This window comes from uncultured Ruminococcus sp. (genome assembly GCF_947301925.1).
Taxonomy (GTDB): domain Bacteria; phylum Bacillota; class Clostridia; order Oscillospirales; family Ruminococcaceae; genus Ruminococcus.
In genome coordinates, this window is the sequence record NZ_CAMYUE010000006.1 from 57,672 (window position 1) to 155,972 (window position 98,301).

Consider the following 98,301-nt stretch of genomic DNA (forward strand, 5'->3'; position numbering starts at 1 on the left):
TGATAAGATTATTGTACGGGGCATTGTCCCGAATGATATATCAACAGGAGGGGATCTGAATGTTCAATAAGGATCAGAATGACTTTGAAAATCAGCAGATGAACGGAGATCTCAGCGTTTCCGGCGTTGAGACAATAACCAAAAAGAGCAAGGGCAAGAAGGCCGCTTTGATCGGGGGTATCACTGCAGCTGTTGTTGTAGGCGGCGGTGCTGCTGCTTATGGTCTTTCCGACACGGTAAAGAATCAGGTTAAGCTCAGGCTCAGTTCACCTGAAAAGTACTACGCATGGGTAACAGAGAACAACTCACAGACCATCGGCGAGTCCGTGAGCGAATACTACAAGAAGACTCTGGACAGACTTGAGGGCGGACAGACATCTGATCTGGACGTTTCCTTCGCTCCTTCATCGGAGGCTAAGGAAAAGCTCATCGACAGTATCTTCGGAAGCAGCTATAATGCCGACGATCAGAAGCTCGTTGATATCATCAACGATAACGAGAGCTTCGGTTTATCCGCTGAGTACTCAAGCAAGAAGGGCAAGATGTCCGCAGATGTGGCTATGAGCCTCAACGGCGACCGCCTCGTAGGAGCGGACGTTATTATGGACAATGCGGATATGGATTACTTCTTCCGCGTTCCCGAGCTGAAGGATCAGTGGATAGGCGTTGAAGCAAAGAGCGTTGAGGAAGAGCTGGTAAGCGGTTCCTCTGCCAAGATCATCGAGGCATATAAGGATATACTCGAGGATCCTACCGAGTTCCTCTCACCCGAGGAGCTGGAGACCGAGGTCAACAGGTATGCAAAGGTATGGGGCGACTTCGCCAAGGACGTTGAGATCGAAAAGAAGGAAGATGTTGATATCTGCGATATCACTGTAAACTATACAGTCGCTTCCATGGATCTCACCGAGGAGGATCTGGCTAAGCTGGGCATGGAAATGCTCAAGGAGCTCCGCGACGACAAGATCATCAAGGATATCCTCTCGGACAAGCTTGATGTTGTTGGTGAGGACGAGTTCGAGGACGAGCTCAAGGAGGAGATCGACAGGATCAAGGACGATATCAAGGACGATTACTACGACGATGACGAAACAGTTATCTCGGTTGATACTTATATCGACTTCACAGGTACTATCAGAGGCTTCAAGCTCTATAATGATGATGATTATATCTTTGCGGCAATAGGCAAGGACGGCGACGATATCCGCGGCGAGGTTACTTTCGCCGAGGACGGCGAGGATAAATTCTCCGCTAAGCTCTCCGCTGTTGAGGATCACAAGAAGTTCTCCGGCGATCTGGAGCTCACATTCGAGAACAGCTATTCATATGATGATGAGGACGACGATGAGATCGTTGTTTCCGTTGTGTTTGAGGACTTTGAGATAGTTGACGAGGAGAAGGGCTACTTCAACGGCGACTTAACCGTTACTATCCCCAAAGTATCACCCTTTACCATCAATTGCAGCGCCGACAAGGACGGACAGAACATAAGCTGCGATATCAATGTGGGCGGTACAAATTACGGCAGACTCAGCGTTGATTATTCCGTTGAATACAAGGCTGATATAGATATCCCCGACAAGGACGATGCTTTCATGATCGACATTCAGAACGCCGAGGATCTGGATATCGAGGATTACGCTTCAAAGGACGATGTTGAGGACTTTGTAAAGGATATCCTTGTAAAGGTCGGCTTCGATGACAAGGATGCAGCAAAGTACGCTGAGGAGATCGCAGAGGGCGCATTCGATGACTTCGACCTTGATCTTGACGAGTTTGATCTCGATGATGATGACGATTATGACTTCGACTTTGATGACGACGACGATTACGATTTCGGCTTTGACGACGATGATGATTACGATTTCGGCTTTGACGACGATGATGACGACTACGACTTCGATTTCGACGATGACAAGGAGTATACTACCAGCGCTTATGAGTTCAGCTTCGATCCCGACAGCTTCAAGTATGAGGACTATAAGAACTACATGACCGAGGAAGAGTTCAATGATATGGTAGACGAGCTCAAGAAGTACTATGACGAGTATAACAACTCCCAGAAGAAGGCTTCATAAAGAACAAAACACAAAGACCTCCGTATGATACGGAGGTCTTTTTTTACATGAAAAAGGGAGCTGAACGCTCCCTCTGATGTCAATACAGTCTGCTTTCCTGTATCTTTCTGAGTATGAAAAAGAAGAAAAGGAATATCATTCCGCCTATGAGGCAGATGATGCCCAGTACGGAAAAGACGAGCCCCGAAAAACCTGTGCTGTCTATGGTCTGATCGAAATAGTATATCTCAGGCTTGTGGGGATCGTAGTGTATCGTCACTCTGTCGCCCTTTTTAAGTGAATCCTCGGTGGATAAAAGACTGTCGTATCTGAATACATCGTCGGTCTCCACTTCAATATGACATTCGGTGCGGGTCTCTGTGCGGTATCTTGGGCGGTCGGAGTCGTATACCCTTTTGCGGTAACGGGTGGTCTCCACCTCCGTGACCGTGCCGCAGACCGCGGCGGTGCATCTTTTTTCAAGGTTACCTGTGATGAAGTCGCCCAGAAGCGTCAGCAGGAAGAATACGGCTGCGAGAGTAAAAAGCCCTGCCACAAGAATGATCTTGCCCTTTCTGCTCATATCATCTTTAAAGATGAAGTGCCTGCCGTTCATTTATTACAGAGCTCCGACAGTCTGGTGAGGATCACATTTGCGGCGTCGAACTTGGACATGAGCTCCATTTCCTCGTCGCCGTCCTTTGTTATCATGGTTATGATGTTGGTATCGGTGCCGAAGCCCGAGCCTGCCTTCCTGAGAGAATTTGCGCATATCATATCGCAGTTCTTCTTGGTGAGCTTCTTGCGTGAGTTCTCGATAACGTTGTCGGTCTCCATGGAGAAGCCGCAGACTACCTGTCCTTCGCGGCGGTGCTCGCCGATATAAGCCAGTATATCCGTGGTGCGCTTCAGAGGTATGCTCATATCCCCGTCGGACTTCTTTATCTTGCTGTCGGCAGTGGTAACGGGAGTGTAATCCGCTACGGCGGCAGCCTTTATGATGATATCGGTCTCGTCAAGGCGCTCCTTTACGGCATTGAACATATCCTCTGCGGACTGTACTTTTACCACGTTCACGAACATGGGGGGCTCAACGTCTGTGTGGGCAGCTACCACCGTTACGTCTGCTCCGCGGAGCATTGCGGCTCTTGCCAGTGCAAAGCCCATCTTTCCGCTGGAGTGGTTGGAGATGAAGCGGACGGGGTCAATGCTCTCGCGTGTGGCTCCTGCGGTGACGAGTATCTTCTTTCCTGCAAGATCCTTTTCAAAGGCGGCCTCGCGGACGATGTACTCCAGCAGAGTCTCCTCGTCGGGGAGCTTTCCGTCGCCGATGTCGCGGTTTGCCAGCATACCGCGGACCGGCTCCACTATCTCATAGCCGAATCTCTTCAGCTTTTCCAGATTGTCCTGAACTATGGGGTTATGGAACATATTGTGGTTCATGGCAGGTGCGATTATCTTCTTGCAGGTGCAGGCCATGACCGTTGTGGTCAGCATATCGTCGGCGATGCCATTTGCTATCTTGCCGATAACGTTTGCCGAGGCAGGAGCGATCATTACAACGTCCGCCTTCTTGGCTATGGAAACGTGCTCCACGCTGTACTCGAAGTTCCTGTCAAATGTGTCTATGAGGCATTTGTGCTGAGTCAGTGTCTCAAAGGTGAGCGGCTGGACGAAATTCAGCGAATTGGGCGTCATTGCAACGTGTACGTCGGCTCCCAGCTTTGTCAGCATACGGGCAAGGTTGCAGGTCTTGTATATGGCTATGGAGCTTGTTACTCCCAGTAAAACAGTCTTTCCTGTAAGCATATCATTCACCTCATATACGGAGCTCGTTGGGACAATCCTCGCCGTTGTGGCAGGCAAGGATATTGTTCACAGTGGTCTCCGCGATATTTGCCAGAGCCTCCTCGGTGAGGAAGGCCTGATGTGATGTCACGATGACATTGGGCATGGAGATGAGCCTTGCCAGCGTATCGTCTGCGATGATGTGGCCGGAGAAGTCCTGGAAGAAGACGTCGGCCTCCTCCTCGTATACGTCCAGGCAGGCTGCGCCTATCTTACGCGCCTTTATGCCCTCAAGGAGAGCCTCGGCGTCGATGAGTGCGCCTCTTGAGGTGTTGATTATCACAACGCCCTTCTTCAGCTTCTCAATGGACGCGGCGTCTATCATATGATAGGTCTCGTCGGTGAGAGGGCAGTGGAAGGAGATGATATCGCTGCGGCTGAACAGCTCGTCCAGCTCAACGTATTCGATATCGCTGTCCTTTGCGGGGAACTTGTCGTAGGCGATGACGTTCATGCCGAAGCCGCGGCATATGTTGATGAATATGCGGCCTATCTTACCTGTTCCCACTACGCCCACGGTCTTGCCGTGAAGGTCGAAGCCTGTGAGGCCGTTAAGGGAGAAGTTGTGATCCCTTGTGCGGATAAAGGCCTTGTGGACGCGGCGTATTGAGGTCAGCAGCAGTGCAGCTGCGTGCTCGGCAACTGCATAGGGCGAGTAGGCAGGCACACTGACTACCTTCAGCTTGTCCTTGGCGTAATTGATATCAACGTTGTTGTAGCCTGCGCAGCGGAGGGCAAGTGTCTTTACGCCCAGAGCGCAGAGCCTGTCGATGACGGCGGCGTTTACCGTGTCGTTTACGAATACGCAGACGGCCTCGCAGCCCTTGGCCAGAGCGGCAGTATCCTCGTTGAGCTTGGTCTCGTAGAATTTGAAGGTGATCTTCTTCTCCTTGCCAAGCTTTTCAAATGAGGGCATATCATATGGCTTTGTGTCAAAAAAAGCGACTTTCATTGCAGTTACCTTCTTTCGCAGTAAGTTTGGGTCCCCTTCAGACTATCTTTGCAAATACGCCTGCAAGGGAAGCGATGTATGTTTTCTGTACTGTCTCGGCAGGTATGATCTCGCCGTTTATCTCCAGATCCATAGTTGCGCAGGCGTCGGCTACCAGCGTCACCTCATAGCCGTGATCCATTGCGGCGCGTACCGTGGTGTCAACGCACATATGGGTCATCATGCCGCATACAATAAGCTTCTCGACGCCCATGCTGCGGAGGCAGTCGTTGAGCTCGGTGCCGAGGAAGCTGTTGGGGCAGTACTTGTTTATCACTATGTCGTCGGGCAGCGGAGCTATCCTCTCGGATATCTCGCAGCCGTAGGTGCCTTCGTTGAAAAACGTCTCGTCGTCGGGGTTGATGTGTCTGATGTAGATTATGGGGCGTCCTGTCTGACGGCTCTCGCTGATGAGTTCAACGATGCGGTCCTCGGCCTGCCTGGGGTTGTGGAGCTCGCAGGCTCCGCCCTCAAAGTAGTCGTTCTGTACGTCGATGACGATCAAAGCTTCTTTCATATTCATATCTCCCTGAGTGCATTGTTCCTGTTACGGTGAAATGGAAAGTTCAACTAAGAACTCTGCCGTCTTTTTTCGTCTAATATATAGAGGGAGTTTTCCGTCGGCGAAAGGCTCCGCTCTCATATCATGACCCGCAGGAACGTTTTTTATTTAGTATACCACATCGCAGCCACCCTGTCAATGAATGGAGCGGTGGTCATAATCACGAAAAATCCACGCCGGGAGCGTTGAAAAATGTGACTGCGGAGAAACGGGCGGCAGTATGCCGCCTGAAAAACGCATAAAAAGACTTGACGGTATATCCGCCTGTCATTATAATTAAGAAGATTAAGGCTCGCGGTATATCCGCCTGCCGTTGTGATAAATATAATAAGGAGGGAAAACCTATGAGATTCATGAAGCAAATGATATCTGTTGTCCTGGCGTCTGCAATGGCGGCCTCTGTCTGCTGTGCGGGCATGAGCACTGCGGCGGCGGACGGGAACGATCTTTCCGTTGGAGCCGCATTAATCGAGGAGGGCGGTTTTAACGTTCCCGACTGGGTACCTCAGGACTTTGAGTCCGCTTTCAACTTCACCAACGATCACGGTTCCACTCAGGTGAACGGGAACTATTTCTGTATCGTCACAAAGGTGGCAGGCTCAGAAGAAAAGAGCTTTGTTGAAGCAAAGCTTTCGGAGGGCAGCGAAAGTGTGACCCTGTTGAGCAACAGGAACTACAGTTATGACCCCGGTCAGACCACAACTACTACAAATATATTCGGAGACGGTCAGAGGCTGCCTGACTATTACTACAATGTAATGGTGTTTGAGTTCAGCGTCGATATCGATGCGGAGATAAATGTGGGAGTGTACGAAAAAGGTGAGGAGCCCGTTGAGGTGATCTCGAAAAAGTACAGCCTTACCATGAGCATGGGTACGCTGACGGAAAACGGCTTCTTCGGCTGGCTCCCCGACAGTATCGGCGAATTTGAAAGGTTCCGCGAGGAACACGGCGACGTGTCACTGGTGAACGGCTATCTGGTGTACTGCGGTGATATTCTCTACGCTGGCGGATTTGATCTTGTAGTGCGTCAGAGCGAGCCAAAAAGGCTGGAGCTGGTACTGGCCGCAGGAGTCGCGACCCACTATATGTACGATATGAGACCCGCAGGCGGCAGAGATCATATCATTCAGGTATACAAGCCAGTATCCGAGGGCGATGTGGATATCAGCTTCTCTGAGGAGAGATACTCCGACAGCTATGATGATGAAATGAAGGGCGAGATAAAGCACCTTACCATTGATCGTGATATGACTATCATTGACAGGGATACCCGGTACCCGGACTGGGTGCCTGTGGACTTTGAGAGCACTGTGGAGTTCCTGCGCAAGCACGGTAAGACCTACGGAGCGGACGGCCTTATCTGCACTGTGAGGACTGCGGAAAGCAGCGACGAGCTTGCCGAGGAACGGGCTGTGTGCAGGAGCCTGAAAGACAGTGAAAACCTCAGCCGCGAAGACTTCCTCATTTCGGAGAGGACGTTTGAGTTCGCGCTTCCCGAGAAGCCCGATAAGTCGGATACAATGGCCTATATAAGCTATCTTGAATATCTGGAGCGCCTCGGCCTTACCGAGGATATGGCAGACAGAGGAGAGGTGCTTCCCACGGTATACAGAGTGAGCGTATACAAGGCTCTGCCCGACAGCTTTATTGAGATCTCCCATTATAGCTTCGACAGAGATACGGAGAGCAGAGAACTGATCGCTGACCTGTTTTTCAGGACCGAAAAGGACGAGAACGATAATGTCATCATAAATGAGACCGATATTTACGGCTGGCTGCCCGACTCCGAGGAGGAGTACAACGCATATATCGAGGAAAACGGAAATATTTCCGTACATGACAAGTACATCGTTTACTGCGGCAGGGTGCCGGTCTGTGCGGGCTATGATCTGTTTGCCGAGACAAAGGGCAGCGCTGACATAAAGAAGTCGGCAAGCTACGAAGTATATATTCCCGATCTCTCCATTCTCGACGGAGGCTCATCGCCTATGGTGGTGCTGTTTGAAGGCACTAAGGCAGGAAAGGCTCAGGTGGATTTCTACATAGCTCATAGGGAGCACGTCTCCAAAAGTGCAAAAGATATCATCAGGTACATAAAGATAGGCAATCTGATGAAGCCCGAGTTGATAGATGAGAAGGATATGCCGGAAAAGGTTGCAGGCGACTGCAACTGGGACGGGCTTGTGAGCATATCGGACGTTATAATGCTCCAGAGGTGGCTCACGGGAAACGGTGAGATAACAGCTCCCGAAAATGCCGACGTGAACGGCGACGGTGCCGTGGACGTTTTCGACCTTGTAAGCCTGAGAAAAATGGCTGTGGCTCAGACAAATGAGCTCACAAGGATAGTAAGCGACCCAGGACCCATGATAGCTGTCGTGCAGACGGATTTTGCGTGGGGCAGAGCAAATAAGGTCACGGTAGTTGATGAGAACGGCTGCGTGTATTATGATTCACCGTCAAAAAGAGTCGATCAGTCCTCCGAAAGTAAGCTGTACAATACACTGTGCGGTATAATGGAGAAAAACCAGCCTGAGAACGTGCGCATCTCCGACAGCCTTGTGGCCGAGACAAGAATGCTTGCAAAGGATATCACCTCTCACAGGAATGACAAGATGGGAGATGTCCGCGGAGGCTTTACTGACGCTCCCGGCGTGACGTATTATATATTCGGAAAGAAGGAAGACGGCAGTATAACGTCCCTTTCCATACTGACAACAACGGCGTCCGTAAGCTGGCTCGAATGTGACGAAATTCAGGACTATATCGGGGATATGGCTATGGACGGCATCATACTTGACGACAGTGAGATATATTCTCTCCTTATGTTCTGAGCACAATAGTGATATAAAAAAGCAGCCGTTGCGGCTGCTTTTTTTCTGTATGGATACGGAAGAAAGCCTTGATTTCGGTAAAAATGAACAGAAATCAAATATTGCTTTTTTTTAAACAGATATTGCTATTTGTGCTGTTTGAGATTGACTTTTATTCATTCTTAGTGTATATTATAGGTGAAAGGAATAAAATAGAAGGGGAGTCGGTGAGATTATTTGTCCTTTTAGCTAAAAGGATGGATGGAATAATCGACTCTGAACGGGTATTATTATCAAAGGAGTGATCAATCATGAAAATCAAAGGTATAAGAAAGGCGGCTATCGGTCTGGTGGCAGGAATGGTCTGCGCAGCATCAGTTCCGTTTGCGGCTTTTAACACAGTAAGCGCTGCAGGTCAGACTTACAGTCTGAACGGTGCGGGTCAGCACAAGGGCACAGGCCCCGATGGCTACAGCTTCGAGATCTGGGCAGCTGATACCAACCAGCCATCGTCAATGACACTTGGCGATAACGGCACATTCTCCACAACTTGGAACTGTGCAGGTCCCAGCGGTAACTTCCTTGCCCGTCGCGGTATCGACATGGGCAGTACAAAGAAGTTCCAGGAGTACAACGGAATTACCTGTGACTTCGACGTAAGCTGGTCATCAAGCAACTCCGGTAACTCGCGTCTTTGTATTTACGGCTGGACAAGAAGTCCTCTCGTAGAGTACTACATCGTTGAGGACTGGGCAAACTGGTGTCCTCCTAACGGACAGCCCGGACAGGGTAATGTTATCAAGCAGTTCACTCTGGACGGAAGCACCTACTATATCTATAAGGAAAACAGAAACTCATATACTATCGACGGTAACCAGCCCTTCGTACAGTATTACAGTGTTCGTCAGCAGCGCAGACAGTCCGGTACGATCCACGTTTCCGACCACTTTGAGCAGTGGGAGAGCGCAGGTCTCCAGATGGGCGTTATGTACGAGGTTGCATTCAACGTAGAAGGCTGGGAGAGTAACGGTCAGGCCGATGTTAAGAAGAACACCATCACCCTCGGCGATGGCGGTGGCGGCGGCGGACAGCCCGTTGTTACAACTCCCGTTGAGCCCGACGCAAACGGCAACTACTTCCAGAGCACATTTGAAAGCAGCACCGACGGCTGGACAGGACGCGGCGGCGCTTCGGTTTCCACTACATCGTCTGAAAGCTACGACGGCAGCAAGTGTCTGGCGGTAACAGGAAGAACAGCAGAGTGGAACGGCGCAGCTATAGAGCTGGATTCCTCAGCATTCGTTCCCGGCGAGACCTACAGCTTCAGCGTAGGCGTGCTTCAGAAATCAGGCAGCACAGTTCCCATGCAGCTCTCACTTCAGCAGGGCGACGGCAACGGCGCTTCCTATACATCTATCGCCAAGGCAGACGCCAAGAGCGGCGAGTGGACAAAGCTTGAGAACACAGAGTTCAAGATACCCTCAAATTCGGGTTCTATGATACTTTATGTTGAGACTCCCGAGAGCTCGGGCGAACTCACAGACTTCTACATTGACGTTGCACAGGGCTCAAAGGCCGGTGTGAAGTCATCTGTAGTCACAGGTCAGGGCAATGTTGGTACTACACCCGATCCTATAGTAACAACTCCCAATCCCGTAAGCTCGGGCAATCTCTCAAAGGACAGCCAGATCAAGATCATGCCTGTGGGCGACTCTATCACCAACGGCGACGGCGATCCCGGCGGATACAGAAAGTTCCTCTATGACGCTCTCAAGAACAAGGGCTATACAAAGATCGACATGGTAGGTCCCAACGGCAAGGACAGCGCTACTCAGGGCGGTATCACATATGACGACAATCACGCAGGCTTCAGCGGCTACCAGATCAAGGAAGTTCCCAGCTGGGGACAGGCGCAGGGCGGCAGAGGAAGCCTTTACAACGAGCTCAAGAACAATGACGCTGTAAAGAAGGCTCAGCCCGATATCATACTCCTTATGATAGGAACGAATGACCTTACCGCTAACCGCTCAATGGACGCCTGTGCATCTGATCTCCGTGCAATGCTGGATTATATGCTGGCAGATATGCCTTCAGACGGCATGATCTTCCTCTGCTCAGTTCCCGAGCATACAGCATACGGCGGAAATACACAGAAAATAGCAAACTACAACAACACCGTAAAGAGTGTTGCCGAGGAATACGCAGGCAAGGGCAAGAACGTTCAGTTCGCAGACGTTCACGGCTGTCTCGACGGCATGAACGATATCAGCGGCGACCAGCTCCACCCCAACAGCGGCGGCTACAAGAAGATAGGTAACTTCTTCGCAGGCGTTATCGACGAGTACGTTTCGGCAAGCGCTGCAGCAGTTACCACTACCACCACAACTACTACAACTACGACGACAACAACTACTACCACTACATCTACAACTACCTCCACAACTACGACAACAACAACTCCTCCCATCACAGTAAGCAAGCTTGGCGACGTTAACTGTGACGGTACAGTTGAGCTGGCTGACGCTATACTCATCATGCAGTCACTGGCTAACCCCAACAAGTACGGTAAGAACGGTTCAGACTCCAAGCACCTTACAGAGCAGGGTGCTGCAAACGGAGACGTTGACAAGGAAGTTGTTGGACTTACCTCAAGCGACGCACTGAAGATCCAGGAATTCCTCATCGGAAAGATCCAGAGCTTATAATTTACCTTTTTACCTCTGCAAGGGCCGGGATATAATATCCCGGCCTTTGCTTATTGTGACATAAAGATCCCCCTCAGTGCTTCCGCAGCTGAGGGGGATCAGTCATATCATTCTGTTAAAGGGGAGGGAGCTCTGTGCTGGTGGTGATAACATCTTCAGCTTCAAACTCGATCATTTCCATCTCGGGAGTGGTGTATATTTCCTTCATAGTTGTATTTCCTTTCGTTTACTGCTGTACATAATCTAATGCTGCAACTCCATAGAGGTAAGCTGCCGAAGCTGCGTCAACAAGCTTCTGGTTTGTTGAGGCCTTGTTTATGACCCTCCATACATAGGACATGGGTGTGAATGTGTACTTATGGCCGTCGATAGTAACGGTATGAGCTGTGAGGAGCTGCTGTGCGGGAATATCCGGGAGCTCGTAGTACTGCTTGCCGTCCTTCTTCTTAGGAGTTGCCTTTACGGTGCTGTCATCGAAGACAACACTCTTGCTGTCGGTGTATATCCTGAATGATGTGGCGGAATTGAGCACCAGAGATATCTTTATATCATCGGGAAGATCAGTGGAGTGCTTCTCCTTGATATCAGCGATTTCTTCCATAGTGAGTTCTGTTACCGAATACTGTCCCTGACAGAAGTAGTTCTCTGCGGCGTTGCAGAAATTGAGGAGCTTCTCTGCGAGTGTCTTTTCCTTAGCGGTTATATCATAACCGCCGTATAATGAGATATATTTTTCGATCAGCTCGTTTACTGTACAGCTGTAGCTGCTGCGGCTTACGATCTGTCTGTTGGAATTCAGCAGATTGATCTTTTTGCCGTCCTTGTTGTAGAAGCTGTATGTGATAGTTTCGCGGGACTGTGTTGCGTCGATATAATAAGGAGCCACATACTTTCCGTCTGCATTTTTCTCCAGATCGGAGACATCTAACCTCTTTTCACCGGCAGGTCCCTCAATAACTACGGTCTTTAGGTCTGTATTGGTCGTGAATGCTACCTGCATACCGATGAGGCCCTTTTTGAGAAGGAGCTGAGCGCCTTCCATAGTAACATTGTATGCGGGGCAGTTGGTCAGTATATTATTCTGAGTGTAGGTATTATCCGGTACCTCAAAGCTTGTAACGTCAAGCTCCTTGAGTGATGTGCAGTCGTTGAACATATAATTCATGTAATCAACGCGGCTTGTATTGAAATTGGTGAGATCAAGCTTTGTAAGACTTGAACAGCCGTTAAACATATCGGTCATAAAGTATACTTTTGAGGTATCAAAATTGCCGATGTCAAGTTCTTCAAGACTTGAACAGTTATAAAACATACCGGTCATTTCGGATACTCTTGAGGTGTCAAAGCTGCTGAGATCGACGGTTTCGAGGCTTGAACACGAGTAAAACATTCGCTTCATATTGACTACTTTTGAGGTATCGAAGCTGCTCAGATCAAGTTCTTTAAGGCTTTCACATCCATCAAACATACTGATCGTATCGGTCAGCTTTGAGGTGTTAAAGCCGCTCAGATCAAGTCTTTCAAGACTTGAACAGGTTTGAAACATACAGCTCATACTGGTTACATTTGAGGTATCAAGGCCGCTGAGATCAAGCTCTGTAAATGCTGTACCGCGGAACATGGCGGACATATTGGTTACATTTGAGGTATCAAAGCTGCCGAGATTAAGCGATGTAAGAGCTGCATTATCAAACATACTGTTCATGTACTTGACATTTCGGGTGTCAAAGCTGCTGAGATCAAGCTTGGCAAGGCTCATACAGGCAGCAAACATACCGCTCATGGACTGAGCGTCTGATGTGTCGAAGCTCGAAACATCAAGCTTTTCAAGAGAAGTACAGCCGCTGAACATACTTGTGAAGCTTTCAACTTTAGATGTATCAAAGCTTTTTACATCAAGTTCGGTGAGGCTTGTACAGTTAGAGAACATACCGCTCATATCGATCACCTTTGAAGTGTTGAAGCGGCTGAGGTCGATCTCCCTGAGGCTGCTGCAGTTTCCGAACATTGAGTGCATATCCGTTGCATTTGCCGTATAGAACTGAGGCATATAGATGTATTCAAGAGATGCGCAGTCAAAGAACATTGCGGATAAGGACTGGGCGGAGAATGTGTAGAAACTGCTCAGGTCAAGCTTTTTGAGCGATTCGCACTCCTGGAACATACCGGCCAGTATCGTTACCTTTGTGGTTTTAAAGCTGCTCAGGTCGATTTCTTTAAGGGATTTGCAGCCGTAGAACATATTAACCATGTTTGTGACATTGGATGTGTCAAAGCTGCTGAGATCAAGCTTGGTAAGGCTCGTACAGCCAGCGAACATACCGCTCATGTTTGTGACCTTTTTGGTATTTAAGCTGCTCAGATTTACGGCCCTGAGCTTACTACAGCCTGCGAACATGGTGATCATACTTGTAACAGCTGACGAATCCGCATTTGAAAGATCGATTTCCTCTGCCATGAAACCGCTGAACAAACCTGTGCAATCTGCGGGTAATACAGTGTTTTCCTCGCATACTACCTTCTTTACATCAGAGTTGTTGGCCCACTGCTGAACTTCTGACTTTACTACTTCACCGCTTAGTGTAAGTGTGAGCGTTGCATCGTTGAATGATACTGTGGAAGTGTCCTCTGCGTTTGCGGATATGATGCTGCTGAATAAGGGCTTATCGCCGACAGGCGCTGTGACAGCTCCGCCGAGGAGGGCGACTGCCATTATGGCGGCGATGGTTTTCTGCATTAGTTTTCTTTCCATTACTATATCTCCTTATTATATAGAATTGCTGCTTCGGCAGTGACTATGGCAGACACAGACCTGCCTTGCGAGCGCGGTCGAAGCAATACAGCGGGATACTCATACAAAAGTTATAAACGGTATGATATCTACAGCCTGTATTACATGATACTTAAATATTACCACAGCGGGAGCAGTATGTCAAGGTGAATATTGCTTTCAGATACCGTATACCCTATGACTGTAAATATTCGGATATAAAGAAGAGACGGCTTTGCCGTCTCTTTTTGTATCATGATCCGAAGGATATACTGTCTGCCTTCCATGTGCCGTTTTCATTTACGACTCTTATATCCGCTGTGTCGATACCGCCGAAATTGTCGAAATCGGCAAGTATTGACCAGCCATTCTCAGATGTCTTTTCTATTTTCGGTGCTGTTTCTTGGAATATGTAGAAGCCTCTTGCGTAGTTCTGCATATATAAAGCTCCTTCTACGTCGATATAAAAAGGCGATTCACCACCTATTAGATAACTGTAACGTTCATTTATCATATTCTGGCTTATATAGCTGTCCTGAATTGCCTTTATATCGGCTGTGCCTGTAAATCCGCTTTCGGTTACTTTATAATAGTTTATACCGCTTTCGGAAGTATATACTGTTTCTGCGTCATATGACAGACCGCAGCCGCCCAGCCTTTCAAGGCTTTTTATTGCATTCACGATCCCGGCTGCCTGAGCTTCGGTGGGACCGCCCTCTGCGGTATTGTCTGCCTCTGTGGGAGCTGCTTCCTGGGCAGCCTCCGTGGTGGCAGCTTCTGCGGCAGCGGCCTCCGCTGTGGTGGCGGCTTCTGCGGCAGTTGTTTCTGCTGTGGTCTCCTGTGCGGTTGTTACCGTGGTGCTCTCCTTTGCGGCAGATGTGGCAGCCTGAGAGTTTCCTTCCTCCTGCTTTCCGCAGCCTGCGAGCATAAGTCCTGCTGCTATGCAGGATAAGATCATCGTTGCTTTTTTGTTCATTGTGATATTCCTCCGTAATGCTGTTTTTGATGATGAGTGCGCTGCACTTTTTCATTAATTATTTTATACTAAATGAGGTGAGATGTCAATAGATAAGGTGAAAATAAACATTCTGAGTTATAGGTTGAGCCTATAACTGACAATGGGTTTTTTGCATTGGACAAACCTACTAAGTCGGTGTATAATATAGACATACCGAACGAAAGGAGAGGTACGATGAAAAAACTGAATAAGCTCTGCCGTCTCCGTTCTATCGTCAGAGGAACAGACCGAATGTGCGGACGGCGATGTTAAAAAAGTTCATTAGTTACAAAGTAAATTAATATATGTGAATCATAATTATCAGGAGGAAATTACAATGGCTAACAATAAATTACATTTTGAGACACTTCAGCTCCACGTTGGACAGGAGCAGGCTGACCCCGCAACAGACGCAAGGGCAGTACCTATATACGCGACTACATCTTATGTGTTCCATGACTCTCAGCACGCTGCCGACCGCTTCGGCCTGAAGGACGCAGGCAATATCTACGGCAGACTTACCAACTCCACACAGGACGTTTTCGAGAAGCGCATCGCAGCTCTCGAGGGAGGCGTGGCTGCTCTGGCAACAGCTTCGGGCGCTGCCGCAATCACATACACCATACAGGCTCTTGCAAAGGCAGGGGAGAACATAGTGGCTTCCAAGACGATCTACGGCGGCACATATAACCTGCTGGCACATACGCTTCCCCTCTACGGCATAAACACAAAGTTTGCCGATCCCGACGAGGAGGGAAGCTTCGAGGCAGCTATCGACGAGAACACAAAGGCTCTCTATATCGAGACTCTCGGCAACCCCAACTCAAACGCTATAGACATAGAGAAGATCGCAAAGATCGCTCATGCACACAATATACCCCTTGTTGTTGACAATACCTTCGCAACTCCCTTCCTTGTACGCCCCATAGAGTACGGAGCTGATATCGTTGTTCATTCGGCTACAAAGTTCATCGGCGGCCACGGTACGGCTATCGGCGGCGTCATCGTGGACAGCGGAAACTTCGACTGGGCAGCTTCGGGACGTTATCCCTGGGTATCCGAGCCCAATCCAAGCTATCACGGCGTAAGCTTCACGGCTGCTGTGGGAGCTGCTGCATTCGTTACATATATCCGCGCTATACTGCTCCGCGATACAGGCGCTACACTTTCTCCCTTCCACGCATTCATCTTCCTTCAGGGACTTGAGACCCTTTCGCTCCGCGTGGAGCGCCACACCTCCAACGCAAAGAAGATAGTGGAGTATCTTGCGGCACATCCCCAGGTAGAGGCCGTTCATCACCCCTCACTCAGCTCGGAGCCCAGCCATGAGGTGTACAGGAAGTACTTCCCCAACGGCGGCGGAAGCATATTCACCTTTGATATCAAGGGCACTGAGGACGACGCGAAGAAGTTCATCGACAATCTTGCCATATTCTCGCTGCTGGCAAATGTTGCCGATGTGAAGTCGCTGGTTATCCACCCTGCTTCCACTACACATTCCCAGCTCACAGAGGCAGAGCTGGCAGAGCAGGGCATCAAGCCCAATACTATCCGCCTGTCCATAGGCACAGAGTATATCGACGACCTTATAGCTGCTCTTGATGACGCATTTGCAGCGATAAAGTAAGATAATACCCCGGAGCTTTTAACCGCTATACTCATATAGCGGTTTTACGGGTGATATTGAGGAAAGATCTTTTGAGAACGGCTTTTTCTCATGCTTCTTTCAGGACTACGGTCTTAATTCTTCTATAGCAGAGCCCCTATAAAAAACCTGCCCCCTTGTATAATTTACAAGGGGGCTCTGTTTTAGTAATAATCAGCTATAAAGTCCTCAATGGACCTGGCAGTTTCGTCCTCTTTCAATGTGGAGGTATAGGCGTAGTAGGAAAGGATATTTGAAGCGTCAACAGCATTTATACTGCCGTCATAGTTTACATCTGCGGCAAATTCCTGGGTTTTATCATAGCCGCCTGCCTGATCGGTGGAGGTACGGGCGTAATATGCCAGCACGGAGGAGGCGTCCACGGCGTTTACTGTGCCGTCGTTGTTGACATCGCCCAGAAGCGAGCCCAGAGGCGGTCTGCCCAGTGATACAAAGCTGCGGCCGTACTTATCCGCGTATTCTGCGGCTGTAGAACCCTCATAGCCCGTGATTACGCCTGCATACTCCTCGCTCTTGTTGGTGAAGGTGGTAGGTCTGCCGAATATCTTGCAGTCGGGGGAGAGTATTACCACTTCCCCGAGGGCGGTGCAGTTTGAAAATGCCTGCATACCTATATCCTCAACGGAGGCAGGTATTGTGACCGAGGTCAGGGATGAGCAGCTTGCAAAGGCGTTATTCTCTATAGTTTTCACGGTGTTTGGTATGTAAAGCTTTTCCAGAAGGCTGTGTCCCCAGAAGGCGTTGCTGACTATGGTAGTCACAGAGTCGGGGATAACGGCCTCCTTTGTGTCTGCGGCGAACAGCAGCATACCGTTTACGATGACGAACCGCGAATTCTCAGCTTCTGCCTTGAGCCACGGAGTATTGGAAAATGCAAGGCTTCCGATATATGTCACCGAGGAGGGTATGTTTACTTCGGCAAGGCTTTTGCATAAGGCAAATGCCATTGATGATATACTTGTCAGCGACTTTGGAAAGGTCACCGATCTCAGCGATCTGCAGCCGCTGAAGGCTGATGAGCCTATAGAGGTCACGGTATCGGAAAAGGTCACGGATACGAGGTTTGTGCAGTCGCTGAAGGACTGGGCGCCCACGCTCGTTATTCCGTCGCCTATGATGACCTGCTTTATGCTGTCCTTTTTGTCTGCCCAGGGTATGGAGTAATTTGAATTGAGACTGTACATATCTCCCGTGCCGCTGACTGTGAGAGTGCCGTTGCTGTCAAGCTGCCAGACGGCGTTCTTTCCGCAGACTCCGCTGTCTGCGGCCGCTGCCGAGGCGGACAGGTCCGTGACGGTGAACTGTGACAGCGGAGGTATCGCTGGCGTTCCTGTCAGTACAGCTATACCCATCAGTGCTGATGCTATGGCTTTAAATTTCATACTATCCCCTCCATAGTATAATGATCCTGAAATTATAATACCATAAAAGGAGCTGAAAGTCAATGAGCATTGATTAAAGCGGCAGAGTTCTTTTAATTAAATAATAAAAACCGCGGCTAAATCATCGGGAAGTAGTTAATTTACCAAAAATGTCATTATCGTTGTATTACAGCAGGGCTGTGTAATGCTATAATTAACACGCATAGATATAAAATGGTGATTTTTCACAAACGGAACTATATGATCAGGGGGTATTAAAAAGATATTGGTTCTCAGAATTAAAGAAAAAGAAATGAGAATTAATATAGAAGGAGGAATTTTATATGAACGGACGATCAAGAGGAACAGCGATCCTTGCGGGCGTTGTTTCGGCATTTTCTGCGCTGAACTCTGTGGGCATCGCAGGAGCTGTCAATGCAGTGGGCGGAGTTCAGGAGGTATTCTATGTATCTCCCGACGGCAGCGACAGCGGCGACGGCTCGGCGGAGTCGCCCTTTGCCACGCTGGAAAAGGCCCGTGACCAGGTTAGGAAGATAAACGGTAGTATGACAGGCGACATCATCGTTTATCTCCGCGGCGGAGATTACCGTATCACCGAGCCTGTGGAGTTCGACACAAGGGACTCGGGCACAGGGGGCTTCAATGTCAGGTATGAGGCCTTTGAGGGCGAGACTCCCGTGATAAACGGCGCTCAGAAGGTTACGGGCTGGACAAAGTACAACGACAAGCTGTGGTCGGCTCCGCTGGACAGAGATGTTAAGCTCAGAAACCTGTATGTCAACGACCGCCGCGCCAGTATGGGCAGCGTGCAGGTTCAGGCCAAGGGCGGCTATGGGGATTACTATATCCAGGCGGGGCAGGCGGACTGGGCCTGGGATTCGGGAAAGAAAAGCGACGGCATAGTCTACGACGCAGGCTCCATGCCTCGTATCACCTCAAATTTCGACGACCTTGAGGTGGTCAACGGAACCACATGGAACGAGAATATAGTCTGCTCGCGCGATGTGAAGTACGACGGGAACAGCGTCATACTGCTCATGCAGCAGCCCTACGGCGCTATAGCCCAGACTCCCGGCTGGGGCGCAGGCTTCACCACGGGCGGCACCCATACGGTATATAATGCCTTCTCCTTTGTGGACAGCGAGGGCGAGTTCTTCTTCGACAAGACGGACAAGGTGCTGTACTACTACCCCAGAAGCGGTGAGGATATGACCACCGCCGATGTTGAGGCTCCCGTGGCGGACGGCCTTATAAAGATAGCGGGAAAGTCCACCTCCGACCGTGTGAAGAATATCAGCTTCAGCGGTATTACCTTTGCAAATACCGACTATCAGCTCACAGAGGTTGCAGGCTCTCACGGAAAGACCACCTGTCAGGCTGCACAGAGCTATACCGCATTTGCGGACTCCAACTGGCACCTGAAGAATTACGAGATGGTTGATACTCTCCCTGCGGCTGTGCATATCACAAGCAGCGACGGTATAAAGCTCACGGGAAATGTGGTGAAGCATACGGGCGCGGACGGTATCTCAATGACCAATGACGTTATAAATTCCGAGGTGAGCGGCAACTTCATAACCGATATCACCTCCAGCGGTATCACCGTGGGACACCCTCAGCATATCTACATCGGCGACGGTGACGGCTCCAACCGCGAGAAGTTCCCGCGGGGCGTCGAGGGCGTATGCAAGAACGACCTCATAACCGAGAACCTGCTCTATGATATCAGCGTCGTTCACGGCTTCGGCGGCTGTGCGGCGATCACCGCATACTTCGTTGACTCGGTGAGCATACTCAGCAATACCATTGAAAAGACTGCCTACAACGGCATACATATGGGCTGGGGCTGGTGCAACTTCAAGGACAGCACCACCTGCCGCGATAATAAGATATGCTACAACAGGGTCATCAACTCGCTGAACCGTCTCCACGACAGCGGCGGTATCTATACTATAGGTCAGATGCCCGGAACTGTCATCAACGAGAACTACGTTCAGGGCATACCCGCAGGCGGTCCGGGCTGGCCTACATACGGACTCCACAACGATGAGGGAACTACCTATATCGAGGAGAACGACAACGTCCTGGAGATCAGTCCCGACGTTACTTACACTATCAACTGTGAGGAGTACGGTGACAAGCACCACCTCACTATCAAGCGCACCTACGCCACAGTAAACAAAATGGGCAAGAATCCGCCATACAGCGATATCGACGCTCCTATCGTAGTTTCCGATAACGTATGGCCATTTGCTCAGTACAAAATATGTCTGAATTCGGGTATATCCGACGATTACCGCAGTCTTATGCCTTCGTGGCTGAAATCCGCGGCAGATCAGGCATTCCCCGCAAGCTGCGCCACTACCTGCGGCAGCAAGCTCCCCATAAGGAAGGTTGACGGAACTGTGTGGATAGCTCCCGACGGTACCGATACATTCAAGGCAGGCGCCGATATGACAAAGGCGAAGGGAAGCGCAGGCACTATAAAGACTCCCTCAAAGGAGGGCGAGTACAGGATATACGTTCTTGACGAAAGCGGCAAGGTGCTCAGCAAGTCGGGACATATCCTCAGACTCAGCGGTACGGGAAGCGCCGACGCAGGCGATGTCATCGAGGCGGAGAGCTGCCAGTACAAGTCGGGCGTGGACACCGAGAACTGTTCGGAGGGCGGCAGCGATGTGGCCTATATCGAGAACGGCGACTATATCGGCTTCAAGGATATCGACCTTACCGATGTAAGCGGCATAGACTTCCGTATGGGCTCCAACGGTGCTGAGGCTGCTCTTGAAGTAAGACTTGACAGCCCCGACGGAAAGCTCATAGGCAGAATGGACGTCAGCGGCACAGGCGGCTGGCAGACATGGAACACACAGAGCTGCACCATTGACCCCACCACAGGCAAGCATGATCTCTACTTCGTATTCACAGGCGGAGAGGGCTACCTCTACAACGTCAACTGGTGGAGACCTGTGAAGCCTGCCGAGGAGTATATCCCCGGCGACCTCAACGGCGACGGTGCGGTGGACGTATACGATATGATACAGATGCGCAGAGCTGCCGTTGACGGCGACGCCGAGCGCTTCGGAGCAGCAGATGTCAACGCCGATGACGTTATCGACGAGGACGACCTGAAGCTCCTGGGACAGTATCTCAAAGGCGAGATAAAGACATTTGAATAAAAAGAAGCAGCCGCCCATAAGTGATATGGGCGGCTGCACTTTTACCTGCATTATACGGGAGGAAGTTCTGTACTTGTGGTTATAACGTCCTCAGCCTCGAAGGTGATGATCTCTACCTCGGGTGATGTGTAAATATCTTTCATTTTTATGCCTCCTGTTCAGCTTTGTAGTTTTCTGCGGCTCTTCCGTAAGCGCAGAGCATTCTGCATATAGTATCCAGCTTGGGATCTGCATCGGACATATTGAATACTCTCTGTACATAGGACAGTGCGCTGAATGTGACCTTCTTACCGCCGATAGTGATGGTATAGGTGTCGTTGAGCTGGTCTGCTCTTACGTTGGGGATCTCAAAATACTTGCCGTACTTGCTTGTCTGTGCTTTTAGCTCTTTTGTGCCGTACTTAGCTGTATTTTCATTGCCGTTGTGGTAGATTCTGATGGAAGTTCCGGAATTGAGAACCAGTGAGATCTTGCATTTGCCTGTCTCGTCCTTCATTTTGCTTTCCTCTATCCTGTTGAGGTCGGCGTCTGATAAGGTGGGAACATCGTATGCAGCAGCGGTATTGTGGAAATATTCCTTAGCGCATATGCAGTAGCTGCGGAGAGCCTGTGCAAGCTCGGTAACTGAAGCTGCTGCGCTGCTGTCAGCCAGAAGCTCCTCAAGGTATGAATCAAGAGTGCGGCTTGCCTGACAGTGATCGGCAATAGCGTCGTCCTTGGTGCATACCAGAAGCTTTCTGCCGTCGCTGTTGTATGCGGCCAGTGTGACTTCCTTATAACTCTGATCGGAATTCAGAGGATATGTAAACTGATACAATCCGCTGTCCTGGAGATGATCTGATATATCCGTGAAGGTGATATCGCCGTTGGGACCGCTGAGAACTACCTTTGCAAGATTGTCGCATGACTGAATGTGGAAGTTAAGGTTTATTGTACCGTCGAGAGTGGTATTATTGTACATTGCGTATACCATATCGGGCTTCAGCTTGTCGCAGCCGCCGAGCATACTGCCCTTCTTTTCGACGTTCTTCATGTCGAAGCCTGAGAGATCCACATCCCTGAGCTTCAGGCAGGCTATGAACATACCGCCGATATCTGTGACGTTCTCGGTGTTGAAGCTGCTTACATCAACAGATTCAAGTGCTGTGCAGCGTCTGAACATATTGGACATATTTGTTACAGACGAGGTATCAAAGCTGCTGAGATCAAGCGAGGTCATCTGGCAATCGTCAAACATAAATGCCATATCGGTGACCTTTGAAGTGTTGAAGTTGCTGAGATCAAGTGAAGTAAGCTTTGCGCAGCTGTCAAACATATTCCTCATGGTCGTTACATTTGAGGTATCAAAGCTGCTGAGATCAAGAGAAGCAAGCTTTTTGCAGTTAGAAAACATTTCTCTCATATCCTCAACCTTTGAAGTATCAAAGCTGCTCAGATCAAGTGAGGTAAGGCCGGAGCAGCCACTGAACATCTGGTACATATTTTTAACGTTCTGTGTATCAAAGCCACTGAGCTCAAGTGAGGTAAGACCGGAACAGCCGGAGAACATATACTGCACTTCAGTTAAACTTGAGGTGTCAAGACAGCTGAGATCAAGTGAGCTGAGGGACGTGCATTTTGTGAACATATGGATCATGCTTGTTACATTAGATGTGTCAAGGGGGCTCAGATCAAGGGATGTCAGACCTGTACATCCAATGAACATACCGTACATAGTTGTAACATTTTCAGTATTGAATGAGCCCAGATCCAGCGAGGTGAGACCTGTACAGCTGTCAAACATATTCGTCATTTTTTTGACAGATGAGGTATTGAAGCTGCCAAGATCAAGTGAAGTGATGCCGGTACAGTTGGAGAACATATAGCTCATGTCAGTTACATTGCTTGTATCAAATTCGCTTACATCAATTACAGGTACTTTTCTGCAGTTGTGGAACATCCAGCTCATATCAGTTACATTTGAGGTTTTGAAGTGTCTTACGTCAAGTGATTCAAGCTTTGAGCAATTGCTGAACATCTGAAACATACTCTTGACATTTGATGTGTCGAAGCTGCTGATATCCAGCTTTACAAGGTTTCCACACTCGTAGAACATACTCTTCATGCTGGTGACGCCTGATGTGTCAGCATTTGAAAGGTCGATCTCTGTTGCTTTGTAGAATGCGAAAAGTGACGAGCAGTCCGCAGGAAGTACGGTATTCTCGGCGCATACGATCTTTTCTACTTCTTTTTTCTTTTCAAAATCACGAACTTCAGCTCTTACGACATTGCCGCTGAGGGTAAGGACGCCATCCACTAATGAATCATTTAATGCTGTTTTGGTTGACTGATCTGCTGCGCTTGCAGTAAGGGGAGCTGAAAGGGGCGAGCTGCTGCCGCTGAAGGGCAGGGCTGTTCCCATAAGTGCAACAGCAAGTATAGCTGCCGCAGTTTTCTTGAAATTGCTCATTGAAACATCTCCTTTTATAAAATATAAAACGCTTCGCGTTTGAGATACTGTGGTGATCGTCTCTGCTTTTGTATAAAACCAAACAGAATCAACTTTCAGTAATCACGGACAAACTGATTTTACCATATATTCCCGCAGTTGTCAAGGCGATTATTGCGGTGTGTACGCTGTGACGGCGGTGCTTTTTCGGCGTTACGTTGACATTTTTCCGTTCAGGCCGTATAATAGTAAGGGCGGCAGCCCAGCAGCTGAACACAGAGGTGATATTCATGAAGGTATTCGATTTCGACAACACGCTTTACCGCGGCGAGAGCGCCGTTGACCTGGCAATTTACATGATAAGGAACAACAGGAGGGTCATTCTGTACCTTCCCAAGATATTCTATAATCTGATAAAGTACAAGCTCTGTCTGGTGGACAAGAGGAAAATGGTGCGGGCTGTGGACGATTTCCTGAAAAACGTCATACGCAGCAGAGAGGAGCTCTTCGGCGCAGTTGAGGGCTTCTGGGCGGAATACGGCCGCAAGCTTGACCGAGCCATGCTGAAAAGGATAGACAGTGACGACGTTATAATCTCGGCGGGGCCCGATTTTCTTCTGTATGGAATAAATGAACTGCTGGGAACGGAGAATATAATTTGCAGCAGGATAGACTCCCGCCGTATGAGGGTGAAGTATCTCAACTTCGGAGACAACAAGGTCAGACGATACAGGTCTCTCTACGGCGATAAGCCCATTGACTGCTTCTATACGGACTCCTACAACGATAAAGCCCTTATGGATATATCCGACAGGGTATACATCGTAAAAAAGGGCAGGCTCAAACGAGTAAAATGAAAAAAGGCGGCTGTATAAGCCGCCTTTTTCATGACTGTTATCTTACCTCGAAGCTGTAGTCTCCGTGAACGGGTATGTCCTCGGACTCTATGCGTTCAACGCTGCCCCAGCTGTGATCTTCAAGAGCCTCCGTTAGAGCCTCGATATCCCTGCGGGTGCCCTCGGCCTCCATTTCCACCGAACCGTCGTCCATATTGCGCACCCAGCCCGATATGCCGAAGCGTTCCGCGGTATGCCTTGCCTTCCATCTGAAGCCTACTCCCTGAACGTAGCCGTAGAATACTATATGTCTGCGTATCTTATCCATATCTTCCTCCGTGATAATATGCAATGATCTCCTGTTATTTTAGCACTATCGCTTATGAATTGCAACTGATACAATGCCCCCGGGCGTGTCGGAACGCTCGGGGGCAAAACTTTGCCGTCTTATGGACTGCCTGTTTATGGTTTATATATCAGTTTTTATGATATTCGGGCGCATTACAGAATGACAGCTCCTTGATGTCCGCGTTGCCCGAGCAGTTGAAGGCGTCTAATTCAAATCCTGCCCAGGTCAGGATATCCTCGTCAGTATTGTCATCGAACCAGTATGCCAGGAAATCGTCGAGCGAGAGCACATCTTCGGTATGGGCGCTCTTGCCAACGGGTGAAACGGCGTCCTTGCGGTAGAAGAATATTGCGGAGGGTTCCGACACAGGGCCGTTGTGCTCGGTATAATACTCCTTGCCGTTTATGGTCGCGGTACCAAGTTTGCCCTCGTCCAGAGCTTTCTGAAGCGATTCGTCAAGTTGGCCGCCTTCTGTACGGAATTCATATATAACAAAGTGTGTTTCCTGTGTATTGCCCTTGTGGATGAAATTGCCGTAGAAGTGCATATCCATATCTCCGTCACTCATGATATCTGCGGAATAGCGGATATTGCAATCCGTGCACTTCTTGTCGGCGGCTTCTCCGTCGTAGAATTCGTAGCTGGTGAGTCTGTACAGCTTGGTGTCGTTCCATTCTGCCGAGACAGAGCCGTCCTTTCTGACGATGGCCTTGAGACTGTCATCGTTCACCTTGCCGCCGCTGATCTCGAAAGAGCGCTCTCCGGTCTCTCCTGTCTTTTTGGCGTCTCCTATGATGAGCTCCGCTTCGTCCTGTGAAACAGGTATCTCGTCAATGGTGTTGAGTACGAATCTGGTCAGGAGAACGAGGTCGCTGACATTGCTTCTGAGGTCGCCGTTGACATCGCCCTCAACGGATATCATATTATCGTCCATGGCGTTCAGTATAGCTTTGCGGCATACGGGGATATCAAGGCTGTTGACCACTCCGTCGCCGTTGAGGTCGCCGCGCAGTCTCTTTGCTGCCGAGGTATATTCGGGCTCTCCCGAGGAAATGCAGAAATCATCTATATAGAATCCCACGGGTGATGATGGGGTGTAGACCAGTTTGTACTTGTGGTACGGGTCAAAATTTATCGTGAACGGGATATCGGTGATGCTTGTCCACTGTCCCGAGACGCACTTTCTTGTGCCCAGTGATATCCTTCTGAGATAATTCTGCGGAGCGTCACTGTATTCCACCAGCTCCACTTTCATGGACAGATCTTTTCCTGATTTCTGGAATATTTTTGCACCTGTGAGGTAATCCTTCTTTGCATAATACATTGATACGGGCAGATCATAGGGGTCTATCTCATAACAGAAAGCTCCGCTGTCGCCTGCGGTTATCTGCATGGACTGATCGTCGCTGTAGGCCTGTTCGTCGGTGAGTGCTGCCGTACAGTTGCCTTCGGTTCCTGCCTTGAAATCTTCACATTCCATATCCAGAGTTATTATGCTGCCGTCGTCGCCTACAGGGAGGGGATCATGCTTGGGATAGGCCTTCTCCTGACCCTTGGGTCCGAAAACGTAGTCATTGGATATTGTTCTGTATGTATTCATGCGCTTCAGTTCCATGGAGCCGGTGCTATTGAATGCGTCAAGCTGGAAATCGATCTCGTAAAGGTCTCCGAGAGGGAGGCCTGCTTCGCTCCACGCCTTGAAATGCTCTGCAACGTTTACTGTGCCTGCTACATGATTGCTGTGGTTTAGCTCCATTTGCTTGTTGATGCAGACGCTCCAGTATGAGTTGTAAGCATTCTCGCGGACACCATGCTGGCATTTATAGATCTGATAGTACTTGCCGTCAATGAAAGCAGTGGAAAGCTTTTGTATGTTGTCTCCTTCTGCTCCGGGAGGCATCCAGTCGCCATAGGCTTCAACTATATTGAAGGATATCAGCGGATCAGTGAACCAGCCGCCGATTCCGATATATGCGTTTCCGGCAGTGGTGATATCAGCCTCGTAGTCTATTTCGTATTCCGATACACGATAGGCCTTTATGCCCTGATTTTCATAGCTTATGCCCTTGGTGACAGTCACATCGTATTTGGCGTCCCACTCGGCAGTGAAGCCGTTGGTACCGCTGTTTTCATAATTGCACAGACTTTCTTCCTGGCTCTTAAAGACTCTGTAGCTGTAGCCGTCGATCTCGCCGCTTATTTCCCCACTGTCCGCCATTGCCGTTAGAGGAGCAAGGCTGCTGAAGCCGAGAGCTGAGGGAGCTCCTGTTATGCAGGCAGCTGCTGTCAGTGCTGAGACTATTCTTTTGATCTTTTTGTTCATTATTCATTCCACCTCTCTGTAATGCTTGATGTACCTGTCAAGTGAAAAGCATATACTTTCCATTATAATGATTTTACACTGATTTTCACAACAAGGCAAGTCGAAAATTGTTGATTTTTATGAAGATGTGCTTTTTTTGCTGTCTGTATAGTCGGAGCTGCGGTATATGGGTGAAACGGGAATAATCCTTCCCTGCGGTGAATATCATTCAGTGACGAAGCGTCGCATTTGCGGAAGGAGAGATACTAATGAAAAAAGCACACAGAAAGATATTCAGCGGAGCCGTTTTGTGCGGCGCTGCGCTGTTCACGCTTTACGGAGCCTCCCGTGTGGCGGAAAGGGCCGAAAACGCTGCGCTGCCCGCGGCACTGACCGATACGGATACCGAGATTCCCGTTATCGTGCTGGACGCAGGACACGGCGAATCAACTTAAACATAGTTCATTTAAATGACATCGCTCCCCGAGCAGAGGAGCGATGTTGTACTATTTATGCGGTTATAGGTTTATTCTGAAATACATAATGCTCTCAACCGGGAGCATTTTCCTGTTTGTTCAGTCTCTGGCGATTTCTTCTTATCATGGAGGAGCAGTACTGTAAACACGACTGCCATCAGGAATATTGTCCTCCCACCAGATGCCCTTGCATATCTGACGGTACATGCCACAGGCCCAGACGGCACCCCCGATCATTACTGTGCCGATGATACCCACAAGCGGTTCCGGTTTCGGATTCTTATACTCTCGCCAGTCAGCTCCTAACCAAGCAGACCGAGCGAAACTCGCTTCTACAATTATAAATTAAAATAGCCGCTTCAGACATTAACGTCAGAAGCGGCTATTATTATATTTATCAGTCTGCCAGTATCTTCTTGCGGAACTCTGTCACATCAAAGATATCAGCGTTTCCATCACCGTTAAGGTCAGCGGACTTGAACTGCTTTTCATTGAATGTATAAGTACCGAGGATATACCTGTTCATGAGAACAAGATCGCCTACATTGAACTGTCCGTCACCGTTGATATCGCCGTTCTTATACAGCTTGGTATCGTCTATAGCCTCAAATTTCAAGCCGTACATATTAGCGTAAGCCTCAGCGGTAGAGCCCTCATAGCCATGGATAACAGTTTCGGCAAGCGTCCTGCCCTTGACTTCTTGAAGCTCCTCAGCATATGTTCTTGCATCTGAATACAGCTTGTGATATCTTACCTCCTGAAGTCCTACGAGACCACTGCTCCATTCATAATGGATCTTGCGCATTGTCTGATCGCCTGCACATATCTCACATTCGGGATCATAGATATAGATATCTTTAAGAAATACAGCATTCTTGAAAGCATCATAATCTAGTACATGAGAGAAAACATCGGCTCTTACAAGGCCTGCGCTGTTCTCAGCGATCATTTCCCAGCTCATTTTTGTTACACTGCTCGGGATAGTTACATTGCCTGATGCACCGAAGCTTGCAACGCCCACAGTACCTTCCTTTATATTGATACTTCCGGGATAATTAGCCGGGCTGTGTTCCGGACCAACGAACCAACCGTCCAGATATCCCAGACCTTTTTCATATTTAACTACAGGAGTTTCGGTAAAGGCTTCACAGCCCACGTAATTCACGCTTTCGGGTATAGTTATATTTTTAAGTGAGGTACAGCCTGAAAATGCATTATCGCTCAGGATATCGAGATTTTCCGAAAGCTTTACTGTTTCAAGCTTTCTTGATGCACTGAAAGCACATCTGCCGATGATCTCAACACTGTCCGGGAGCTCGATGCTCTCAACATTATCAAGGCTGAAGAAAGCAAAATTCTCAATTGTCTTTACGCCGTCGGGAACAACTATCTTCTTGCCCGCATATCTTGACGGAACTTTTATGAGCTTTGTCATGTCCTTGCTGTAGATTATACCGTCAACAGATATAAGATAAGGATTATCCTCGGCTACATCGTAATAAGCGATACCGTCCTCAGCCGCATCTACAAGGCATACATATTTCTCAACAGTTGCAGGGATATGTACTATATCGGATTTACCCTGAAATACCTTTAAATTTTTCACAGGTACATCGTTTACGGTGGCAGGGATAGTTATCTCCTTTGGCACCTCTTTGCCATATGTGACTCTGCCCGAGCTTATCTGAGCAGTAGCGTATCCGCTGCTGTATACCCAGTAATCAACGCCGTTATCCATATCCTTGACAATTTCAGGGCCGACAAGTACATTCAAAGGCTCAAAGGCATCAAATACTCTTCTGTATTTAAGTGCATATTCCTCAGCTGTAGAGCCTTCAAATCCGCGGATTATAGTATCATACTTTGCAGGATTGCCTATCTTGATAGGTGCGGAATATACCTTCTCTACAGGCTGAACTTCTGCACTTGCAGAGGTATCATCTGTATTCAGGTTTGTTTTATTGGCTTTCTCCATGTAATGCCCTATCTTGGTTATTGTCGCGCTCGACGGGGCAATATCCTCATCAAGCTCTACCAGAGAAGTGTTTATAGCCTTCAGAGTATTTGCCGCTACATTTGCAGAAGTAACGCGAGTGTGCTTTACAGTATAATCGTTTTCTTCATCTATGTCAGTTTTGCTCTCCGGAGCTTCCTTAGGTTCTCTCCAGTATGAAGGTATAGTAATTGCGTCATCCTCTATCTTACAGTCGCGGTCATTTATCCATACTTCCTTTACAGTCGGGCAGGAAATGCTTCTTGCAGGAATAGCAGAACAGTTAAATACGACCAGTTCCAGAGGCATATAAATTCCCAAGGCAAGAAATCTGCCAATATGTCTGACTGATGCAGGAACTGTTATTACCTTAAGATTGTTTTTTTCACTGAAAAGGCCTTCGATAGTACCAACTGTATCTGCACGTATATCAGCACGTTCTATATCGTTATCTGCGCCTACAGCCCACTTGTCAACGTAGTGAATACCGTCCTCAACAACGATAGCACCGGAGTCCCTGAAAGCTTCAAAATAAATATTCTCAACAGAATCCGGTATTTTGAGATCCTTCAGAGCTTTTGTTCCAATAAATGTATCCTGATTTATCTCTTTTACACCGTCAGGGATATTTACAGAGATCAGATTGATACAGCCTGCAAAAGCACCGACGCCTATCTCTCTTACGTTATTGCTTACCTCTATCTTTGTAAGATTATGACACGCAATAAAAGCATAAGGATCTATTGTCTCTGCTTCATCGGCTATCTTTATCTCAGTTGCACTGTTTGAAGGTGGGAAAGCAATAACTGTTTTCATATCTTTGCTGTAAAGTATACCGTCAACAACTGTAAATGCTTCGTTGTCCTCGATAACAGCTATTTCCTCGATAGTCTGCTCTGCTATATCATTCCAGTCAAAAACGCTTACATTCTTGCCTAGAGTCAGCTTTTTGATCTTGGAACAGTCCCTGAATGCACCCCATTCTATACCTACAACAGGCGTATTGTCAATAGTCTCGGGAACTGTGAATTCCTCAATATTATGATCGCTGACATAATGAACGGCTGCATATCCGCCTTTAAAGATATTATATGTAACGCCGTCTTCCGTCTCGCTGTACATAGCACTATCGAAATTATATTCCACAGCAGCTTCTGTTTCTGAAACTGTCTCAGCAGCCGCATTGAACGGCACAGTTGCTACAGAACTTGTGATGACAGTAAGTGCAGCAAGAATTGAAATAACCCCCTTGATTTTCATAATAATTTACCTCCTATATCAAAAATATATACAGTATATATACTACAATAAATTATATCAGTTGTGTTTCTGTATGTCAATATTTTTGCTGCGAAGCTATCCAGACTTTCTAAATGTTGCTCTTGACTTTTTTATGTTGATATTGTATTGTTGCAAATCCGATGCGCCAGATTAGTATAGTTTATTTGCGAAGGGAAGAAATAAGGAATAATGCGAGCAGTAAGACTTATTTCTGACCAACATTGAGCAAGTCGCAGGTTCGGGTTTTGTCAACCACGCCGAAAAACAAATTGCCTGTATTGCGAATTTTTACCGATATTCAGGTGGCTTTCTTATATTCTGAAAGCAGCTGTGATTCTGTATAAGCACTTTAATAACATAAAAAACACACAGAAAACCACACGAAATAGAGTAGTGATACAAAGCTAATAAAAGAAGCAGCTCCCGTAAGGGAGCTGCTTTCTTATAAACTGATTTTACTTTCTCAACTATAGCACTGGGATTTCTGTCAGGACGTATCCAGTCCTTCACGTCTTCCTTATCCAGTATAAGCGGCATTAGGTCATGTATATCTCTTACAATACCGACTGCTTCTTTGGTGAGCACAGTGAACATAGGGATCTGCATACCGCTGTGTTCCTCATATCGATATAAACCAGCGATATACGTTATATCAGAGCCTTCGGTCTGAATAGCAAACTTGACCTTTTTAGTATTCCGGTGCCCGACCATACTGCGACTGTCTTTTTCATATACAGGATATCCCCACTCATAATACCAAGAGGCAGGAATTACACATCTTCGCCTGTACCAGGAGTCTCTCCACATAGTTTTTCTGTCAGCGGTCTCTATGCGGCAGTTTGCAAGAGGCTTTGGAGTTGCTTTATGTGTAAATCCCCATGCCATAGGGAATATAGCTATTTTTCCTTGCTTGTTCGACGCAAGAACAGGTGCTATATCTGACGGATACAAGTCACCGGACATGGATAGGCTCTTTCCAAGCTTTACTGACATTTCCTGAGCAAAGGGCATTTTTCTTATTTTTATGAGTACTTCGGCCATTTACTTTGGTTCTATACGCAATGACATACACATGCAACTCACCTCCAAGCACAACGAGATTGGAATATATGTTCTGCCACGATTATATCATATGAAGATACATTTGTCAAGATAAAAGAAGGACCGCCCGTTAAAGGGCGGTCATCAAATTAGTATATTTTCTTAGTTCTTTTTCATATATTCTTCCATTGACATAGGAGTGTCTTTTGTAGTCGATACATACGCATAGTACGCAAGAATACTCGATGCGTCTACGGCATTGATATCTCCGTCGTGGTCAACATCTGCTGCAAGCTTTTGCTCCTCATCATATCTACTGTCCTGATTTGTTGAGGTCAGTGCATAATAAGCAAGAACTGATGAAGCATCTACTGCGTTTACATTCCCGTCAAAGTTCACATCTCCCATGTCAGAATCAACGGGTACAAAGATGCGATCATACTTATTGGCGTAAGCCTCGGCAGTAGAGCCTCTGTATCCTTTGATAATACCTGTATAGGCATAACCGGCACCGTTGGTAAAGGTCGAATTCATGTCGCTTATATCACATTCGGGATTAAGTATGCAGACCTTTTCAAGAGAATTGCAGCTCTGAAAAGCACTCGGTTCTATTTTCTCTACCGATTCGGGTATTGTCACCGATTTCAGTGATCTGAATCCCTCAAAAACACGGCTTTCTATTATCTTCACCGAATCAGGGATAACGACCTCTGTTACTGACCAATATCCCCAACCCTGAAAACATCTCCGACCTATACATTCAACTCCGTCAGGTATGACAATCTTTTCCGTATCGATTCTTGCAGCAAGAAGAACACCGTTTATTACCACAAAAGGCGACTTCTCAAGCTGCTCTTCCTCCCATTTGGTGCCTGAGAAAGCCCCGCCTTCTATCTTTGTGGCTGTTGAGGAGATCGTTATTTCCGCATTACTACAGGACTTAAAAGCCTCATGTTCGACTACCGTCACAGAAGCGGGTATTACGATGGAAGTGAGAGCGCTGCATTCAGAAAACGCAACAAAGCCAATGGTTTTCAGAGTATCGGGAAGGGTAACGGACACAAGGTTCTTACAAGAATTAAAATTCTGATCTCCGACTCTTGTTATCCCTTTGCTTATAACCACCTTTTTTATAAGATCTCTTTCTTTTACCCACGGAGTATTTTTGACAGGACCTACATCGCCCATATCTCCCTTGCCTTTGACTACCAGGGTACCGTCACTGTCCAGTTGCCAGCTGATATTCTCACCATAGTTGCCGCTGTCAACTATGGTTGCAGCTTCAGCCGAAAGAGTTACAGGTACTCCCAGCGAAAGTGCTGTCGTTCCCAACGGTATTACAGCACATATCAACGCTGCTACTATTCTTTTACAATTCATAGTATACCTCCTGTCTATTCAACATCCAAGAACTTTTCTATGACAGCCATTATCTCTTCAAGGCGCTTACCTCCGATACCTTTTATCTTGCTGAGTTCTGCCTCAAGAGCCGGGAGATCAATTGTCTTGCCCTGTTCTCCGAGAAGCTCGTCTCCATACTGGAGAATGAACTTTGTAAGCTCCTCGCGGTTCATCTTCTTGATCTTCTTATACGTGTCTCTGTCAATAATCTCTTGATTTGCCATATATAGATCCTTTTTTTGTTTCTTGTAACCTATTATACCATATCATTTATACCATGTAAATACATAAATCAGAACCGATATATCATTACATGAAAAAGCTCCGCGATATGCGGAGCTTTGTTTTTAATTCAGTTTTATCCCCAGTAAGCTAAAAGCTTGCCGTCACAGCCGCGGATATAAAAGAACGGAACGGTGCCAGGGGTTGCTATATGATATTTTCCGTCCTCTGACGAACCTGAAAATAACGTAGGATAGAATACCCATATGTCATAGTCCTCATGATAGTTTGCTACATATATAGGATTGTCTCTGTATACTGTTATGCCATTAGGTTTTACTATATATTCTTTGTTTTGATTATCTATATATTCCTGACCTCGGAGGTTGAGCAATATCTCTTTGCCTTTTTCGATAGCGTCTTCTTCATCGACAATTGGACCAAGTACCCTTTCAAATGGTACTATCTCAGCTTTATGGAGCATATAGTTTATTTCGTTCTTGTAATCGACCATATTTCCGTTTTCATCCATTGCCTCGTAAGAGCCCTCATAGGAACCATCCCAACCATTATGTTCTGACATATAAAACTCTCTTACAAGCTCTTCATCAGTCTGCTCTGTTTTTACAGGTTCATCTTCCGGTTCTTCCTCAGGAGGTGCAGTTTGTTCGGTAGTAGTAACTGTAGTCGTTTCAGCTGTAGTTGTTGTAGATGTAGTTACTGCTGTTGTGGTTGTTTTTGCCTCGATGGAATACTTATCATCGTACTTGCCGCTTGCAATGTCTTTGAGTACAGTCTCAAACTCTTTAATGTCGATATAGTAGTCTGAACAGCCTGTAGGGATATCACCGTATTCGGTCAACTCATATTCACAGAGGTTGGCAGCACCATTGCTGCTGATGTAGTATGTCAATCTGCGGGTAGTTGTGCTGCTTGTCTTATAATAGCAGGCAACAGTAAAGAGCAAATCATTGCTGTTATATTCGATAGACTTATCTTTTTGCAGCATACCAACGAAATCATCTCTGAGGAAGCACTGAAGAGCGTTGTATGAATTTTGAACATCGGAAATAAATGCTTCTGAATCGTATCTCTTACAGCGTTCTACAATACCATTCCGGAATTCGCCCTGAGTGAGATACATTTTATCTCTTTTAGAGAGATATTCGCTTGTATCGGGAACGTCACTGCTCAGGATATCCTGTATGCCATTATCAAGAGCTTCATAATCAATATTATATACTGAGCTTTCGATGATAGGATAATTAAAGCAGTTGCCGTCAGGCTGACATTTTTTGGCTAAATAATATGATTTTCCGTTCTCTGTCACATAGACATAAAACCATACGTCACCCTTTCGCCAACTGATCGCATATCCCTTGCCATTATATCCGTCGCCTTCAAAGTTATTGAAATCAGGGATATCCATTTCTTTGATATCGTTTCCTTCGCCCCAGGTAAAATTATTCAAGAATACAGCGAGCTTATCATATGTTTCAGATGAATAATCAGTTGAATCTTCGTCATATGACTCATTGAGACTACATAATCCGAAATATACCTGCTTGAAATCAACGAATGGAGCAACAGCGCCGGAATCAACTATATTATCAGACTCGGTCGATTCTGTGTAAAAAACATCTTTCTCGGCTAAAGCTGATTTATTAGCCTTATTTTTGTGGAGCAGGAAACCTGTAGCACCTAATCCCGTTACAAGTACAGCAGCGGCAGCCAATGAGCTTACTATACGCAGCGTGTTGTTCGAGGAATTTATATTATCTGTGCCGGTTACTTCCTCGGTGTATTCATCTTCATTTGTGGCTTCTGTTTTATTATTTTTTGCAGAAAAAAGTTTTTTTAACTTAGAGTTCTTCATTTTCTTTTCCTCCTCATATTGAGCTATGCGGCGGTGTACATTCTCGATCATCTCTTCATGTCTCAACATATTCAAACCCCTCCGTTTCAAGCTGTGATCTGAGTGATTTACGAGCACGATATAGAATGGATTCAAGGCTGCGGAGGCTCTTTCTCATGATCCTTGCAGCTTCTTTGTTACTAAATCCTTCAAAATAAATGAGCCATAACACCTGTTGATATTTCGGATTGAGTTTTCGCATTGCCTTATGTATCATAATCTGTTGTTCTTTCCTGATATAAGCCTCTTCAACAGCAGTTTCATCATCTATCATTTCAGGTGTATCTTCAATAGAAATACAGTTCTTCCTTGAATCTTTGCGAATATAATCTACCGCAAGATTTCTGGCGATGGTATAGAGCCATGTCTTGAACGAGCTTTTTTCCTTGAATTTCGGTTTTTTTGTGCCAAGCAGGACAAAAGTATCTTCGGCAATCTCTTCGGCTTTCTGAACATTCCCGACTATGCTTGCCAGGTAAAGTATCAGACCATCGCAGTATTCTATTATTATCTCATCTAATCCGTGTACATCACTATTGTCACGAAAACGGCGGTAGCTACTTGCACCGTTATCCATTGACAAACTCCTTTCCGAAAGCTTTTCCTGTGCTTTCACTTATTAGACGATATGAGAAGAAAAAACTACGCGCTTTTTCTACATTTTTTAAAATATTCGTTTTATATGAAATATGCTGTATTTTTTATGGCGTTTTTGTTTATGCTGCATCTTAGTATTACAAATGACTTTTTCTCTACTGTTGTTAACAGAACTAAAATATTTCAAAGAATAACGTTTCCTCCAATCGGAGGGGATTCTTTCTATTTATTTTATTTAAGTGTCTTTACAATTATATTATATCCTGTTGAGGTAAGAAGGTCAAGCATAACATATATAATGATCGTCTCGAATACAATTGAAAGGCAGGTGATAAATAATGGATGATAAAATATATACCAAAAGCAGCTTCAAAACGGCTGATATCGAGCGTTTGAAAAAAGCTGTCACAGAGAAGATAGAGAAGCTCGTAAACCGTCAGGTGAAGAGAACAAACTGAACAAAAACATATTAAAACAAGGAGGTGAGGTCAATGCCGAAGGTAGCTATATATTGTCGTTTGTCCATAGAAGACAAGGATAAGGCAGAGAATGATTCAAGCGCAAGTATACAGAATCAAAAGGCAATGCTTCGTGATTACTGTCATGAGCGCGACTGGGAGATATATGACATTTATGTTGATGACGGGTACAGTGGCATTGACCGCAGCCGTCCTGAATTCAACCGTATGCTCAGGGACTGCGAGACTGGAAAAATCGACATCGTCTTGTGCAAAGACCAATCCCGTTTTTCCCGTGATACTGTAATCGTTGAAAAGTACATCAACGACAAATTTCTTGAATGGGGCATACGCTTTATCGGAGTTGCTGACAACGCTGATACGGAGAACGAGAGCTATTCCACGATGCGGCTGTTCACTAGTGCCTATAATGAAATGTACGTCAAGGACATTTCCTCGAAAATTCGGCGTACCCTCGCTTATAAGCGAGAGCAGGGGCAGTTTATAGCCTCTTTTGCGCCATACGGTTATCAAATTGATCCCGAGGACAAGCACCACCTCGTTATCGACGAGGAGACCGCACCTGTTGTGCGGATAATATTTGATATGTATGTCAGCGGCGAGGGCTACCGCAGGATAGTTCAGGAGCTGAATACCGACGGTATCGTAAGTCCAACTGAGTATAAGCGTCAGAAGGGCTCAAAGTACGTTAATACTAATGCTGATACAAGCAATGCACATGGGCTTTGGACGCAGTCAACTGTTGCAAGGATTTTACATAACGAGGTGTACACCGGGACGCTTGTGCAGGGGAAGTCTCACCACATCAGCTACAAAAATAAGAAGCGTAAGCAGGTGGAGCAGGCGGAATGGGTACGAATACCGAATGCCCATGAGCAGATAATCGACGCTGAAACATGGTCACGCACACAGGAACGTCTTAACAGCCATGGTAGAGTGGGAAAACGCTCACAGGAGCTCCCACCGCTGTCAGGCAAGGTAAGATGTGCTTGCTGTGGACGTCCCATGAAACGGAATATTTATTATAACAAGGCAAAGACCATAAAGTACTATGGTATGCAATGCGCCACATATAAGACTGGCGCAATGAACTGCCCCAATAAATCAAGTATCAGCGGTCTTATCCTCGAAAAGCATATCCTTGACGAGCTTAACATAATCGTGGAGCAGTTCTGCAATGCTGACGAGATTAAGCTTGCGGATATTCACTCCGAACAGCTAAAGGAGCTTAATCGCAGACTCAGTACACTTGAAGACAGGCATAAAACAGCTAAGGAGCGCCTTGTTAAGGTGTACAAGGAGAAGCTTGACGGATTATTGTCAGATGACGACTATGCAATGTTCCGTAAGAGTCTAAACGATGAGGAGAACGATCTTGCGGAACAGGTAGCAGAGGTAAGTAAGCTGATTTCGGTCTGCCGAAAGCGTCAGGAGAATGCTGAGGGGCAGAAGGCTCTGATCAGGCAGTATACTCACTTTGACAAGCTTGACCGTAATATCGCCGACGAGTTCATTGACTATGTCGAAATAGGAGAGAGCGGCAAGAACGGAGAGCGCGAGATTCATATTCACTGGAAATTATAACGGTATGCTGTTATGCGGCATACCGTTATTTTTATGAAAATATGTTTACAACTTCTATATGGTGTGATATAATAAAAATAATGATATTTGTATCGTACAGCGTACAATTTGAGGAGGAGCGTGATAAAATGGGTTATAAGGTAATGCACAGAGATAAGATTATTGCACTTGCAGATGAAAACGGAATATCGGAAATACTTGACAAGGCGCTTTGCCCTGCCTGTTTTGTATTAGGAATGCCGCTTGAAATATGGCTGGATAACAGAATAGTTGATATTCACCGCTCCCATTCGAGAAAGCTGTTCAAGGCTCTGAGACTGCGTACTCCTGATGATTTAGGTCAGGTAATAGATATCGGACACGGAATCTCTATTACCGATAACTGGTGGATACAGCGGTCTGATGAAACATTGGACTATCGTTCGCTGAAAAAGTATAATGAGGAGCTTGCTGATATAGCACTTTATGGTGCTTCTGCTTCAAACAGCGGAGATACTTCGGGCTACAGAGAGCTTGGTACAGTAGGCAGCTATGAAAAGGCATGGCGATATATCGATGATGCTTGGTATATGTTCAAACAGGGAAATACACAAGAGCTTATCAGCGAATACTATGCCTATCTTTTCCTCAAGGCTATGGGCGTAAATGTTGCTGAGTATGAGCGGATGTCCTATACTTCTGAGGAAACAGGTATTACTTCTGATTTTATTGTATCAAAAGATTTTACTGATAATGCAAAGGTGGATTTCGAGCCCTTTTGTAATTATTTCAGCGATCATGACGAGCCTGAATATATAATTCCGAGACTTGATGAAAAGCTGATAACGCCTTATGTTATGATGATATTCTATGACGCTCTGCTCCATAATGACGACCGTCATAATCAGAACGCAGGAGTTCTGCGGAACAGCACCACAGGTGAAATTATCGGGCTTGCTCCGTATTTTGATTATAATCTCGGACTTATTGCAACAGGTGTGCCGAGGATAGATGCCGAAAAAGGAAATATCTTCACAGACAACTTCCTTGCTAATGATGTATGCAGAACGATTCTGAAAGCCAATCTTCCAAAACGTGAAAAGATAATTGAAGCAATCGGTGCCGCTTCAGCGGGAGTCAGAATACCGGGAACAATATTGCTTGTAAAGCTTGATCCTATCATGAATTATATCAGAGATACCTATGATTATCTCGCAAACCATATCTGAGAATGTGATCCATAGAGTTTTCGCTCTATGGATCTTTTTTACTCTTGACAAATAAAAAATACATGATATAATATATGTACAAATGCCTGTTTTAAGCCAAAAACGCGACTTAGTTTTAGTTGATTCGCCGCACGGCGGCATAGACGGCGGCTGCACATCTGCGGAGGGTGTTCCCGAAAAAGGCATAAACCTGGATATACTGCTGCGGCTCCGCGATCTGCTGGAGGTCAGCGGCTACGAGGTCAGAGTTACCAGAGATACAGACAGATCTATCCACGATGAGGGGATAGAGGGTATCGCCGCGCAGAAAAGCTCGGATATGGATAACCGCCTTGCAGTGTTCAACGGAAGCGATAACGCGGTATGCGTTTCCATACACCAGAACCAGTTCACCGATCCCAGATTCAAAGGGGCGCAGATGTTCTACTCGGGCAGCAACAGCTCCAGCGAAGCTCTTGCAAGGGCGCTCCAGGACAGATTCAGGGAGCTTCTTCAGCCCGAAAACGACCGCGAGATAAAGCTGTGCGGAAAGGAGCTCTTTCTCTGCTATTACAGCGAGAACCCAACGGTCATGGCGGAGTGCGGCTTCATGTCCAATCCCGATGAGGCAGCGCTGCTGAATACGGAGGAATACCGCGGAAAGGTGGCCTTTACCCTCCTTGCGGGGATAAATGATTTTGTGGGGAGGAAAAAGTAAGGAGACGCAAAAATGATGGATAAATCAGGGCACGTCAGCCGGTGAGAGGCTATACTCAGACAAAAAGATCCCCGCGGCGGTCTGCTGCGGGGATCGGATATATATGGTCTTATGCGTTCTTCTGTGCCTCGTAGGCCTCGCGGACTGCCACGCAGAGCTGATCTGCGCAGGATGTGGGCTTCATGCCGCAGGTGTTGCCCTTGAGCTTTGCCTCTATCTCCTCCACTGTCCAGCCGTCAAGCACCTTTGACAGTGCCTTGAGGTTGCCGTTGCAGCCTCCCACGAATCTTATATTTGTGATGACGCTGCCCTCGATATTGAAGCTGATCTCCTGTGCACAGACCTTCTTCGTTTTGTAGGTGTAATCCATGATATTCCTCCGTTCATGATTTTTTTCTGCATATAGATTTTACACCATTGCCGTGCAATAATCAATGTTTTTTTTCTGAAAATTCTGTGAAACCCCCGAAAGTGACAAAACTGTTATCATATACAGCAAAAATAATGTTTACAAAGGTCGGAAAATGTGGTATCATATACTTACAAAAATATAAAAAACAATGGAGGACAAAATGGCAGACAACAAAAAACGTATACGCTTCAGGAGCATTGCCATACTGGAAGCGGTCATCATACTGCTCCTTGCGGTGGGACTGATCTGGGTGGGCTTCATAAAGGGCAGGAACGACGCCGTACCTGCTAATGCTGATCCGGATAAGCCACAGGTACGCAGAAGGGCAGTCATCGACAAGGAGGAGTCGTTCTATCAGCTGGACGGCAAGAAGCTCCTTATGAACGACAGTACATACGGACAGATATTCGTGCCCATATACGGAGATGTGCCTGCGAGCACTCTCAACCTGGACGGCCTTACCATGAGGAACGGCTACGCATACTACGAGGAGAACGGTCAGGTCATATCCACCACGGGAATAGATATCTCGGAGTTCCAGGGTGAGATAGACTGGGAGCAGGTGAAGCAGGCGGATATAGATTTTGCATTTATCCGTGTGGGCTACCGCACCTACGGCGACGGTATCATCACCTACGATTCAGCGTTCCAGCGCAATATCGAGGGCGCACAGAAGGCAGGCATAAAGGTGGGAGCCTATTTCTACTCTCAGGCTACCAACGCAGACGAGGCTGTTGAGGAAGCAGACGCCATGATAGACGCTCTTGCTCCCTACGATATCACTTACCCCGTTGTATACGACTGGGAGATAGTACATACCGACAGCGCCCGTACCGACGACGTCAGCGTTGAGGCTCTTGCGGACTGCTGCGTGGCTTTCTGCGAGAGGATAAAGGATTCGGGCTACACTCCCATGGTCTACCAGAACACGGGAACAGCCATGCACAAGCTGGATCTCCCGAGGATAAAGGACTACGACTTCTGGCTGGCAGAGTACGGCGACAAGCCTTCGTACTACTATGATTTCAAGATCTGGCAGTATTCAAATACGGGACATATCCCCGGCATCGAGGGCGACGTTGACCTGAATATATGCTTCAGGCCTTACGGCAGCTGAGATAACTTATAAAAAACAAAAGGACGGTTCGTGACCGTCCTTTTTATTATGCGTTAAGATATGACCTTACAAGCACCTGCAAAAGCTCGTCACGGTCGATGTGACGGATAAGGTTCCTTGCGTTATTGTGGGTCGTGATGTATGTAGGATCCTCTGAGAGGATGTAGCCTACTATCTGATTAACGGGGTTGTATCCCTTCTGGGTGAGAGCGTCGTAGATTATCGTGAGATTTTTCTTCAGCTCTGCTTCTCGGTCCTCGTTGACGGAGAACGTCATTGTTTTATCGAACATATTATCAGCCTCCCGCTGTTGTGGAATACTTCTGGTGGAAGAAGCTTGTACATTATATTATACCCTATAATCGGCGGCAGTGCAAGGGAAAACGAGTATTTTTCCCGATTTGACTGAATTTCATTGCTTATTTTATGAAATATGCACAGGCAAAGACGTTGATAGAGAGCGTTTTCCACATAACGGCAGAGCCTTTATGTATCATTTCTCCGTTCCGTCGGAGTCTTCGAGCTCGCAGACCGCCGTTACGAAACGGCCTCCGTCAATGATGTACTGCCTGAAGCGGCAGTCCCTGCGGTCGGATATTATCTCATTGCCGCGGAAGCTGAACTCCACCTCGTTCATGGGATAGGATATACCTATGCCAATGGCCTTCACATAGGCCTCCTTGAGGGTCCACAGGCGGAAGAACAGGATATCACGCTCATTTTCGGGGGCGGACTCCACCATTTCGCGCTCCTTTTCCGAGAAGGCGCGTTTCATCACATTGGGACGGTAATTCCTGACCTTTTCGCAGTCTATGCCGCATTCGCGGCGGGAGACTATACAGGCGGCTATGCCGTCGGCGTGGGAGATATTGTAGTGTATGTCGGGGCGCTCCGAAAGGGAGGGCTTGCCCATTTTTCCTTTTGTTAAGGGAGTAGCTTCGCTGTAGTTCACGCCAAGGGGCTTCAGACATTCCCTGAGAAGCCTGTGAGCGTGTTCGCGGACGGCTTTTTTGTCCAGGTCTGTAATGGATATCATAAGCATTTTCATCACCACCGTTATTATATCATGTTTTGCGGCTCCTTTGCAACAGGAAATGACAAATGTCACTGCGGAAATGACAGAATACATCTTCATTAATGTGCATTATAGTGCTATTATGTATGCAGAGAGATCCTGCGTGTGTATAGGAGGAGATCTATGGAGAATATCAGGATAGCTTTATTTATAGCCCTGCCGTTTATCATAATGTGCATTATCGGCGGAATCGTCATGTTTACGTCAAAGGACAGGAAGGAAGATAAACAGGGGACGGGGCTTTTTCTGACAGGACTTGTTCTGAGTCTGCTGGTGATATCGGTGGTCGTATCAACGCTGAATGATATAGATTCCTGCTGCACCGGGATAGGCGCTATGGGCTGAATTTATCGTTATCTCTTGATTTACCGCCTGTCGGGTGCTATAATATAAACACATCATAAAGGAGGGACGGCTATGGAGCATATACTTGTTCTTGCAGGTGCGGCAGTTATAATTGCCCTTGCGGTTTTTCTGTCAAAGCTGACCAAGGGAACGGCGCAGACGGTAAATACCGCGGCAGACGTTCACAGATACAGGAACGGCGGACACCGCCGCACAGGCAGAGAGCCGGAGCTGTGGCACTACGCCGACGGCGGCACGGGTCTGGCGCTGAAATACACTATAGACGGCGAGGAGGTCAAGGGCGTTCTTGACCGCGGATTCACCTTCAGCGAGGAGGAGCTGCGCTCCATGGCGGAGGCGGGGGAGGATATAGATATCATCACCGATCCCGACAATCCGAAGCGGTTCTGCCTTGCAAGGGAGTTTTATTCCTCGGGGCACAGCGAGAGATTTCTGGCTGAGCACAGAAAGACGGTCGGCAGCGTTAAAATGACCTGGTTCAACGTAAAGGCCGTCATCTTCTTTGCGGAGCTGGCAGTGGGAGCGTTCCTGGTATTCAGCTTTCTGGCAATGTTTGCGAAATGATACGCAGCTGCCGCGGAGAAGCTGCGTTGCAAGGATAATATATCCTTAAAAACGCCTTATTCATCTGCGGAAAAGTGCGAAAAAATGACATTATTGACGAAATAGCGGACTCTGTCCGCTATTTGTCATCATAGGTATTGACAAACAAATACGTTTGTTGTACAATATATTATGTGTATTTATACAATGTATCAGACTCACACTATAATTAAGATTGTAAAGGCGGAAAACTAAAATGGGTTTATTCAAAAACATTTTCGGTTCTAATGCTTACTCCAACCGCGAGCTGAAGCGCATAGAGCCTATAAAGAATAAAGTACTCGAGCTGGATGAGGAATATCAGGAGCTCTCCGACGCTGAACTGAAGGCAAAGACTGCCGAATTCAAGGAGAGACTGGAGGACGGCGAGACCCTCGACGATATCCTCCCCGAGGCTCTTGCAACTGTAAGAGAAGCAGCATGGCGTGTCCTCGAGAAGAAGCCCTATCCCGTACAGATCATCGGTGCTATCGTTCTTCATCAGGGACGTATCGCCGAAATGAAGACCGGTGAAGGTAAAACTCTCGTTGCCTGCGTAGCTTCATACCTCAACGCACTTTCGGGTCTCGGCGTTCACGTCGTTACCGTTAACGATTACCTTGCAAAGACTCAGGCAGAGGAAATGGGCAAGGTGCTCCGCTGGCTGGGACTTACCGTAGGATGTATCCTCCACGGCCTCAACAACGACCAGCGCCGTGCAGCTTACAACTGCGACGTTACATACGCTACAAATAACGAGCTGGGCTTCGATTACCTCCGTGACAACATGGTAACTCACAAGGAGGAGCGCGTTCAGCGTGCCCCAAACTTCGCTATCGTGGACGAGGTGGACTCCATCCTCATCGATGAGGCCCGTACTCCTCTTATCATTTCCGGACGCGGCGACAAGTCCACAGACCTCTATGCTATCGTTGACCGCTTCGCAAAGACACTTACTCCTACCACAGTCGTTGAAATGGACGACAAGCAGGATCAGGACGCTCTCAACGAGGACGCCGACTACATCATCGACGAAAAGGCCAAGACCGCTACTATCACTCAGCGCGGCGTTAAGAAGGCAGAGCAGGCGTTCAGAGTCGAGAACCTTATGGATTCCGAGAACATGACCCTTCTCCACCACATAAATCAGGCTATCAAGGCCAACGGCGTAATGAAGAACGATATCGACTACGTTGTCAAGGACGGCGAGATCATCATCGTTGACGAGTTCACAGGCCGTCTCATGATGGGACGTCGATTCAACGACGGTCTCCATCAGGCTATCGAGGCCAAGGAAGGCGTTAAGATCAAGAGCGAGTCAAAGACTCTGGCTACCATCACTTTCCAGAACTTCTTCCGTCTGTATACAAAGCTGTCGGGTATGACAGGTACGGCTATGACCGAAGAGGACGAGTTCAAGGAGATCTACAAGCTGGACGTTATCGCTGTTCCCACCAATAAGCCCGTTATCCGTATCGATCACAACGATCAGGTATATACCACCGAAAAGGGCAAGTATTCCGCTATCATAGACAAGATCATCGAGTGCCACGAGAAAGGACAGCCTATCCTCGTCGGTACCGTATCCATCGAGAAGTCGGAGCTCCTCTCCGCTATGCTCAAGAGAAAGGGCATCAAGCATGAGGTGCTCAACGCTAAGCACCACGCAAAGGAAGCCGAGATCGTCGCTCAGGCAGGTAAGTACGGCGCCGTTACCATCGCTACCAACATGGCAGGACGTGGTACCGATATCATGCTGGGCGGTAACGCAGAGTTCCTTGCAAGAGCAGAGCTGAGAAAGCGCGAGATCCCCGAGGAGATCATCACAGAGGCTATCGGCTTCGCCGATACCGAGGACGAGGAGATCCTGGCGGCAAGAAAGCTCTACCGCGAGCTTTACGATAAGTACAACGCAGAGGTAAAGGAAAAGGCTGTTGCCGTCAAGGAGGCAGGCGGACTTTATATCCTCGGTACAGAGCGTCATGAGTCACGCCGTATCGACAACCAGCTCCGCGGACGTTCAGGACGTCAGGGCGACGAGGGCGAAAGCTGCTTCTTCCTTTCCGTAGAGGATAACCTCATGCGTATCTTCGCAGGCGACCGCCTCGAGAACCTTATGAAGACCCTCAACGTTGACGAGGAGACCCCCATCGAGAGCAAGATGCTCACAAGAATCATCGAGTCCTCACAGAAGAAGGTGGAGGGACAGAACTTCAGCATAAGAAAGAACGTCCTCAACTACGACGACGTTATGAATACACAGCGTGAGATCATCTACAAGCAGAGATCACAGGTGCTTGACGGAGAGGACCTCCACGAGAGCATCCTCAAGATGTCAGAGGATCTTATCAACAGCACGGTTGACACCTATCTCGTTGATGACGAGGTCAAGGACGACTGGAACCTTGTTGGTCTCAAGGAGCACTTCATGGGCTGGCTCATCGGTCCCGACGACCTCAACTACGACGAGGACGACCTGGACGACGTATCCAAGGAGGATATCGTCAACGAACTCAGCACCAAGGCAGGAGAGATCTACGAGGCCAAGGAAGCAGAATACGGCTCAGAGGTTATGCGTGAGCTGGAGAGAGTTATCCTCCTGAAGGTAGTAGATACCAAGTGGATGGCTCATATCGACGACATGGAAGAGCTGAAGAAGGGTATCGGACTCCGCTCCTACGGCCAGAAGAACCCCGTTATCGAGTACCGTTACGAGGGCTTCGAGATGTTCGACGCTATGGTCGAGTCTATCCGTGAGGATACTATCCGTATGCTCCTTACTGTCAAGCTCCAGAAGAACGAAGCTCCCGAGCGTGAGCAGGTAGCCAAGCCCGATGCACCCAATGCAGGCGCAGGTGACGGAAGCTTCACAGACGAGCCTGTACGCTCAAAGAAAATAGGCGATAACGATCCGTGCCCATGCGGAAGCGGCAAGAAGTATAAGAAGTGCTGCAAGGCTAAGGATATGGCGAATAAGTAATATTCACACAGGGGCGGATCCGCGCCCCTTTTGTGCATTACCGCCTGAAAGAACGGCACAGAAGGCTTTTTTACAGAGAAAAGAAAGGTTTTATGAGGTGACAATATGAAAAAGTTTGTTTTTCCCGTATTGATGCTCGCGCTTCTTGCGGGCTGCGGAAAGGTAAGCGACGCCTCCGGCGTTGAGAGCCGTATAAACATCGTTTCGGGTACCGTTGAGGGTACTACCCGCGACATCTCGACTACGGATACAGAGGTCACTACCGACGAAACATCCACCAAGAACGGCACTACTACCACCACAAAGACCGCAGGAGAAAAGGTATCGGGTTCTACTACCACCACCAAGAAGACCCGCGTACAGCCTGCCACAAGAGCTTCGGGCGGCGGCGGAGGTACCCGCGGTACCACAAGAGCTGTGCCCACCGCTCCAAGGACTACCACTACCGCACCACAGCCTACATCACAGACACCTACCATAGACCCGAAGGACTACAGCTCTATTTCCTTTGCACTGAATGAGAGCGCCAATGAGATAGACGTAACAAGGAACGGCGTCACAAACTCCATACAGGTGCTGAAGGACGTTGACCTGACAGACATAAGGAACGCTATGTCCAATGATTCATCAAAGACCATAAACGACTTCATCGTAAGGAACAACGATTTCGACTTTGACGGCTATCCCGATCTCTTTATCATAGAGAAGCCCGATGACCTCAATAAGACGGGAAAGTTCTACCGCTATGATCCCACAAAGGGCATATATTCGTCATGGAGCGAGCTCAACGGTCTCGGCTTTGACGGCGGCTCACGCGGCTATGAGATAATGCCAAATGCTACCGAAAACAGCCTGACTATCTATGACAAGAAGGATTCTCTCAATTATGAGGCCAAGACCTTCTCATGGAATGAGTACAATCTGCTGGTTCTGAGAAAATACGTCAAGCAGTACAACGACGGCGAGCTCATAGATACGGTCCTGTATGACGAGAACGGCCTTGAGACTCTCAGGGAGACCAGAGACAGCCAGGGCAATCTCATCGGAGGAGAGACTGAGGAGCAGCCTCAGAACGATTAATAACAGGATATGCTCACGGCTGAGCGGATATACAGGGGCTGTGCCGATAACGGCGCAGCCCCTTGTCACAGCAGGAAAGGAACAAACGCAATATGAACATGAAGCATTTCATCATACCAATCATCAGCGCTGCACTGCTTTCAGGCTGCTCGCAAGGAGCAAAGAGCTCAGTGCCCTCCGAACCGGAGACAACTGCCGCTGCGGCGACTTCAACTGAGCCCACCACCACAAAACCCATAGTCACCATAGCTTCACCGACGAGGAGAAAGGACGAGACCGTCCACTTCACGGTGGGAGTTCAGGGCAGCAGTGTCACGGTGCTACGCGGAGGAAGCGCCGTCGGCGTGATCGAGGCTGACGTACAGCTTGCGGGGCCGGAGGACGTTGTTATCGGGGACTTCAATTTTGACGGCTATGACGACCTGTTCATTTATGATGATGTATACACGGGAGCTTACTGGCTCTGTGTCCCCGATACCATGGAGTTCACACGGTCTGAGGCAATGGCTCTTGCGGACGGAAAGGCCCTGCTCATGGACGCGGACAGCTCCTCCCGCACCCTTACCATGAAGCATAATGTCGGTTACGGCAGCTGTGAGACTGTATACAGGTGGCAGGACGATGTGCTTGTGCCTGTGAGCTGCATTTGTGAATACACAAAAGGCTATGGTGACGACGCGGAAAGTCTGGTTGACGTCTTGGAGTTCGACGAAAAAGGCCGCAGGATCATCACCGAGAGAAGGCATATCAATTACAACACAGGCGCCTGCTTCAGGACAGAGACAGATGTGCCGTACCTCTGCACCACTGACAGCTCCGTGGACTATATGAAGGGACGGGAGCTTATACAGTCCATTGATGTGACGGGGCTGCCACAGCTCTATGACAGGATAAAGCAGAACGGAAAAGCCAAATATCTTCCGTATAGCAGCAACAACCTGAGTGACAGTGCCGATGTGCTCCTGCTCGAAGAAGACTATGACTTTGACGGGCATAATGACCTGCGGATACAGACGGATTCAGTGCTTGCAGGGGGCGATGACAAATATGTTTATTACCGCTATGACGAGGCTGCGGACAGATATACGGAGTGGCAGGAGCTCAATGAACTGGGCGCAGTTGCGGCCGATCCTTACAAAAAGGAGCTGTCATACTATGACAAGCTTACCCTTGACGAGGACCACAACTGCTATATCTTCATATGGGATGACGGAAAGCTTCGCCTGACAAAGCGCACATTTTATCACGGTGACAGCAATCAGTGTGATACATATGAGTATGATGAAGACGGAAACGAGCATTTTGTCCGTTCGGGTATCTACATAAAGGATAATTTCGATAAAGAATAAGAAAGGGTTTGCCATGAGACAGGAAAAGATATTATTATTGCTTGCGGGCAGTCTGCTGCTTGCAGGCTGTTCAGACAATAACGACTTGTCTGTGAGTATTTCAGAGCCTCCCACAGAGGCGGCTGAAACCACTGCTGCCGTGGAGAGTGCAGAGGACTTCAGGCTCTCGGCTAACGAGAGAGGCGCCACCATGCTCATCAACGGAGAGCCCGCAGGCAGTGTGGAATTTGATATTCCTCTCAGGGACGGAAAAAGCGTTCTGTCCGTGGATATCAATTTTGACGGCTATGACGATATTTTTGCCTGTCTGGACTACTACATGGCGGACTGCTGGGTATACGACCGTGAGGCAAAGGGCTTTGTCAAGGCGGGAGAAGCTCTTCCCATGGCCTTTGCCTACGATAAATTCAACATTCAGAGCATCACTTATGAAACGGACAAGAACGAAAAGACCGTCACCGTGACTCAGAACGACAATTCAAATGAGGGAAGCACCGTATACAAATGGCAGGGAGACAAACTTGTCCCGCTCAGCATGAGCACACGCTATTACACTGATGAGGGCGGCCCCTTTGTTGACAGATATTCATTTGACGATAAATGGCGGAAGGTGCTTGAAGAAAGGCAGCGTATCGACTATTCCACAGGCGAATGTATAAAGACCGAAAAGAATATTGAGTATTTCCGCGTGACAGACAGCTCCGTTGACTATATGAAGGGGGCAGAGCTGCTCCAGAGCATAGAGGTAAGCGGACTGCCCGAGGTGTGCGGCAGGATACTCGCAAGAGATGAGAGTATAAAGTATATGATCATAGGGCGGTACCATATGGCTGTTCCCGAGGACTATATCCTCTGTGAGGACGACTTCGACTTTGACGGTCACGGCGATCTGGCCATATATACAGGCTGTTCAGGGGAAAGCGGCGAGAAGAATCTTTACTACCGCTATGACAGCGCAAGCGGAAGCTATATCCCGTGGGAGGAGCTGAACAGGTTCGGTGAATATCAGCTCTTTATCATGGAGGACTCTGAGGAGATCGCTTACTATGACGATTTCTCAACTGATAAGGAGAACGATATGTATATACTGACCTGGACCGGCGGCAGCCTGAAGCTCAGCCAGAGAAGGCATTATACAAAGCAAAGAGGAATGTATAAGCTCTATGAGTATGACGCGCAGGGCAATGAGAGCTATGTGAAGGACGTAGTGCTTCCCACAGGCACATACTGAGGCTTCGGGACTATAAATACTATTCGGGAGATATTATTATGAGCGGATACAGTGCGTTTGCCCGTTATTATGACGAGCTCACCGCAAATATAGACTACAGGAAGAGGGGAGAGTTCTTCCACAGCATCATACAGCGGTTCAAGACCACAAAGGAGAATATCCTCCTTGATCTTGCCTGCGGTACGGGAAGCATATCCGAGGTCATGGCAGGTCTGGGCTACGACGTCATCGGCGTGGACAACTCCGACGAGATGCTGGGCATAGCCCTTGACAAGAAGTTCGACAGCGGACTGGCTATACAGTATCTGTGTCAGGATATGCGCAGGCTGGATATGTTCGGCACGGTGGATATCACCATATGCGCTCTTGACAGCATAAACCACCTCGCCTCCCTTGACGATGTAAGGAAGGTTTTTGAGAATGTGGCCTTCTTCTCCGAGCAGGATGGACTCTTTATATTCGACGTGAACACCCCATACAAGCACAGGGAAGTGCTGGCGAACAATACCTTCACCTATGAGACCGACAATGTGTACTGCGTATGGGAGAACACTCTCGATCCCGATACCCTTGAGGTAAAGATGCAGCTGGAGTTCTTCGAGCGCGAGGAAAACGGTCTTTATTCACGAAGCTCGGACAGCTTTTCGGAAAAGGCCTACAGCGAGGCGGATATCGAGAGGCTCCTTGCGGAATGCGACTTTGAGGTGCTGGGGAAATACGCCGAGGACAGCTTCGAGCCCCCCGCTGAGGATCAGCAGCGCATAGTCTATGCCGCAAGATGTATCAGAAGCGGCCAGAAATATTGAAAGGATAAGTTGAATGGGTAATTTATACAGAGCAATATCTGCGGACGGCTCCGCGTTTGCAGAGGTGCTTGACGCAAAGGACATAGTATCGGAGATAGAGCGTATACACAAGACCTCCGCGGTAGTGACAGCAGGTCTGGGAAGGCTTACCATTGCCGCTTCACTTATGGGCTATATGCTCAAGGGCGAGGAGGACAGCGTTACCCTCCGTGTGGACGGAGGCGGTCCTGCGGGACAGCTTGTGGCGGTTGCCGACAGCCGCGGAAACGTAAAGAGCTGCGTGAACAATCCCGTGGTGGAGATACCCCTCAATCCGCAGGGCAAGCTTGACGTTGGCGGAGCAGTGGGCAGGGACGGCACCCTCTCCGTAGTCAAGGATATGGGACTGAAAGAGCCCTATGTGGGCGTTATCCCTCTTGTTTCGGGAGAGATAGCCGAGGATATAGCAAGCTATTACGCCACCAGCGAGCAGATACCTACGGTGTGCAGCCTTGGTGTACTGGTAAATCCCGATCTTACCGTTAAGTCGGCAGGAGGCTTCCTTGTGCAGCTGCTGCCCTTTGCGGACGAGAAGTGCATAGATATCATCGAAAAGAATGTGGCTAAGATACGTCCCGTATCGGCTATGCTGGACGAGGGCGTAACTCCCGAGGAGATAGCCAATATGCTCCTTGAGGGACTTGAGCCCAATGTCCTTGATACAGCCGCTCCCGTGTACAGGTGCGATTGCAGCCGTGAGCGCACAGAAAGAGTTCTCATCAGCATAGGAAGGGACGAGCTGAAGGCCATAGCCGATGAGGGCAAGGACACAGCGGTGAGCTGCCATTTCTGCGGTAAGGAGTACGTTTTTTCTCCCGATGAGATAAGAAAGCTCATGGGCGAATAAGGAGGAGCTATGATAACTGCCATATTTGACCTTGACGGCACCATAGCCGATACCATAGCCGATCTGGGCGACGCTGTGAACTGCGGGCTTACGCAGCTGGGCTGTCCTGTCCACGGCTATGAGGCCTACAAGAAGATGGTGGGCAACGGCGCAAGAAAACTGTGCGAGAGGGCTCTGCCCGATGACAGAAAGGACATGGCCGAGGAGCTCCACGGCCTTTTCAAGGAGTATTACAGCTCCCACTATCTGGACAAGACAAGGCTGTACGACGGCATGAAGGAGACGTTGGAAAGGCTTCAGCAGAACGGGGTTTATCTTGCCGTGGCCACAAACAAGCCCGAGAGCGCAGCGCGGGACATAATTGCGGAGCTTCTGCCCAATATTGATTTTGTCCGTGTGCTGGGCGGCAGGGACGACAGACCCACCAAGCCCGACATTGCTATACTTACCGAGATATTCGCGGCTCTGCCGGACGAGGAGAACCGTGTGTTCATGATAGGCGACAGCAATGTGGACGTTCGGACGGCTAAGAATGCAGCCATAGAGTGTATCGGCTGCGCATGGGGCTTCCGCGGACGTTCCGAGCTGGAGGCCGAGGGCGCGGACTATATTGCCGAAAAGCCCGGAGATATTTTCGGTATTATTATGAGATCAGGACTGAATACCGTGAAATAAAAGCTCAGGGGCGCACAGTGTGCGCCCCTTTTTTGCGTGAAAATCACCAGTTGCTGATAGCCCGGTTGTTCGGATCGTATATATCGGAATCAAAAGGGAGCATGGTCACAGTGATCTTTGTCAGGTCACTGTCGGGATATCCCAGAACATAGCGTTGAAGCTTTACAAAGTCGGCAATATTGAAATATCCGTCGTTGTTAAGGTCGATAGTGTCGTCCGGGGTGCTGCTGTTGTTTGCGGAGACAAGCAGCTTTCGCAGCATTACTACATCGAATACATCTATGACGCCGTCGCTGTTGACATCGCCTCTTACAACGTCTATTTTTATTGTGGGAGTGGTGGTCGTAGTTGTAGTTGTTGTGGCAGTCGTCGTTGTGGTCGTAGTAGTTGTAGTAGTAGTCGTTGTTGTGACGGGCTTGCTCTGCGGGTAAATGTTCAGGAAGAGATCAAGGGACTCCAGAGGCTTTCCGTGGAAGTCGAAAAGCGCCTGATTATCGAAGGAGGAGCCTCCCGATTCAGTAACGTCCTTGTCATAGCCCTTGGCATAGGAAGTAGCCCAGCCTGTTCCGTATCTGTCCCAGTTGTTCCTCTGCTGTTCCCATGAGAGGTCGGGTATGCCCAGCCATGCAGGCTCCCAGTAGAAAACGCCGATACCGTGGCCGTTGCAGCCGGCAACAGTCCTGAACACATCGGTGACAGCCTTTATCTGACCGTCCACGGATACGGGATACTTCATCTCGCAGCCCTCATGTGTGGAGGTGACGCTGTTTGCGAAGTGGTCGCCGTCCTGATCGGTGTAGGGATAGGCGGTCTCGGCCACCATGACGTATTTATTGTACTTGTTGCCGATGTCGGTGAGAGTTTTTTGCAGATTATCCAGAGAGCCGTGCCAGTAGGAATAATATGAGGCGGCAAACACATCATAATCCAGGTTGCATTCGTCCATGACCTGAGCGTACCAGCCGAAGTGGCCGTTGCCTGCGTTGGCGAAGTGATGGGCTATGAGGATATTCCTGTCAAAGTCGCGGACTGCCTTTTCACCGCTGGAAAACAGGTCGCATATCTTGTACATATCCTTTTCGCCGCAGAAGAAGCACTCGGTCTCGTTTCCCACCTGCACCATGCCGATATCGCTGCCGTTCTCGGTGAGGTACTTCAGCACCCATGAGGTCCAGTTGTATATCTCGCCCTTGAGCTTGTTGTGGTCGTGGGGCTGCCAGTATTTGGGACGGGTCTGCTTTGCGGGATCCGCCCAGAAGTCGGAATACTGTATATCCGCAAGGAGCTTCATGCCGTTTTCCGCAGCACGTTTGCCTATCTTTGCGGCAGTTTCGAGATCGGAGTGACCGCCGCCGTAGGTGTTGCCGTTGTCGTCATGGGGCTCGTTCCATATCCTGACGCGGATATAGTTGACGCCGTGAACTGCAAGCGTTCTGAATATATCCTGCTCATTGCCGTTATCGTCATAGAACTTCATGCCTGCCTCCTCAAGGGAGATAACGGAGGAGATATCCACTCCGCGGATAGGCTCTCCGCCGTTGATGCGGCTGTCGAAGTCGGTGAAGGTAACTGCGGGGATGTCAGCTGCCTCTGCGTCGCGGCAGGTGATACTGCCTGCTGACACAGAATGGAAGGCCATCAGCGCGGCAGCTGCCGACGCTATGAATCTGCTGATTTTCATGATATCCTCCTTTACACGGTCAGTCGTTCTTCTTGCGTGTTCTTATCCACATCTTCTTCAGGGGGTTCTTTACCTGCATATCAGAGAAGTAATTGTACAGCACGTCCTGATTGCAGCCTGCGTCGGGGAGGGAGTTGTAGAACTTCTCAAGTCCCCTGATATCCATGCCGATCTCGGGAGGGAACTGGATATCCCTGGCCGAGAACACCACGGCACCGTTGACGGGAGTCTTGTCGAAGCCGCCCTTTTTCAGGTGGTGGATAACATTGTCCATATGTGTTTTGTTCTGGAGCTGAGGATTATATAGCTTATGGGTCTTGCTGCCTATCTTATGGGTGAGGTTCTTGCCGCTGCCGGATACCGAGCCCGAAATGCCCTTGGTCTCCACAACGAGTATACCGAAACGGCCGAACACAAGGTGATCCACCTCGCAGGCCTTGTTGTAGAGGGGGAGATAGGCGTTGTTTATGATACGGATATGATCTTTTTTGCCCAGCTTCTTCAGCACCTTTGCCACCTTGCGCTCGGCAGCTCTGCCCTTGCGCTTGCCCTTGCTGAAGTGAACGCCTATGTAGAGTATCAGCAGGAGAGCTGCTGCTGCGGCAATACCAATGAGTATCCATGTTTTTTTGTCAAGACCAAAAAGCGTAATATTAACAAAATCCATAATTTTCTCCTTTCAGGATGAATAATTCCGATCCTTGCGGCGATAATAGCAGTGTACCGCTGAAGCGCGGCTGCGGCCGACATCAGTGGTCTCAAAATCCCGAATAAAGAGGTGTTCTCAATATGTGGGACAAAATAGCTCTTATTCTTCTGATAATCGGAGGAATAAACTGGGGACTGGTCGGTATATTCGAGTTTGACATGGTGGCATGGCTCTTAGGCGGCACAGACAGTGTCGTAAGCCGTGCGGTCTACATTCTCGTAGCCATTTCGGCAGTCTGGTGCATATCCCTTCTCTTCCGCAGAGACGGGGAGCTGGCAGTCCAGGGCGCTGACCGATAGACCCACTCGCTCCTTTTACGATGCCGTAAGGAGCGGTTACATATGCGGATATGCAAAAAGGGAGGCATAAATGCCTCCCTTGAGTTTTATGATTAGTCGCTGATATAAGGAAGCAGAGCGATATGTCTTGCTCTCTTGATAGCAACTGTGAGCTCACGCTGGTGGTAAGCGCAAGTGCCTGTTACACGTCTCGGAAGAATCTTAGCTCTCTCGGTCATGCACTTTCTGAGCTTAGCGAGATCCTTGTAATCGATCTTCTCGATCCTGTCAGCACAGAACATACAAACCTTCTTGCGGGGCTTCTTCGAGGGACGGGAATTTCTTTCCTTTTCCATGACTTTTCCTCCTATCGTAATAAAGTAAAGTTAACGTACTCAGAACGGAACGTCGCCGTCGCTGAGTATCTCCTCAAAATCGCTGAGGTTGCCGTAAGACATACTGTCATTGGCAGCGGGCTGCTGGGGAGCTGCCTGCTGAGGAGGAGCGGAATAATTGTTATTGTAATTGTTCTGGGGAGCGCCGTAGCCGCCGCCGTTCTGATAACCGCCGCCGTTGCCGCCGCTTTCGCCCTTGCCGCCCACGAATTCAACATTATCCACCTGCACGTCCATGGTGTAGTGGGTGATATCGGGGTGATTCCTGTCCTGATAGTTGTTATTTCTGAGAGAGCCCTCTATGCAGATGAGCTTGCCCTTGTTGAAATAACGGGAAACGAACTCTGCGGTCTGTCTCCATGCTGTACAGGTGATGAAATCAGCCTGCCTCTCGCCTGTGGTCTTATCGGCGAAGCGCCTGTCCACAGCGACAGTGAATCTGCATGAAGCGATACCGCTCTGAGTCTGTCTCAGTTCGGGATCAGCAGTAAGTCTGCCGACTAAAATAACCTTATTCATCTGACCGCCTCCTAAATAATGAAGTAGAATTATTCAACAACTGTAACGAGTGAACGAAGAACGCCGTCTGTGATGTTGAGACGTCTTGAAAGCTCAGCGGGATAATCGGGCTGTGACTGGAATGTGTAGATCACATAGTAGCCTTCTGTCTCGTCCTCGATAGGATATGCAAGCTTGCGCTTACCCCAATCCTCGTTGACTTCAACAGCTTCGGCGTGACGCTCGATTCTCTCCTTGAACTTCTCTACGAGAGCCTTCATAGGCTCCTCGCCGTTCTTGAGGCTGAAAACAACCATTACTTCATACTTAGCGGATACCTTTGCCATTTAGCACACCTCCTTCTGGGATCATGCCCGGCAACTTACTGCGGGCAAGGATAATAATAGTACCTGTTTACACAAGATACTCAATTATTATACCATTTCATAAAGGGCTTGTCAAGCATTTTTTTGAAAAAACTGTAGCAACAGAATTCAACTTAAATATGCAGAGTTTATGTGTATCCCTCCGCCTCAGGCAGGGGGATACAGGCTTTCGGGGGTTATTCTGCCGTATCTTCCGTCTTTTTGCCCCAGCAGGCAAAAGAGCCCACGGTTCTTGGAAACGAGGGCTCGGTCACATAGTTGTCCTTGTAGTCCTCGGCGTTGAAGGTGATGGGATCGGCATCGGGAAGCTTTATGAGCTTATCCCGGGAGGAAGGTGAACTCCAGAGTAACAGATTGCCGCTTTCGTCAAAGTCAAAATGTTCATCGAGGACATCATCGGCTTTGTCGGGGTAAACCGCATCAAGTGCATATCCCACAGGGTAAGATGAGTTTTTCCATACGGTCGTATAATGGAAGGTGATACTGTGTTCCTTTTGCTCACAGTTAAAGACGTTTATTACGCCGTCAAATGCGCTGATTACCTCTCCGTTGTATGGGCTGAAAAATACATAGAAATCGCCGCGGAATCTGTCGTCGTAGGGCTTATCGGGCGTTTTTTCAGCCTTTATCTGTATCTCATATACGCCTGCGTCTATCCAAATATGATCTTTGTCATCGTTTGTGAAGGTGGTAGTTGTGACGGTTTCTGCGGCGGTAGTTGTAACGGTCGAAGTTGTCGTAACAGCCTTTGTTGTTGCAGATGTTGTCGTTACAGCTACTGTGGCGGGAGAAGTCGTGGGTTCCGAGGCCTTTCGGGAACTGTTATCCTTTGAGGCACAGCCGCATAACATGGTAAGAGCTATTGTTGATATGAGTATTTTTTTCATATTAATATTCATTCCTTATGCAAAAAAGATAATTAAAGCCATTATATTTGTCAGCCATTGACAATAGTATCTTCGGTGATCAGCCGAGCTTTTTGCCCCAGCAGGCATAAGAGCCCACGGCTCTTGGGGGCATAGACTCGGTCACATAGTTGTCCTTGTAGTCCTCGGCGTTGAAGGAGTGGGGATCGGCGTCGGGAAGCTTTATGAGCTTTTCCATAGTGGAAGGTGAACTCCAGAGTGTCAGATCGCCGTTTTCGTCAAAGTCAAAATATCTGTAATTGATATCATCGGATTTGTCCGGGTAGACCACATCATATTCATAACCCACAGGAAGGGAGGAGTTTTTCCATACACTCGTATAGTGGAAGGTGATACTGTGTTCCTTTTGCTCGCAGGTAAAGACGCTTATTACGCCATCAAATGCGCTGATTATCTCTCCGTTGTATGGACTGAAAAATACATAGAATTCGCCGAGAAATCTGTCGTCATAGGGCTTATCTGGTGTTTTTTCAGCCTTCAGCTGTATCTCATAGACGCCTGTGTCTACCCAAACATGGTCTTCATCGTTATCTGTGGAGGTGGTAGTTGCTTCTGTTGTGGAAGCTGTTGTCGTAACCGTTGTAGTTGCGGTAACTGTTGTCGTAGCTTCAGCAGAAGCAGGAGCTGTCGTTGTTATAGCTTCTGCGGCCGTGGGTTCGGCGGATTTGTTTGAGCTGTTATCCTTTGAGGTACAGCCGCAGAGCATGGTAAGAGCTAATGCTGATATGAGTATTTTTTTCATATTACGGTTCATTCCTTATGCAAATTAGTTAATTAAAGCCATTATATTTGTCAGCCATTGACAATAGCTACCGTTCCAGTGATTAGTCGAGCTTTTTTCCTAAAGCGGAATAGGCGCCCACGGTCCTGGGCTGATCCGTATTGGCAACGTAGTTGTCCCTGTAGTCCTCGGCGTTGAAGGTATCGGGATCAACACCCGGGAGTTTTATAAGCTTATTCATGCTTGTAGATGAGAAAGCGAGTGTCAGGTTGTCGTTTTCGTCGTAAAACAGGTGGTCATAATACTCATCATCGGGATCATTGGAGAAAACAACATCATATTCCGTATCCATTGCTCCGGAGTCGTTTTCCCCGACAGTAATACAGTGGAAGACCATGCTGTTTTTCTTCTGCACACAGGTGAATTCGGTCAATATGCCGTCAATTGCACTGTAACACTCTCCGTGGTTTGCGTCGTAGAACACATAGAACTCGCCGCGGAATCTGTCATCGTAGGGCTTGTCAGGCGTTTTTTCAGCCTTGATCTGTACCTCATAGACTCCTCTGTCAGCCCATACATAGTCCTCGTCTTCCTGAACCTTTTTCCCGAGCACCTGTTCTTCAAAGTCGGTCCGGACGTTTGAGCCTATAATGTAATCGTCGATATAGTCTTCGACGTTGAAGGTATCGGGATCAACGTCGGCGAGCTTTAAATAGGTCGTTCTGTTGAATTCTCCGCCACAGACTACATTGCCGTTTTTGACAAGGCCGGGAGTTAGTTTGGAATCCGATGAATAGCTGAATTTTCCTCCCGAATAGTATTCGCTGTGGAAGATTATCCTGTCTTTTTTCTGCTCGCAGGTGAATTTTTCTGTCAGACCGCTGTAAACGTTTATGACCTCACCGTGAGTTTCATCGAAAAAGCAGTAGAAATCACCGTTATATCTGTTATCGCAGGCGGGATCATTGTCCCTTTCGCCCGTTCTGACTTCGTATACGCCTTTTGTGAACCAGACATAGTCCTCTTCGTCATTCCGGGCTGTAGTAGTTGTTGTTACGGCAGTTGCAGTGACAGTTTCGGTTGTCGATACAGTCTGTGTTTCGGGAACTGTTGTGGTATCAGCCGTGACTGTGGAGTTTTTGCTCTCCGAGCTGCAACCGCACAGGGCAGCAAGCATTATTATTGGTATGATGTACTTTTTCATATTGAGCCTTTCATGTTTTATTTTTATAAAAAGCATTATACCACAGCCGCAGTTTTTTGGCAATACATTCATTGCTGTTTTATTGTTGCACTGCTTTAATAAAAAGTTGACAACTGCAAAGTTTCATAGTATAATAATAGCAGACGGGAGCATATATGCTCCCTTTATTTGCGAAAGGATATGTAAATGAATGGAGACTTACAGGATACTCAAGGATCTTGCCATAGTATTCATATGCGCCAAGGGCGCGGGACTGCTGGCAAGGAAGCTGAAGGCTCCCATGGTAGTGGGAGAGATAATCTCGGGACTTATCATAGGCCCCTGTCTGCTGGGCTGGGTACAGCCCAATGACTTCATCGGCCAGATGGCCGAGATAGGCGTTGTGCTCATCATGTTTTCCGCAGGACTGGAGACCAATCTTCAGGAGCTGAAAAAATCGGGCTTTGCCGCCTTCCTTATCGCCTGCGTGGGAGTGCTGGTGCCGCTGATAGGCGGTACGCTGCTGTATATGTGCATATACGGCTTTGCCTCGGTGGGCACGGACGAGTTCTTCAAGGCGGTGTTCATCGGCTGTATCATGACGGCAACCTCCGTCGGCATAACAGTTGAGGTGCTCAAGGAGATGGGCAAGCTCAAGACCCGCGTGGGACAGACCATTCTCAGCGCCGCCATAATCGACGACGTCATCGGTATCATAGTTCTCACCTTTGTGCTTGGCTTCAAGGACCCCGACAGCAATACTCTCCTTGTAACGGGCAAGATACTGCTCTTCCTGGTGCTGTCTCTGGTGCTGGGCTTCATAATATACAAGGTGTTCAAGTTCTACGACGACAGGCACGCCCACACAAGGCGTATCCCAATTATTGCCATAACGCTCTGCTTTGCCATGGCCTTCGTAGCTGAGAAGTATTTCGGCATAGCCGATATCACAGGCGCGTATATCGCAGGCATAATCCTCTGCAATGTCCGCGATGCCGAGTACATAGACCGCCGCGTCAGCATCAACGGCTATATGTTCTTTGCGCCGGTTTTCTTCGTGAGCATCGGACTGAAAACGGATTTCAGCAGCGTGGATTCAAGCATGATAGTATTCTCCATAGGCTTTGTCATAGTGGCAATGATCAGCAAGATCATAGGCTGCGGACTTGTGTCGAAATGCTTTAAGTACAGCTGGACAGACTGTCTGAAGATAGGCGTGGGAATGATGACCCGCGGAGAGGTAGCCCTCATCATCACAAACAAGGGACTTGGCCTTGGTATAATAGACTCGTCGTACTTCACGGCGGTAATACTTCTCATAATCGTTTCAAGCATAGTAACGCCCGTATTGCTGAAGCTGCTTTTCGGAAAATCGCATGACAGCGGCGAAAAGGAAGCGGCAGTGCAGGCGGCGAAGTAATATGATCCCCGAAAGGAGAAAGATATGTTCAGGATAGGTCACGGATACGACGTACACAAGCTTGTTGAGGGCAGGAAGCTCATTCTCGGCGGTGTTGAGATACCTCATGTTACGGGACTTCTCGGTCACTCCGACGCGGACGTTCTCGTCCACGCCATAATGGACGCCATGCTGGGAGCTCTGGCCATGGGTGATATAGGCCATCTTTTCCCCGATAACGACAACAGCTTCAAGGACGCCGACAGCATGAAGCTCATGGCGGAGGTATGCCGCAGAGTGAGAGCCGAGGGCTGGGAGATAGGCAATATCGACGCAACGATAATAGCGCAGGCACCGAAGCTTGCTCCCCATATAATGACGATGAGGGAGAATATCGCAAGAGTATGCGGCTGCGACGTATCGCAGATCAGCGTCAAGGCCACCACCGAGGAGCACCTGGGCTTCACAGGCGAGAAGCTGGGAATGTCCGCCCATGCAGTGGCACTCATGCAGAAAGTGTAAAAAATCCCCGAAGCTTTATGGCTTCGGGGATTTTTGTATATCCGTCAGTCAGCGCTGATTTCAAGGCTGCTTATCTTGTGGAGCAGATACTCCTGTATACGCAGTGCGTCATTGGAGGTAAGCCCCTCTGTGGAGCTGTCCACGTCGCCGTTGAGCTTGCCCTGCTCAGTCAGGTGCTTGGGATCCGTTCCTGTGAGTCCGTACTTATTCGGATTTGCAAGGCTCTGCATGATGAGTATAGCGTCTGCCAGCTCCACCTTTTCATCACAGTTGGTATCGCCGTAAAGGATATCAGCGGGAGGCGCAGTGGTAGTCGTTGATGTGACGGTCGTTGACGTTGTGGTAGTAGTGGTTGTGGTGGTAGTTGTAGTGGTAACAGGCGGCTTTTCGGTTATCGGAGCCATGCTGGGCTTGGTATCGCCCCACCAGTCCCAGCGGTCGGGAGTGCGGTACTTGTTGATCTTCTCGCCGTTTGCAGAGGTCCAGGTGAACACGTTGTCGTAAAGGTGTCCCTCATAGTAGTAGAACTGCGCCATTGCGCATATCTCATCGGCATATGTGGCGTAGGCGCCGTCGTCCTCAGCCATGTTGCACCAGCCTGTGTTGAAGCCCTTGAGGCTGTTCCTTACTACCTGATAGTCGGTCATTCCCTGCTGGTTCATGCAGATCTCCGCAAAGTGGAGTATCTTTCTGATACCCATATGATTGGATATGATGCAGTCGTAGAAGTTCTGCGGGGTAAAGGAATACTGGTACATCTCGGGGACGTTGTCCTCTGGCATGAACTTGGGGTCGCAGTCCGCAAAGGCCGTAACGGCGGTCTGCAAGGTGCCGTATGCGTGGGCGGAGTTAACGCCCCAGCCGTCCTCGTAGGCGGTCTCGTGGTCAGAGCCTATCTTGCCCTCGCCGAGAGTTGATTCTCTCGACCCCAGTCCTAAGAACAGAGCATACATTTTCTCGCGGTCGGGCTGTCCCAGACGTGTGGAAATGAGGTCCCAGTGCTCGTCTATCTCCTTGTAGAGAGCGTACTTTACTTCCTGTACGGTCATTTTATGGTTGATCGCGCGTATCTCCTCAGCTGAGGCGTCCGCGGGAGTGTTCCTCTCGCCGAAATTCAGGGGGTTGCCTACGCCCTCAGCCTGTATATCACGGGAGGTATCGTGCAGGGGCTCGCAGGTCTCTCCGGCGAAGCACCATTCGTCCGCATGGACCGTTGAGCTGCCGAGACCTGTCACTGCTGATGAAGTGCATATCACCGCAGCGGTGAGAAGTCCCCATAATCTGTTGAATCTCATAGCTGTCACCTCAGAAGTTGGAGCCGTTCCAGCCCCAGTCGCTGGTACCTGTGTACTTGACGTATACCCTGTCCGATGGTACGCCGATATTGTCTGTGAGAATGCCTGTGATATGGCTGGTGAGGGTAGTCAGCGCATTTGAGGAAGCGCTGCCGAATATGGATACTTCTACCATAGCGGCGGGAGCGTCCTCTCCCTTGAACCACAGGTCGTACTCTGGCTCGATGCCTACCATGAGCCAGCCCTCGGACTTGCCGGGGATAGCGGTTATAGCTCTGCCCAGAGCTGATTTGATACTGGTTTTCTGCTCCGCAGATACGGAGACATTGGTCTTGACGTTGATGAATGGCATGATGAATTCCTCCTCATTGTGATTTCTTGTTTATATACTTATAAGCCCTTCCGAGAGCATTTCCTGTGCCGCAAGCATTACGCCCAGCCTGCCGCTGGTGTAGGTTATTCCTCCCTGCATCCATACAGCGTAGGGTTCGCGGAGAGGAGCGTCTGCGGAGAGCTCGATAGACGCGCCGTTGGTGAAGGCTCCTGCCGCCATGATGACCTGACTTGAATAGCCGGGCATATCCCAGGGCTCGGGAGTAACGAAGGAGTCCACGGGAGCGCCCTTCTGTATACCCCGGCAGAAAGCGCAGAGGTGCTCTGCGTCGCCAAGCTGCACGGCTGTGATGATATCTCCTCTGGGGTCGTCCTTGCGGGGCGAGCATTCAAAGCCCAGCATAGTAAAGAGCTCGCTGGCGAACATAGCGGTCTTGACAGCATTTGCCACCACATCGGGAGCAAAGAAAAGTCCCAGCAGCATCTCGCGGTTCATGCCGAGAGTGCAGCCTACCTCCTTGCCCATGCCCACGCAGGTTAGACGATAGGAGCAGAGCTCCACAAGGTCGGTTCTGCCTGCGATATATCCGCCTGTACGGGCGATACCGCCGCCGGCGTTCTTTATAAGGGAGCCGATGATGACGTCAGCGCCTACAGCTGTGGGCTCTCTGTCCTCGATGAACTCGCCGTAGCAGTTGTCCACCATTATTATAATGTCGGGGTTGCCCTTTTTAGCGGCTTTTATCATCTTTTCGATGTCGGCGATTGTAAAGGCACCGCGGAGCGAATAGCCGCGGGAGCGCTGTATGTAGGCCACCTTGGCGTCCTTTACGGCCTCGGTTATCTCGTCAGGCCTGGGAGTACCGTCCTCGTTGAGGTCCACCTGACCGTATTCCACGCCGTAGTCCATAAGTGAGCCGCTGCCCTTGCTGCCGCTGAGTCCGATGACCTCCTCGAGGGTGTCGTAGGGCTTGCCTGTAATAGATACTATCTTGTCGCCTGTGCGGAGGACTCCGAAGAGCGCAACGGAAAGGGCGTGAGTGCCCGATACGAAGTTGAAGCGCACCAGTGCGTCCTCGGCGCCGAGAGCCTGTGCAAAGACCTTGTCTATGACCTCTCTGCCCATGTCGCCGTAGCCGTAGCCTGTAGAGCCGTAGAAGCAGGGCTCGCTTACCTTGTTGTCGGAGAAGGCCTTCAGCACCTTTGCACCGCAGTATTCGGCGGTCTCCTCGGCCTTGCGGAAGGCGTCGGCGCAGTTTTTCTCTGCCTGAGCGGCCAGCTCGGCAAGTCTGCTGTCGAAGCCGTATAATTCGTTTATCTTACTGTTCATGTTTTATCCTTTCCTGCCGGTATACGCAAAATACCTGTATGTTTTTATTATACACCATCAGCCTGCATTTGGGAAGTCCTTTCGGATTAATTATACTGTTTTAATAATCTGTAATAGCAGACCTCGGAGTATTCGCTGATGATATCCTGATATTCGCTGTCCATTTCGGCTTTTGAATACCATTTTCCGTTTCTGCCCTTATATCCCCAGCCTGTGATAACGGGGATATCGGCTTTTATGTGTTCAAGCTCCTGCTGCATGGGAGTAAGCGGTATATCAGCCGCCTTCATCACTTCGTTTGAAAGGTAGTTGAGACTTATCTCGCCGATCTCCTCGTCGTCTATGTCCTGATTGCACCATATGAAAAACGGAGTCCGGTGAGTCAGGGAATTCTTTTCCATCTCGCTCAATCCGGGACGTTCATCGAACAGAGCGTTATCAAAGTCTATCAGATCGGGAAAATGATCACCGAACATAACAATGATGACCTTTTCGTCATAGTCTCTGAAATGGTCGATGAGCTCAAGGGTGGCCTGATCGCTGAGATGTACGGAATTAAGGTATATTTCCGCTGATTTATCGTATGGGTATTCCAGTCTGATCTCATCGGACTTGTATTCGTTGTACGGCGTATGATCCTGCATGGTGGACGCCATGATAAAGAGTCCCTTGCTTTTGTCCCGTTCGTCGGCGAGCTTGCAGATCTCTCTGTAGAATTGGCTGTCACTTTTTTTCGACTCCTCAAGGGGTATATCCCCATCGAGAAAGTATGTGCGGTCAAATCCGTAGTGTTCATATACTTCCTCGATATTCCATACGTTTTTCGAGATAGGCGATATGCCTATAGTATCGAATCCGTAATTATTGAAGGTATCAACAATGCTGTCCTTGTGGCTGTCTATGTACATGGAATACACACCGACGCCGTCGGGAAGGAACAGCATGGAATTGCCTGTGAGGAATTCATAGTCAGAATTACAGGTATTGCCGCCGAAGGGCGAGACCGATACATACCCCTTTATGGTGTTTTCGTCCAGTGACCGCCATACGGGCAGAGCGTCCTTGTTTGACGAAAAATCATAGATTATCTTATGATCCGCCCAGCTTTCGTTGAGGACTGCCAGTATTACGGGAGTACCTATGTCTTTTTTCTCCTCACTGTATTGTTCAAGGACAGCAATGGCCTTTTCATCGGAATAGTTCTGTGACTTATGTATGTGAGTGTTGAAAAGATCGTAATAAATGGTGGCCAGACTGCCTACTGTTGAAGCTGTTTTGTCGGGGAACCACATTCCGAGGTTATATATTGAGTTATAGTATTTCCCCGAGGTGACGGAGACAACAGCAGCACAGACAACGGCGGCAGCAAGCGTGATGGTTCTTTTGGGGATACCGCTTTTTCTGAACTTCATGGATAAGAGCCAGATGGTCGTTATGACAAAAACTGCCAGTATGAAGAAAATGTCTGAAGTAAGTCTGAAGCTGTATTCGCTCTTGATAGCCAGAGCGCTTTTTATATTGAACACATCGGCCAGTCTTATGGGGATACCGCGCAGCATTATCAGATAATACTGAAGGATACAGAACGCGTTCAGGAACACCGAGGCTGTAATGAACCAGATCCTGGGGTTCCTGAAAATGGCGGCACCAAGGATAAATATGAGGATATTCAGGAAAACGCCCGTTAATGTAAAAATAATGTAATCCTTTATGACCTTGTCACCGTTGACAAGCTCGCATACCCAGTAATTGACAGCTCCGAAAAACGCTGCCGTTATCAAGGGATCATATTCGATGTTTTTCTTCAGGCAATGCCGTATAAAAACGATCAATGCCGCCAGAATGACAAGCCCCATAAAAATCAGAACGGCAATGTCTATAACAGTGATAAGGATTATTTCTTCGTAATAATGAAAGGAATGATATAGCATCCACATCATAAAAAGAAATAACAGCAGCATACACAGATTCTGAGTGATCCTCTTTGTTTTGGGTCTGTCATCATTATAAAACAGATTTTTGATCTTGTTTATCATGTATCGTGCTTCCTCCCTGAAAATAACAGCTTTGCTCCTTATGAGGGCTTTGCGGACATAGTGAGTCAGACCTTATAGCTTTCCGCTTCTTTTATGAGCTTCACGTCCACGAGAGCGTCAATGAGGGTGCCGTTTTCGGCGTACTCCTCGGAGAAGATCTTGCCGTCCTGCCGTATTTTACCGAGGAATGCCCCCTTGTCGTAGGGGATCAGCAGCTTCATGCGCTTTGCGGTCTCGGGAAGGTTCTTCACTATACATTCAAGGAGCCTGTCGAAGCCCGTGCGCTCCTTGGCGCTTATCATGACGGTGGTGTCGTCCTCGAACACCGTATCGGTGTACGGAGCTACGTCCGCCTTGTTCATGACGTATATCTGAGGTATGCCCTCGCAGCCCAGCTCGCCGAGAAGCTTTGATGTGACCTGAGCCTGCTCCTTTATCTCGGGAGAGGACAGATCCTGCACGTTGAGGATTATATCCGCAGCTGCAGCCTCCTCCAGAGTGGACTTGAAGGCCTCCACCAGATTATGGGGCAGTCTTCTGATAAGTCCTACCGTGTCAATGAGCATGACGCTCCTGCCGTCGGGCAGCTCTATTGAACGGGAGGTTATATCCAGCGTGGCAAAGAGCTTGTTTTCCGCAAGCACTCCCGCGTCCGTCAGTGCGTTCAGCAGGGTGGACTTGCCCACATTGGTATAGCCCACTATGGCCGCACAGAGTATGCCGTCCTTTTTGCGGCGTGAACGCGAGAAGCTGCGGTGCTTTTTCAGCTCTTCCAGCTCCGCTTCCAGGTTGCTTATGCGTTTGCGGATATGGCGCTTGTCGGTCTCCAGCTTCGTTTCGCCGGGACCTCTTGTGCCGATGCCTCCGCCAAGACGGGACAGCGCCGTGCCCATGCCCGTAAGACGGGGCAGACGGTACTTCTGCTGAGCAAGCTCCACCTGGAGCTTGCCCTCCTTAGTTCTTGCACGCTGGGCAAATATGTCAAGTATCAGCGTAGTGCGGTCGATAACGCGGACGCCGAGTATCTCCTCGATATTTCTGACCTGAACTCCCGTGAGCTCGTGGTCGAAGATGACCAGCTCCGCTTCAAGGGCGCCGAGCTGTTCCTTCAGCTCCTCCAGCCTTCCTGCGCCCATACAGGTGGCAGGGTCGTAGGCGGGGCGCTTCTGTATGATATTGCCGACCACATCGGCGCCTGCTGTACCGGCCAGCTCTGCCAGCTCGGCAATGGAGGTCTCTGCGTCGAATTCGCCTGTATCCACGCAGGCAAGGACGGCTTTTACGGGGACTTCCTCCGTTTTGTTCTCGTACATAAAAACTCCTTTTCAGATGGTCTCGCGGCGGTAGAGCTCCGCGTTCTCGCTGCCGAAGAGCTGCGGAAACAGGCTGTTATCGGATATGAGCGCCAGCTTCTGAGCCTTTTTCAGCTGCTTTATGCGGAATTCCAGCTTTGAGGCAAGGCTGCGGCCTTCACAGCTCCATAACGCCTCGAGGGAGACCGCTCTGTGCGACCTTGTGAAGCGTGCGCATTTTTCGGTCCTGCCGAAATGCTCGTCCATCCGTCGGCTGACATCTGTTGTGATGCCCGTATAGAGCAGGTCTCCCTCGCATTTGATTATATATATGTAGTACATATCACATCATGTCCAGAAGGCGAAGAGACGCTGTACCTCGTAGGCCATTTCGGGGAAGCCTCTGTCGTAATCGTCAAATCTGAACATCTGGTTGAATTCCTGAGTTCCCGCAACTACCAGAGCCCACATCACGGAGAACCACATGAAGCCGCATATGAGCTTTTTCTTGGTGGGATCCTTGACTCTTGGGTAGAGGAAGAAGATAATGGCCAGTGCTCCCAGCAGAGCCTGCCATGCGAAGTCGGTCATATAGCGTGCAGCATAGCCGCTCTCCCATACGGAGGCAACTATCACGAAGGGTATGACAAGGCATGGAAGGGATATATATACCGCCTTTGAGAGCCTGTTCTTCCTGCCGTGTACTGCTTTCAGCGCCCTGCCCGAGAATATGTATGCGAAAAGGGGCAGCGCAAGGCAGAATATGCCCGAGGTGTTGTATGTACAGACCACATCGGCGTAGAAGTAGCCGCCGCTGTTGAGGTACTGGAAATCCGTCCTGAAGCCGGGATAGCCGGGGACGAATATGGGTGGATTGAAGAAGTAGTTGTATATCGCCACCAATGACAGACGGGGGTGGAACTGTGTCCTTGTGAAGTCGTTGATGGTGAGGGAATACTGTATGCCGAACTCAAAGGGCGAGCCGAAGCGGGTGTAGTTGTACCACATCTGTATCAGTCCTATGCAGGCCATGGGAAGTATGGCGCAGAGGAGATATCTTACGCCGCAGGAGTTGAACAGCCTGCTGCCGTCCTTTTTCGTGCTTTCAGCGGCTGCTCTCGGGAGAGCCATGAGCATGAAAAGAGCTGCGGCTATGCAGTAAAGCACCAGAGTAGGTCTGCTGAGCACCGCAACGGCAAAAAGAGTTGAGGCAACGGCTGTTCTCGGCAGGGATATCTTCTTGTCACCGATTATATTTGCCGAGAGCATGAAGTATACCGCCCATGTCAGCACCGCAAAGCCTGCGGAGAGAGCGACCTCGTAGAACAGAGGCCTGCCTATGCTGAACCATATGCCGCTTATCACCTGTGCGATAATGAGGCCCGAGATAACGAAGCCGGCGGGAGTTTTCGGGAACAGCTTCCTGATGAACTCCATATACAGCTTGGTGAGACCCAGTATGCCGATAAGGGCGAAGAGCATAACCGCCATGGAGTCGGGGAAATAATACCCCGTCAGCAGGTGATAGGGCAGGAATACCAGCACCACGGGAGCTATGCCGTAATAGCTGTAATACTGTCCGTCAAAGTAAACGTGATCCCAGTTGTACTCTATCTGCGCCGCGTCAAGGGTAGCTGTCACATAGGGGTGGGGAGCGTTGTTGAGTGCGGCGGTGGGCTTGTCCAGCAGGTGAGTGCTGCCGTGCTCAAAGGCGTCCACCAGCTCCTGGGTCATCTGATTGCCCTCGGAGCACTTCATTATGTCGATTATGGAGTAATTGTCCAGCTTCATGAAAGTAGTCACGATAGCCGCCAGACAGGCAGCGTCGGTTATGATGACAGCTGCTGTGCGGCAGAGGCTCTTTTTCTTGGAGTAGCTCTGCTGCATGGTCTTGCTGTGTATCATCAGGTGCCAGAAGGTAAGACCGAAGATGATGAGCACGAGCCTTATCCATGAAATGCCCATGGGTATCTGCTTATTGAAGCTTATGCCCCTGAGATAAACTGTGCCGCCGTTCTGGGGAGTGAGGGTCAGCTTCAGCTTGCTGAGCCTGCCCGAAAGGTGGAGCTGAACGCAGTTTGAGTGAGGCTTGTCCTTTACGATGATACCTGTGGCCACGGCGTACCTGTAATCGTGGGGAGTGGTCTCGTCCATGGCGTCAATGGAGACGTCTGCACCCTTTGCGCCCTGCTCGAAGTCCATATCAACGTATACGTCGGCCACCTCCTGATCTATGTTCTCGAAGGTGAATATAGTGGAGTGGTCGCCCTTTACGGTTATCTCTCCCGTCTCGCTGTCAGGTCTTATGTTTGTGCCCTTTGCACATTCCTCGGCGGAGAAGTCCATCTGACCGTAGCTGCCGAAATACAGCCTGTAGGTGGGGATGTTGAACACCGTCACCTCCAGCAGGGCTGCGATGAGCACCGCCTTTACGAAGGCTGCTGCGGAACGGTATCTGCGCTTTTTGTTGAGGGTGCATACCAGAACGGAAATGCCTGCCATGGCGCCCAGGAGCAGGAAGGCTCCCCTGAATACGGGGGGGGCGATGATGCCGAAGGCCTCGGCGGCAGCTATGAAGGACAGCAGTATGGCCGCGCCCCTTGAGGCTGCGCGTATGTTTTTCATATTGCCGTGTTCGGTCTTATCGCTGAGGTCGCATTTTATCTCGTGAAGTGAAACGGCGGTCACAGAAACGGAGACCGCAAGCATTAAAACAAACAGAAACGTACTCATATAAACTCCGTATTTATCATATTCTTGTGGCGAGAAGCTGGGAATACTTTCCGCGGAACTGCTCGAAGCGGTCCTCGTCGATAGCCTCTCTTATTTTTTCGGTGAGCGTATTGTAGAAATAGAGGTTGTGCTGCACCGCAAGTCTGCCTGCAAGCTGCTCGTTTGCCTTGAACAGGTGGCGGATATAGGCGCGGGTGAAATTGCGGCAGGTGGGGCAGTCGCACTGCTCGTCCACGGGGCGGGGGTCGGTCTCGTAGCACTTGTTGTTCAGGTGCATTATGCCGCTCCAGGTGAATACCGTAGCATGACGGGCGTTACGGCTGGGCATTACGCAGTCGAACATATCCACGCCTCTTGCCACGGCCTCGATTATGTTGGAGGGAGTTCCCACTCCCATGAGGTAGCGGGGCTTATGTATGGGCATATACGGCTCCACAACGTCGATTATGCGGTACATCTCCTCTGTGGCCTCGCCTACGGCAAGACCGCCGATAGCGTAGCCGTCAAGATCCAGCTTTGCGATGTCCTCCATGTGCTTTATGCGGAGGTCGTCAAAGGTAGAGCCCTGATTTATGCCGAAAAGCATCTGCTGCTTGTTTATGGTATCGGGGAGGCTGTTGAGCCTTGCCATCTCCTCCTTGCAGCGTATGAGCCAGCGTGTCGTGCGCTCTATAGAGGCCGCAACGTACTTGTAGGGCGAGGGATTCTCGATACACTCGTCAAAGGCCATAGCTATGGTGGAGCCCAGATTGGACTGTATCTGCATACTCTCCTCGGGACCCATGAATATGCGGTGACCGTCGATATGGGAGGCGAAGTATACGCCCTCCTCCTTTATCTTGCGGAGCTGAGCCAGAGAGAAAACCTGGAATCCGCCGCTGTCTGTGAGTATGGGCTTGTCCCAGTTCATGAACTTGTGGAGGCCGCCCATCTGCTTTACCACATGGTCGCCGGGGCGGAGGTGAAGGTGGTAGGTATTGCAGAGCTCCACCTGTGTTTTCAGCCCCTTCAGGTCAACGGAGGATATGCCGCCCTTTATGGCTGCGGCAGTACCCACGTTCATGAAGCAGGGAGTCTGGAAGGTGCCGTGGACGGTCTCGAAGGTGCCGCGTCTGGCCTTGTTGTCTGTTTTAAGAAGTTTGAACATAGCTTCTCCTTTAGTAGTTTTTATATACCTGACTGTCAGTCAAGATCGAATTCCTTGCCGCCGTCGGGGTTCCTGTCCTCACGGCGTCCGTAGAAGCCGATGAGCTCGCCCTTTCTGTTCCTTATGGCGAGTATGTACATATCCATGTTGTTTTTGGCGTCATGCAGGGCAAAGACCTTGTTGTTCTTTTTTTCTTCCTTGAACCATTCAATGCTCATGACCACCTTGCTCATCGTCTCCTCGTTCATGAAGGTAGTGAGAAGAGCCCCTGTGAGCTTTCGGCCGCTTGCGTATAAGGTTTCGGCGGAAGGATTGGTGTAAATTATCCTGTAATCAAGATTGCATATGACTATGGGTCCTTCCTCTGAATCTATTATCCCCCTGAAAAATTCAGATAAATCCATTTCAGACATTATTATTAACTCCTTGGTCTATTCTTTTTAAAGTATGCACATACTGTCGCCGAAGCTGAAGAAGCGGTAGCGCTCCTCAACAGCCGTTCTGTATGCGTTCATGGTGTTCTCATATCCCATAAATGCCGAGACAAGCATTATCAGCGTGCTTTCGGGAAGATGAAAGTTGGTGATAAGGCCGTCTATGCATTTGAATTCATAGGACGGATAGATGAATATATCCGTATATCCCTCATGCTCGGAGATGTCTCCGTAGAAAGAAGCCACGCTTTCGAGAGTGCGGCAGGTGGTGGTGCCCACAGCGATGACGCGGCCTCCGTTTTTCTTTGTCTCGTTTATGAGGTCGGCTGTCTCCTTCGGGAGATAGTAGTGTTCGCTGTGCATTTTATGGTCGAGGACGTTGTTCTCCTTGACGGGACGGAAGGTGCCGAGACCCACATGGAGTGTGACAAAGGCGGTCTTTATGCCCCGTGAGCGGAGATCGTCCAGCATTTCTGGTGTGAAGTGCAGACCTGCCGTGGGAGCCGCCGCAGAGCCCAGCTCCTTTGAGTATACCGTCTGGTAGCGCTCGCGGTTCTCCAGCTTTTCCTTTATGTATGGCGGGAGGGGCATCTGTCCCACGTCCTCAAGGGCGGTGAAGAAGTTGCCCTCGCAGCTGAACTGCACGACGCGGTTGCCGTCGTCCTTTACCTCCACGACCTCGGCAGTGAGCCTGCCGCCGCCGAAGGAGAACTGTGTTCCCACCTTGGCTTTTTTGCCCGGACGGCAGATTATCTCCCAGAGCTTGTCCCCCTTCTGCTCCAGAAGGAGGAATTCTATGAAGGTGCCGTTTCCTATCTTTTCGCCGTAGAGCCTTGCGGGGATAACACGCGAGTCGTTCATGACCAGCAGGTCACCTTCCCTGAGGTGGTCGCATAGATTATAGAAGTGATCGTGTGTTACGGCTCCCGTTTTCCTGTCAACGCACATCATACGGGAAGCGTTTCGGGGTTCTATGGGAGTCTGTGCTATGAGCTCCTCGGGAAGCTCATAGTAAAAATCGGATTTGAGAAGTTCCATTCGGGTCGATATCTCCTTTTGGTCAGCTGAATCAAAATCTGTACTTGCAGAACGCCGCTGCGGCGTTCCCTGATGATTTCTGATTGCTAATTACTCAAAAATTTTCAAGAATGTATTGACAATAGCGGATTTAAGTGCTATTATAGTTACAAGGTAGAGGCGCGGCTGCGAAAAGTACCTGTACACGGGACCACCTGTCCGATGGTGTGCAGCGAAAGGCAATGCCGCCGAAGAACTGTTTCCGGTAAATTCAGTTCTGGCTGTACGTTCAACAGGTGTGCAGCTGTCATCACGCGTCTGATGGAGAGCTATCGGCATATTATTATAAGATATGTCAACATTTCTATTATAACGCATGATGAGCCGGTTTGCAACCGGTTTTTATTATTTTATGCAAATTATGCAAATTTTTTCAAGGAGAGGTCAATATGAAACAGTATAATGTTGGTATTATAGGCGCAACGGGTATGGTAGGACAGCGTTTCGCCACACTTCTGGAGAACCACCCCTGGTTCAACGTAAAGGTGCTGGCAGCTTCCCCCAGGAGCGCAGGTCAGACATATGAGCAGGCAGCAGGCAGCCGCTGGAAGATGGCTGTTCCAATGCCCGCAGCTATGAAGGATATGATCCTCATGGACGCAACTTCGGATATTGAGAAGATCGCAGGCATGGTGGACTTCTGCTTCTGTGCCGTTGATATGAAGAAGGACGAGATAAAGGCTCTGGAGGAGGCTTATGCCAAGGCTGAGTGCCCCATCGTTTCCAATAACTCCGCACACAGATTCACCCCCGATGTTCCCATGGTAGTTCCGGAGATCAACCCCGAGCACATAGAAATCATCAAGGCTCAGCGTGAGCGCCTCGGCACAAAGAGAGGCTTCATCGCAGTAAAGTCAAACTGCTCTATCCAGAGCTATGTTCCCGCACTCCACCCCCTGAGAAAGTTCGGCCTGAAGAACGTTCTGGCCTGTACTTATCAGGCTATCTCGGGCGCAGGCAAGAACTTCGAGACATGGCCCGAAATGGTGGATAACCTTATCCCTTACATCGGCGGCGAGGAGGAGAAGTCCGAGCAGGAGCCTCTCAAGGTATGGGGCGAGATCAAGGGCAATGAGATAGTTAAGGCTACAGCTCCCAATATCACAACGCAGTGCCTCCGTGTTCCTGTTTCTGACGGACACACAGCCGCTGTATTCGTAAGCTTTGAGAACAAGCCCTCCAAGGAGGAGATCCTGAAGCTGTGGGCTGACTTCAAGGGCGTTCCCCAGGAGCTGGAGCTCCCCAGCGCTCCCAAGCAGTTCATCCACTACTTCGAGGAGAACGATCGTCCCCAGGCCAAGCTTGACAGAAACCTCGAAGGCGGTATGGCTGTTTCCACGGGACGTCTCCGCGAGGATACACAGTACGACTATAAGTTCGTATGCCTCTCGCATAATACGCTCAGAGGTGCAGCAGGCGGCGGCGTGCTTCTCGCCGAGCTTTTAGCTGCTAAAGGCTACTTTGACTAATTCGGAATTGAACTAATTTAGGGAACGCCGAGGGCGGCGTTCCCTGCATTCCACTTTTATGAAAGGAATAAAGCTATGAAGAATACAGTATTCACCGGCGCTGCTGTGGCTATAATCACGCCCATGAACGCCGACGGTTCAATAAACTACGACGAGCTGGGACGCATCATCGACGACCAGATCGCCAGAGGCACAGACGCTGTTGTTATCTGCGGTACTACAGGCGAGTCCGCTACCATGACAGACGACGAGCACCGCGACTGCATAAAGTTCGCCGTAAAGCACGTTGCAGGCAGAGTTCCTGTTATTGCAGGCGCAGGCAGCAACGATACACGCTATGCGGTAGAGCTCTCCAAGGAGGCCGAGGCAGCAGGCGCAGACGCACTGCTCCATGTTACTCCTTACTACAACAAGGCTACTCAGAGGGGACTTATCGCTCACTTCACAGCTATCGCCGACGCGGTAAATATCCCTATAATCCTTTACAACGTTCCCAGCAGAACAGGCTGCGGCTTCGACGTAGACACTGTTAAGGAGCTGGCCAAGCACAGGAACATCGCTGCTATCAAGGAAGCAAGCGGCAATATCAGCTATGTTGCAAAGCTTGCGGCTGCCTGCGGCGACGATATCGACATCTACAGCGGAAACGACGATATGGTAGTTCCCGTTATGTCACTGGGCGGAAAGGGCGTTATCTCCGTAGCTTCACACGTTATCCCCAGGGAGATGCACGATATGGTGCAGTTCTGCCTCGATAACAACTTCGCTGAAGCTATGAAGCTCCAGACAGAGAATCTGGATATCTGCAACGACCTGTTCCTGGAGGTCAACCCTATCCCCGTAAAGGAAGCCATGAATATGCTGGGCTGGAATGCAGGTCCCTGCCGTCTGCCTCTGTGCGAGATGACTGACGACCACAAGGCTAAGCTGAGAGCTACCCTTGCAAAGCATGGTCTTATCAAGTAAACCATACACCGAAAAGGAAGTGTAAAATATGACAAATATAGCTATATGCGGCGCTAACGGCAGAATGGGACATAATATCTATAACTGCATCGTTGAGCGTGACGACTGCACAGCTGTTGCGGGCATAGACCTGTATACCAAGCAGTATGCGGATTTTCCCATAGTCGAAACACCTGCTCAGCTTCCCGTGAATCCCGATGTTATCATAGATTTCTCGAATCCTGCGTCTCTGGACGGTCTACTTGATTACTGCCTGTCCACGGGAACACCTCTCGTTATAGGCGCTACCGGATACGACGACGGGCAGATCGCCGCAATAAAGGCTGCTTCACAGCAGATACCCGTATTCTTCACCTTCAATATGTCTCTGGGCATAAACCTTCTGGTGGAGCTTGCAAAGAAGGCGGCTTCCGTACTGGGCGACAGCTTCGACATCGAGATAGTCGAGAAGCACCACAACCAGAAGATAGACGCTCCCAGCGGAACGGCAATCATGCTGGCAAACGCAATAAACGAGACTCTTGACAATTCAAAGCATTATGTCTACGACCGTCACTCACGCCGTCAGAAGCGCGAGAAGTCCGAGATAGGTATGCACGCTATACGCGGCGGCACTATCGTGGGCGAGCATGACGTTATATTTGCAGGCCACGACGAGGTGATAACGCTTTCACACTCGGCTGCCTCCAAGGGCGTATTTGCCGCAGGTGCGGTAAATGCCGCAGTGTTCCTCAAGGATAAGCCTGCGGGACTTTATGATATGTCACAGCTGGTATAAGACAGAACTCCCCTTCTTGATGAAAGAGGGGAGTTTTGTTTAATGCGTGATTAACCGTAAACAGAGACGGATATTGTCTGACGAAGATATACAAAAGGAGAATAATATGCTTACACATAACGGTACACAGACCATAGAGACGGAAAGGCTCATATTGAGACGGTTTGAATATACGGACTGCGATGCGGTATTCAGGAACTGGGCAAGTGATGAGAATGTCCAGAAAATGTACTCCGAGCCTACCTACCGCACCATAGAGGAGGTCAACGGACTTCTTGACAAGTATATCGGGAATTACGAACGCGAGGACTACTACCGCTGGGCTGTCATCGACAGGGAGAAGGGCGAGTGCGTAGGACAGATCGCATATTTCCTGGTGGACAGCAAGAATCGCTTTGCCGAGATCGAATACTGTATCGGAGCGGAGTTCCAGGGCAGGGGATATGCTACCGAGGCCACAAAGGCTGTTATTGCCTTCGGATTTGATAAGATCAATCTGCATAAGGTGCAGATATGCACCAAGACTATAAATGCTCCCTCAAAGAGAGTTATCGAGAAATGCGGCTTCACCTATGAGGGCACGCTCAGGGACTACTTCTTCATGGACGGCCGCTATGTGGGAAGACTGTATTTCTCCATACTCAGGGACGAATACGAGAGCAGGAGGTAAGCTATGACCGACAAGGAGACGCTTGAAAGGGTGCGGGAGATATTCCGCGGAGACCGCTTTGCCACGGAGATGGGAGCGGAGATAGAGGAGCTTGGCGACCACTATTCAAAGTGCAGCCTCGTTCTCAGCGAGCACCACAGGAACGCTGTGGGAGGCATAATGGGCGGAGTGTACTTCACTCTTGCGGATTTTGCCTTTGCAGTTGCCTCGAACTGGGAAAAGCCGGGAGTGGTGGGGCTCAACTGCGACGCTTCCTTTATTGGTGTGCCGAAAACGGAGCGTATCATCGCCGAGGCCAGACTCATAAAGGACGGCAGAACCATATGCTGCTACAATGTTGACATCAGGGACGAGCAGGGCAATCCCGTTGCCGCCGTCCAGTGTGTGGGCTTCAGAAAAGGATAAAAGAAAACCGCTGCAATGCAGCGGTTTTATACTTTTTCGGACTTCCGCGCCCGTTTTTTCTGTTTCTTTACATCGTACATCTTCTCGTCCGCCATTTTTATGACGCTGTACAGTGTATCGCCGTCTCTGGCGGGAGTTATTATGCTTCCGATACTTGCGGAGATCACATAGGGCTTCTTCACCAGACTGTTGATATTCTCCAGCTCGGTGTTGAACTTGTGCTCCAGCGCTTCGATGGCGCCTTCTGCCGGATCCACGCTGAATATTACGAATTCGTCGCCTCCGAATCTTGCGCCGATACTGCGGAGTCCGCAGCAGGAGCTGATGATGTTTGCCAGTCTCTGTATGGCAAAATCGCCCTCGTTATGGCCGTAGTTGTCGTTTATGAACTTCAGGCCGTCCATATCTATGAAGCTGAGCATTACGCTCTGACCTGCCGCCACACACTCCTTGAACATATCGTCGGCGATATTGATGAAGCCGTTGCGGTTGTAGATGTTGCACAGCGGATCTATGACATAGAGGCGGTTCAGCTCGTCCATGGCCTTGTTCAGGTGGAAGAGCTTGCGGATATTCTCGATAGAGTTGCTCAGGGTCATGGTGAGGGTATGGCAGAGGAGGCTGTATATGGGGAAGTCACCGTTGGTGATTATGTAATAGCCCAGACAGCGGTCGCCGAAGTGCAGCGGCAGGAAGTAGTTCACGCAGCTGCGGTCCTCGAAGCCCTCGGGGAACATATTGCTGCTGGGATAGTATCCCACGCTTCTGCGCTGACCCTTGTCCCAGATAAGGGGAGCGGTCATGTAGCTCTTGTAGGAGTTGGGTCCGGAGTCTATAGGCGCCGAATTGAAGGCGTCCTGCCAGTCCTCGCTGAGACAGAGCTGGAACTTCTCGCATTCCAGCTCGCCGATGAGCTTTTCTATGACCTTGAAGCATTCGGTGGCTGTCTCCGTCTCCGCAAGGCCTGCGGTGAGACGGTTGAGCATGAGGATATTGCTGTTGGTGGTTTCTATCTTGCGGTATGTGACCTTCTTGTAGGCCTTGAGATCGTCGTGCTCGGCGTTGCGGCAGCCGCAGCTCTCGCTGAATACGGGAGTTGCCTCAAGAACCACGCTGTGGGGCTGTTCTATGCCGTTCAGCACATTCAGCAGAACGTCGGCGGCTTTGTAGCCTGCTTTGAACAGCGGACGCTTGACAGAGGTTATGGCAGGACTGGAATTCCTTGCGCTGAAGGTGTTGTCAAAGCCCGTGACCATAACGTCGTCGGGGATCTTGTAGCCTAGCTTTTCCAGTGATGAAGCCAGAGTGAGGCACATACTGTCATTGGCGCAGATAAAGGCGTCGGGCAGCGGAAGTCCCGAGCTGACAAAGGCATCCACGGCCAGCTTTCCGTCGTAGCTTTTGAACTCGCCGGGATAGATACGCTCCTCCTCGGGAGTGAGGCCGTTCTCCTTCATGGCGTCGATAAAGGCGTCATACCTTATCCTGCCCTCGGGGTTCTCAAGAGGGCCGGAGACGTAGTTTATAACCTTTGCACCGTGGAACTGTATGATATGGTTCACCATCTTCTTCATTACTGAGAAGTTGTCGATGCTTATATCGTAGAATTCGGGGTACTCATGGCTCTCGAACACAACGCAGGGTATGCCTGCCTTTCTGACTTTACTGAAAATACTGTCGCGGAGCTCCTTGTCGCCGAAGGTGTTGGTCATAAGGAGGGCGCCGTCAAAGCGGGAGTAGTCTATGAGGTTATATATGCTGACCTCGCCTATATCAAAGGTCTTGCTGCCAACCATTCCCCCGAAGGCAGCAAAATAAGACACGTTGATATTGTGCTCAGACGCGTACTGATTTATTCCCCGTATTATATTGTGCTGATACTCCTCGTCAAGTCCCGATACCACGACGACGAAGTTGTATATTCTTTCGGAATCCATTTTTGTCTCCTCTTGCATGGAGTAGTATACTTGATTTTATTATACCACTTTCGGTGAAAAAATAAAGGATTTAGAAAAAATTTGTAGAAACTTACATTAAGGTGTGCAAAGCTTTGTGCAAATCTACAAAGGAAAATATACGCGGAGTTTTTCGCGGGAAGAATAAAACAGCTGTCCCGTTCCGGTGAGGCAGAGCAGATATGATTTACGTTATTGATTTAACAAAGGATATCGCTATTGTGCCGCAGCCTGAAATCATACGCCGGAAACCTGTCGGAAATAGCACAAAAGTACAACAGAAATTATCCTTTTGTGCTCGGAACTATGCGAAAAAACAACGCAGAACCGAGAAGTGTATAAAAAAACGCAAAAAGTGGAAGCTAAAATGTGCAAAAAGAGCAAAAAATGAGCAAGGGTCAGGATTGTTAGCAAGAATTGACTTGAATAGTTCACAAAAATGTAATAAAATTAAGACAGAAACTGAGGAAAAGGAGGGACACAAAAGCAGACATTGTGCTTTTGCGCTTTTTCTTGGTGTCAGGAAGAAAACATAAATCACCTAATGAAAGTGAGGAATGATTACACATGAAAATGAAAGGCATCAAAAGAGCTGCAATAGGTCTTATGGCAGGTGCTGTATGCGCATCTTCGATACCCTTTGCTGCTCTTAACACAGTAAGCGCTGCAGGTCAGACTTACAGTCTGAACGGTGCAGGTCAGCACAAGGGCACAGGCCCCGATGGCTACAGCTATGAGATCTGGGCAGCTGATACAAATCAGCCGTCATCAATGACTCTGGGCGATAACGGCACATTCTCCACAACTTGGAACTGTGCAGGTCCCAGCGGTAACTTCCTTGCCCGTCGCGGTATCGACATGGGCAGTACAAAGAAGTTCCAGGAGTACAACGGAATTACCTGTGACTTCGACGTAAGCTGGTCATCAAGCAACTCCGGTAACTCGCGTCTTTGTATTTACGGCTGGACAAGAAGTCCTCTCGTAGAGTACTACATCGTTGAGGACTGGGCAAACTGGTGTCCTCCTAACGGACAGCCCGGACAGGGTAATGTTATCAAGCAGTTCACTCTGGACGGAAGCACCTACTATATCTATAAGGAAAACAGAAACTCATATACTATCGACGGTAACCAGCCCTTCGTACAGTATTACAGTGTTCGTCAGCAGCGCAGACAGTCCGGTACGATCCACGTTTCCGACCACTTTGAGCAGTGGGAGAGCGCAGGTCTCCAGATGGGCGTTATGTACGAGGTTGCATTCAACGTAGAAGGCTGGGAGAGCAACGGTCAGGCCAATGTTAAGAAGAACACCATCACCATGGGAAATGGTGGCGGCGGTGGCGGCGGCACTACCGTTGTTACAACACCTACAGTAGAGCCCGATGCAAACGGCAACTACTTCCAGAGCACATTCGAGAGCGGTGTAGACGGCTGGGAAGGCCGTGGCGGCGCTTCAGTTTCAGCAACTTCGGATGCAAGCTACGACGGCAGCAAGGCTCTGGCAGTAACAGGCAGAACAGCAGAGTGGAACGGTGCAGCTATTGCACTCGACTCCTCAGCATTCGTTCCCGGCGAGACCTACAGCTTCAGCGTAGGCGTACTTCAGAAATCAGGCAGCACAGTTCCCATGCAGCTCTCACTCCAGCAGGGTGACGGCAACAGCGCTTCCTACACATCTATCGCTTCAGCAGATGTTAAGAGCGGCGAGTGGACAAAGCTTGAGAATACATCATTCAAGATCCCGTCAAATTCGGGTTCAATGATCCTTTATGTTGAGACTCCTCAGGATTCCGGCGAGCTCACAGACTTCTACATTGACGTTGCACAGGGCTCCAAGTCAGGCGTAAAGTCATCTGTAGTTACAGGTCAGGGCAATGTTGGTTCAACAGGCTCAACAGGTTCTACAGGTTCTACAGGTTCTACAGGTTCAACCGGCTCAACCGGCTCTACAGGTTCAACTACTGTAAGCGGCGGTTCAGGTCACCAGAACCTCAACTACACCTATACAAAGGGCGGCGACGGCTTCAAGGATCACGCTGGTAAGCACTTCAGACTCGGTACTTCCGTAAGTGCAGGCGAGATCAATACATCACAGGGCCAGAGCTTCATTCTCAAGAACTTCAACTCAGTTACTTGTGAGAACGAGATGAAGCCCAGCGATACAGTTAAGGGCGTTAACGGCGACGAAGTTCAGATCTCACTGAGCAATGCTGCTCCTATCCTCAGCTTCGCTGAGAAGAACGGCATCGGCGTCCGCGGTCATACCTTCGTATGGTACAGCCAGACTCCTAACCAGCTGTTCCAGGAGAACGGCAGAGACGTTTCCAAGGACAGAATGAACAAGCGTCTTGAGAGCATGATCAAGAATACATTCAGTGCTATCAAGAGCCAGTATCCTAACCTTAAGCTCCATTCTTACGACGTTTGTAACGAGCTCTTCGTTCAGGACGGCGGTTCGATGAGACCCGGAAGCAACTCAGGCTGGACAAGAGTTTACGGCGATAACAATTCTGAGTTCGTTATCAACGCATTCAAGTATGCAAGACAGTATGCTCCTAAGGATTGTAAGCTCTATCTGAACGACTTCAATGAGTACATTGAGCCTAAGACAACTGATCTTTACAACATGGCTAAGAAGGTTATGGCAGAGGGCGACTATATCGACGGTATCGGTATGCAGTCACACCTTGCTGATAACTATCCTACTGCAAGCCAGTACGAGACAGCACTCAAGAAGTTTGAGAGCCTCGGTCTCGACGTTCAGGTAACTGAGCTCGATATCACAAACAAGACAGGCAACAATGGTAAGCTCTATAAGGAGATCTTCCAGATCCTGGCTAACCACTCCAAGAACATCTCATGCGTAACCCTCTGGGGTACAACAGATGAGAGAAGCTGGAGAAAGAATGAAAACGGTGGTTCACCGCTTCCGTTCAGCAACTATCAGCCCAAGTCATTCTACAATGACATCATCTCTGTTCTTGACAATACAGAGGGCTCAAAGGGCGATACTCCCGGCGTAACAACCACAACTACTACAACAGCACCTCCCACAACAACTACTACCACAACAACAAAGCCTGTTGACCTCAAGGAAGAGCTCAACAAGAAGGTTACTAAGTGGGGCGACGCTAACAACGACGGTACAGTAGAGCTTGCAGATGCTATCTTCATCATGCAGTCTCTTGCTAACCCCAACAAGTATAAGCTCACAGCACAGGGCAAGCTCAATGGTGACGTTTCTGAGGCAGGCGGTGGAATCACATCTGCTGACGCACTTGTTATCCAGAAGAAGCTCCTTGGCCTTATAAGCACACTCCCCGAGAGCTATGCAAGTAACATCACAACAATAGTTACTGAGGCTCCCAAGACAACAACCACAACAAAGACACCTACTGTTATAACAACTACAACAAATCCTCCTGCATCAGGCTCCATCAAGGCTAACTTTGATTCAGGCGCTGATTCATGGACAGCAAGAAGTGCAACAGTAGCTCCTACAAGCGATGCTTACTATGGTTCATCAGGTAAGGCACTTGAGATCTCAGGCAGATCACAGGAGTGGAACGGTGCAGCTATAACACTGGGTTCAGACTTCAAGGCCGGTCAGACATACAGCATCAGCTTAGCAGCTCTTCAGGTAGCTAAGGATTCAGCTACAATCCAGATCTCACTTCAGCAGGGTGACGGCGACAACGCTGTTTACACATCCATCGCTAAGGAGGCTTGCAAGAAGGGCGTTTGGACAAAGATCGAAAACACATCATTCACTATCCCTGATAACTCAGGCGATATGATACTCTACGTTGAAACAGTACAGGATTCAGGCGATACTATGGACTTCTACATTGATGACGTATTAGTTGCTGCAGAGGGCACAAAGTCTTCAGTAACAACAGGCGGTGCAGGTAAGGTTCCGGAGCCCAAGACTGTTACAACACCCGGCGTAGATCCTACTAAGAAGCTTTGCGCTATCTCATTCGACGACGGTGCATCAGCTACAAGCAAGTCTGATCCTGGTTACAGAATCATTGATGCTCTTATCAATAACAACATGACAGCTACATTCTTCATCGTAAGTGACTGGATCAAGTCTACAGATCAGATCAAATACGAGTACGAGAACGGAATGGAAGTTGCTAACCACACCAAGTCACATCCCGAGGGCGGTCTCAGCAAGCTCAGCACTAACGAGATCAGAAACCAGTGGGAGTCATGTAACAACAGACTCAAGCAGATCATTGGCACTGAGCCTTCACACCTCATGAGACTTCCTTACCTCGATGGTAATAACCCTGTTCCGCAGGCTCTCTACGATGTACCGCTTATAGACTGTGCTATCGATACAAGAGACTGGGCAGGCGCTTCATCCGGCGAGATTGTTAATACTATCAAGCAGGCTGCACAGAATGGTTCACTTGAGGGTGCTATCGTACTCTGTCATGAGAACTATGCTGCAACAGCCCAGGCTATGGAAGAGGTTCTTCCTTGGCTCGCTCAGAATGGTTACCAGAACGTAAACATCTCTGATATGTTTGCTGCAAAGGGCAAGACAATGCAGGGCGGTGTTATCTACAAGCGCTGCTGATAAGAACTGAAAAGTACTTATCCAATAGTAGAAAATGTGCCGATCATTTCGGTGGTCGGCACACTAATTAAGATTTCTCCAAATTTTAATATCCCCTGAAAGGCAGTCGGTGAAAATCGGCTGTCTTTTCATTTTTACAGAAAAGTGTTATAATATTTGTGACCATACTGCATGGAGTATCGTGTTTATATTGAAAGGAGCTGATGAAACGATGGATAGAGACGGCTGCGCTCGCGAGGCGGTCGGGAAATACGGCGATATGCTGTACAGAGTATGTCTGCTTATGCTGAGAAATACTGCCGATGCAGAGGACGCTGTTCAGGAGACATTCATAAAGTATTTCCAGAAGTATACAGATATCAGCGACAGTGAACACGAGAAGGCCTGGCTCATAACTGTAGCTACAAATAAATGCCGTGATATGCTCAGATACCGCACACGCCACGCCACCGAGAGCGAGGATCTCCTCGCCACATACGCGGTGGAGAAGGAGGACAGCGGGATCCTGGAAGCCCTTATGGAGCTTTCGGACAAATACAGGATAATAATGGTCCTCTTCTATGTGGAGCAGTACAAAATAGATGAGATAGCAAAAATTACAGGCATAAGTGCCTCAGCGGTGAAAATGCGCCTGTCAAGGGGCAGAAAGCTGCTGGAGGAAAAATACAGAAAGGAGTATATGTAGTATGGATAAGAAGCTTAAAGAAGCGGCTGATAAGATAAAAATGCCCGAAGATATGAAAGAACGTATCATAAAGGCCTGTGAGGAATCAGCCGGAAACAGGATAACACGGGAAAACCACGACGACGACTTTACCGAAGTGGTAAGCGGAACAGAACGTGTTTCGTCAAGAAGCCGAATGATACGCATGGTCAGCGCTCTTGCTGCCTGTGCTGTCCTTGTGGGCGGCATAGGAGCTACGGGAGCACTTCTCCACAAGCAAAACCGCAGTCATTTGGTCGATTCAGAACTTGTCCAGTCCACTAACGCTGAGTCTCCCTTTGGGGATTTCAGTACATTCGAATTCAGATTTGACGCAGGCGACGGCAAATACGGTAAGTATTCAGCTGAGACCTACGCAAGGCTCGCTGACTGCCTCAATAGGTTCGACTGGGGCGAGGAACTGGTGGAGTATGAGACCAGGACAGGAGATCAGGACGCAGAGGGACAGATGTACGATATCAAGTGGACAAATGGCGATACACCTCCCGTTGAATGCAATATCCACATTGCTAACGACGGCTTTGTGACATATCAGGAGAGCATGCTGGATCCTGAGTCAGGCACTGTGAAGACTATTGGCAGTAAGTGCTACAAGATAGATTTTGACGCCTTTGACAGTCAGGTGCAGGAGATACTGTCTCAGAACTCTGACACTGTTTCACCATTCGGCGATTTCAGGACATTTGACTTTGAGTTCCAGAAGGGTTCCGTACGCTACACCAAAAACTCCGGCGAGCCATACAACAGAGTGGCTGATTTTCTCAATAACTTCAACTGGGGCGAGGAGATCTCACCTCAGGATGGAAGGGAAAACCCCTTTGAGCAGACTGATTCAGAGGTGGAGATATCATGGGATATAGACGGCGATGTTCACTGGATACACATTGCAGGGGACGGATACGTAATATATTCCGCAGATGATTATGATGAAGACTATCTGCATTCCAAGGAGATCGAAAGACGTTATTACAGTATTGATTATGAATCATTCCTCGGAGAATTACGTGAAACTATTGGTATAGACTGCTATATCAGCAATGAAGAGGTCGAATTATTAAGAAACGGCGATCTCATATCGGCAGATCTGCGTGTTCCCGATGACAACGGCGGTGATATCATAATAGCGCCCGAATCACAGGACGATAAGGATGTTGTGGAGGATTTCCTCAGAAACGACTTTATATCTATGCTGAAGGTAAACAATATAGACGAAAACGAATTCGATCTGAGGTATTCTGTAGTATTCATGTTCAGGGAAACTGCTGATACGCTCATCAGGAAGACATTCTATGTCCACGGAAACGGATATGTCAGCTTATGCGAGTATGAAGTTACTAATCAGGAAGAAGTACCTACAGGCTGCGAAAACTACTCCGTAGATTTTGAGGAGTTTGAGGCAAGTCTGCAAAAACTCGGTATAGACACCGACAAAGCTAAGAACGAAGTCAATGAAAATGCGCCGGAAAAGCATGATACAACTGCTTATAGCAGGATCGTTGAATTCCTGAACAGCCACGATGACGGTGGACTGGTTGTCTGGATAGATGAAAACGGCGGCTGGAACAAACAGGATCTAAATACTGATCAGTTTGATACAGTGAGAGATTATTTCAACGATAATGAGTTCGGCGAGATCGTTCCCAATACCTTCGGACAGATCGAGAGCAAGAAGTGGAATGAAGAATTCGGACTTTCACAGATACAGCTGTATGACAGCGAAGCAGATGAGCATATAATAATATATGTTTCAAGGGACAGCAGCCTTATAGCTGTTCAGAGGTCATCGAATACCACAACGAGAGATGAAGTGACGATATACAGCGCAGAAGGCCTTGAAGCTTTACAGTTCATACGCGATTATGCCGAATAAAACAAAAAGACCGCACATCTTTTGATGTGCGGTCTGCTTTTATCTTAGTGCATACAGTTTCTTGAAATCCGTAGGCGTGCAGTGCTTTATTTCCTTGAAGATACGGTTGAAGGTGGTCAGGCTCTTGAAGCCTGAGCGCATGGCTACTTCCGTAATTGGTATGCTGGGATCCAGCAGGAGAAGCTCCGCGGCCTTGGTGCGTCTTGCGTTTATGTACTGTAAATAGGACATGGCGTTGTACTGCTTGAAGATACGGGAGAAATGATACTTGCTGTATCCTGCAACGTCGGCCAGCTGCTCAAGGGTGATATCGTACATATAATTATTGTCGATATACTTGAGAACGGTGCCGAATTTCTCGCTGTACTCGTCGATCTTCTCGTCGTCGCAGTCCATAACGATCTTCTGCTGCTCCAGCTGATACTCGCGCAGAGCCATGAAAAGCTCGATGACCTTGACGTATATCTTTACGTCGGCCAGCTCCGACTTTGAATTATACAGCGACAGTATATCCAGCATGGTCTTTTTGGCAAGAACATGAAGCTCCTTATCCATTTCCGCGTTTATGAGCACGGCGTTGTTCAGCGAGCGCATAACAGGTTCGAGAGCGGATATCTCGCCCAGTATACTGTTATCGCACTGGAAGATGATACGCCGTCCGGGAATTGCGGGCATACTGTGGAGCTCCCCGGGAGGAACGATGAGAACATCGTTTTCGGGTATCAGATAGTCGATGCCGTTCACAGTGACTGTATATTCATTTTTCAGCGGCATGATCAGCTCGACCGCATTGTGCCAATGCACAGGGTATTCCTCCGTCTGTACATTGTCGTAGAGCATGGCATATTTTTGAGTGTCATACTCAACTGTCTCGAAGTCTCCCGAGAGATGTTTTATCATTTTAATACCCCCCCTCTGAACTTAATCTACAGAGGTCGTGACCAAATATTGCTATCATTGGGTTTAGCTTTTTCTTATTCACTAATACCATTATAATCTATATGACGTTTTTTGTAAATGCTTTTCGGCCAACTTTGTGAAAACTATACAAATCGACTAACCAAAATTTGCGCAATATGAAGTGAGAACAATCGCAAAAAACAGTCATAATTTACAGAGGTATTACAGTGAGGAAACACGGGCATTACAAAAAGTTCCCCTGACGACCGCATATCGTCAGGGGAATTTTGTTCATATCATGTATGTCAGAATTCAGGTGTGTCGTCCGGGCTGTCATAGAAGAAGCTGCCTGTGCTTCCTGTGGAAGGAGCAGTCTCATCGTCAGCCGGCGTATCCTGTGCAGCAGTCTCAACAGCCTTGGGAGCTGCCATCTTGCCGCCGAGGAAGCCAGCCAGGAGAGCTCTGATGTCAACGCCTGTAGCCTCTGTAAGACCGTCGGTGATCTTAGTGGTAGAGCCGATGATGTCACCAACAAGCTTGCTGGAATTGCCCTCGCCGTACATTGTGATCTTGTCGACCTGTGCAAGAGGAGTAGCAGCATTCTTAACGACCTCGGGGAGAGCCTTGAAGTACATTTCGAGAACAGCAGCCTCGCCGTACTTCTTCATAGCCTCAGCCTTGGCGTTGATACCCTCAGCCTCAGCAAGACCCTTAGCGCGGATAGCGTCCGCCTCGGCCTTACCTACAGCTGCGATACCTTCGGCCTCCTGCATCTTGGCGAATTTCTGAGCTTCAGCCTCAGCCTTCTGAGCCTCGGCCTCCTGCTCGCGCTGGAAACGGTCGGCCTCAGCCTCTTTCTTCAGCTGATAGAGCTTTGCGTCGGCCTCCTGCTGAGCCTTGTAGCGGTCAGCCTCGGCCTTCTTCTTGATCTGGGCTTCGAGAGCCTTTTCTGTTACCTCTGCCTCACGAGCCTTCAGCTCAACGTCCTTTTCGGAAGCGGCGATATTAGCGTTAGCCTTTGATACCTCAATGGTCTTACGCTGATTTTCGCGCTGGATCTCGTAAGCAGCGTCTGCGATAGCCAGCTGTGTGTCGGCTTCCTTTTTCAGTTCAGCCTGACGGATAGCCAGCTCGTTGTTTTTCTGTGCGATCTCGGTCTCAGCCAGGATCTTAGCGTCGTTGGCTTCTTTCTTGGCCTGAGCCTTGGCGATCTCGATCTCCTTTTCGGACTCAGCGCGTGCGATAGCAGCCTTCTTCTGGATCTTTGTGGTGTTGTCGATACCGAGATTTTCGATCAGGTTCTGATCGTCGGTGAAGTTCTGAACATTGAAGGAAACGATCTCCAGACCCATTCTGTTGAGGTCGGGAGCGGCATTTTCCTGAACCTTCTCAGCGAAGGCCTTACGGTCGTTGACCATAGCCTCAAGGGACATCTGACCAACGATCTCACGCATATTACCCTCAAGCACCTCTCTTGCCACCTTGGCAACATAAGCGGTGTCCTTGTTGAGGAAGTTCTCAGCGCCCAGCTTTATGAGCTGAGGATCGCTGCTGACCTTGACGTTTACGTTTGCGTCAACGTTGATGTTGATGTAGTCTGCGGTAGGAACTGCGCTTGAAGTCTTTACATCTACGGCGATGAGCTGAAGCTTCAGCTTATCCACACGCTCGAAGAAGGGGATCCTTACGCTTGCCTTACCGATGATTATTTTTCTCCTCAGACCCGAGATGATGTACGCGGTGTCCGGGGGAGCCTTGATGTAGCCTGTGATTATAATCAGGAGAAAAAGAATAACTCCTACTGCGATCGGGATAACTATTCCCCAGTTGATGTTGTCGAACATATAAACCTCCATATCAAAGTCTGCGGCGCTTATGCGGAGCACCAATAGTTTAACGGCAGACCTGTTTCTGCCGTATGACAGTATTATACACCAAATCCTCCTCTTTGTCAATATGCGACAAAATAATTACGGAGCGTATAGGTCATTATATGAAATTGTGCAGAATATACATAGGATATCCGTAAAAATATAAGTTCATATGAACCTTTTACACAGTTTCGAGAACGCAAACCGCTCCGCAGCGTACAGAAACGGCTCCAAAACACAATTATTACAGTTTGATTACAGTTTTTCCTTTGTCATTGACTTTGCAGGGCAGTCCGATTATAATAATGCCATATTCTGCGAAAGGACGGTGAACACCATGACAATAAGCACAATGTATATAAAGATGCCGGAACTGAATACCAACAACTATAAGCATGGAGTTTGCCCCGTATGTTCAGCCATGTGCTGAGCTTTTACGCTTTTATGAGCATTGAGCACTCCTGCGGGAGTGCTTTTTTATTGGGGCGGCTTCGGAAAGGAATAAGTATATGATCGAATTAAACGGAAAGTACAATTCCGCCAGAGTTTTCACGGACGTCATAGAGCAGGACGCTGTAACCCAGATCATTGCATTTTGCAGTCAGCCCGTCAGCGAGGGGGCGCGGATACGGATAATGCCCGACGTTCACGCAGGTGCAGGCTGTACCATAGGTACTACCATGACTATCACCGACAAGGTCATTCCCAATCTCGTGGGAGTTGACATCGGCTGCGGAATGGAGACCGTAAGACTCAAAGAGACACACATAGAGCTTCAGAAGCTTGACAAGCTGATATACGAGAAGATACCCTCGGGCTTTGCGATACGCGAAAAGCCTCATCGCTACAGCGAAAAGATTGACCTTGAGGAGCTTTTCTGCATAAAGCATATCGACCCGCTCAGGGCGGAAAAGAGCATAGGCACATTAGGCGGCGGAAACCACTTCATCGAAGCGGACAAGGGCGAGGACGGCAGCATATACATCGTTATCCACTCAGGCTCCCGTCATCTTGGCGTAGAGGTGGCGAAGTACTACCAGAACGAGGCATACAGACGTCTGAACAAGAGCTCCGACAAGGAAGTGAACGAGCTTATAGCCCGTCTGAAGGCCGAGGGAAAGCAGAAGCAGATACAGTCCGAGCTGAAGAAGCTGGAAAACACCAAGACAACCGATGTTCCAAAGCACCTTGCGTACTGCGAGGGGGAGCTCTTTGATCAGTATATCCACGATATGAAGATAGTACAGCAGTTTGCCATGCTCAACCGTCAGGCGATGATGGACGAGATAATCAAGGGTATGCACCTGCATATCGCGGAGCAGTTCACCACTGTACACAATTATATCGATACCGACACCATGATACTCCGCAAGGGAGCTGTATCCGCTCAGGCGGGGGAGAAGCTCCTCATACCCATAAATATGCGTGACGGAAGCCTTATCTGCACAGGCAAGGGCAATCCCGACTGGAACTGCTCGGCACCTCACGGTGCAGGCAGACTGATGTCCCGTTCACAGGCTAAGCAGAGCTTTACCGTGTCGGAGTTCAGAAAGCAGATGGACGGTATCTACACCACATCGGTAAACGCGCAGACGCTGGACGAGTGCCCCATGGCGTATAAGTCCATGGAGGATATCGTGGATAATATCGGCGATACCGTGGAGATAAACGAGGTCATCAGGCCAATATACAACTTCAAGGCAGGCGAGGAGTAAATCAGAATATCTGTAGGGGAGGGCTCCCCTACAATGCAAATCATGATTTATGGAGGTACTATGGAAAAATTCACACCATATGATAAAATGAGCAAAAAGGAGAAAAAGAAGATCAACTCCGCAAAACGGGGCAGCTGGAACGGCGTGGATCCCGCTACAAAGGTGGCGGAAAACAACAGGAAACGCTACAGACGCAAGCCCAAGCACCCCGACAGCTACGACGAATGATAACGCCGCAGTCCGTGAATTATACGATTGACAAAAAGACAACAAGATGATAAAATAAAATAAGCTTGGAAACTGCGGCAATAATACCCAAATTACTGCCGCAGTTTTTGTGCAGGCGTACAAAGATGAGGCTTTGTGAGAAAAAGTATAGGCTTTTGCGACATTTATATTACAGAAGCTTATCGACGGAAGGATGTGAGACTGTTGATAGAGCCTGAACATTGCACGCTGATAATCGAAAAGTACTATCGTGAGATATTCAGCTACTGCTACGCAAAGCTCGGCTACAGTCATCACTCCGCAGAGGACTGCACACAGGAGGTCTTTGTGGTGTTCTTCTCAAAGCATGAGAAGCTGGACGAGACCGACAACATCAGACTGTGGCTGTACCGCACGGCGGATAACGTCATAAAGACGTTCCTTCGGAAAAGTCCGCCGCCTTCACTGAGCATCGAGGACAGTCCCGAGGCAATGAATATCGCGGACAGCGGCGGCTTTGCTGAAACTGACGACAGCCCTCTTGACGTGCTGTCACCCGAGGAGAGACAACTCCTCGAGCTGTACTACAACAGCGACTACGGACAACGAAACGAAGCGGCAAAGCGGCTGGGACTATCCCTGCCTGCGCTGTACAGAAAGATACACAAGCTGAAGAAAAAGCTTCGTGCCGCAGAAAAGTGATATGAGTATGTTATCATTATCAAGGAGTGATATAATTGAAGGATATTTCGATCACCGATAAGCTTTCGGATAAGAATATGCTTGACGACCTAAAGCAGCTTCTCGATGAGGAGCTTGCGAAGCCTCTGGAGGAGCGTGATCTGGATGCCGTTAAGGAGATCACCGACGCTATGGTCGGTATTAATGACGAAGAAATTCCGCAGCCTGTTAAGGCGGAAGCGGTTCTCGGAGAAGTCCGCGCAAGAAGAAAGCGCGGCCGCATACAGCTCATCAGAAAATGGGCGGCAGTCATCAGCGCCTGCTTCGCAGTCTGCGTCGCCGTCAACTTCTACACCCTCAGGACCTACGGCTCAAACGTCGTCGAAACAGTGATAAAGGCTGTAAAATCGGGCTTCAGCATAGATCTGAAGGAAATAAAGGACATGGAGGATCCCGCTGTTCCCGTTACTACGACTACCGCAGGCGTTCCTGAGTGGACTACCACAACGACAGCAGGTATTTATGGTACGACAACAACGACCGTGCCTGATCCTGCGGGTTATACTACCACGAATCCGCCTCAGACGGGAATGGCAACGACGACAACGGCAGGACTTCCTGTATCGGCTTCGACTACGGTCACAGGCTATCTTGCAAACTGTAACAAGGGAGCCGCAACAGTTGCACAGAGCATAGTGGAAAAGGCAGAACAGAGCGGTATAGCTCCGTGCTATCCCGAGTTCATACCCGACTGGCTGAGCGATATCTCCCTGACAGACAGCAGCACCGAGACCTTGAAGGATTCAAAGGATATGTACTTCACCTTCAGCAACGGCATCGAAAAGCTGGATGTCATTATCGAGGACTACTATTCCGCTGATCTTATGCCGGAGGTCATGGTCCCAAGTGACAGCAACAATTATGACGTTATAAGGAACGCCAATGCAAAGGGCTTTGTAATATACGAGAATACAGGCTGCACTGCACTGTTTGTAAGCGGTAATACCGTCTATACGATACACAGTGATGATATGGGTCACGAAGAGATGCTCAGAGTAGCGGAGAGCTTCGTTCCCTATACCGCTGATCCGTCAGAGAAGTGAGGGCAGCGGCATGAAAATGAGATACATAACAGCTGCCTTTCTCGGAATACTTCTTCTGAATTCACCTGCGCAGGTGACTGCCAACGCAGTGGATAACAGTTCATACGAACAATACGAAAGGTCTATAGGATTAATAGAAAAATGTTCGCTCAGATGCACTTCGCCCTCAAACGGTATCCTCGAGATAACTGCAAAGACCCAGGTCTCGGGAAAGATCAGAGAGGTGGGCGTGAAGAATGTGGTGATACAGTACAGCAGCGACGGCAGCAGCTGGAGCGATGAGCTGTCACTGGGCGACATAACAAAGAGCAACGCAAGATACCTCAGTCTCGACGGACGGAGAGTAGACGTAAAGGGCGGCGGATTCTACAGAGTTTCCGTTGTACACTATGCCGACGGCAACGGTTCGTCGGACAGGATACAGACCGCCATACAGGTTTCGCCGTCGGTTTGGGTAAATGAAAAGCCGAAGCCCACCACTACCTCGACGACTACCACCACAACCACTACATCAACTACTACAAAGAAGATAACCACCACAAAGGTCACCACCACAGCAAAGACCACAACAAAACACGGTGGCACTACAGCTAAGACAACGGCCGCAGGAAACGGAAGCGTGACCACAACGAAGGCAGGCCGCAGCTCCGTAAACGGAGCCTCCGGCGGCACATCAGTGAACAGGTCGGACAGCAGCGCAAGGACAACATCGTCAAAGTCTGAGACCACAACAGCTTCAACAACGGCTGCAAAGCAGAGCAGCTCGCCGAAGACAGGCGACAGCCTGCCTGTAATGGAGTTCACTGCACTGTGCAGCGCAGGAGCGGTGGCGCTGTTCCTTCACAGCAAAAGGCCCAAGCGGAGCTGATTCCGTTATATATAAATGCACTGATGATCTTTAAGGGGGACAAATCAGAACAAATAAGCTGAAGTATAATGATGCTGCGGCTGCAAAAATGAGATTTTACATTGCGGCGTCTTTCTGCACAGGCGCCGCGGAAAAGCACTCAGGGAGCAGCTCCGCAAGCTGGGTAAATATGCCGTTTTTACACGTCGTCAGACGATCAGAGAGGTGAAGACACGGTCTTTCAGGGGAATGCCTGAGCTCCGTCATGAGGGCGGAGACCTGCAGGCAGTATTACAGCGGCATATGATATATAAGGCAACGCCATGCGCAGACGGTATGACAACAACTGTCTGCGTCAGGACAATAAGTTTTTTCTCCGTATCGCCCTGTCCGCAGCACTCGGACAGGGCATTTTTCTGCGCTGTTTTCAACGGGGACAGGATCAGTTCAGCACGGACAGAGGATTTTTTGCTTTGTGCATATTGTATAAAGTCAGCGCGATCGGCAAGCGAAAAATCCGCATTTGCAGACCATATAAAACGGCTATTCTGTTATTTTTCACAAATTTCCGCCTCTGAGAACTCAATTTATTGATTTTTCGCTGATGAAATGATATAATTATATTGTTGAATTCATTTTTCTTTAAAAAGACGAGACACGAAGAAGCATTTTTGGAGTGATAACAAAATGAAAATGACAAGATGTCAGCAGAAGCATCTCTATGATGCTGATGAATATAAGACCTGTCCTTACTGCTCGGGCGAGCTCAAAGCAGGCGATGAGCAGGATAAGGCTCCCAGAAAGGCCAAGGTCGTAAAGGTAAGGCCTGTCAGGGCACGCCGCAGCTCCGATGCAGCTGTAAAGGCAGAGGAGAAGAAAGCTCCCGAGGTAAAGGCTGCTCCCAAGGCAGAGGAGAAGAAAGCTCCCGAGGTAAAGGCTGCTCCAAAGGCGGAGGAGAAAAAAGCTCCCGAGGTAAAGGCTGCGCCAAAGGCCGAGGAGAAGAAGGCTCCCGAGACCAAGGCTGCGCCAAAGGCCGAGGAGAAGAAGGCTCCCGAGACCAAGGCTGCACCAAAGGCGGAGGAGAAAAAGGCTCCCGAGACCAAGGCTGCGCCAAAGGCGGAGGAGAAAAAAGCTCCCGAGGCAAAGGCTGCACCCAAGGCAGAGGAGAAGAAGGCTCCCGAGACCAAGGCTGCACCAAAGGCGGAGGAGAAAAAAGCTCCCGAGGTAAAGGCTGCGTCCAAGCCCGAGGAGAAGAAGGCTCCCGAGACCAAGGATGAACCCAAGCCCGAGGAGAAGAAGGCTCCCGAGGCAAAGGCTGCGCCAAAGCCCGAGGGGAAGAAAGCTCCCGAGGCAAAGGCTGCGCCAAAGCCCGAGGGGAAGAAAGCTTCCGATGCCATGCCCGATGTCAGGGTAAAGGATAAAAAGCTTCCCGAAGCCAAGTCCGAGCCAAAGGCGGCCGAAAAGAAGGCCTCTGCGGTAATGCCCGATGTAAAGCCGGCAGACAAAAAGGATAAGAAGCATGATAAGCCCGTCAGAACAGACGACGGCGACGAGCTTGCCATTGAGATAATGGAATCCATTCCGGAGTCCGAAAAGACAAAGTTCAGGGATACTGCCGAAAGCGACCTTCTCAGAAGCAAAAAGAAGGCCGATGTGTCTCCTGCGCCCGTAAAGCTGGATAAGCTTGCCGAAAAGAAGTCCGAGGAGGGCAAAAAGGCCGACAGCAAGCAGGAGCAGTCCGCAAAGACTGACAGGGACAAAAAGACGGAAACAGTCCGCGTTGAAGAGGAATTCGTTGTAAAGGCCTCCGAGAGTGCAAAGCCGGAAAAGGCTGATGACAAGAAGCCGGAGGGAAAGAAGGCTGAGGCTCATAAGGCTGCAAAGGCAGAGGAAAAGAAGCCCGAGGCTCCCAAGGCTGAAAAGGCCGAGGAGAAGAAGTCTGAGGCTCCTAAGGCTGAAAAGGCCGAGGAGAAGAAGTCCGAAGTTCCCAAGGCTGCAAAGGCCGAGGAGAAGAAGCCCGAAGCTCCCAAGGCTGCAAAGGCAGAGGAGAAGAAGCCCGAGGCTCCCAAGCTTGACGAGCCCGACAATTACGAGAAATACGGCGATCTTGTCAACGATGAGAACATCGAGATCGACGACGTGAACAATATGGCTATCGACAAGAACGGCGTCCTTGTGAAGTATGTGGGTACTACGGAGTCAATAGTCATTCCCGAAAAGGTAAACACCATAGGCAAATACGCCTTCCGCGGCAACGAGACCGTAAAGAAGGTGGTAATGTCGGACAGCGTGCGTGTCATCGACAAGTTCGCATTCTGTCACTGCTTCAATCTCGAGGAGGTAGTGTTCTCCAGGAACCTTGAGTCCATAGGCGAGAATGCCTTCCTGAAGTGCCTGCGTCTGAAGCAGGTGAACTTCCCCGAGTCCATAAAGAGGATAGGCAAGGGCGCCTTCGGACGCTGCAACAGCCTTGAAAACGTAGTCCTGCCCGCATATCTCCAGAGGATAAGCGACCTGATGTTCTTCTCCTGCAAGAAGCTGAGGAGAATAGTCATCTCGGGCTCTGTTGAGGCTATCGGCAATGCGGCATTCTCCGAGTGCTACAGCCTGAAGAAGGTGACCATATCCAATTCCGTGTCAGCTATCGGCGAGAGCGCCTTCTCATGGTGCAGGTCCCTTGAAAAGATAACCATTCCGGGAACTGTCAAGAGCATCGGCAACTGGGCATTCTACGGCTGCCAGAACCTCACCGACCTCAAGATCAGCATGAATACCAAGGACATCAAGGAGGACGCCTTCTGCGGCTGCGAGATGCTGTACAATATCAACATCATCGAGTTCGAGGACGAGAATATACCTCTTGACAGCATCAAGAAGGGTCACAAGCAGACCATAAGGATACTTAAACAGATAAACCGCAAGAAGGCCGAGCGCTATGCAAGAGAGCACGGCTTCAGCACACTGTTCATATAACAGCAAAACGGGAACTCCTGAGAGTTCCCGTTTTTTATATTATTGAAGGGGGGATATGTAATAAGCTTTCAGAATCTGCCGCCGCGTCCGCCGAAGCCCTCGGGAGGAGCCTGCCCTCCGAAGCCGCCGTGTCCGCCCATGGGGCCGCCCATCATGGACTGGGGTATCTCGTCTACCTCCTCGCCGTTTACGATAATGGTACCGCCGTTGAATTCGGCCTTTTCATCGTAGTCGAAAGATGACATCTGAGCGGTAACGTTGATAGTACCGCCGTTGACATAAATGCTTCCGTTGGAGTCCACACCGTCGGTGTCGCCCTGTCCCATGGTGATAGTGGTCTCGCCGCCGTTGAACTCAATGGTAACATCGTATGCGCTGCTCTTTCTTGAGGCGTTGATACCGTCGTCAGAGGCGTCAATGGTGATATTTCCGCCGTTGATCTGAACATAGGTGGCCTCGATGCCCTCGGCTGAGGTGATATTGAAGGTGCCGCCGTCTATCTGAACGCAGCTTGTGCCCTGTATGCCGTCGCTGGCCGCATCTATTGAGAAGCTGCCGTCTGCTATGTAGATACAGCCCAGCGAGTCGTCCTCCTCGTTTTCGCTGTGGAAGCCGTCCTTGTTGGTCTGTATGGTGAATTCGCCGCCGCATATGGCTATGGAGTCATTTGCCTCCACGGCGTCGGCAGAAGCGGCGATATTGTATGTTCCGCCCGTGAACTTCAGATCGTCCTTGCAGGAGATACCGTTGCCGTAGGCTGAATAGATATCAAGAGTTCCCGTGCCGTTGAACACCAGGTCGTCCTTTGAGTAGATGACCGCGTCGGTATTGGTCTCGCCGTCTGCGTTGAAGCTGCCGTTCACAGCAAGGGAGCTGTCACTCACAGAAGTTACGAACACCTTGTCCGCCGACAGTACATATACAGCAGGGAAGTCCTCGTTTTCCACCTGTACGCCGTCCAGCACAAGCTGTACCTTTGCTTCCTTGTCAGCGTTCACCTTTACTGTGCAGTTCTCCGCGCTTCCGCTGAGAACGTAAATGCCTTCCTCGGTGATATCAATGGTCTTTCCGTCGGAGACTGTAAGCCTTACCGCCTCCGAGAGGTCGGGCTCCTGTTCCAGATCGCGGTCTGAGAACAGATCTGCCGTGTCGATGATACCGTTATTGTTTTCTGTATATGAAGCCGACAGCTTCTGAGCAGTCATGTTTTCCGGGCTGCTGCCGCTGTCTTCCGTGGTAAGCTCGACAGCTTCCCTTGTTATGCTGAAATTGCTTTTCTTTCCGGAAATGTCACTGTTGTTGTCGGCACAGCCTGCGCATACGCTCAGCGCTGTTATCAGAGCTGCCAGACCTGCTGCCGCCTTTATATATGTATTATTCATCATATTTGCACGACCTTTCGTTTTCGGGAGAGTAGTTTGTTCCTTTGATAATAATATACACTTCTTTTTTGTAAAACCTCGTATTGTAAAGTGAAATAAAACAGAAAAATATGTGTTGGCAATTGCGGAAATGTGAAATGCAGCGTCTGTTTTTGATCAGGCTGTGAAAAAAAGCCTCATTTTTTTCACTTTTCACTTGACATTCCAATAATAAAGTGATATAATACAAACAAATCAAATGCGATGACGGAGAGAAGTAACACGGAATTTCGTTCCCAGAGAGTGCGGGCAGGGTGAGAGCCGCATATCAGAGTCTGTGCGAATAACACTCCCGAGCATCAAACCCAAAGGGTGCGGTTTATTGCAGGGACAGGGCGCTTTTCAGAGACGGCCTGTGCAGCTTTGAACGAAGTATCCGAGTAGGGGAGACGTATTCCGCACGTTACAGCGGCTCAAAAGTGATCGCTTTTGCGGTAATTCAG

The 98,301-nt window shown here is 49.1% G+C and carries 79 protein-coding genes and 1 riboswitch; of the genes, 38 read left to right on the forward strand and 41 right to left on the reverse strand.

Features of this window, described 5'->3' with window-relative positions:
• Nucleotides 1-59: 59 nt before the first annotated feature.
• Nucleotides 60-2,078, forward strand: a complete 2,019-nt coding sequence (locus Q0Y65_RS09035; RefSeq protein WP_297959010.1) for a hypothetical protein — start codon at nt 60-62, stop codon at nt 2,076-2,078.
• Nucleotides 2,079-2,157: 79 nt separating this feature from the next.
• Here Q0Y65_RS09035 and Q0Y65_RS09040 read toward each other — a convergent pair whose 3' ends face one another.
• The 4 genes from Q0Y65_RS09040 to Q0Y65_RS09055 are packed head-to-tail and all read right to left on the reverse strand — an operon-like array spanning nt 2,158 to nt 5,413.
• A complete protein-coding gene (locus Q0Y65_RS09040) occupies nt 2,158-2,673 on the reverse strand; it encodes a DUF3592 domain-containing protein (protein ID WP_297959012.1) in 516 nt (171 codons plus the stop codon).
• Nucleotides 2,670-3,866: a bifunctional phosphopantothenoylcysteine decarboxylase/phosphopantothenate--cysteine ligase CoaBC gene (gene coaBC / locus Q0Y65_RS09045; RefSeq protein WP_297959014.1), complete on the reverse strand. Its 1,197-nt coding sequence runs from the start codon at nt 3,864-3,866 to the stop codon at nt 2,670-2,672. Before coaBC ends, Q0Y65_RS09040 begins: the two co-directional genes overlap by 4 nt.
• A 10-nt stretch (nt 3,867-3,876) precedes the next feature.
• Nucleotides 3,877-4,857 (reverse strand): 2-hydroxyacid dehydrogenase, encoded by a 981-nt coding sequence (locus tag Q0Y65_RS09050; RefSeq protein WP_297959016.1) that lies wholly within the window; start codon nt 4,855-4,857, stop codon nt 3,877-3,879.
• A 37-nt stretch (nt 4,858-4,894) separates the two neighbouring features.
• The gene (locus tag Q0Y65_RS09055; protein WP_297959018.1) at nt 4,895-5,413 is read right to left on the reverse strand and encodes a cysteine hydrolase family protein; all 519 of its coding nucleotides are present in this window, start codon (nt 5,411-5,413) and stop codon (nt 4,895-4,897) included.
• Nucleotides 5,414-5,802: 389 nt separating this feature from the next.
• Here Q0Y65_RS09055 and Q0Y65_RS09060 point away from each other — a divergent pair, with 389 nt between their 5' ends.
• Nucleotides 5,803-8,295, forward strand: a complete 2,493-nt coding sequence (locus tag Q0Y65_RS09060) for a dockerin type I repeat-containing protein (protein ID WP_297959020.1) — start codon at nt 5,803-5,805, stop codon at nt 8,293-8,295.
• A 290-nt stretch (nt 8,296-8,585) separates the two neighbouring features.
• Entirely contained in the window at nt 8,586-10,979 is a 2,394-nt protein-coding gene (locus Q0Y65_RS09065) for a glycoside hydrolase family 11 protein (RefSeq protein ID WP_297959022.1), read from the forward strand.
• Nucleotides 10,980-11,205: 226 nt separating this feature from the next.
• Here Q0Y65_RS09065 and Q0Y65_RS09070 read toward each other — a convergent pair whose 3' ends face one another.
• Nucleotides 11,206-13,731 carry a BspA family leucine-rich repeat surface protein gene (locus Q0Y65_RS09070; RefSeq protein ID WP_297959024.1) on the reverse strand — a complete coding sequence of 842 codons (2,526 nt, stop codon included), beginning with the start codon at nt 13,729-13,731 and terminating at the stop codon, nt 11,206-11,208.
• Nucleotides 13,732-14,002: 271 nt separating this feature from the next.
• Nucleotides 14,003-14,725 carry a hypothetical protein gene (locus Q0Y65_RS09075; RefSeq protein ID WP_297959026.1) on the reverse strand — a complete coding sequence of 241 codons (723 nt, stop codon included), beginning with the start codon at nt 14,723-14,725 and terminating at the stop codon, nt 14,003-14,005.
• Between the two features lie 358 nt (nt 14,726-15,083).
• Between Q0Y65_RS09075 and Q0Y65_RS09080 the strand changes: the two genes are divergently transcribed.
• Nucleotides 15,084-16,373, forward strand: a complete 1,290-nt coding sequence (locus tag Q0Y65_RS09080; protein ID WP_297959028.1) for an O-acetylhomoserine aminocarboxypropyltransferase/cysteine synthase family protein — start codon at nt 15,084-15,086, stop codon at nt 16,371-16,373.
• 182 nt (nt 16,374-16,555) lie between these two features.
• Here Q0Y65_RS09080 and Q0Y65_RS09085 read toward each other — a convergent pair whose 3' ends face one another.
• Nucleotides 16,556-17,794, reverse strand: coding sequence for a leucine-rich repeat protein (locus tag Q0Y65_RS09085; protein WP_297959030.1), 1,239 nt, complete (start codon nt 17,792-17,794; stop codon nt 16,556-16,558).
• 323 nt (nt 17,795-18,117) lie between these two features.
• On the opposite strand from Q0Y65_RS09085, the gene Q0Y65_RS09090 reads away from it, so the two are divergent.
• Complete coding sequence (locus tag Q0Y65_RS09090) at nt 18,118-20,973, forward strand: carbohydrate-binding protein (protein ID WP_297959032.1); 2,856 nt, start codon at nt 18,118-18,120, stop codon at nt 20,971-20,973.
• A gap of 145 nt (nt 20,974-21,118) precedes the next feature.
• Here the strand turns inward: Q0Y65_RS09090 and Q0Y65_RS09095 are convergent, their stop codons facing one another.
• Complete coding sequence (locus tag Q0Y65_RS09095) at nt 21,119-23,422, reverse strand: BspA family leucine-rich repeat surface protein (protein ID WP_297959034.1); 2,304 nt, start codon at nt 23,420-23,422, stop codon at nt 21,119-21,121.
• A 269-nt stretch (nt 23,423-23,691) separates the two neighbouring features.
• Here Q0Y65_RS09095 and Q0Y65_RS09100 point away from each other — a divergent pair, with 269 nt between their 5' ends.
• Nucleotides 23,692-24,258, forward strand: a complete 567-nt coding sequence (locus tag Q0Y65_RS09100; RefSeq protein WP_297959036.1) for a haloacid dehalogenase-like hydrolase — start codon at nt 23,692-23,694, stop codon at nt 24,256-24,258.
• Nucleotides 24,259-24,295: 37 nt separating this feature from the next.
• Here the strand turns inward: Q0Y65_RS09100 and Q0Y65_RS09105 are convergent, their stop codons facing one another.
• Both Q0Y65_RS09105 and Q0Y65_RS09110 read right to left on the reverse strand, forming a co-directional pair.
• Entirely contained in the window at nt 24,296-24,565 is a 270-nt protein-coding gene (locus Q0Y65_RS09105; protein ID WP_297959038.1) for an acylphosphatase, read from the reverse strand.
• A 148-nt stretch (nt 24,566-24,713) separates the two neighbouring features.
• Nucleotides 24,714-26,909, reverse strand: a complete 2,196-nt coding sequence (locus tag Q0Y65_RS09110) for a glycoside hydrolase family 11 protein (protein WP_297959040.1) — start codon at nt 26,907-26,909, stop codon at nt 24,714-24,716.
• A 248-nt stretch (nt 26,910-27,157) separates the two neighbouring features.
• Between Q0Y65_RS09110 and Q0Y65_RS09115 the strand changes: the two genes are divergently transcribed.
• Complete coding sequence (locus Q0Y65_RS09115; RefSeq protein WP_297959042.1) at nt 27,158-27,343, forward strand: hypothetical protein; 186 nt, start codon at nt 27,158-27,160, stop codon at nt 27,341-27,343.
• A 418-nt stretch (nt 27,344-27,761) separates the two neighbouring features.
• Here the strand turns inward: Q0Y65_RS09115 and Q0Y65_RS09120 are convergent, their stop codons facing one another.
• From Q0Y65_RS09120 to Q0Y65_RS09145, 6 genes are all read right to left on the reverse strand, one after another.
• Complete coding sequence (locus tag Q0Y65_RS09120) at nt 27,762-30,617, reverse strand: leucine-rich repeat protein (protein ID WP_297959044.1); 2,856 nt, start codon at nt 30,615-30,617, stop codon at nt 27,762-27,764.
• Between the two features lie 309 nt (nt 30,618-30,926).
• Nucleotides 30,927-31,679 carry an SOS response-associated peptidase gene (locus Q0Y65_RS09125; protein ID WP_297959046.1) on the reverse strand — a complete coding sequence of 251 codons (753 nt, stop codon included), beginning with the start codon at nt 31,677-31,679 and terminating at the stop codon, nt 30,927-30,929.
• 162 nt (nt 31,680-31,841) lie between these two features.
• Entirely contained in the window at nt 31,842-33,059 is a 1,218-nt protein-coding gene (locus Q0Y65_RS09130; RefSeq protein ID WP_297959048.1) for a leucine-rich repeat protein, read from the reverse strand.
• A 14-nt stretch (nt 33,060-33,073) separates the two neighbouring features.
• Nucleotides 33,074-33,304 carry a hypothetical protein gene (locus Q0Y65_RS09135; RefSeq protein WP_297959050.1) on the reverse strand — a complete coding sequence of 77 codons (231 nt, stop codon included), beginning with the start codon at nt 33,302-33,304 and terminating at the stop codon, nt 33,074-33,076.
• Between the two features lie 134 nt (nt 33,305-33,438).
• On the reverse strand, nt 33,439-35,178 hold the full coding sequence (locus Q0Y65_RS09140; protein ID WP_297959052.1) for a hypothetical protein: 1,740 nt from the start codon (nt 35,176-35,178) through the stop codon (nt 33,439-33,441).
• A 55-nt stretch (nt 35,179-35,233) separates the two neighbouring features.
• On the reverse strand, nt 35,234-35,794 hold the full coding sequence (locus Q0Y65_RS09145) for an RNA polymerase sigma factor (RefSeq protein WP_297959054.1): 561 nt from the start codon (nt 35,792-35,794) through the stop codon (nt 35,234-35,236).
• Between the two features lie 511 nt (nt 35,795-36,305).
• On the opposite strand from Q0Y65_RS09145, the gene Q0Y65_RS09150 reads away from it, so the two are divergent.
• From Q0Y65_RS09150 to Q0Y65_RS09160, 3 genes are all read left to right on the forward strand, one after another.
• Nucleotides 36,306-37,877 (forward strand): recombinase family protein, encoded by a 1,572-nt coding sequence (locus Q0Y65_RS09150; RefSeq protein ID WP_297959056.1) that lies wholly within the window; start codon nt 36,306-36,308, stop codon nt 37,875-37,877.
• Between the two features lie 128 nt (nt 37,878-38,005).
• Nucleotides 38,006-39,085 (forward strand): hypothetical protein, encoded by a 1,080-nt coding sequence (locus Q0Y65_RS09155; protein WP_297959058.1) that lies wholly within the window; start codon nt 38,006-38,008, stop codon nt 39,083-39,085.
• A gap of 82 nt (nt 39,086-39,167) precedes the next feature.
• Nucleotides 39,168-39,782 (forward strand): N-acetylmuramoyl-L-alanine amidase, encoded by a 615-nt coding sequence (locus tag Q0Y65_RS09160; RefSeq protein ID WP_297959060.1) that lies wholly within the window; start codon nt 39,168-39,170, stop codon nt 39,780-39,782.
• 109 nt (nt 39,783-39,891) lie between these two features.
• On the opposite strand, the gene Q0Y65_RS09165 is transcribed toward Q0Y65_RS09160, so the two are convergent.
• A complete protein-coding gene (locus Q0Y65_RS09165) occupies nt 39,892-40,152 on the reverse strand; it encodes a TIGR03905 family TSCPD domain-containing protein (RefSeq protein WP_297959062.1) in 261 nt (86 codons plus the stop codon).
• A gap of 202 nt (nt 40,153-40,354) precedes the next feature.
• Between Q0Y65_RS09165 and Q0Y65_RS09170 the strand changes: the two genes are divergently transcribed.
• A complete protein-coding gene (locus Q0Y65_RS09170) occupies nt 40,355-41,311 on the forward strand; it encodes a glycoside hydrolase family 25 protein (RefSeq protein ID WP_297959064.1) in 957 nt (318 codons plus the stop codon).
• A gap of 46 nt (nt 41,312-41,357) precedes the next feature.
• On the opposite strand, the gene Q0Y65_RS09175 is transcribed toward Q0Y65_RS09170, so the two are convergent.
• Together Q0Y65_RS09175 and Q0Y65_RS09180 are read right to left on the reverse strand one after the other, a co-directional pair.
• Nucleotides 41,358-41,603 carry an IreB family regulatory phosphoprotein gene (locus tag Q0Y65_RS09175; RefSeq protein WP_297959066.1) on the reverse strand — a complete coding sequence of 82 codons (246 nt, stop codon included), beginning with the start codon at nt 41,601-41,603 and terminating at the stop codon, nt 41,358-41,360.
• A gap of 201 nt (nt 41,604-41,804) precedes the next feature.
• Complete coding sequence (locus Q0Y65_RS09180; protein WP_297959068.1) at nt 41,805-42,353, reverse strand: 4'-phosphopantetheinyl transferase superfamily protein; 549 nt, start codon at nt 42,351-42,353, stop codon at nt 41,805-41,807.
• Nucleotides 42,354-42,509: 156 nt separating this feature from the next.
• On the opposite strand from Q0Y65_RS09180, the gene Q0Y65_RS09185 reads away from it, so the two are divergent.
• From Q0Y65_RS09185 to Q0Y65_RS09225, 9 genes are all read left to right on the forward strand, one after another.
• On the forward strand, nt 42,510-42,731 hold the full coding sequence (locus Q0Y65_RS09185; RefSeq protein ID WP_297959070.1) for a hypothetical protein: 222 nt from the start codon (nt 42,510-42,512) through the stop codon (nt 42,729-42,731).
• 72 nt (nt 42,732-42,803) lie between these two features.
• Nucleotides 42,804-43,316 (forward strand): hypothetical protein, encoded by a 513-nt coding sequence (locus Q0Y65_RS09190; protein ID WP_297959072.1) that lies wholly within the window; start codon nt 42,804-42,806, stop codon nt 43,314-43,316.
• Between the two features lie 235 nt (nt 43,317-43,551).
• Nucleotides 43,552-46,314 (forward strand): preprotein translocase subunit SecA, encoded by a 2,763-nt coding sequence (secA, locus tag Q0Y65_RS09195; RefSeq protein ID WP_297959074.1) that lies wholly within the window; start codon nt 43,552-43,554, stop codon nt 46,312-46,314.
• Nucleotides 46,315-46,419: 105 nt separating this feature from the next.
• Complete coding sequence (locus tag Q0Y65_RS09200; RefSeq protein ID WP_297959076.1) at nt 46,420-47,394, forward strand: hypothetical protein; 975 nt, start codon at nt 46,420-46,422, stop codon at nt 47,392-47,394.
• 92 nt (nt 47,395-47,486) lie between these two features.
• Nucleotides 47,487-48,743, forward strand: coding sequence for an XAC2610-related protein (locus tag Q0Y65_RS09205; protein WP_297959078.1), 1,257 nt, complete (start codon nt 47,487-47,489; stop codon nt 48,741-48,743).
• Nucleotides 48,744-48,756: 13 nt separating this feature from the next.
• Nucleotides 48,757-49,974 carry an XAC2610-related protein gene (locus tag Q0Y65_RS09210; RefSeq protein WP_297959080.1) on the forward strand — a complete coding sequence of 406 codons (1,218 nt, stop codon included), beginning with the start codon at nt 48,757-48,759 and terminating at the stop codon, nt 49,972-49,974.
• Between the two features lie 38 nt (nt 49,975-50,012).
• Nucleotides 50,013-50,780, forward strand: coding sequence for a class I SAM-dependent methyltransferase (locus Q0Y65_RS09215; protein WP_297959082.1), 768 nt, complete (start codon nt 50,013-50,015; stop codon nt 50,778-50,780).
• Between the two features lie 13 nt (nt 50,781-50,793).
• The gene (hslO, locus tag Q0Y65_RS09220; RefSeq protein WP_297959083.1) at nt 50,794-51,666 is read left to right on the forward strand and encodes an Hsp33 family molecular chaperone HslO; all 873 of its coding nucleotides are present in this window, start codon (nt 50,794-50,796) and stop codon (nt 51,664-51,666) included.
• 9 nt (nt 51,667-51,675) lie between these two features.
• The gene (locus tag Q0Y65_RS09225) at nt 51,676-52,341 is read left to right on the forward strand and encodes an HAD family hydrolase (protein ID WP_297959085.1); all 666 of its coding nucleotides are present in this window, start codon (nt 51,676-51,678) and stop codon (nt 52,339-52,341) included.
• A gap of 43 nt (nt 52,342-52,384) precedes the next feature.
• On the opposite strand, the gene Q0Y65_RS09230 is transcribed toward Q0Y65_RS09225, so the two are convergent.
• Together Q0Y65_RS09230 and Q0Y65_RS09235 are read right to left on the reverse strand one after the other, a co-directional pair.
• Entirely contained in the window at nt 52,385-54,022 is a 1,638-nt protein-coding gene (locus Q0Y65_RS09230) for a glycosyl hydrolase 53 family protein (RefSeq protein ID WP_297959087.1), read from the reverse strand.
• 19 nt (nt 54,023-54,041) lie between these two features.
• Complete coding sequence (locus Q0Y65_RS09235; RefSeq protein ID WP_297959089.1) at nt 54,042-54,689, reverse strand: nuclease-related domain-containing protein; 648 nt, start codon at nt 54,687-54,689, stop codon at nt 54,042-54,044.
• 122 nt (nt 54,690-54,811) lie between these two features.
• On the opposite strand from Q0Y65_RS09235, the gene Q0Y65_RS09240 reads away from it, so the two are divergent.
• Complete coding sequence (locus Q0Y65_RS09240) at nt 54,812-55,030, forward strand: DUF378 domain-containing protein (protein WP_297959091.1); 219 nt, start codon at nt 54,812-54,814, stop codon at nt 55,028-55,030.
• 92 nt (nt 55,031-55,122) lie between these two features.
• Here Q0Y65_RS09240 and rpsR read toward each other — a convergent pair whose 3' ends face one another.
• From rpsR to Q0Y65_RS09270, 6 genes are all read right to left on the reverse strand, one after another.
• On the reverse strand, nt 55,123-55,365 hold the full coding sequence (gene rpsR / locus Q0Y65_RS09245) for a 30S ribosomal protein S18 (protein ID WP_028519264.1): 243 nt from the start codon (nt 55,363-55,365) through the stop codon (nt 55,123-55,125).
• A gap of 39 nt (nt 55,366-55,404) precedes the next feature.
• Nucleotides 55,405-55,923 (reverse strand): single-stranded DNA-binding protein, encoded by a 519-nt coding sequence (locus Q0Y65_RS09250; protein WP_297959093.1) that lies wholly within the window; start codon nt 55,921-55,923, stop codon nt 55,405-55,407.
• Nucleotides 55,924-55,952: 29 nt separating this feature from the next.
• Nucleotides 55,953-56,249: a 30S ribosomal protein S6 gene (gene rpsF / locus Q0Y65_RS09255; protein ID WP_109727101.1), complete on the reverse strand. Its 297-nt coding sequence runs from the start codon at nt 56,247-56,249 to the stop codon at nt 55,953-55,955.
• A 215-nt stretch (nt 56,250-56,464) separates the two neighbouring features.
• Nucleotides 56,465-57,175, reverse strand: coding sequence for a hypothetical protein (locus Q0Y65_RS09260; RefSeq protein ID WP_297959095.1), 711 nt, complete (start codon nt 57,173-57,175; stop codon nt 56,465-56,467).
• A 79-nt stretch (nt 57,176-57,254) separates the two neighbouring features.
• Nucleotides 57,255-57,956 carry a hypothetical protein gene (locus Q0Y65_RS09265; RefSeq protein ID WP_297959097.1) on the reverse strand — a complete coding sequence of 234 codons (702 nt, stop codon included), beginning with the start codon at nt 57,954-57,956 and terminating at the stop codon, nt 57,255-57,257.
• 82 nt (nt 57,957-58,038) lie between these two features.
• A complete protein-coding gene (locus Q0Y65_RS09270; RefSeq protein ID WP_297959099.1) occupies nt 58,039-59,139 on the reverse strand; it encodes a hypothetical protein in 1,101 nt (366 codons plus the stop codon).
• Nucleotides 59,140-59,329: 190 nt separating this feature from the next.
• Between Q0Y65_RS09270 and Q0Y65_RS09275 the strand changes: the two genes are divergently transcribed.
• Entirely contained in the window at nt 59,330-60,538 is a 1,209-nt protein-coding gene (locus Q0Y65_RS09275) for a cation:proton antiporter (RefSeq protein ID WP_297959101.1), read from the forward strand.
• Nucleotides 60,539-60,562: 24 nt separating this feature from the next.
• Entirely contained in the window at nt 60,563-61,039 is a 477-nt protein-coding gene (gene ispF / locus Q0Y65_RS09280) for a 2-C-methyl-D-erythritol 2,4-cyclodiphosphate synthase (protein WP_297959103.1), read from the forward strand.
• 44 nt (nt 61,040-61,083) lie between these two features.
• On the opposite strand, the gene Q0Y65_RS15775 is transcribed toward ispF, so the two are convergent.
• The 10 genes from Q0Y65_RS15775 to queA all read right to left on the reverse strand — a co-directional run bounded on the left by Q0Y65_RS15775 (nt 61,084) and on the right by queA (nt 72,677).
• The gene (locus tag Q0Y65_RS15775) at nt 61,084-62,334 is read right to left on the reverse strand and encodes a dockerin type I repeat-containing protein (protein ID WP_363293538.1); all 1,251 of its coding nucleotides are present in this window, start codon (nt 62,332-62,334) and stop codon (nt 61,084-61,086) included.
• Between the two features lie 10 nt (nt 62,335-62,344).
• Nucleotides 62,345-62,686 (reverse strand): phenylpyruvate tautomerase MIF-related protein, encoded by a 342-nt coding sequence (locus tag Q0Y65_RS09290; RefSeq protein ID WP_297959105.1) that lies wholly within the window; start codon nt 62,684-62,686, stop codon nt 62,345-62,347.
• Between the two features lie 30 nt (nt 62,687-62,716).
• Nucleotides 62,717-63,997, reverse strand: a complete 1,281-nt coding sequence (locus Q0Y65_RS09295) for a methionine gamma-lyase family protein (protein WP_297959107.1) — start codon at nt 63,995-63,997, stop codon at nt 62,717-62,719.
• An 86-nt stretch (nt 63,998-64,083) separates the two neighbouring features.
• Nucleotides 64,084-66,033, reverse strand: coding sequence for an LTA synthase family protein (locus Q0Y65_RS09300; protein ID WP_297959109.1), 1,950 nt, complete (start codon nt 66,031-66,033; stop codon nt 64,084-64,086).
• A gap of 65 nt (nt 66,034-66,098) precedes the next feature.
• Entirely contained in the window at nt 66,099-67,346 is a 1,248-nt protein-coding gene (gene hflX, locus Q0Y65_RS09305; RefSeq protein ID WP_297959111.1) for a GTPase HflX, read from the reverse strand.
• 12 nt (nt 67,347-67,358) lie between these two features.
• The gene (locus tag Q0Y65_RS09310) at nt 67,359-67,667 is read right to left on the reverse strand and encodes a GIY-YIG nuclease family protein (protein ID WP_297959113.1); all 309 of its coding nucleotides are present in this window, start codon (nt 67,665-67,667) and stop codon (nt 67,359-67,361) included.
• Nucleotides 67,668-67,673: 6 nt separating this feature from the next.
• Nucleotides 67,674-70,058 carry a hypothetical protein gene (locus Q0Y65_RS09315; protein WP_297959115.1) on the reverse strand — a complete coding sequence of 795 codons (2,385 nt, stop codon included), beginning with the start codon at nt 70,056-70,058 and terminating at the stop codon, nt 67,674-67,676.
• Nucleotides 70,059-70,074: 16 nt separating this feature from the next.
• The gene (gene tgt / locus Q0Y65_RS09320) at nt 70,075-71,205 is read right to left on the reverse strand and encodes a tRNA guanosine(34) transglycosylase Tgt (RefSeq protein WP_297959117.1); all 1,131 of its coding nucleotides are present in this window, start codon (nt 71,203-71,205) and stop codon (nt 70,075-70,077) included.
• A gap of 35 nt (nt 71,206-71,240) precedes the next feature.
• Nucleotides 71,241-71,618, reverse strand: a complete 378-nt coding sequence (locus Q0Y65_RS09325; protein ID WP_297959119.1) for a hypothetical protein — start codon at nt 71,616-71,618, stop codon at nt 71,241-71,243.
• A gap of 27 nt (nt 71,619-71,645) precedes the next feature.
• Nucleotides 71,646-72,677, reverse strand: a complete 1,032-nt coding sequence (queA, locus tag Q0Y65_RS09330; protein ID WP_297959121.1) for a tRNA preQ1(34) S-adenosylmethionine ribosyltransferase-isomerase QueA — start codon at nt 72,675-72,677, stop codon at nt 71,646-71,648.
• A 146-nt stretch (nt 72,678-72,823) separates the two neighbouring features.
• Nucleotides 72,824-72,996, forward strand: a riboswitch (Lysine riboswitch).
• Between the two features lie 109 nt (nt 72,997-73,105).
• Here queA and asd point away from each other — a divergent pair.
• The 5 genes from asd to Q0Y65_RS09355 all read left to right on the forward strand — a co-directional run bounded on the left by asd (nt 73,106) and on the right by Q0Y65_RS09355 (nt 77,004).
• On the forward strand, nt 73,106-74,185 hold the full coding sequence (asd, locus tag Q0Y65_RS09335) for an aspartate-semialdehyde dehydrogenase (RefSeq protein WP_297959123.1): 1,080 nt from the start codon (nt 73,106-73,108) through the stop codon (nt 74,183-74,185).
• 75 nt (nt 74,186-74,260) lie between these two features.
• Nucleotides 74,261-75,151: a 4-hydroxy-tetrahydrodipicolinate synthase gene (dapA, locus tag Q0Y65_RS09340; protein WP_297959124.1), complete on the forward strand. Its 891-nt coding sequence runs from the start codon at nt 74,261-74,263 to the stop codon at nt 75,149-75,151.
• 28 nt (nt 75,152-75,179) lie between these two features.
• A complete protein-coding gene (gene dapB, locus Q0Y65_RS09345) occupies nt 75,180-75,929 on the forward strand; it encodes a 4-hydroxy-tetrahydrodipicolinate reductase (RefSeq protein WP_297959126.1) in 750 nt (249 codons plus the stop codon).
• A gap of 106 nt (nt 75,930-76,035) precedes the next feature.
• On the forward strand, nt 76,036-76,599 hold the full coding sequence (locus Q0Y65_RS09350; protein WP_297959128.1) for a GNAT family N-acetyltransferase: 564 nt from the start codon (nt 76,036-76,038) through the stop codon (nt 76,597-76,599).
• Between the two features lie 3 nt (nt 76,600-76,602).
• Nucleotides 76,603-77,004 carry a PaaI family thioesterase gene (locus tag Q0Y65_RS09355; protein WP_297959130.1) on the forward strand — a complete coding sequence of 134 codons (402 nt, stop codon included), beginning with the start codon at nt 76,603-76,605 and terminating at the stop codon, nt 77,002-77,004.
• Nucleotides 77,005-77,030: 26 nt separating this feature from the next.
• Here the strand turns inward: Q0Y65_RS09355 and Q0Y65_RS09360 are convergent, their stop codons facing one another.
• A complete protein-coding gene (locus Q0Y65_RS09360) occupies nt 77,031-78,941 on the reverse strand; it encodes a GGDEF domain-containing protein (RefSeq protein WP_297959133.1) in 1,911 nt (636 codons plus the stop codon).
• A 200-nt stretch (nt 78,942-79,141) separates the two neighbouring features.
• On the opposite strand from Q0Y65_RS09360, the gene Q0Y65_RS09365 reads away from it, so the two are divergent.
• The 4 genes from Q0Y65_RS09365 (at nt 79,142) to Q0Y65_RS09380 (ending at nt 86,140) form a co-directional block, all read left to right on the forward strand.
• The gene (locus Q0Y65_RS09365) at nt 79,142-79,495 is read left to right on the forward strand and encodes a hypothetical protein (protein WP_297959135.1); all 354 of its coding nucleotides are present in this window, start codon (nt 79,142-79,144) and stop codon (nt 79,493-79,495) included.
• A 31-nt stretch (nt 79,496-79,526) separates the two neighbouring features.
• Complete coding sequence (locus Q0Y65_RS09370) at nt 79,527-83,546, forward strand: endo-1,4-beta-xylanase (protein ID WP_297959137.1); 4,020 nt, start codon at nt 79,527-79,529, stop codon at nt 83,544-83,546.
• A gap of 211 nt (nt 83,547-83,757) precedes the next feature.
• Nucleotides 83,758-84,231 carry an RNA polymerase sigma factor gene (locus Q0Y65_RS09375; protein ID WP_297959139.1) on the forward strand — a complete coding sequence of 158 codons (474 nt, stop codon included), beginning with the start codon at nt 83,758-83,760 and terminating at the stop codon, nt 84,229-84,231.
• A gap of 1 nt (nt 84,232) precedes the next feature.
• Complete coding sequence (locus Q0Y65_RS09380; RefSeq protein WP_297959140.1) at nt 84,233-86,140, forward strand: hypothetical protein; 1,908 nt, start codon at nt 84,233-84,235, stop codon at nt 86,138-86,140.
• Between the two features lie 39 nt (nt 86,141-86,179).
• On the opposite strand, the gene Q0Y65_RS09385 is transcribed toward Q0Y65_RS09380, so the two are convergent.
• Together Q0Y65_RS09385 and Q0Y65_RS09390 are read right to left on the reverse strand one after the other, a co-directional pair.
• A complete protein-coding gene (locus tag Q0Y65_RS09385; protein WP_297959142.1) occupies nt 86,180-87,040 on the reverse strand; it encodes an AraC family transcriptional regulator in 861 nt (286 codons plus the stop codon).
• 305 nt (nt 87,041-87,345) lie between these two features.
• Complete coding sequence (locus Q0Y65_RS09390) at nt 87,346-88,884, reverse strand: flotillin family protein (protein WP_297959144.1); 1,539 nt, start codon at nt 88,882-88,884, stop codon at nt 87,346-87,348.
• A gap of 536 nt (nt 88,885-89,420) precedes the next feature.
• Between Q0Y65_RS09390 and Q0Y65_RS09395 the strand changes: the two genes are divergently transcribed.
• The 6 genes from Q0Y65_RS09395 to Q0Y65_RS09420 all read left to right on the forward strand — a co-directional run bounded on the left by Q0Y65_RS09395 (nt 89,421) and on the right by Q0Y65_RS09420 (nt 96,437).
• Nucleotides 89,421-90,626: an RtcB family protein gene (locus Q0Y65_RS09395; protein ID WP_297959146.1), complete on the forward strand. Its 1,206-nt coding sequence runs from the start codon at nt 89,421-89,423 to the stop codon at nt 90,624-90,626.
• 60 nt (nt 90,627-90,686) lie between these two features.
• The gene (locus Q0Y65_RS09400) at nt 90,687-90,854 is read left to right on the forward strand and encodes a hypothetical protein (protein WP_297959148.1); all 168 of its coding nucleotides are present in this window, start codon (nt 90,687-90,689) and stop codon (nt 90,852-90,854) included.
• 204 nt (nt 90,855-91,058) lie between these two features.
• Nucleotides 91,059-91,535, forward strand: coding sequence for an RNA polymerase sigma factor (locus Q0Y65_RS09405; RefSeq protein ID WP_297959150.1), 477 nt, complete (start codon nt 91,059-91,061; stop codon nt 91,533-91,535).
• A 35-nt stretch (nt 91,536-91,570) separates the two neighbouring features.
• The gene (locus tag Q0Y65_RS09410) at nt 91,571-92,617 is read left to right on the forward strand and encodes a hypothetical protein (protein WP_297959152.1); all 1,047 of its coding nucleotides are present in this window, start codon (nt 91,571-91,573) and stop codon (nt 92,615-92,617) included.
• Between the two features lie 10 nt (nt 92,618-92,627).
• Complete coding sequence (locus Q0Y65_RS09415; RefSeq protein WP_297959154.1) at nt 92,628-93,485, forward strand: hypothetical protein; 858 nt, start codon at nt 92,628-92,630, stop codon at nt 93,483-93,485.
• A 666-nt stretch (nt 93,486-94,151) separates the two neighbouring features.
• On the forward strand, nt 94,152-96,437 hold the full coding sequence (locus tag Q0Y65_RS09420; RefSeq protein WP_297959156.1) for a leucine-rich repeat domain-containing protein: 2,286 nt from the start codon (nt 94,152-94,154) through the stop codon (nt 96,435-96,437).
• A 68-nt stretch (nt 96,438-96,505) separates the two neighbouring features.
• Here Q0Y65_RS09420 and Q0Y65_RS09425 read toward each other — a convergent pair whose 3' ends face one another.
• Nucleotides 96,506-97,822, reverse strand: a complete 1,317-nt coding sequence (locus Q0Y65_RS09425; RefSeq protein WP_297959158.1) for a carbohydrate-binding domain-containing protein — start codon at nt 97,820-97,822, stop codon at nt 96,506-96,508.
• Nucleotides 97,823-98,301: the final 479 nt, after the last annotated feature.

Bases quoted from the DNA above. Each gene is read 5' to 3' on its own strand.
- Q0Y65_RS09140 (WP_297959052.1), bottom strand. From the start codon at position 35,178: ATGAAGAACTCTAAGTTAAAAAAACTTTTTTCTGCAAAAAATAATAAA.
- hslO (WP_297959083.1), top strand. From the start codon at position 50,794: ATGGGTAATTTATACAGAGCAATATCTGCGGACGGCTCCGCGTTTGCA.
- Q0Y65_RS09325 (WP_297959119.1), bottom strand. From the start codon at position 71,618: ATGTCTGAAATGGATTTATCTGAATTTTTCAGGGGGATAATAGATTCA.
- Q0Y65_RS09155 (WP_297959058.1), top strand. From the start codon at position 38,006: ATGGGTTATAAGGTAATGCACAGAGATAAGATTATTGCACTTGCAGAT.
- Q0Y65_RS09210 (WP_297959080.1), top strand. From the start codon at position 48,757: ATGAGACAGGAAAAGATATTATTATTGCTTGCGGGCAGTCTGCTGCTT.
- Q0Y65_RS09415 (WP_297959154.1), top strand. From the start codon at position 92,628: ATGAAAATGAGATACATAACAGCTGCCTTTCTCGGAATACTTCTTCTG.
- Q0Y65_RS09200 (WP_297959076.1), top strand. From the start codon at position 46,420: ATGAAAAAGTTTGTTTTTCCCGTATTGATGCTCGCGCTTCTTGCGGGC.
- Q0Y65_RS09145 (WP_297959054.1), bottom strand. From the start codon at position 35,794: ATGGATAACGGTGCAAGTAGCTACCGCCGTTTTCGTGACAATAGTGAT.
- queA (WP_297959121.1), bottom strand. From the start codon at position 72,677: ATGGAACTTCTCAAATCCGATTTTTACTATGAGCTTCCCGAGGAGCTC.
- Q0Y65_RS09395 (WP_297959146.1), top strand. From the start codon at position 89,421: ATGATCGAATTAAACGGAAAGTACAATTCCGCCAGAGTTTTCACGGAC.
- Q0Y65_RS09350 (WP_297959128.1), top strand. From the start codon at position 76,036: ATGCTTACACATAACGGTACACAGACCATAGAGACGGAAAGGCTCATA.
- rpsR (WP_028519264.1), bottom strand. From the start codon at position 55,365: ATGGAAAAGGAAAGAAATTCCCGTCCCTCGAAGAAGCCCCGCAAGAAG.
- Q0Y65_RS09370 (WP_297959137.1), top strand. From the start codon at position 79,527: ATGAAAATGAAAGGCATCAAAAGAGCTGCAATAGGTCTTATGGCAGGT.
- Q0Y65_RS09235 (WP_297959089.1), bottom strand. From the start codon at position 54,689: ATGGATTTTGTTAATATTACGCTTTTTGGTCTTGACAAAAAAACATGG.
- Q0Y65_RS09090 (WP_297959032.1), top strand. From the start codon at position 18,118: ATGAACGGACGATCAAGAGGAACAGCGATCCTTGCGGGCGTTGTTTCG.
- Q0Y65_RS09180 (WP_297959068.1), bottom strand. From the start codon at position 42,353: ATGCTTATGATATCCATTACAGACCTGGACAAAAAAGCCGTCCGCGAA.
- Q0Y65_RS09270 (WP_297959099.1), bottom strand. From the start codon at position 59,139: ATGAAAAAGTACATCATACCAATAATAATGCTTGCTGCCCTGTGCGGT.
- Q0Y65_RS09240 (WP_297959091.1), top strand. From the start codon at position 54,812: ATGTGGGACAAAATAGCTCTTATTCTTCTGATAATCGGAGGAATAAAC.
- Q0Y65_RS09360 (WP_297959133.1), bottom strand. From the start codon at position 78,941: ATGGATTCCGAAAGAATATACAACTTCGTCGTCGTGGTATCGGGACTT.
- Q0Y65_RS09225 (WP_297959085.1), top strand. From the start codon at position 51,676: ATGATAACTGCCATATTTGACCTTGACGGCACCATAGCCGATACCATA.
- Q0Y65_RS09275 (WP_297959101.1), top strand. From the start codon at position 59,330: ATGGAGACTTACAGGATACTCAAGGATCTTGCCATAGTATTCATATGC.
- Q0Y65_RS09100 (WP_297959036.1), top strand. From the start codon at position 23,692: ATGAAGGTATTCGATTTCGACAACACGCTTTACCGCGGCGAGAGCGCC.
- Q0Y65_RS09095 (WP_297959034.1), bottom strand. From the start codon at position 23,422: ATGAGCAATTTCAAGAAAACTGCGGCAGCTATACTTGCTGTTGCACTT.
- Q0Y65_RS09165 (WP_297959062.1), bottom strand. From the start codon at position 40,152: ATGGATTACACCTACAAAACGAAGAAGGTCTGTGCACAGGAGATCAGC.
- ispF (WP_297959103.1), top strand. From the start codon at position 60,563: ATGTTCAGGATAGGTCACGGATACGACGTACACAAGCTTGTTGAGGGC.
- dapA (WP_297959124.1), top strand. From the start codon at position 74,261: ATGAAGAATACAGTATTCACCGGCGCTGCTGTGGCTATAATCACGCCC.
- Q0Y65_RS09160 (WP_297959060.1), top strand. From the start codon at position 39,168: ATGCCTGTTTTAAGCCAAAAACGCGACTTAGTTTTAGTTGATTCGCCG.
- Q0Y65_RS09065 (WP_297959022.1), top strand. From the start codon at position 8,586: ATGAAAATCAAAGGTATAAGAAAGGCGGCTATCGGTCTGGTGGCAGGA.
- Q0Y65_RS09250 (WP_297959093.1), bottom strand. From the start codon at position 55,923: ATGAATAAGGTTATTTTAGTCGGCAGACTTACTGCTGATCCCGAACTG.
- Q0Y65_RS09310 (WP_297959113.1), bottom strand. From the start codon at position 67,667: ATGTACTACATATATATAATCAAATGCGAGGGAGACCTGCTCTATACG.
- secA (WP_297959074.1), top strand. From the start codon at position 43,552: ATGGGTTTATTCAAAAACATTTTCGGTTCTAATGCTTACTCCAACCGC.
- Q0Y65_RS09055 (WP_297959018.1), bottom strand. From the start codon at position 5,413: ATGAAAGAAGCTTTGATCGTCATCGACGTACAGAACGACTACTTTGAG.
- Q0Y65_RS09085 (WP_297959030.1), bottom strand. From the start codon at position 17,794: ATGAAATTTAAAGCCATAGCATCAGCACTGATGGGTATAGCTGTACTG.
- Q0Y65_RS09300 (WP_297959109.1), bottom strand. From the start codon at position 66,033: ATGATAAACAAGATCAAAAATCTGTTTTATAATGATGACAGACCCAAA.
- Q0Y65_RS09380 (WP_297959140.1), top strand. From the start codon at position 84,233: ATGGATAAGAAGCTTAAAGAAGCGGCTGATAAGATAAAAATGCCCGAA.
- Q0Y65_RS09420 (WP_297959156.1), top strand. From the start codon at position 94,152: ATGAAAATGACAAGATGTCAGCAGAAGCATCTCTATGATGCTGATGAA.
- Q0Y65_RS09265 (WP_297959097.1), bottom strand. From the start codon at position 57,956: ATGAAAAAAATACTCATATCAGCATTAGCTCTTACCATGCTCTGCGGC.
- Q0Y65_RS09295 (WP_297959107.1), bottom strand. From the start codon at position 63,997: ATGAACAGTAAGATAAACGAATTATACGGCTTCGACAGCAGACTTGCC.
- Q0Y65_RS09070 (WP_297959024.1), bottom strand. From the start codon at position 13,731: ATGGAAAGAAAACTAATGCAGAAAACCATCGCCGCCATAATGGCAGTC.
- dapB (WP_297959126.1), top strand. From the start codon at position 75,180: ATGACAAATATAGCTATATGCGGCGCTAACGGCAGAATGGGACATAAT.
- coaBC (WP_297959014.1), bottom strand. From the start codon at position 3,866: ATGCTTACAGGAAAGACTGTTTTACTGGGAGTAACAAGCTCCATAGCC.
- hflX (WP_297959111.1), bottom strand. From the start codon at position 67,346: ATGTACGAGAACAAAACGGAGGAAGTCCCCGTAAAAGCCGTCCTTGCC.
- Q0Y65_RS09135 (WP_297959050.1), bottom strand. From the start codon at position 33,304: ATGGCAAATCAAGAGATTATTGACAGAGACACGTATAAGAAGATCAAG.
- Q0Y65_RS09230 (WP_297959087.1), bottom strand. From the start codon at position 54,022: ATGAAAATCAGCAGATTCATAGCGTCGGCAGCTGCCGCGCTGATGGCC.
- tgt (WP_297959117.1), bottom strand. From the start codon at position 71,205: ATGTTCAAACTTCTTAAAACAGACAACAAGGCCAGACGCGGCACCTTC.
- Q0Y65_RS09315 (WP_297959115.1), bottom strand. From the start codon at position 70,058: ATGAGTACGTTTCTGTTTGTTTTAATGCTTGCGGTCTCCGTTTCTGTG.
- Q0Y65_RS09175 (WP_297959066.1), bottom strand. From the start codon at position 41,603: ATGTTCGATAAAACAATGACGTTCTCCGTCAACGAGGACCGAGAAGCA.
- Q0Y65_RS09365 (WP_297959135.1), top strand. From the start codon at position 79,142: ATGATTTACGTTATTGATTTAACAAAGGATATCGCTATTGTGCCGCAG.
- Q0Y65_RS09260 (WP_297959095.1), bottom strand. From the start codon at position 57,175: ATGAAAAAAATACTCATATCAACAATAGCTCTTACCATGTTATGCGGC.
- Q0Y65_RS09190 (WP_297959072.1), top strand. From the start codon at position 42,804: ATGGAGCATATACTTGTTCTTGCAGGTGCGGCAGTTATAATTGCCCTT.
- Q0Y65_RS09035 (WP_297959010.1), top strand. From the start codon at position 60: ATGTTCAATAAGGATCAGAATGACTTTGAAAATCAGCAGATGAACGGA.
- Q0Y65_RS09185 (WP_297959070.1), top strand. From the start codon at position 42,510: ATGGAGAATATCAGGATAGCTTTATTTATAGCCCTGCCGTTTATCATA.
- Q0Y65_RS09290 (WP_297959105.1), bottom strand. From the start codon at position 62,686: ATGCCATTCATCAACGTCAAGACCAATGTCTCCGTATCTGCGGAGCAG.
- Q0Y65_RS09205 (WP_297959078.1), top strand. From the start codon at position 47,487: ATGAACATGAAGCATTTCATCATACCAATCATCAGCGCTGCACTGCTT.
- Q0Y65_RS09425 (WP_297959158.1), bottom strand. From the start codon at position 97,822: ATGATGAATAATACATATATAAAGGCGGCAGCAGGTCTGGCAGCTCTG.
- Q0Y65_RS09150 (WP_297959056.1), top strand. From the start codon at position 36,306: ATGCCGAAGGTAGCTATATATTGTCGTTTGTCCATAGAAGACAAGGAT.
- Q0Y65_RS09170 (WP_297959064.1), top strand. From the start codon at position 40,355: ATGGCAGACAACAAAAAACGTATACGCTTCAGGAGCATTGCCATACTG.
- Q0Y65_RS09215 (WP_297959082.1), top strand. From the start codon at position 50,013: ATGAGCGGATACAGTGCGTTTGCCCGTTATTATGACGAGCTCACCGCA.
- Q0Y65_RS09130 (WP_297959048.1), bottom strand. From the start codon at position 33,059: ATGAATTGTAAAAGAATAGTAGCAGCGTTGATATGTGCTGTAATACCG.
- Q0Y65_RS09385 (WP_297959142.1), bottom strand. From the start codon at position 87,040: ATGATAAAACATCTCTCGGGAGACTTCGAGACAGTTGAGTATGACACT.
- rpsF (WP_109727101.1), bottom strand. From the start codon at position 56,249: ATGGCAAAGGTATCCGCTAAGTATGAAGTAATGGTTGTTTTCAGCCTC.
- Q0Y65_RS09400 (WP_297959148.1), top strand. From the start codon at position 90,687: ATGGAAAAATTCACACCATATGATAAAATGAGCAAAAAGGAGAAAAAG.
- Q0Y65_RS09060 (WP_297959020.1), top strand. From the start codon at position 5,803: ATGAGATTCATGAAGCAAATGATATCTGTTGTCCTGGCGTCTGCAATG.
- Q0Y65_RS09375 (WP_297959139.1), top strand. From the start codon at position 83,758: ATGGATAGAGACGGCTGCGCTCGCGAGGCGGTCGGGAAATACGGCGAT.
- Q0Y65_RS09120 (WP_297959044.1), bottom strand. From the start codon at position 30,617: ATGAAAATCAAGGGGGTTATTTCAATTCTTGCTGCACTTACTGTCATC.
- Q0Y65_RS09040 (WP_297959012.1), bottom strand. From the start codon at position 2,673: ATGAACGGCAGGCACTTCATCTTTAAAGATGATATGAGCAGAAAGGGC.
- Q0Y65_RS09105 (WP_297959038.1), bottom strand. From the start codon at position 24,565: ATGGATAAGATACGCAGACATATAGTATTCTACGGCTACGTTCAGGGA.
- Q0Y65_RS09050 (WP_297959016.1), bottom strand. From the start codon at position 4,857: ATGAAAGTCGCTTTTTTTGACACAAAGCCATATGATATGCCCTCATTT.
- asd (WP_297959123.1), top strand. From the start codon at position 73,106: ATGAAACAGTATAATGTTGGTATTATAGGCGCAACGGGTATGGTAGGA.
- Q0Y65_RS09115 (WP_297959042.1), top strand. From the start codon at position 27,158: ATGAAAAAAGCACACAGAAAGATATTCAGCGGAGCCGTTTTGTGCGGC.
- Q0Y65_RS09125 (WP_297959046.1), bottom strand. From the start codon at position 31,679: ATGGCCGAAGTACTCATAAAAATAAGAAAAATGCCCTTTGCTCAGGAA.
- Q0Y65_RS09075 (WP_297959026.1), bottom strand. From the start codon at position 14,725: ATGAACAAAAAAGCAACGATGATCTTATCCTGCATAGCAGCAGGACTT.
- Q0Y65_RS15775 (WP_363293538.1), bottom strand. From the start codon at position 62,334: ATGAGATTCAACAGATTATGGGGACTTCTCACCGCTGCGGTGATATGC.
- Q0Y65_RS09355 (WP_297959130.1), top strand. From the start codon at position 76,603: ATGACCGACAAGGAGACGCTTGAAAGGGTGCGGGAGATATTCCGCGGA.
- Q0Y65_RS09390 (WP_297959144.1), bottom strand. From the start codon at position 88,884: ATGTTCGACAACATCAACTGGGGAATAGTTATCCCGATCGCAGTAGGA.
- Q0Y65_RS09110 (WP_297959040.1), bottom strand. From the start codon at position 26,909: ATGAACAAAAAGATCAAAAGAATAGTCTCAGCACTGACAGCAGCTGCC.
- Q0Y65_RS09080 (WP_297959028.1), top strand. From the start codon at position 15,084: ATGGCTAACAATAAATTACATTTTGAGACACTTCAGCTCCACGTTGGA.